This window comes from Caulobacter sp. GW821-FHT10A10, from assembly GCF_059415745.1.
This window is the reverse complement of record NZ_JBWKNV010000005.1, coordinates 389741-490559: the sequence shown is the minus strand read 5'-3', so window position 1 is coordinate 490559 and position 100819 is coordinate 389741. Positions and strand designations below refer to the sequence as shown.

80 protein-coding genes and 3 pseudogenes (1 of these 83 only partly in view) are annotated in these 100819 nt (G+C 69.5%); 53 read left to right on the top strand and 30 right to left on the bottom strand.

All coding sequences use genetic code 11. The annotated features are described in order from the left end of the window. Positions 1 to 172 precede the first annotated feature (172 nt). A complete protein-coding gene (locus AC07NS_RS16535) occupies positions 173 to 2446 on the bottom strand; it encodes a tetratricopeptide repeat protein (RefSeq protein ID WP_494604931.1) in 2274 nt (757 codons plus the stop codon). A gap of 238 nt (positions 2447 to 2684) precedes the next feature. On the opposite strand from AC07NS_RS16535, the gene AC07NS_RS16530 reads away from it, so the two are divergent. Continuing rightward, positions 2685 to 3854 carry an FAD-dependent oxidoreductase gene (locus tag AC07NS_RS16530; protein WP_494604929.1) on the top strand — a complete coding sequence of 390 codons (1170 nt, stop codon included), beginning with the start codon at positions 2685 to 2687 and terminating at the stop codon, positions 3852 to 3854. A gap of 194 nt (positions 3855 to 4048) precedes the next feature. On the opposite strand, the gene AC07NS_RS16525 is transcribed toward AC07NS_RS16530, so the two are convergent. The 6 genes from AC07NS_RS16525 to AC07NS_RS16500 all read right to left on the bottom strand — a co-directional run bounded on the left by AC07NS_RS16525 (position 4049) and on the right by AC07NS_RS16500 (position 16991). Then, a complete protein-coding gene (locus tag AC07NS_RS16525; RefSeq protein WP_494604927.1) occupies positions 4049 to 5005 on the bottom strand; it encodes a UDP-glucuronic acid decarboxylase family protein in 957 nt (318 codons plus the stop codon). After that, positions 5002 to 7005 (bottom strand): O-linked N-acetylglucosamine transferase, SPINDLY family protein, encoded by a 2004-nt coding sequence (locus AC07NS_RS16520; protein WP_494604925.1) that lies wholly within the window; start codon positions 7003 to 7005, stop codon positions 5002 to 5004. The genes AC07NS_RS16525 and AC07NS_RS16520 overlap by 4 nt, the downstream gene beginning before the upstream one ends. Before the next feature lie 13 nt (positions 7006 to 7018). Then, complete coding sequence (locus AC07NS_RS16515; protein WP_494604923.1) at positions 7019 to 13687, bottom strand: beta strand repeat-containing protein; 6669 nt, start codon at positions 13685 to 13687, stop codon at positions 7019 to 7021. 342 nt (positions 13688 to 14029) lie between these two features. Continuing rightward, positions 14030 to 15163: an N-acetylglucosamine-6-phosphate deacetylase gene (nagA, locus tag AC07NS_RS16510; protein WP_494604921.1), complete on the bottom strand. Its 1134-nt coding sequence runs from the start codon at positions 15161 to 15163 to the stop codon at positions 14030 to 14032. After that, positions 15163 to 16224, bottom strand: a complete 1062-nt coding sequence (locus tag AC07NS_RS16505) for an SIS domain-containing protein (protein WP_494604919.1) — start codon at positions 16222 to 16224, stop codon at positions 15163 to 15165. The genes nagA and AC07NS_RS16505 overlap by 1 nt, the downstream gene beginning before the upstream one ends. Before the next feature lie 20 nt (positions 16225 to 16244). After that, positions 16245 to 16991, bottom strand: coding sequence for a GntR family transcriptional regulator (locus AC07NS_RS16500; RefSeq protein ID WP_110118608.1), 747 nt, complete (start codon positions 16989 to 16991; stop codon positions 16245 to 16247). A 272-nt stretch (positions 16992 to 17263) separates the two neighbouring features. On the opposite strand from AC07NS_RS16500, the gene AC07NS_RS16495 reads away from it, so the two are divergent. The 7 genes from AC07NS_RS16495 (at position 17264) to AC07NS_RS16465 (ending at position 33717) form a co-directional block, all read left to right on the top strand. Continuing rightward, a complete protein-coding gene (locus AC07NS_RS16495) occupies positions 17264 to 20014 on the top strand; it encodes a TonB-dependent receptor (RefSeq protein ID WP_494604917.1) in 2751 nt (916 codons plus the stop codon). A 209-nt stretch (positions 20015 to 20223) separates the two neighbouring features. Then, on the top strand, positions 20224 to 22515 hold the full coding sequence (locus AC07NS_RS16490) for a family 20 glycosylhydrolase (RefSeq protein ID WP_494604915.1): 2292 nt from the start codon (positions 20224 to 20226) through the stop codon (positions 22513 to 22515). A gap of 35 nt (positions 22516 to 22550) precedes the next feature. Beyond that, the gene (gene ptsP, locus AC07NS_RS16485; RefSeq protein WP_494604913.1) at positions 22551 to 25067 is read left to right on the top strand and encodes a phosphoenolpyruvate--protein phosphotransferase; all 2517 of its coding nucleotides are present in this window, start codon (positions 22551 to 22553) and stop codon (positions 25065 to 25067) included. Positions 25068 to 25072: 5 nt separating this feature from the next. Beyond that, positions 25073 to 26812 (top strand): N-acetylglucosamine-specific PTS transporter subunit IIBC, encoded by a 1740-nt coding sequence (gene nagE / locus AC07NS_RS16480; RefSeq protein ID WP_494604911.1) that lies wholly within the window; start codon positions 25073 to 25075, stop codon positions 26810 to 26812. Between the two features lie 588 nt (positions 26813 to 27400). Next, positions 27401 to 30154 (top strand): TonB-dependent receptor, encoded by a 2754-nt coding sequence (locus AC07NS_RS16475; RefSeq protein WP_494604910.1) that lies wholly within the window; start codon positions 27401 to 27403, stop codon positions 30152 to 30154. Between the two features lie 105 nt (positions 30155 to 30259). Then, entirely contained in the window at positions 30260 to 32581 is a 2322-nt protein-coding gene (locus AC07NS_RS16470; protein ID WP_494604908.1) for an alpha-N-acetylglucosaminidase, read from the top strand. Positions 32582 to 32598: 17 nt separating this feature from the next. Beyond that, the gene (locus tag AC07NS_RS16465) at positions 32599 to 33717 is read left to right on the top strand and encodes an acyltransferase family protein (protein ID WP_494604906.1); all 1119 of its coding nucleotides are present in this window, start codon (positions 32599 to 32601) and stop codon (positions 33715 to 33717) included. A gap of 186 nt (positions 33718 to 33903) precedes the next feature. On the opposite strand, the gene AC07NS_RS16460 is transcribed toward AC07NS_RS16465, so the two are convergent. Next, positions 33904 to 34812, bottom strand: coding sequence for a LysR substrate-binding domain-containing protein (locus AC07NS_RS16460; protein ID WP_494604904.1), 909 nt, complete (start codon positions 34810 to 34812; stop codon positions 33904 to 33906). Positions 34813 to 34995: 183 nt separating this feature from the next. Here AC07NS_RS16460 and AC07NS_RS16455 point away from each other — a divergent pair, with 183 nt between their 5' ends. Further along, complete coding sequence (locus AC07NS_RS16455; RefSeq protein WP_494604902.1) at positions 34996 to 35436, top strand: transcriptional repressor; 441 nt, start codon at positions 34996 to 34998, stop codon at positions 35434 to 35436. Here the strand turns inward: AC07NS_RS16455 and AC07NS_RS16450 are convergent. The 5 genes and pseudogenes from AC07NS_RS16450 to AC07NS_RS16430 all read right to left on the bottom strand — a co-directional run bounded on the left by AC07NS_RS16450 (position 35433) and on the right by AC07NS_RS16430 (position 41037). Continuing rightward, the gene (locus tag AC07NS_RS16450) at positions 35433 to 35957 is read right to left on the bottom strand and encodes a glycine cleavage system transcriptional repressor (protein ID WP_494604900.1); all 525 of its coding nucleotides are present in this window, start codon (positions 35955 to 35957) and stop codon (positions 35433 to 35435) included. The genes AC07NS_RS16455 and AC07NS_RS16450 overlap by 4 nt on opposite strands. Positions 35958 to 36030: 73 nt before the next feature. Then, entirely contained in the window at positions 36031 to 36444 is a 414-nt protein-coding gene (locus AC07NS_RS16445; protein ID WP_494604898.1) for a hypothetical protein, read from the bottom strand. A 397-nt stretch (positions 36445 to 36841) separates the two neighbouring features. After that, positions 36842 to 38362, bottom strand: a complete 1521-nt coding sequence (locus AC07NS_RS16440; protein WP_494604954.1) for a PAS domain-containing sensor histidine kinase — start codon at positions 38360 to 38362, stop codon at positions 36842 to 36844. A gap of 99 nt (positions 38363 to 38461) precedes the next feature. Continuing rightward, positions 38462 to 39316: pseudogene (locus AC07NS_RS16435) on the bottom strand (GAF domain-containing protein); the annotation flags it as partial. Positions 39317 to 39435: 119 nt separating this feature from the next. Then, the gene (locus AC07NS_RS16430) at positions 39436 to 41037 is read right to left on the bottom strand and encodes an EAL domain-containing protein (RefSeq protein WP_494604896.1); all 1602 of its coding nucleotides are present in this window, start codon (positions 41035 to 41037) and stop codon (positions 39436 to 39438) included. A gap of 251 nt (positions 41038 to 41288) precedes the next feature. Here AC07NS_RS16430 and recA point away from each other — a divergent pair, with 251 nt between their 5' ends. After that, positions 41289 to 42359: a recombinase RecA gene (recA, locus tag AC07NS_RS16425; RefSeq protein ID WP_494604894.1), complete on the top strand. Its 1071-nt coding sequence runs from the start codon at positions 41289 to 41291 to the stop codon at positions 42357 to 42359. Positions 42360 to 42790: 431 nt separating this feature from the next. Here the strand turns inward: recA and AC07NS_RS16420 are convergent, their stop codons facing one another. Then, the gene (locus tag AC07NS_RS16420) at positions 42791 to 43276 is read right to left on the bottom strand and encodes a hypothetical protein (protein WP_494604892.1); all 486 of its coding nucleotides are present in this window, start codon (positions 43274 to 43276) and stop codon (positions 42791 to 42793) included. 71 nt (positions 43277 to 43347) lie between these two features. Beyond that, positions 43348 to 43863 carry a hypothetical protein gene (locus AC07NS_RS16415; protein ID WP_494604890.1) on the bottom strand — a complete coding sequence of 172 codons (516 nt, stop codon included), beginning with the start codon at positions 43861 to 43863 and terminating at the stop codon, positions 43348 to 43350. Positions 43864 to 44038: 175 nt separating this feature from the next. On the opposite strand from AC07NS_RS16415, the gene alaS reads away from it, so the two are divergent. Both alaS and AC07NS_RS16405 read left to right on the top strand, forming a co-directional pair. Next, positions 44039 to 46681, top strand: a complete 2643-nt coding sequence (gene alaS / locus AC07NS_RS16410; protein WP_494604888.1) for an alanine--tRNA ligase — start codon at positions 44039 to 44041, stop codon at positions 46679 to 46681. Positions 46682 to 46776: 95 nt separating this feature from the next. Then, positions 46777 to 48063: a serine hydrolase domain-containing protein gene (locus AC07NS_RS16405; RefSeq protein ID WP_494604886.1), complete on the top strand. Its 1287-nt coding sequence runs from the start codon at positions 46777 to 46779 to the stop codon at positions 48061 to 48063. 333 nt (positions 48064 to 48396) lie between these two features. On the opposite strand, the gene AC07NS_RS16400 is transcribed toward AC07NS_RS16405, so the two are convergent. Next, positions 48397 to 51207, bottom strand: a complete 2811-nt coding sequence (locus AC07NS_RS16400; protein ID WP_494604884.1) for a TonB-dependent receptor — start codon at positions 51205 to 51207, stop codon at positions 48397 to 48399. Positions 51208 to 51617: 410 nt separating this feature from the next. On the opposite strand from AC07NS_RS16400, the gene AC07NS_RS16395 reads away from it, so the two are divergent. The 10 genes from AC07NS_RS16395 (at position 51618) to AC07NS_RS16350 (ending at position 62368) form a co-directional block, all read left to right on the top strand. Further along, the gene (locus tag AC07NS_RS16395) at positions 51618 to 52271 is read left to right on the top strand and encodes a hydrolase (protein WP_494604882.1); all 654 of its coding nucleotides are present in this window, start codon (positions 51618 to 51620) and stop codon (positions 52269 to 52271) included. Positions 52272 to 52337: 66 nt separating this feature from the next. Beyond that, positions 52338 to 52622 carry a XapX domain-containing protein gene (locus AC07NS_RS16390; protein WP_494604880.1) on the top strand — a complete coding sequence of 95 codons (285 nt, stop codon included), beginning with the start codon at positions 52338 to 52340 and terminating at the stop codon, positions 52620 to 52622. 43 nt (positions 52623 to 52665) lie between these two features. After that, the gene (locus AC07NS_RS16385) at positions 52666 to 54540 is read left to right on the top strand and encodes an amidohydrolase (protein WP_494604878.1); all 1875 of its coding nucleotides are present in this window, start codon (positions 52666 to 52668) and stop codon (positions 54538 to 54540) included. Further along, entirely contained in the window at positions 54540 to 54938 is a 399-nt protein-coding gene (locus tag AC07NS_RS16380; RefSeq protein WP_494604876.1) for a DoxX family protein, read from the top strand. Before AC07NS_RS16385 ends, AC07NS_RS16380 begins: the two co-directional genes overlap by 1 nt. Further along, positions 54935 to 56284 carry an alginate export family protein gene (locus AC07NS_RS16375; RefSeq protein ID WP_494604874.1) on the top strand — a complete coding sequence of 450 codons (1350 nt, stop codon included), beginning with the start codon at positions 54935 to 54937 and terminating at the stop codon, positions 56282 to 56284. Before AC07NS_RS16380 ends, AC07NS_RS16375 begins: the two co-directional genes overlap by 4 nt. Positions 56285 to 56286: 2 nt before the next feature. After that, positions 56287 to 56970 carry a YoaK family protein gene (locus AC07NS_RS16370; protein WP_494604872.1) on the top strand — a complete coding sequence of 228 codons (684 nt, stop codon included), beginning with the start codon at positions 56287 to 56289 and terminating at the stop codon, positions 56968 to 56970. Positions 56971 to 57132: 162 nt separating this feature from the next. Further along, on the top strand, positions 57133 to 57747 hold the full coding sequence (locus AC07NS_RS16365) for a helix-turn-helix domain-containing protein (protein WP_494604870.1): 615 nt from the start codon (positions 57133 to 57135) through the stop codon (positions 57745 to 57747). Positions 57748 to 57766: 19 nt separating this feature from the next. Continuing rightward, positions 57767 to 58561 carry an alpha/beta hydrolase gene (locus AC07NS_RS16360; protein WP_494604868.1) on the top strand — a complete coding sequence of 265 codons (795 nt, stop codon included), beginning with the start codon at positions 57767 to 57769 and terminating at the stop codon, positions 58559 to 58561. A 127-nt stretch (positions 58562 to 58688) separates the two neighbouring features. After that, the gene (locus AC07NS_RS16355; protein ID WP_110121527.1) at positions 58689 to 59345 is read left to right on the top strand and encodes a response regulator transcription factor; all 657 of its coding nucleotides are present in this window, start codon (positions 58689 to 58691) and stop codon (positions 59343 to 59345) included. Then, positions 59342 to 62368 carry a sensor histidine kinase gene (locus AC07NS_RS16350; RefSeq protein ID WP_494604866.1) on the top strand — a complete coding sequence of 1009 codons (3027 nt, stop codon included), beginning with the start codon at positions 59342 to 59344 and terminating at the stop codon, positions 62366 to 62368. The genes AC07NS_RS16355 and AC07NS_RS16350 overlap by 4 nt, the downstream gene beginning before the upstream one ends. 164 nt (positions 62369 to 62532) lie before the next feature. On the opposite strand, the gene AC07NS_RS16345 is transcribed toward AC07NS_RS16350, so the two are convergent. Continuing rightward, on the bottom strand, positions 62533 to 63468 hold the full coding sequence (locus AC07NS_RS16345) for an AEC family transporter (RefSeq protein ID WP_494604865.1): 936 nt from the start codon (positions 63466 to 63468) through the stop codon (positions 62533 to 62535). 230 nt (positions 63469 to 63698) lie between these two features. Here AC07NS_RS16345 and AC07NS_RS16340 point away from each other — a divergent pair, with 230 nt between their 5' ends. Then, the gene (locus AC07NS_RS16340) at positions 63699 to 64811 is read left to right on the top strand and encodes a serine hydrolase domain-containing protein (RefSeq protein WP_494604863.1); all 1113 of its coding nucleotides are present in this window, start codon (positions 63699 to 63701) and stop codon (positions 64809 to 64811) included. A gap of 190 nt (positions 64812 to 65001) precedes the next feature. Here the strand turns inward: AC07NS_RS16340 and AC07NS_RS16335 are convergent, their stop codons facing one another. Next, complete coding sequence (locus AC07NS_RS16335; RefSeq protein WP_494604861.1) at positions 65002 to 65574, bottom strand: DUF2939 domain-containing protein; 573 nt, start codon at positions 65572 to 65574, stop codon at positions 65002 to 65004. Between the two features lie 182 nt (positions 65575 to 65756). Between AC07NS_RS16335 and AC07NS_RS16330 the strand changes: the two genes are divergently transcribed. The 7 genes from AC07NS_RS16330 (at position 65757) to arsC (ending at position 71727) form a co-directional block, all read left to right on the top strand. Further along, entirely contained in the window at positions 65757 to 67175 is a 1419-nt protein-coding gene (locus AC07NS_RS16330) for an amino acid permease (protein ID WP_494604860.1), read from the top strand. A gap of 243 nt (positions 67176 to 67418) precedes the next feature. Continuing rightward, positions 67419 to 68612, top strand: coding sequence for an FAD-dependent oxidoreductase (locus tag AC07NS_RS16325; protein ID WP_494604858.1), 1194 nt, complete (start codon positions 67419 to 67421; stop codon positions 68610 to 68612). A 10-nt stretch (positions 68613 to 68622) separates the two neighbouring features. Then, positions 68623 to 68979: a PilZ domain-containing protein gene (locus AC07NS_RS16320; RefSeq protein WP_494604856.1), complete on the top strand. Its 357-nt coding sequence runs from the start codon at positions 68623 to 68625 to the stop codon at positions 68977 to 68979. A gap of 98 nt (positions 68980 to 69077) precedes the next feature. Further along, positions 69078 to 70268, top strand: coding sequence for a patatin-like phospholipase family protein (locus AC07NS_RS16315; protein ID WP_494604854.1), 1191 nt, complete (start codon positions 69078 to 69080; stop codon positions 70266 to 70268). A gap of 37 nt (positions 70269 to 70305) precedes the next feature. Then, complete coding sequence (locus AC07NS_RS16310; protein ID WP_494604852.1) at positions 70306 to 70647, top strand: ArsR/SmtB family transcription factor; 342 nt, start codon at positions 70306 to 70308, stop codon at positions 70645 to 70647. Between the two features lies 1 nt (position 70648). After that, entirely contained in the window at positions 70649 to 71323 is a 675-nt protein-coding gene (locus AC07NS_RS16305; protein WP_494604850.1) for an MIP/aquaporin family protein, read from the top strand. Beyond that, a complete protein-coding gene (gene arsC / locus AC07NS_RS16300) occupies positions 71320 to 71727 on the top strand; it encodes an arsenate reductase (glutaredoxin) (RefSeq protein ID WP_494604848.1) in 408 nt (135 codons plus the stop codon). Before AC07NS_RS16305 ends, arsC begins: the two co-directional genes overlap by 4 nt. Here arsC and AC07NS_RS16295 read toward each other — a convergent pair. Both AC07NS_RS16295 and AC07NS_RS16290 read right to left on the bottom strand, forming a co-directional pair. Next, positions 71717 to 72526, bottom strand: coding sequence for a hypothetical protein (locus tag AC07NS_RS16295; protein ID WP_494604846.1), 810 nt, complete (start codon positions 72524 to 72526; stop codon positions 71717 to 71719). The two genes, arsC and AC07NS_RS16295, sit on opposite strands and share 11 nt — an antisense overlap. Before the next feature lie 361 nt (positions 72527 to 72887). After that, the gene (locus AC07NS_RS16290; RefSeq protein ID WP_110121515.1) at positions 72888 to 74102 is read right to left on the bottom strand and encodes an NADP-dependent isocitrate dehydrogenase; all 1215 of its coding nucleotides are present in this window, start codon (positions 74100 to 74102) and stop codon (positions 72888 to 72890) included. Between the two features lie 230 nt (positions 74103 to 74332). Here AC07NS_RS16290 and AC07NS_RS16285 point away from each other — a divergent pair, with 230 nt between their 5' ends. Continuing rightward, positions 74333 to 76843, top strand: coding sequence for an ATP-binding protein (locus tag AC07NS_RS16285; RefSeq protein WP_494604844.1), 2511 nt, complete (start codon positions 74333 to 74335; stop codon positions 76841 to 76843). 221 nt (positions 76844 to 77064) lie between these two features. Here the strand turns inward: AC07NS_RS16285 and AC07NS_RS16280 are convergent, their stop codons facing one another. Continuing rightward, positions 77065 to 78072 carry a serine hydrolase gene (locus AC07NS_RS16280; protein WP_494604842.1) on the bottom strand — a complete coding sequence of 336 codons (1008 nt, stop codon included), beginning with the start codon at positions 78070 to 78072 and terminating at the stop codon, positions 77065 to 77067. A gap of 97 nt (positions 78073 to 78169) precedes the next feature. On the opposite strand from AC07NS_RS16280, the gene AC07NS_RS16275 reads away from it, so the two are divergent. From AC07NS_RS16275 to AC07NS_RS16265, 3 genes are all read left to right on the top strand, one after another. After that, the gene (locus AC07NS_RS16275) at positions 78170 to 78973 is read left to right on the top strand and encodes an RNA methyltransferase (RefSeq protein ID WP_494604840.1); all 804 of its coding nucleotides are present in this window, start codon (positions 78170 to 78172) and stop codon (positions 78971 to 78973) included. Positions 78974 to 79133: 160 nt separating this feature from the next. Further along, positions 79134 to 82016 (top strand): TonB-dependent receptor, encoded by a 2883-nt coding sequence (locus AC07NS_RS16270; RefSeq protein WP_494604838.1) that lies wholly within the window; start codon positions 79134 to 79136, stop codon positions 82014 to 82016. 161 nt (positions 82017 to 82177) lie between these two features. Beyond that, on the top strand, positions 82178 to 83650 hold the full coding sequence (locus AC07NS_RS16265) for an OmpP1/FadL family transporter (protein WP_494604836.1): 1473 nt from the start codon (positions 82178 to 82180) through the stop codon (positions 83648 to 83650). A gap of 142 nt (positions 83651 to 83792) precedes the next feature. On the opposite strand, the gene AC07NS_RS16260 is transcribed toward AC07NS_RS16265, so the two are convergent. Then, on the bottom strand, positions 83793 to 84674 hold the full coding sequence (locus tag AC07NS_RS16260) for a LysR family transcriptional regulator (protein ID WP_494604834.1): 882 nt from the start codon (positions 84672 to 84674) through the stop codon (positions 83793 to 83795). A 116-nt stretch (positions 84675 to 84790) separates the two neighbouring features. Here AC07NS_RS16260 and AC07NS_RS16255 point away from each other — a divergent pair, with 116 nt between their 5' ends. The 14 genes and pseudogenes from AC07NS_RS16255 to AC07NS_RS16190 form a co-directional block, all read left to right on the top strand. Next, positions 84791 to 85900 carry an S-(hydroxymethyl)glutathione dehydrogenase/class III alcohol dehydrogenase gene (locus AC07NS_RS16255; RefSeq protein WP_494604832.1) on the top strand — a complete coding sequence of 370 codons (1110 nt, stop codon included), beginning with the start codon at positions 84791 to 84793 and terminating at the stop codon, positions 85898 to 85900. A 160-nt stretch (positions 85901 to 86060) separates the two neighbouring features. Beyond that, complete coding sequence (gene fghA, locus AC07NS_RS16250; RefSeq protein ID WP_494604831.1) at positions 86061 to 86894, top strand: S-formylglutathione hydrolase; 834 nt, start codon at positions 86061 to 86063, stop codon at positions 86892 to 86894. 41 nt (positions 86895 to 86935) lie between these two features. After that, positions 86936 to 87112: an antitoxin gene (locus AC07NS_RS16245; protein ID WP_487287886.1), complete on the top strand. Its 177-nt coding sequence runs from the start codon at positions 86936 to 86938 to the stop codon at positions 87110 to 87112. Between the two features lie 17 nt (positions 87113 to 87129). Continuing rightward, positions 87130 to 87366, top strand: a pseudogene (locus AC07NS_RS16240) (type II toxin-antitoxin system RelE/ParE family toxin); the annotation flags it as partial. Between the two features lie 82 nt (positions 87367 to 87448). Beyond that, a complete protein-coding gene (locus AC07NS_RS16235; RefSeq protein WP_487287884.1) occupies positions 87449 to 87838 on the top strand; it encodes a hypothetical protein in 390 nt (129 codons plus the stop codon). Positions 87839 to 87895: 57 nt separating this feature from the next. Continuing rightward, complete coding sequence (locus AC07NS_RS16230) at positions 87896 to 88312, top strand: ExbD/TolR family protein (protein ID WP_494604829.1); 417 nt, start codon at positions 87896 to 87898, stop codon at positions 88310 to 88312. An 11-nt stretch (positions 88313 to 88323) separates the two neighbouring features. Then, positions 88324 to 88710: a biopolymer transporter ExbD gene (locus tag AC07NS_RS16225; protein ID WP_494604827.1), complete on the top strand. Its 387-nt coding sequence runs from the start codon at positions 88324 to 88326 to the stop codon at positions 88708 to 88710. Beyond that, entirely contained in the window at positions 88710 to 89126 is a 417-nt protein-coding gene (locus AC07NS_RS16220; protein ID WP_494604825.1) for an ExbD/TolR family protein, read from the top strand. The genes AC07NS_RS16225 and AC07NS_RS16220 overlap by 1 nt, the downstream gene beginning before the upstream one ends. Continuing rightward, positions 89126 to 89500, top strand: a complete 375-nt coding sequence (locus AC07NS_RS16215; protein ID WP_494604823.1) for an ExbD/TolR family protein — start codon at positions 89126 to 89128, stop codon at positions 89498 to 89500. The genes AC07NS_RS16220 and AC07NS_RS16215 overlap by 1 nt, the downstream gene beginning before the upstream one ends. Positions 89501 to 89546: 46 nt before the next feature. Beyond that, positions 89547 to 90053, top strand: coding sequence for a biopolymer transporter ExbD (locus tag AC07NS_RS16210; RefSeq protein ID WP_494604821.1), 507 nt, complete (start codon positions 89547 to 89549; stop codon positions 90051 to 90053). A gap of 86 nt (positions 90054 to 90139) precedes the next feature. Next, a complete protein-coding gene (gene rpsD / locus AC07NS_RS16205) occupies positions 90140 to 90757 on the top strand; it encodes a 30S ribosomal protein S4 (protein WP_110121502.1) in 618 nt (205 codons plus the stop codon). 404 nt (positions 90758 to 91161) lie between these two features. Further along, entirely contained in the window at positions 91162 to 91521 is a 360-nt protein-coding gene (locus AC07NS_RS16200) for a TFIIB-type zinc ribbon-containing protein (protein WP_494604819.1), read from the top strand. Between the two features lie 18 nt (positions 91522 to 91539). Beyond that, the gene (gene htpX, locus AC07NS_RS16195) at positions 91540 to 92472 is read left to right on the top strand and encodes a zinc metalloprotease HtpX (RefSeq protein WP_494604817.1); all 933 of its coding nucleotides are present in this window, start codon (positions 91540 to 91542) and stop codon (positions 92470 to 92472) included. Between the two features lie 52 nt (positions 92473 to 92524). Continuing rightward, a pseudogene (locus AC07NS_RS16190) lies at positions 92525 to 92645 on the top strand (hypothetical protein); the annotation flags it as partial. Positions 92646 to 92767: 122 nt separating this feature from the next. Here the strand turns inward: AC07NS_RS16190 and AC07NS_RS16185 are convergent. Both AC07NS_RS16185 and AC07NS_RS16180 read right to left on the bottom strand, forming a co-directional pair. Beyond that, on the bottom strand, positions 92768 to 93208 hold the full coding sequence (locus AC07NS_RS16185; protein ID WP_494604815.1) for a hypothetical protein: 441 nt from the start codon (positions 93206 to 93208) through the stop codon (positions 92768 to 92770). 115 nt (positions 93209 to 93323) lie between these two features. After that, positions 93324 to 93806 carry an Lrp/AsnC family transcriptional regulator gene (locus AC07NS_RS16180; RefSeq protein WP_110121498.1) on the bottom strand — a complete coding sequence of 161 codons (483 nt, stop codon included), beginning with the start codon at positions 93804 to 93806 and terminating at the stop codon, positions 93324 to 93326. Positions 93807 to 93890: 84 nt separating this feature from the next. On the opposite strand from AC07NS_RS16180, the gene AC07NS_RS16175 reads away from it, so the two are divergent. Beyond that, positions 93891 to 94805 carry an EamA family transporter gene (locus tag AC07NS_RS16175; protein ID WP_494604813.1) on the top strand — a complete coding sequence of 305 codons (915 nt, stop codon included), beginning with the start codon at positions 93891 to 93893 and terminating at the stop codon, positions 94803 to 94805. A gap of 4 nt (positions 94806 to 94809) precedes the next feature. Here the strand turns inward: AC07NS_RS16175 and AC07NS_RS16170 are convergent, their stop codons facing one another. Next, positions 94810 to 95109, bottom strand: coding sequence for a hypothetical protein (locus tag AC07NS_RS16170; RefSeq protein ID WP_494604811.1), 300 nt, complete (start codon positions 95107 to 95109; stop codon positions 94810 to 94812). Then, complete coding sequence (locus tag AC07NS_RS16165) at positions 95110 to 96258, bottom strand: serine hydrolase domain-containing protein (protein ID WP_494604809.1); 1149 nt, start codon at positions 96256 to 96258, stop codon at positions 95110 to 95112. Between the two features lie 17 nt (positions 96259 to 96275). On the opposite strand from AC07NS_RS16165, the gene AC07NS_RS16160 reads away from it, so the two are divergent. Next, positions 96276 to 96680 carry a hypothetical protein gene (locus AC07NS_RS16160; RefSeq protein WP_494604807.1) on the top strand — a complete coding sequence of 135 codons (405 nt, stop codon included), beginning with the start codon at positions 96276 to 96278 and terminating at the stop codon, positions 96678 to 96680. Between the two features lie 168 nt (positions 96681 to 96848). Here the strand turns inward: AC07NS_RS16160 and AC07NS_RS16155 are convergent, their stop codons facing one another. From AC07NS_RS16155 to AC07NS_RS16140, 4 genes are read right to left on the bottom strand one after another with little or no spacing between them, the layout of a single operon-like run. Beyond that, a complete protein-coding gene (locus tag AC07NS_RS16155) occupies positions 96849 to 97268 on the bottom strand; it encodes an acyl-CoA thioesterase (protein ID WP_494604806.1) in 420 nt (139 codons plus the stop codon). Continuing rightward, the gene (grxD, locus tag AC07NS_RS16150) at positions 97265 to 97606 is read right to left on the bottom strand and encodes a Grx4 family monothiol glutaredoxin (RefSeq protein ID WP_494604804.1); all 342 of its coding nucleotides are present in this window, start codon (positions 97604 to 97606) and stop codon (positions 97265 to 97267) included. The genes AC07NS_RS16155 and grxD overlap by 4 nt, the downstream gene beginning before the upstream one ends. 53 nt (positions 97607 to 97659) lie before the next feature. Continuing rightward, a complete protein-coding gene (locus tag AC07NS_RS16145) occupies positions 97660 to 98550 on the bottom strand; it encodes an aldo/keto reductase (RefSeq protein ID WP_494604802.1) in 891 nt (296 codons plus the stop codon). Between the two features lie 5 nt (positions 98551 to 98555). Further along, on the bottom strand, positions 98556 to 98792 hold the full coding sequence (locus AC07NS_RS16140; protein WP_494604800.1) for a BolA/IbaG family iron-sulfur metabolism protein: 237 nt from the start codon (positions 98790 to 98792) through the stop codon (positions 98556 to 98558). Positions 98793 to 99041: 249 nt separating this feature from the next. On the opposite strand from AC07NS_RS16140, the gene AC07NS_RS16135 reads away from it, so the two are divergent. From AC07NS_RS16135 to AC07NS_RS16125, 3 genes are all read left to right on the top strand, one after another. After that, a complete protein-coding gene (locus tag AC07NS_RS16135; RefSeq protein ID WP_494604798.1) occupies positions 99042 to 99638 on the top strand; it encodes a hypothetical protein in 597 nt (198 codons plus the stop codon). After that, on the top strand, positions 99635 to 100177 hold the full coding sequence (locus tag AC07NS_RS16130; protein WP_494604797.1) for a hypothetical protein: 543 nt from the start codon (positions 99635 to 99637) through the stop codon (positions 100175 to 100177). Before AC07NS_RS16135 ends, AC07NS_RS16130 begins: the two co-directional genes overlap by 4 nt. A 68-nt stretch (positions 100178 to 100245) precedes the next feature. After that, a protein-coding gene (locus tag AC07NS_RS16125; protein WP_494604795.1) for a hypothetical protein crosses the window boundary here: on the top strand, positions 100246 to 100819 show its 5' portion. Its footprint extends 122 nt past the window's final position; the window shows 574 of its 696 coding nt (coding positions 1–574); its start codon is at positions 100246 to 100248; its stop codon lies off the right edge, out of view.

Genomic DNA, 100819 nt, shown 5'->3' with positions numbered 1-100819 from the left:
CGGGGTGGAGCAGCCCGGTAGCTCGTCAGGCTCATAACCTGAAGGTCACAGGTTCAAATCCTGTCCCCGCACCCAAACTCTTCGAATGGCCTCCGTTTTCGGGGGCCATTTGTCGTTTCAGCCTATCCCAGAAGAAAAGCCCCCGGTTCGTCGCCGGGGGCTTTTTCGCGTTTCAGGGCTCCGACAACGCGCCCAGAGCGGCCGCCATCGCCTGGGCCACGCCGTCCCAGTCGCCGCGCTCGGCCTGGCGGAAGACGCGGACGCTGTCGTACCAGGGGCTGTCGGTCCGGTCGGTCAGCCAGCGCCAGTCGCTGACGGCGTTGACGGCGATCCAGGTCGGCCGGCCAAGCGCGCCGGAGAGGTGGCCCACCGAGGTGTCGCAGGTCACCAGCAGGTCGAGATTGGCCAGGATCGCGGCGGTGTCGGCGAACGAGCCAACCTCGTAGTCGAAGCCCAGGCCATGGACGGTCATGCCGGCCGGCAGGGCGTCGAGCTGGTCGAGGCCATGGTCCTTCTGCAGGCTGATCAAGGAGACGCCAGGCACGGCGGCCAGCGGGGCCAGGGCGCGCAAGGGGAAGGAGCGGCCGCGCTCGACGTCGGCGCGCGGATTGCCCTGCCAGACGACGCCGAGCTTGAGGCCGGGTATCGCCGCAAGCCGTTCGGCCCAGGTCGTCGCCAGCGCCGGATCGGCCGCCAGATAGCCGCCGGCGGCGGGCAGGGTCTCCAGCGTGGTCGCAAGGCCGACCGGCAGGCTGAACATCGGGCAGTGATAGTCGAAGGCCGGCGGCGCGTCGTGCGGACCGAAGGCCTCGAACGGGCCTTCGAGCCCGGGCAGCAGCGGCAACAGCGCCTCCTGCACCTGCAGCAGCACCCGTGCGCCGAGGGCGGCGACCTGCGGCACGAAGCGCAGGCATTGCAGGCTGTCGCCCAGGCCCTGTTCGGAATGGACCAGCAGGGTCTTGCCGGCCAGGGGCTGGCCGCTCCAGCGCGGCTGGGAAAAGTCGCGGGCGATCTTCTTCTTGGCGCGGATCAGCAGGCGGCTCTCGTGCTCGCGGAAGCCGCGCAGGTAGTCGCCGCGCTTGAGCAGGGCCAGGCCCAGCATCCAGCGGGCCTCGGGCAGCTCCTTCAGGGCCAGGGCCGCCTCGTAGCCGGCGATGGCGGCGTCGAGATCGCCCATGTGCATGCTGGCGACGGCGACGCCGAACACGGCCTCGGGCGAGTCCGGCTTGATGGCCAGGGCGGCCCGGAACGAGGCCATGGCGTCGGTGAAGCGGCTCTGCGACAGCCGCACCCCGCCCAGATTGACGTGCAGCTCGGAAAGGTTCGGGTCGACCTTCAGACCGTCGAGCAGGGGCCGTGTCGCCTCGTCCGAGCGGCCCTCCTCGTGCAGCAGCCCGCCGAGATTGGCGTAGGCCACCGACAGGTCGGGCTTGAGGCGCAGGGCCTGGACATAGGCGGCGATGGCGCCGTCATGGTCGCCGGCGGCGCGGCGGGCCGCGCCCAGCTCCAGCTGCATCTCGCCGCCCGAGGCGCCCAGGGCCAGGGCGGCCTCGATGGCCGCAAGCGCGCCGGCGCCGTCGTCCTGCATGCGGCGGGCGCGGGCCAGGATCCGGTTGAGGTCGGACGACTTGGGGAAGCGCTGCATGGCCGCGCGAACGCCGGCCTCGGCTTCTTCCAGGCGGTTCAGCTCGAGGCGAAGCTCGCCCAGCATGCCGTGCAGCTTCTCGTCCTGCGGCCGGGCGGCGACGGCGGCGGCGTAGGCGGCTTCGGCCTCGAGGCCGCGTCCCAGGCGGCGCAGCACCGCGCCGCGCGCGGCGTGGCCGTCGGCATGGGCGGGCGCGGCGGCGAGCAGGCGGTCATAGGCGGCCAGGGCGGTGTCGAGGTCGCTGAAGGCGGCCTCGAGATTGGCCAGGTTGAAGAGCGCGGCGGCGAAGCCAGGGCGGGCGGCCAGCGCCTGGTCGAAGACGGCGCGGGCCTCGTCCGGCCGGTCCAGCGCGCCCAGCACGACGCCGAGATTGGACAGCAGGTCCGGGTTGCCGGGGGACAGCGCGAGGGCGCGGGCGTAGGTGGCCTCGGCCTCGTCGTAGCGCTTGGCCGCCTTCTGCACGTTGCCGAGGTTTTGCAGGGCCGGGCCGCAGGTCGGATCCAGCGCCAGGGCCTGGCGGCAGGCGTGCTCGGCCTCGGCGAGTTGGCCTTGCAGCCACAGGGCGTTGGCGAGGTTCGACCAGGCCGTGGCGGTCGGCTTCCTGGCCAGGGCGGCGCGGATCAGGCGAACGGAGCCGGCGAGATCGCCCTTCTGTTGCGCGACCACGCCCAGATAGTGCGCCGCGTCGTCGAGCTGCGGATCGGCGGCCAGGGCGGCGCGGTAGAGATGCTCGGCCTTGGCCAGGTCGCCGCCACGATGGGCGGCCAGGCCGTCCTGGAGCAGGGCGTGGGGGCGAGGCATGGGCGCGGTCCGGCTGACGATCTTCCGCCGCTTGTGGCCGGTGAAGTTTGCGCAGGAATTGCGGGAGGGTGGCGGTTTGGGGGCATGGGCGGGACCTTGATTGTGTCGCGCCGTCGATGGCGGTAGCATTGGCCCGTCGCGAAAATGACGGCCTGTCCCCAGGCCGTCGCATGCATCCTGGCCCAGCGTTTCGCGCGGCCGGGCCAGCGTCTCCCAACAACCGCCTGACCATCAGGCCTTGGCCGCGTCGGCGCCCGTGCGCGCCGCCGGCAGGAGCGCAACCATGCTCAACCCCATAACGATCATCGGGGCCGGTCTCGGCGGCCTCACCCTCGCCCGTGTCCTGCATCTCCACGGCGTCCCGGCGACGATCTACGAAGCCGAGGTTTCCGCGAGCGCCAGGACGCAGGGCGGGCTGCTCGACATCCACGAGCACAACGGCCAGATCGCGCTCAAGGCCGCGGGGCTTTTCGAGACCTTCCTCGGCCTCGTCCGTCCCGGCGAAGACGCCAAGCGCATCGTCGGCAAGGACGGGACCATCCTGTTCGACAAGCCCGGGAGCCACAGGGGAGATCGTCCGGAAATCGACCGCGGCGATCTTCGCCGGATGCTGATCGACTCCCTTCCGCCCCAGGCGATCCAATGGGGACGAAAGGTCGTCGCCATCGAGCCGCGCGGAAACGGGCGCCACGAGATCTGTTTCGCCGACGGCTCCACCGCCGTGTCCGACCTGCTGGTGGGCGCGGACGGCGCCTGGTCGAAGGTTCGCCCGCTGCTGTCGGACGCGACGCCCGGCTATACGGGGACCTCGTTCATCGAGACCACGGTGCTGGAGGGCGACACGCGGTTGAAGGCCAGCGCCGAGGCGATCGGCGAGGGCACCCTGATGGCCGTGGCGCCGGGCAAGGGCGTTCTCGCGCACCGCTATGCGGATGGGACGCTTCGCACCTACGCCGCCCTGAACAGGCCGCAGGCTTGGTTCGACGCCCTGGATCTCAGCGGCGGGGGAACTGGTCTCGCCAGGGTCGCCGAGACGTTCGCGGGCTGGGCGCCGCAACTCACCGCCCTGGTCGCCACCAGCGACACGAGCCCCATCCTGCGGCCCATCTTCGCGCTGCCGGTCGGCCATGACTGGAAGCGCGCGCCCGGCCTGACCCTGGTCGGCGACGCGGCGCATCTGATGTCCCCGTTCGCGGGCGAGGGGGCGAATCTCGCCCTGCTCGACGGCGCCGAACTCGCCCAGGCGATCATCGCCTCACCGGGCGATATAGAGGCCGCACTCGCCGCCTATGAGAGCAGGTTGTTTCCCCGAAGCGCGGCCGTCGCGGCCGAGACCGCCCACAACCACGAGCGGTTCTTCGGCCCTGACGCCCCTCACAGCGTGGTCGCGCTCTTCGATCGTGAGTGAGCGACGGGGCTGGGTCGCATCGACATTCAGCTGTTCGCGACTTTCAAATCCGTCTCTCCCAGCGAAGGCGGGGATCCAAGCTGGATTCCAGGATGAGGCGCGGCCGTGGATCGACTGCAACCTCGGCCTGGATCCCCGCCTTCGTGGGGATGCTCGGTGAAGAATGAGCCCAGGCCGGTGAATGTCGATTGGACCTAGGCCGTCCGCCGCTCGCCTGCCAACAGGTCCCTGAAATAGCCGATCGTCCGCGACAGCCCTTCGTCCAGCGCCGTCGTCGGCTCCCAGTTCAGGACGGCCTTGGCCTGGCTGATGTCAGGCTGGCGCTGGCGGGGGTCGTCGCTGGGCATGGGGCGGTGGACGAGGCGGCTGGGCGAGCCGGTCAGGGCGATGACGCGCTCGGCCAGGTCGCGGATCGTGATCTCGTGCGGATTGCCGACATTGATCGGGCCGGTGACGGCGTCGTCCGTGGCCATCATGGCGATCATGGCGGCGATCAGGTCGTCGACATAGCAGAAGCTGCGGGTCTGGGCGCCTTCGCCATAGAGGGTGATGTCCTCGCCGCGCAGGGCCTGGAGCACGAAGTTGCTGACCACCCGGCCGTCGTCGACGTCCATGCGCGGACCGTAGGTGTTGAAGATCCGCATGACCTTGATCGCAAGGCCGTGCTGGCGGCGGTAGTCGAAGAACAGGGTCTCGGCGCAGCGCTTGCCCTCGTCGTAGCAGCTGCGCGGGCCGATCGGATTGACCCGGCCCCAGTAGCCTTCGACCTGGGGATGGACCTCGGGGTCGCCATAGACCTCGCTGGTCGAGGCCTGGAGGATCCTGGCCTTGGTGCGCTTGGCCAGGCCCAGCATGTTGATCGCGCCGATGACGCTGGTCTTGGTCGTCTGGACGGGGTCGTGCTGGTAGTGCCGGGGGCTGGCCGGGCAGGCGAGATTGTAGATCTCGTCGACCTCGACATAGAGCGGGAAGGTCACGTCGTGGCGCAGCAGCTCGAAGCGCGGATGGCCCAGCAGGTGGGCGATGTTGGCGCGCCGGCCGGTGAAGAAGTTGTCGACGCACAGCACCTCTTCGCCCCGCGCCAGCAGGGCCTCGCAGAGGTGTGAACCGAGGAAGCCGGCCCCGCCGGTGACCAGGACGCGCTTGCTCATGACCGCTGGTCCCACAGGCGGTTGTCGGCCGGGATCGGGCGGTGGGCGTGGCGACGGGCCAGGCGTTCGCGCCACCAGCCGCGATGATCCTCGACGCTGAGCATGTCGAAGGCGTCGTGGGTCTGGGCCGCGCCGATCTCCAGATAGGCGTCGAGGTTGGCGAGATCAGGAACGGGCAGGCGGTCCTCGCGCAGGTCGCGCCACATGCCGGCGTAGAGGTCTTCCAGCCTGGCGACGAGGCCGGGGGTGTCGAAGAGGACGCTGTCGTCGCGCAGCTCCAGGATTCGGGCCTTCAGCCGCGCCAGGCGCTCGGCGTCGAGGCCCAGCTCGACGGCCGTATCGACGAAGGCGTCGGGCGTGTCGCAGACCAGTTCGGGCAGGCCCGCCGCGCGCAGGATGCTGCCGCAGACGCGGGCGGCGAAGCTGCGGCCGGCCAGGGTGACGATCGGCACGCCCATCCAAAGGGCGTCCGACGCCGTGGTGTGGGCGCCGTAGGGCAGGGCGTCGAGGAAGACGTCGGCCAGGACGTAGCGGGCCAGGTGCTCGGGATTGGCCATCTTGTCGGCGAAGACCAGGCGTTCGGGCGAGATGCCACGCTCGGCCGCCTTGGCCCGCAGGCGTTCGTGCGAGTCCTCCGAGCCGGCCAGCAGCCAGAGCACCGAGTTCTCCACGCGCTCCAGCACCGTGAACCAGCGGTCCAGGGTGAAGGGGGTGATCTTCTGCATGCCGTTGAAGCTGCAATAGACCACGGCGTCCTCGGGCAGGCCGGCCTCCCGCCGCGTGGGCGGGAAGGGCGAGACGCGGCGCTTGCGGTCGTTGGGCTGGTAGCAGGGCAGCCGCAGGACCTTTTCCGAATAGAACACCTCGTCGCCGGGCGGGATGATGAAGTCGTCGGCGACGATGTAGTGGTGGTAGGGGCTGCCGGTCGTACCGGGGAAGCCCAGCCAGTTGACGATCACCGGGGCGGGCCGCATGGCCAGCAGCCGGGTGCGGCCGTCGCGGGTGTAGCCGTTGACGTCGATCAGGATCTGGATGCCGTCCTGGGCGATCCGGCGGGCGGCCGCGGCGTCGTCCATGCGGTTGATCGCCACCCAGTGATCGACGTCGCCCATGATCCGCTTCTGCAGCGGATCGGTCAGCTCTGGGCCGCAGTAATAGGCGAAGACCTCGACCTTCTCGCGATCGTGCAGGCCGTAGATCTCGGCGGTCAGGTGGCCGATGGCGTGGTGGCGCAGGTCCGACGACAGATAGCCGATGCGCAGGGGCTGGTCGTCGCCGCGCGAGAGGGCGACCGACAGGTCCATCAGTTCGGAGGGCGCGCCGACGTCGAGGCGGTTGTAGTTCCAGGCCGCCGCCAGCTGCATCATCGGGTCGTCGGCATAGGCGGCCAGCGACAGCGGCGACATGCCGGTCATCAGGGTCTCGGCGTCCATCCGCTCCCAGGGATCGATGATCGGCCACTCGACCTGGCGCTGGCGCAGGGCCAGCAGGTGCTGGATCGCCTCGCGCTGGCGTGGGTCGAGATCCAGGCTCTGGCGCAGCATGGCCTGGGCGGGCTGGTCCTGGTTGGCGCCTTCCAGCACCCGGGCGGTCTGGTTGAGGGCCGTGGTCTTGTGGGCGATCGACTGGCCGCTGACGGGCGCCAACCTGTCGGTGGCGGCGGTCCATTGCAGCACGGCGAGATTGGCCGCGCCCATCCGTTCATAGACCCGGCCGAGGTTGATGTAGGTCGGGATGAAGTCGGGATTGACCACCACGGCCCGCTCCAACTGCGAGCGGGCGCCGGCCAGGTCGCCGCTGTCGGTCAGCACGACGGCGAAGTTGAACAGCACCGCATAGAGCAGGGGATTGTCGCCGTTGGCGGCGATCCAGGCCTGGTAGATCGCGACAGCGGCGGCGGGGCCGCGCTCGCGGCGCGTGGTCTCGGCGACGTTGATCAGCTCGACGACGCCCAGAGAGGCGATAGGGGGCGAAGCGATGGGGGCGGCGGAATCCGGCATCGGGATGGGGGCTCTAGTATTGGGCGGCGGTCACGGCCGCGAGCTGAGCGACGCTGAGGGCGGCCAGCTGGGTGGCGGTCATGTAGGAGATCTGCTCGGCGTTGAGGGCCGCGATCTGGTTGGTCGTCAGGCTGGCCAGGAAGGTCGTTCCGAGCGCGGCGATCTGGGTCGTCGTGAGCCCCGAGATCTGGGTGTAGGTCAGGGCCGACATGTCGGTGGCCGACAGGTTGTCGAGCTGCACCGTGGTCAGGGCGGCGACCTGGGTCGAGGTCAGGGCGGCGAACTGGGTGGCGCTCAGCGCCTGGAGCTCGGTCACCGCCAGGTTCGAGATCTGGGTCGTGCTCAGCGAGGCCAGCTGCGTCGTGGTCAGGGCCGCGACCTGGGTCGTGGTCAGGGCGCGCAGCTGCATGCGCACCAGGGCGCCCAGCTGGGTGGTGCTGAGGGCGGCGATGGCCGTGGTGGTCAGCTCGCCGATGTCGGTCACCGTCAGGGCGCCGATCTGGGTCGTGGTCAGGCCCGCCAGCTGGGTGATGGTCAGGGCCGCGATCTGGGTCTCTGTGAAGCCGGTCACCGCCGTCGCCGACAGGGCGCCGATCTGCGTCGAGCTGAGGGCCGAGACCTGGGTGGTGGTCAGGCGCGCCACCTCGTCGGCGGTCAGGCCCGAGATCCCGGCCAGCGACAGGGCGGAGATCTGGCTGGTGGTCAGGGATTCCAGGTGGGCGGCGGTCAGGGCCTGCACGCCGGTGGCCGACAGGCCGCTGAACTGGGTGGTGGTCAGCTCGGCGATCTGCTCGGCCGACATGGCGTCGATCTGACCGGCGCTCAGCGCGCCCATCTGGGTCGCCGTCAGCCCGTCGATCTGTGTGGTGCTGAGGCTGGCGACCTGGGTCGCGGTCAGGGCCGCGGTGGCGCTGGTCGACAGGGCCGAGACCTGAGTCGAGGACAGGTCGTCGATCTGGGTGACGCTCAGCGACGACGCCCCCGAGGCGCTCAGACCCGCCAGCTGGGTGGTGGTCAGGCTGGCCAGCTGGGCGGCGGTCAGCGAGGCGACGTCCTCGCCCTCCATGGCCGAGACCTGGGTGGCGGTAAGGCCCGACAGCTGGGTGGTGGTCAGCGCCGCGACCTGGGCCGTGGTCAGGGCCGCGACCTCGCTGGTCGACAGGGCGTGAACGAGCGTGCTGGTCAGTCCCGACAGCTGGGTGGTCGTCAGGGCGGCGACCTGGTCGCCCGTCAGGCCAGAAATGGCCGTGGTGCTCAGCGCCGCCAACTGGGTCGAGGTCAGGGCCCCGATCTGGGTTGTGGTGAGGGCGGCGACCTCGGTGCTGGTCAGGCCCGCCATCTGGGTGGTGGTCAGCGAGGCGACCTCGGTCGTCGTCAGCCCGACCAGCGAGTCGGGATTGAGCGCGGCGATCTGGGTCGCCGTCAGCCGCCGCAGCTGGGTGGTGGTCAGCGCGCCGAGCTGGCTGGAGGTCAGGCCCGACAGCGCCGTGGTGGTGAGAGACGAGACCTGGGTGGTGGTCAGCGCCCCGAGCTGAGCCGCCGAGAAGGCCGCCATCTCGGTCTTGGTCAAGCCCGACAGCTGGGTGGTGGTGAGGGCGGCGACGCCGGTGGTGGTCAGCCCGGCGATCTGGTCGGTGGTCAGGGCCCCGATCTGGGTCGAGGTGAGGCCGCGCATCTGGGTGGTGGTGAGCGCGGCGATCTCGGTGGTGGTCAGGGCGCTGATCAGGGTGGTCGACAGGCCCGAGATCTGGGTCGAGCTCAGCGCCGTCAGCTGGGTGGAGGTCAGGGCCGCCAGCTGGGTCGAGGAAAGACCGCTGAGCCCCGTCGCCGTCAGGGCCGAGACCTGGGCGGCGGTCAGGGCGCCGATCTGGTCGACCGACAGGCTGGCGATCTCGATCGAGGTCAGGGCCGCGACCTGGGTGGTCGACAGGGCGGCGATGTCAGCCGTGCTGAAGGCCGACAGCTGGGTGGTGGTCAGGGACGCGATCTGGGTCGTCGACAGGCCCGCGATCTGGGTGGTGGTCAGGGCGGCGATCTGCTCGGTCGTCAGGGCGCCGATCTCGGTGGTGGTCAGGGACGCGATCTGGGTCGAGGTCAGGGCCGCCAGCTGACTGCTCGACAGCGCGCCCAGCTGGTCGTCGCTGAGGCCGGTCAGGGCGCCGGCCGTCAGGGCCGAGATCTGGGTGGTGGTGAAGGCCGAGATCTGGGTGGTCGTGAGCGACGCGATCTCGGTCGCGGTCAGCCCCTTCACCTGGGTGGTGGTCAGCGTCGAGATATCGGTGGTGGTGAGGCCGGCCAGGGCTTCGGGATCCAGCGCCGCGATCTGGGTCGAGGTCAGGCGGTGCAGCTGGGTGGTCGACAGCGCCTCCACCTGGCCGGACGTCAGGCCCGAGATCGCCGTCGTCGTCAGGGCGGCCACCTGGGTCGAGGTCAGGGCCTCGATCTGGCTGGTGGTCAGGGCCTCGGCCTCGGTGCTGGTCAGGCCCAGCAGCTGGGTGGTGCTCATGGCCGCCAGGCCGGTCGTGGTGATGGCGGCGATCTCGCTGGTGGTCAGGGCCCCGACCTGGGTCGAGGTGAGGCCGCGCAGCTGGGTCGTGGTCAGCGAGGCGATCTCGGTGATCGTCAGGCCGGCGATGGCCGTGGTCGACAGGGCGCCGATCTGGGTCGAGTTGAAGGCCGCCAGCTGGGTGGCGGTCAGGTTGGCCGCCTGGTTCGAGGTCAGGGCGCCCAGCTGCGTGGTGGTCAGCGACCCCATCTGGCCGGTGCTCAGCGCCTGTAGCTGGGTTGTGGTCAGGGCCGCCAGCTGGGTGGCCGTCAGAGCCTGCAGCTGGGTGGTGGTCAGGGCCGCCATCTCGGTGACCGTCAGGCCGCCGATCTGCGTCGTCGTCAGGGCCGCGACCTGGGTCGCCGTCAGGGTCGTCAGCTGGGTGGTGGTCAGCGAGGCGATCTGGGTGGCGCTAAGGCCGGCGATGCCGGTGGTGGAGAGAGCGCTGAGCTGGGTCGAGTTCAGCGCCGACAGCTGCTCGCCCGACAGCGACTCGATCTCGGTGACCGTCAGGGCGGCCAGCTGCGTGGTGTTGAGCGCCGCGAACTGGGTGGTGCTGAGGGCGGCCAGCTGGGTGGTGGCCAGGTTGGCGATCTCGGTCGCGGTCAGGCCCGAAAGCTGGGTGGTGGTCAGCGCGCCGATCTGGCTGGTGGTCAGGCCCGCCAGGGCGTCGGTGCTCAGCGCCCCGATCTGGGTGGAGGTGAGGCCCGATAGCTGGGTGGTGGTCAGGGCCGCGACCTGATCCTCGGTCAGGCCGGCCAGGGCCGTCGCGGTCAGCACCGACAGCTGGGTCGAGGTCAGGGCCGAGATCTGGGTCCCGGTGTCCAGCGACCCGATCTGGGTGGCGGTCAGGCCCTTGATCTGGGTGGTGGTCAGCGACTGCAGGTCGGTGGCGTCCAGGCCGCCGATCTCGTCGGTGGTCAGGGCCGAGATCTGGGTGGTCGTGAGGCCCGCCAGCTGGGTGGTGGTCAGCGAGGCCATCTGGTCTTCACTGAGGCCGGCGACGGCGGTGGCGGTCAGGGCGCCGATCTGGGTCGAGCTGAGGCTGGCCAGCTGGCCGGTGGTCAGGGCCTCCAGCTGCGTGGCCTTCAGGCCCTTGAGCTGGGTGGTGGTGAGGGCGGCCAGTTCGGTGGTCGTCAGGCCGGCCACGGCGTCGGCGCTGATCGCCCCGATCTGGGTCGAGGTCAGGGTCGCGACCTCGGTCGTCGTCAGCCCGGCCACCTGATCGGCCGTGAGCGCGCCCATCTGGGTGGTGGTGAGGCCCTTGACCTGGGTCGTGGTCAGCGAGGCCAGCTGGGTGACGTCGAACTCGGCGATCTCGGTGGCCGTCAGGGCGCCGATCTGGGTCGAGGTCAGGCCCGCGATCTGGGTCGTGGTCAGGGCGTCGATCTGGGTCTCGGTGAAGCCCGTGATCGCCGTGGTGGTCAGCGCCTTCAGCTGGGTGGAGGTCATGGCCGCCAGCTGGGTGGTCGTCAGGGCGGCGATCTCGGTCTTGCTCAGGCCCGCCACCTGCGTCGTCGCCAGGGCGCCGATCTCGGTCGTGGTCAGGGCCCGGACCTGGTCGGTGGTCAGCGCCCCGATCTGGGTGGTCGTCAGCCCCGCCAGCTGGGTGGTCGAAAGCGCCGCGATCTCGGTGGCGGTCAGTCCCTGGACGGCCGTCGTGGTCAGGGCCGCCAGCTGGGTCGAGGTCAGGGCCTTGACCTGGGTGGTGGTCAGCGCCGCGACCTCGGTCGAGGTCAGGCCCGCGATCGCCGTCGTTGTCAGGGCGACCAGCTGGCTGGTGGTCAGCGACGCCACCTGCTCGGTCGACAGGTTGGCGATCTGGGTCGCGGTCAGGCCGGCCAGCTGGGTCGCGGTCAGGCTGGAGATCGCCGTGGTCGACAGGCTGTCCAGCTGGGTGGTGGTGAGCCCGCGCAGCTGGGTCGAGGTCATGGCCGACAGCTGCGTGCTGGTCAGGGCCGCGACCTGCTCTTCGGTCAGGCCCGAGATGCCGGTCGAGGACAGGGCCGCGAACTGGGTGGTGCTGAGCGCCGCCAGCTGGGTTCCGCTGAGCGCGGCGATCTCGGTGGTGGTCAGCCCGGCCAGCTGGGTGGTCGTCAGGCTGGCCATCTGGGTGGCGCTAAGCGCCTCGACCTGGGTGGTCGACAGCTTGCTGATGTCGGTCGAGGTCAGGCCGCGCAGCTGGGTGGTGCTGAGGCTGGTGATCTGGGTGGCGGTCAGGCCGGCCAGGGCCGCCGTCGACAGCGCCCCGATCTGGGTCGAGTTCAGCGCGGCCAGCTGGGTCGTGGTCATGGCCGCGACCTGGTCGCTGGTCAGCCCGCCCAGCGCCGTGGCGGTCAGGGCGGCGGTCTGGGTCGAGGTCAGGGCGGCAAGCTGGGTGTCGGCGTCCAGCGCCGCGGCGGCCGTGGCGGTCAGGCCCTTGACCTGATTGGCGCTCAGCGAGGCCAGCACGGTCGCCGTCAGGGCCCCGACCTCGGTGGTGGTCAGGGCCGCGATCTGGGTCGAGGTGAGGCCGGCCGCCTGGGTGGTGGTGAGGGCGGCGACCTGCTCCTCGGTCAGGCCCGTCGTCGCGGTGGTGCTCAGCGCGGCCAGTTGCTTGGACGACAGGCTCGACACCTGCTCGACCGTCAGGGCCGCGGCCTCGCCCTTGGTCAGGCCCTTGAGCTGGGTGGTGGTGAAGGCGGCGACGACGGTGGTGGTCAGGTCGTCGATCTCGTCGACGCTGATGGCCGAGATCTGGGTGTAGGTGAGGGCGGCCCGCTGCGAGGTGGTCAGGCTATTGATCTCGGTCGCCGACAGGGCGCCGATCTGGGTGGTGGTCAGCACCGCCACCTGCACCGCCGTCAGGCCCGAGAGCTGGGTCTCGGTCAGGGACGAGATCTCGGTGGTGCTGAGGCCCTTGATCTGGGTGACCGTCAGGGCCCCGATCTGGGTCTCGCTGAGGGCGGCGAACTGGGTCGCGTTCAGCGCCTGCAGCGAGGTGGTCGTCAGGCCGCGGATCTGGGTGGTGGTCAGCGATTGCAGCTGCTCGACGCTCAGGGCCTCGATCTGGGTGGTCTTCAGCGCCGCCAGCTCGGTCGAGGTGAAGCCGCGCAGCTGGGTGGTGGTCAGGGCCGAGATAAAGTCCTCGGACAGGCCCTTGATCTGGGTGGTGGTCAGGTTGCCGAGCTGGGTGGCCGTCAAGGCCGAGGCCTGCTCGGAGGTCAGCCCCGACAGCGCGGTGGCGGTCAGGCCCTTGATCTGGGTCTTCGACAGCTCGTCGATCTGGGTGACGCTGAGGGCGGCGATCTGCTCCGCGTCGAGGGCGGCGATCTCGGTGACCGTCATCCCGTCCATCTGGGTGATGGTCAGGGCCGCGACCTCGGTGGTGGTCAGGGCGTCGATCTGGGTGGTGGTCAGGGCTCCGACCTGGGTCGAGCTCAGGGCGTTCAGCTGCTCGATGCTGAGGGCGACGATCTCGGTCACCGTCAGGCCGCGGATCTGCTTGGTGCTGAGCACGGCGATCTGGGTGGTGCTCAGCACCGCCAGCTGCTCGGTCGACAGGGCGCCCAGTTCGGTTGCGGTCAGGCCCTTGACCTGGGTGGTCGTCAGGGCCGCGATCGCGGTGGTGGTCAGGGCGGCGACCTGGGTGGTGGTCATCGCCCCGATCTGGGTCGAGGTCAGGCCCGCCAGCTGGGTGGTGGTCAGCGCCGCGATCTGGTCTTCGGTCAGGCCCTTGATCTGGGTGACGGTCAGGGCCGACAGCTGGGTCGGCGACAGCACCGCGAACTGGGCGCTGGTCAGCTCGCCGATCTCGGTGGCGGTGAAGCCCTTGATCTGCTGGGTGGTGAGGGCGGCGATCTCGTCGACGCCGAAGGCCTCGATCTGGTCGTCGATCAGCACCGACAGCTGGGCGGCGCTGAACGACATCTGCCCGACCGTCAGGGCCGAGATCTGGGTCGTGGTGAGCGCCGCGACCTGCTTGGTCGACAGATAGGTGATCTGGGTCGATGAGAGGGCCTGGATCTCTTCGACCGTGAAGGCCTGGATCTGGTCCGTCGACAGCGCCGCGATGTCGGTCTTGGTGAGCGCCGAGACCGCGGTGGTGGTCAGCGCCGAAATCTGGGCGGCGCTCAGGGAGGAGACGTAGGAGCTCACGGCCGGCGGCCTCGCCAGGCGTCGAACCTCGACCGTGTCGCGGTGGTGGTCTCCAGACCCAAAAGCCCCAGCTTCCAAGAACGACCGCGCGAGGGCGGCCAGCCTTAAGTGCTTGCGCACATGCTGGTGATTTCATGGGCGGGGTTTTGCTGGGCGACGTCGGCGGCGACACAAACCGCAACCTCTCGCGATACAAAGGCGCGCGGTGGTGGATAAGCGCCCGGTCCGGACCCCAACCCGTAAAATCCCCGCGAAAGCGGGGACCCAGGCTTTTTCTGCAACCCACGGCGCTCGACGATAAAACACCTGGGTCCCCGGGGATTTTACAGGGGGAGAGGGCTCTTACCGCCCGTCGATCCAGGTGCGCACGACGTTGCGATCGCTGTCGAGCAACACGAGGTCGGCCGCCTGGCCGGGGGCGATGGCGCCGCGCGCAGCCGACAGGCCCAGGAACGCGGCCGGAGCGGCCGAGGCGATCATCACCGCGTCCTCCAGCGACAGGCCCAGCATGTCCACCGCGTTGCGAACCGCGCCGATCATGTCGAGGTCGGAGCCGGCCAGGGTGCCGCCGGGACCGACGCAGACGCCGTCCTCGACGGTGATCGGCTGGCCCTGGAGGACGAAGCGCTTGTCGCTCATGCCCACCGTCGGCATGGCGTCGGTGACCAGCATGAAGCGGTCAAGCGGCCGGGTGCGAAGCGCGATGCGCAGCGTGGCCGGATCGACGTGGCGGCCGTCGACGATGATCCCGCACCAGGCGTCCTGGCTCTCCAGCGCCGCGCCGACCGCGCCGGGGGCGCGGCTGGTCAGGGGCGACATGGCGTTGAAGAGGTGGGTGAAGCCGGTGAGGCCCGCGTCCAGGGCGGCGCGGACGGTCTCGTAGCGGGCGTTGGTGTGGCCGGCGGCGACCACCACGCCGGCGTTGGCCAGGCGGGCGACCATGTCCGGCGTGGTCATCTCGGGGGCCAGGGTCACCAGGGTCTTGCCGCGCTTCAGCGACGACAGCAGCTGGATAGCGTTCTCGTCGAGGACGCGGAACTTGTCGGCGTCGTGGATGCCCTTGCGCTGTTCGTTGAGGAACGGGCCTTCGATGTGCACGCCCAGCACGCCGGGCACGCCCGCCTCAATGGCGTCTTCCGTCGCCCGCATGGCCGCGTCGACCACGTGCAGGTCGTCGCTGATCAGGGTCGGCAGGAAGCCGGTCGTGCCATAGGGGCGGTGGGCCGCGCCGATGGCGGCGATGGTCTCCACGGTAGGCGCGTCGTTGAAGAGGACGCCTCCGCCGCCATTGACCTGGGTGTCGATGAAGCCGGGAACCAGCAGGCCGCCGGCCAGGTCTTCCACGACGGCCCCGGCCGGGACATCAGCACGGGCCACTAGGCCGACGATCCGGCCGTCCCGCACCAGCAGGGCCTGGCCGCAGACGATGCCGGCCGGCGTCAGGATCTCAGCATTTACGAGCGCGGTGACGGGCATCAGACGGTCTGGGTCACCTTGTTGAGGTGGGGCGGGCTGTCGGGATCGTAGCCGCGCGCCACCGACAGGCCGGCGGCCATGCGGTAGAAGCTCTGGACCAGCAGGATCGGCTCCAGCAGCGGATGTCCGGACGCGGAGGGCAGCGCCGTCGCGCCTGAAACCTCGCCGCCGGCCAGCAGCACGGTCGCCCCGCGCTCGGCCAGGCCTTGCGCCATCTTCAGGGTGCTGTCGTAGGTCTCGTCCTGCTGGGCCAGGACCAGGGCCGGGAAGCCGTCCTTCACCAGGGCCATGGGGCCGTGCAGCACCTCGGCGGCGCTGAAGGCCTCGGCGTGCAGGCCGCAGGTCTCCTTGAACTTCAGGGCCGCCTCCTGGGCGATCCCGAAGCCGACGCCGCGTCCGAGGACGTAGAGGTTGGCCGCGCCCGACAGCGCCGCGATCCCGGCGCTCCAGTCCTGTTCCCAGGCGGCCGCCAGGCCCGCCGGCAGGGCGGTCAGGGCGGTGGTCAGCTCGTCATCGCCCGTCCAGGCCGCGACCAGCTGGGCGATGGCCGTCAGGGCGGCGATGTAGGACTTCGTCGCCGCCACGCTCAGTTCCGGCCCGGCGTGCAGCGGCAGCACCGCGTCGGCCAGCGCCGCCAGCGGCGAGCTCTGGTCATTGACCAGGGCGACCGTGAACGCGCCGCCAGCCTTGGCCGCCTCGACCGCCGCCAGCAGGTCGGGGCTCTTCCCCGACTGCGAGATGGCCAGATAGAGCACCCCTTCCAGGTCCTGCGGCGCGGCGTAGACCGACGACACCGACAGCGCCGCCGACGAGGTCAGCACGCCCGCGCGGGTCTCGATCAGGTACTTGGCGAAGGTCGCCGCATGGTCGCTCGATCCGCGCGCGCAGGTGACCACGGCCCGGGGCGGGCTGGCCTTCAGCCGCTCGGCGACCTTGGCGACGATCTCCGCATTGGCCGCCAGCTGCCGGGCGACCACCACGGAGGCCTCGCCGGCCTCTTGGAACATGCGCGTGGTTTCAGGCGTCAGGGCTTCGGAGCGGGTCAAGACGGCTTCCTTCACGAGGGCGGGCGCGAGATCAATCAGGACAGGGCGTTCAGTTCGGCCACGAAGTCGTAGGCGTCGCCGCGGTAATAGGACTGGGTCACTTCCACCGCCCGGCCGTCCTTGAGGAAGCCGCGCCGCTCGATCAGCAGGCCCGCGTCCTTGACCGGCACGTCCAGCAACTCGGCCTGCTCGGCGGCGAACAGGATGGCGCGCAGCCGCTGAAGGGCGCGCACCGGCCGGTGGCCGGTCTTCTCCAGCGCCTCGTAGAGCGAGGTGCCGACGATGTCGGTGGAGGGCAGGGCGAAGGCGGCGATGGTGGTGTATTCCACGGCCATCGGCGAGCCGTCGGCGTAGCGGATCCGGGCGAAGCGATAGACCGGCGTGCCGGGCGACAGGCCCAGCGTCAGCGATTCTTCGGGCGTCACCTGGCCCTCGCTGCGGCTGATCCATTCGCTGTGCGGCACCCGCCCGCGCGAGATCATGTCCTCGGTGAAGGACGACAGCGCCGAGAAGCTCTTTTCCACCCGCGAGGCCACGAAGGTGCCCGCGCCCTGGCGTCGGGTGAGCAGGCCCTCGCTGACCAGGCCGTCGAGCGCCTTGCGAACGGTGATCCGCGAGATGCTGAATTCTTCGGCAAGGTCGCGCTCGGCCGGCAGGGCGTCGTCGGGCGCCAGGACCTTCTTCTGGATCGCCTCGCGCAGGGCCCGCTGCAGCTGCTTGTAGAGCGGCGCGTGGTCCTGCCCGTTGCCGTCCAGGCCCCCGATCTTTTCGGAAAACAGCATCAGGTCCCCACCACCGTCAGGCTTGCATCTACCGCGATTTGCGCACCCCGGCGGCGCACGCAACAGTTCATGACCATTTTCATACCAATTATCTCATGGTCTGCAATTGGTTCTTTTTAGGTATTGTCATCAGCAAAAATTTCGTCACAGTCACACTCCGAGGTCTGAGAAGTACCGCTCTTTGCGGCTTTGCCGCGAGAAATTGGTATCGGATTGGGCTTGGGGTTCGGCTCCGGGTCCAAAGGCCCGGCACAATGGGGAGAAGCCGAGTTATGAAGAGCATTCACAAGGCGGTCCTGACCGCTTCCGCCAGCCTGCTGGCCGTATTGGTCGCTGCGCCCGTCATGGCGCAGGAGACCCCGACCTCCGTCGATGAGGTGGTCGTCACCGGTATTCGTGCGTCGCTTCAGCAATCGATCCAATCCAAGCGTAACGCCGACGCCATCGTCGACGTGGTCACCGCCGAGGACGTCGGCAAGTTCCCGAGTTCGAACGTCGCCGAAGCGCTGACGATCGTCCCGGGCATCACGGTCGATCGTCAGTTCGGCCAGGGCGAAAAGGTCTCGATCCTGGGCACCGATCCGGCCCTGAACCGCACTCTGCTCAACGGCCAGACGGTGGCTTCGGCCGACTGGTTCATCCTTGATCAGCCGGGCCGGACGTTCAACTACGCCCTGTTGGCCCCGCAGATCGTCGGCAAGGTGGAAGTCTACAAGTCGCCCGAGCCCCGCCTCGACGAAGGCAGCATCGGCGGCACGGTGATCGTCAACACCCGCAAGCCGCTGGACCTGAAGTCGCTGACCCTCCAGGGCTCGCTCAGCTACCTCTACAACGATCGCTCCAAGAAGTCCGACCCGCAGGTGGCGGTGCTGGGCAGCTGGAAGAACGCCGACCAGACCTTCGGGATCGCGGTCTCGGCCCAGCACGCCAAGGACCAGCTGCGCCGCGACGGCATCGAGTCCTACGGCACCATTCCGGCCAGCTACTATAACGGCGGCAATCCGGAGAACCCGGTCAGCTCGATCACCAACGGCAACTGCACCGGAACCTGCGCCACCACCCTGGCGGCCAATCCGAACGCCCGCGGCGTCAACTCGCTGTCGGTCTCCTACTTCGAGCAGGAACGCGTCCGCGACAGCTACACCGCCGCCGTCCAGTGGCGTCCGACCGACGCCCTCGAGCTGAACTTCGACTGGCTGAAGATCAAGGCCACCTACGACAACACCAACCAGTCGCTGTTCGCCTTCCAGGGCAACACCTGGAACAGCCTGGGCGCGCTGACCGCGATCACCATCGAGGACAACGTCATCCGCAAGGCCTCGTTCAAGCATGCCCTGAGCGTGCTGGACGTGCAGTACCGCGAAGCCGAACTGAACTCCGACACCTATCACCTGACCGGAAAGTGGACGGGCGACGGTATCGACGTGTCGGGCGAGGCCGGCTACTCGAAGGCCGACGGCGGCACCAAGCGCCAGCTGTACGGGGAGTTCCTGAACTGGGCCGACTACACGGTCGACTTCACCGGAACCCCGGGCTCGCCCGGCGTGCTGACCTACACCAACCCGACCGCCGACGGTAATCCGCTGGCCGACGCCAGCAAGTTCTCGTTCGACGGCGGCTGGGGCGGCGGCGATCCGTCGGTCGGCCCGACCGGCTACAACGCCGGCTGGGGCGGCAACATCGTCTCCAAGCCGACCACCGACAAGGAGACCTACGCCCAGATCGATGCGGGCAAGGACTTCGAGGGCGTGATCAAGCGCGTCCAGTTCGGCTACAAGTACCGCAAGCACGAGACCACCCAGGCGATGTCGGGCGTGACCGTCTCGGTCTACGGCAACCCGGCCAGCGCCTCGCAGTTCAATCCGTCGATCGTGCCGAGCAACTATCTGAAGGGCTTCGACGGCGTCACCGACGCCATGGGCAGCCGCTTCAAGATCGATGGCGAGGCCCTGGCCAACTACATCTCCAGCGGCGGCTATCTGCGTCCCTGGCAGGCCAAGCCGGTGCCGACGATCTTCGGCAACGCCGAGTTCACGGCCCAGAACTGGGGCATCGAGGAGACCATCAACGCCCTCTACGGCCAGGCTGACTTCCAGGCCGACAACGTGCGCGGCAACTTCGGCCTGCGCTACGTGAAGACCGAGTCCGACAGCGGCGGCTATGTCTGCGTCAACCAGACCGCCACCGGCTGCGGCACCACGGCCGCCGACTGGGCCTGGTCGGTGAAGTCCAAGAAGTACGAGGACTTCCTGCCCAGCCTGAACGTCATCGTCGACGTGAAGGAGGATCTGGTGTTCCGCTTCGCCGCGGCTCAGGTGATCTCGCGCCCGAACTATGCCGACATGTCGAACTACTTCTGGCTCTCTGACCAGATCCTGACTGGCGGCGGCGGCAACCCGGACCTGAACCCCTACAAGTCGAGCAACGTCAACGCCTCGATCGAGTGGTACTTCGCGCCGGAAGCCATCCTGTCGGCCGAGGTGTTCCACAAGGACATCAGCAACTACATCCTGCAGCAGACGGTCGCCGAGCAGCACTTCAACCAGGCGCGCAACGCGGTCACCACCTACCAGATCAGCCGTCCGACCAACGCCGGCTCGGCCACGGTCAAGGGCGCGGCGTTCGCCTACCAGCAGACCTTCGGTCTCGGCTTCGGCCTGCTGGCCAACTACACCTACGCCGACGGGGAAGCCGACAGCGGCGCGCCGCTGCCCTACAACTCCAAGCACCAGATCAACATCAGCCCGTTCTACGAGCACGGTCCGTTCTCGGCCCGGGTGACCTACAACTGGCGCTCGAAGTACTTCACGGGCCTGGACCGCGGCGACCAGATGTTCGTCCGCGCCTACAAGGGCCTGGACGCCACGGCCGGCTACGCCTTCACCGAGAACGTCAACCTCTCGGTCTCGGCGCAGAACCTGCTCGACAGCGAGTACTACGCCTACGCCAACACCACCATGCTGCCCCGCGGCGTCTACCGCACGGGCCGCAAGCTGCAGGCGACGATCAACGTCTCCTTCTAAGCAGCCGCAGATCCGGGGGCGCGCTTCAAAGACCGGCGCGTCCCCGAACCCGCTGATTTGCATTCAACGCGGCTTGGTTCAGGATCCCTTCATGAGCCTAGCCGCGTCTTTCCCCCTCCTGACTGCAAGCAGCGAGCTGGGGCGGGTTGGCCTTGCGGCCGGCCCGCCTCCCTTTTTGCCGCTCGCTTGCCGGTGAGAGCTTTCCTCGCATGATCAAAGTCCTGCTGCTGGCCTCCGCGGCCATGGCCCTTGCAGCGCCGGCCCTGGCCGCCGAGCCGCTGACCTTGACGCCCGCGCCGGCCAAGGCCGAACGCGCCGAGGGCGCCTTCCGCCTGACCGCCGCCACCCGCATCCATGTCGCCAAGGGCGACGTCGAGGCTCGCGGCGTGGCGGTGCAACTGGCCGACCTGCTGCATCGCGCCCGGGGACTGCGCCCGGCCGTGGTCGAGGGCGCGCCGGCGGCCGGCGAGGCGGCGATCTCTCTCGTGCGCGGCGGCCCGGACGGCGAGGGCTACGCGCTCGATGTCGCGCCCGGCGGGGTGAAGATTACGGCGGGCAAGCGCGCCGGCCTGTTCTACGGCGCGGTCAGCCTGTGGCAGCTGGCGGTGCAGGACGAGACCAAAGGCGCGGTCGACGTGCCCGCCGCCCATGTGGAGGACGCGCCGCGCTTCGCCTGGCGCGGCTTCATGCTCGACAGCGCCCGCCACTTCCAGTCGGTCGATACGATCAAGACGATCATCGACGGCATGGCGGCCCACAAGCTCAATACGCTGCACTGGCACCTGGTCGACGACCAGGGCTGGCGGCTGGAGATCAAGAAGTATCCGAAGCTGACGCAGGTCTCGGCCTGGCGCCAGCCGGCCGGGGCGGCGGGGTTCGATCCCAAGACCGGCAAGCCGGTGCGCTACGGCGGCTTCTACACCCAGGATCAGGTGCGCGAGCTGGTGGCCTATGCGGCGGCCCGCAACATCACCATCGTTCCCGAGATCGAGATGCCGGGTCACGCCCTGGCGCCGATCGTGGCCTATCCGCAGCTGGGCCTGACGCCCAACCCGCCGGCCCTGGCCCGCCACGACTGGGGGATCTTCCCCTATCTCTACAATGTCGAGGACGGCACGTTCGAGTTCCTCAACGACGTGCTCGACGAGGTGATGGACCTCTTCCCGTCCGAATACATCCACGTCGGCGGCGACGAGGCGGTCAAGGACCAGTGGAAGGCGAGCCCCGTCATCCAGGCCAAGATCAAGGAACTGGGCGTCAAGGACGAGCACGGCCTGCAGAGCTGGTTCATCCAGCGGGTCGAAAAGCACATCAACGGTCGCGGCCGCCGGCTGATCGGCTGGGACGAGATCCTTGAAGGGGGCCTGGCCCCCAACGCCACGGTGATGTCGTGGCGCGGGATCGACGGGGCCATCGCCGCCGCCAGCCAGGGCCACGACACGGTGCTGTCGCCCGAGCCGACCCTCTATTTCGATCGCCGGCAGAGCACGTCCTTGGACGAGCCGCCCGGCCGGATCACGGTCAGCAGCCTCAAGGACGTCTACCAGTTCGACGCCGCGCCGGACGCGCTGACGCCTGACCAGCGCAAGCACATACTGGGCGTCCAGGCCAACCTCTGGACCGAGCACGTGCGCACCGACGAGCGAGCGCAAGCGATGGCCTTCCCGCGCCTGGTGGCCCTGGCCGAAACGGCCTGGACCCAGGAGGAGCGCCGCGACTGGGACGGCTTCACCCAGCGCCTGCCGGCCGAGATGGCGCGGCTGAAGGCCTTGGGCGTCGTCGCTGACACCGCGCCGTTCGAGCCGCAGGCGACCTTGCGTCCGGGGCAGGGCGGGGCGGTTTCGGTCAGCCTGGCCAGCGGCCTTGCGCTGGGCCAGGTGCGCTACACCACCGACGGCTCGGAGCCCACGTCCGCCTCGCCGGCCTATGGCGAGACCCTGCCGCTGAAGGCGGGAACGACGCTGAAGGCGCGCAGCTTCCTGGACGACGCGCCGCTGGGCCGCACGCGTGGCTGGACCGCGACCGAGCTGGCGGCCAATACCCGCGAGAGCCGGCAGCTGGAGCTGTGCGGCGCGGCGATCCCGCTGGCCTTCGAGGACGACGCGCCGATCAACGGCAAGGACGGCCCGCGCGCCATCTTCGCCATCGACCTGATGAACCCGTGCTGGATCTGGAAGGGCGCCGATCTTTCCAAGGGCCTGAAGCTGACCGCCCGGGTCGGCCAGGCGAGCTGGAACTTCCAGATCGGCGCGGCCAAGGACCAGATCGTGGTCCGCAAGCCCGCCACGCCCGACGGCGAGCTGGAGGTGCGGCTGGGCTGCAAGGGCGAGCGCATCGCGGCCATCCCGCTGGGCAAGGCCGGGCGCGGCCCGGGCCTGGGCACGGTCACCGGCGTGCTGCCGGCCCGCGAGGGCGTGCACGATCTTTGCCTGACCTTCACGGCCAAGAGCCTGGATCCGATGCCGGCCCTTGACCGCATCACCCTGACGGCTGGTCAGTAGTTCCTTCTTCCCCGTTCCCGACGAGAATGCCGCCCATGTCCACCCTGGTGCTTCAATCGCCGTTGGCGGGGTGGACGGGTCCGTTGGAGGAGGTTCCGGACGCGGTGTTCGCGGAGCGGATGCTGGGCGATGGTGTGGCGATCGATCCGGTGGGGTCGGTGCTGGTTTCGCCTTGCGACGGCGTGGTTCTCAGCGTGCACCGGTCGGGGCATGCGGTGACGATCCGGGCGGCGAACGGGGCCGAGGTGCTGATGCACGTGGGCCTGGAGACGGTGGCGCTGGGCGGGGAGGGCTTCGACGTCCGGGTCGCCGAGGGCCAGGCGGTGAGCACCGGGCAGGCGCTGATCGGCTTTGATCTCGATCTGCTGGCCCGCAAGGCCAAGAGCCTGATCACGCCGGTGGTCATTACCAATCCCGAGGCGTTCGAGATCGTCCGGCGGGCGCAGGACGCCGAGACGCAGGCGGGCGGCTTCCTGATGGAGCTGGTGCCGGTCGGCGGCGCGGCGGTGGTCAAAACCACGGCCGAGGCCGAGATCTCCCGCGAGATCGTCGTGCCGCTGGCGCATGGCATTCACGCCCGGCCGGCGGCGCGGATCGCCGAGACGGCGCGGGGCTTCGCGGCCGACGTCGCCATCGTGGCCGGCGGACGCCGTGCGAGCGCCCGCAGCCCGGTCGGGGTGATGGCCCTGGCCGTCAAGCTGGGTGATCACGTCTCCATCGTCGCCTCCGGGACGGATGCTGCGGCCGCCGTGGACGCCGTCGCCGCCCTGATCGAAAGCGGCATGGGCGAGAAGGCCGGCGAGGTCGCGGCCAAGATCGAAGAGGCCCCGATCGTCATCGCCGCCCCGTCCGAGCCCGCCGAGCCCGGCGTGCTGCGCGGGGTGATGGCCGCGCCGGGACTGGCGATCGGCCAGGCCGTGCGGCTGGCGGTCGAGGAAATCACCGTCGCCGAAACCGGGCAGGGCGTGGCCGCCGAGCTGGCCGCCCTGGATACGGCGCTGGAGACGGTCCGCGCCCGCATCGCCTTGGCCGCCGAGACCGGCGAGGCGGCGCGCAAGGCGATCCTGGCCGCGCACCTGGCCTTCCTCGAAGATCCCGAACTGACCGCCGCCGCCCGCAAGCTGATCGGCGAAGGCAAGAGCGCCGGCTTTGGCTGGCGGCGCGCCGTCGGCGGCTATGTCGAGGCCCTCAAAGGCCTGGGCGACCGCCGCCTGGCCGAGCGGGTCGACGATTTGATCGATCTGGAGCGCCAGGTGCTGCGGGTGCTGCTGGGGCTGGAGGAAGAAAGCGCCCGCGTCCTGCCGGCTGGCGCGATCCTGCTGGCCGACGAGCTTCTGCCCTCGCAGCTGATGGGCGTGGACCCGGCCCGGGTGGCCGGCTTCGCCACCGCCCGCGGCGGCCCCACCTCGCACGTGGCCATCCTGGCCGCGGCCATGGGCCTGCCGGCCCTGGTGGCGGTCGGGCCCGGCGCGCTGGAGATCGCCGACGGCACGGCCCTGATCCTCGACGCCGAGGGCGGGAAGCTGCGCGTGGCTCCCGACGCCGAGGCCCTGGCGGCGGCGCAAAGCGCCATCGCCGCCCGCCACGAGCGCCGCGCCGCCGCCAAGGCCGCCGCCCATGAGGCGAGCACCACGTCTTGCGGGACCCGCATCGAAGTCTTCGCCAATGTCGGCTCGGAGAAGGACGCTAAGGCCGCGGCGGCCAACGGCGCCGAAGGCTGCGGCCTGCTGCGCACCGAGTTCCTGTTCCTCGACCGCGAGACCCCGCCCAGCGAGGACGAGCAGGCGCAGCAGTACCAGGCCGTCGCCACGGCCCTCGAAGGCAAGCCGCTGATCGTGCGCACGCTGGACGTCGGCGGCGACAAGGCCGCCCCCTACCTGCCGATCCCCGCCGAGGAGAACCCGGCCCTGGGGCTGCGCGGCGTCCGCGTCAGCCTGTGGCGACCGCACCTGCTGAAGACCCAGCTGCGCGCCATCCTGCGGGTGGCGCCGCTCGGCCAATGCAAGATCATGGTCCCGATGGTGGGCAGCCTGTCGGAACTGCGCGCCGTCCGCGCCGTGCTGGAGGAGGCCAAGAAGGAGCTGGGGATCACCGACCGCGTCGAGCTCGGCGTGATGATCGAGACCCCGGCCGCCGCGGTGACCGCCGACCTGATCGCCGCCGAGGCCGACTTCCTGTCGATCGGCACCAACGACCTGACGCAGTACGTCCTGGCCATGGACCGGGGAAATCCCGAGCTGGCCGCCCGCATCGACGCCCTGCACCCGGCCGTGCTGCGGATGATCGACCAGACCTGCCGGGGAGCCGAGAAGCACGGCCGCTGGGTGGGAGTCTGCGGCGGTCTCGCCTCGGATCTTGCCGCCGTGCCGGTGCTGCTGGGCCTTGGGGTCACGGAACTCTCGGCCACCGCCGCCATCGTGCCGGAGGTGAAGGCCCTGGTGCGCACCCTCGACCTTGCCGCCTGCCAGACCCTGGCCGTCCAGGCCCTGGACCAGACCTCGCCCGAGGCGGTCCGCGACCTGACCAAATCCTTCCAGCAAGCTGGAGCCTGACGCCGATGAAATCGCCGCTCGAAATCCTCCAGCCGCTCGGCCGGGCCCTGATGCTGCCGATCGCGGTGCTGCCGGTGGCGGGCCTTTTGCTACGCCTTGGCCAGCCGGACCTGCTGAACATCCCCTTCATCGCCGCCGCCGGCGACGCGATCTTCGCCAATCTGGGTTTGCTGTTCGCCATCGGCGTCGCCGTCGGCTTGGCCCGCGAGAACAACGGCGCGGCCGGCCTTGCCGGCGTGGTCTGCTTCCTGATCGCCACCGAGGGCGGCAAGGCCCTGCTGCACGTGCCGGCCGATGCGACGGCGGGTCTGGCCGAAGCCCACGCGGCCCTGGCGGGCGCGGCCTACAAGGCAAAAGCCCTGTCCAAGCTCTCCGTGCCGATCGGCATTCTCTCCGGCGTGATCGGGGGCTTGTTCTACAACCGCTTCTCCGGCTTCAAGCTGCCCGAGTACCTGGCCTTCTTCAGCGGCCGGCGCTTCGTGCCGATCGTGGCGGGGCTTGCGGGCCTCTTGATGGCCGGGCTGGTGGGCCTGGGCTACGACGCCATCAACGGCGGGGTGGACGCCGCCAGCCGGGCCATCGTCGGCTCGGGGCAGTGGGGTTTGCTGGTCTACGGCTTCCTCAACCGCATCCTGATCGTCACCGGCCTGCACCACATCCTCAACAACATCGCCTGGTTCGTGATCGGCGACTTCCATGGGGCGACGGGCGACCTGCGACGGTTCTTCGCCGACGATCCGACCGCCGGCGGCTTCATGAGCGGCTTCTTCCCGGTGATGATGTTTGGCCTGCCCGCCGCGTGCCTGGCCATGCTGCACACCGCCCGTCCCGAGCGCCGCAAGGCGGTGGGCGGCATGCTCGCTTCCCTGGCCTTGACCTCGTTCCTGACCGGGGTGACCGAGCCGATCGAATTCAGCTTCATGTTCCTGGCCCCGGCGCTCTACGCCGTGCACGCGGTGCTGACCGGCGTCTCGATGGCGCTGATGAACCTGCTGGACGTGAAGCTGGGCTTCACCTTCTCGGCGGGCCTGTTCGACTACGTCCTCAACTTCGGCAAGGCCACGCACCCGCTCTTCCTGCTGCCGATCGGAGCGGTCTATTTCGCCGTCTATTACGGCCTCTTCCGGTTCTTCATCGTCCGCTTTGACCTGAAGACGCCGGGGCGCGAGCCGGAGGAGGAGGCGGCCCTCCTGAACGCCGCTCCCGCCGTCAGCGCCGGCGGCCGTGGCGCGGACTTCGTCGTCGCCCTGGGCGGCAGCGCCAACCTCGTCAGCGTCGACGCCTGCACCACCCGCCTGCGGCTGATCGTGGCCGACCAGAAGGCCGTCGACGAGCCGAGGCTCAAGGCCCTGGGCGCGCGCGGGATCGTGCGTCCCTCCGACAAGGCCCTGCAGGTGGTGCTCGGCCCCATCGCCGACACCGTCGCCGGCGAGATCCGCGACGCCGTCGGGGCGGGGGTGGTTGCGGCTCCCGTCGTGGCTCCTGCCTCTGTCGCCGCGTCCGACCCCAAGACCGCCCAGGCCCTGCTGCCGGGTCTCGGCGGCGTGGCCAACCTCGCCGCCGTCAGCGCCTGCTCCAGCCGCCTGCGCCTGGAACTGGCCGATCCTTCGAAGCTGGATGAGGCGGCGCTCAAGGCCGCCGGCGTGCGGGCGCTGGTGCGCCTCGACGGACCGGTGGTGCACCTGGTGCTGGGGCCCAACGCGGAGGCCGTGGCGACCGCGCTGCAAGAGGCGGTGGTCGTCTAGCGCCACCGCTGCCCGCTGCCTTCCTGGGCCTTGTGCCCAGGACCCATCGTTCAGCCTGCTCAGACCTTTCGCGTGCGGCCGCTGTCTGAGCGGCCGCCGGCATGGACCCTCGCCACAGGGGCGAGGGAGGCGGGGAAGAGAGACGGGGCGAGGGAAGGGGCGGCCGAAGGGAAGGGGATCTCCCCAGCTCCCCGCCTAGCCAACATTCGACGACTCGCGTCATGCGGGGCCGCGCTCGCGAGGCGCGGGCGCCTTTTCGTGGGCGCCGGGCGCAAGTTGCGCGCGCGGAGGTCGGGCGATTGCGCGCGGAGCTTGCGTGCGCAGGAGGCGTTGGGCGCGAATGGTCGCAAAAAAGGCATTAAATTGGTATTATGCCTAGCCTTGTCCAATAAGGACAAAATTTCACTAATTGACTGACTTCATTCGTATTTGTTGCCGATCGCCGATATGCGGCGCGGCTTAGCCCGACAAATTGGGCGCCTAACCGGCAATCTCTGCCGAAATACAAGCAATAGAACGGGTTGCCGGCTTTGACGGGTTTCAAAACCGCCCCTAGTTTGCCGGTGAGCAGCGAAAAAAGGTCTTTAAATGGTCTGCTCAAAAACGGCGCCGCGGGGGAGCGGCGTTCACAGGGCGCGCGCGCCGCGCCAGCTTGAGGGGATAAACAGGATGATCGGTCACAAGCTTACGAGTTTCAGGCCCGCCGCCCAGCGTAAGGCCTTCGCCCTGGCCCTGCTGGCGGGCGTCAGCTTCGCCGGCGTCGCCGCCGCGCAAGACGCCGCGCCCAGCGAGGCCGTCGACGAGGTGGTGGTCACCGCCTTCCGCAAGAGCCTGGCCACCGCGCTCGACACCAAGCGCAACGACGTGCGCGTCTCGGACGGCATCTCGTCCGAGGACATCGGCAAGTTCCCGTCGGAAAACATCGCTGAAGCCATCCAGCGCATCCCGGGCGTGCAGATCTCCAACATCAACGGCCGCGGCTCGACGATCAGCATCCGGGGCCTGGGCCCGCAGTACGCCCTGACCACGGTCAACGGCCAGGCCTTCAAGAGCTCGAACTTCACCGACGGCTTCCGCTACGACGTCATCCAGACCGAGCTGGCCTCGGGCATCCAGGTCTACAAGTCGCCGACCGCCGACATGGACGCCGGCGGCCTGGCCGGCACCGTCAACATCGACACCGTGCACCCCTTCAACGTGAAGGGCCGCCAGCTGATCTTCGCAGGCAAGCTGCAGCAGCAGGAGCTGATCGGCGGCGACCCGACCGCCAAGTTCGGCGCGACCTATGTCGACCACTTCCTGGACGGCAAGCTGGGCGTCTTCCTCGGCGCCGGCTACCAGGAGCTGAAGGACCGCGGCGACTATCTGTGGATGGACCGCTGGACCGTGAGCAACGGCGTCTACACGCCGGCCCGCCTGCGCTACCGCCGCATCGACCGCGAGACCAAGCGCAGCATGGTCAACGGGGCCATCCAGTTCAAGCCGACCGACGACCTGCAGATCGACGCCATCGCCACCTACGCCAAGGACGAGACGACGCAGGAGCTGCACCAGCAGGTCTTCCTGTTCACCACGCCCTCGGCCTCGAACGTGGTGACCCTGGCGACGGCGAACAACACCGCCACCAAGGTGCAGATCAACAACTTCCGCCTCGAGAACAACCACCAGCACGAGGACCGTCCGCAGTCGACCGGCGCCTTCACCACCAAGGTGCGCTGGACCGGCATCGAGAACTGGGACTTCAGCGGCGTCGGCCACTATTCGCGCGGCCACGCCCTGTTCAACGAAGAGGCGGCGATCCTCGGGGTCAACATCTCGAGCGCCACGCTCGACATCAGCAACCCGAAGAACATCGTGTTCTCGACGGCGACGGCGCTGGACGACACGGCCCAGTACAACACCTCGACCCTGATCCGGAACACCTACCCGAACGGCGCCTACCGGACGATCGACTCCTACGAGAACGCCGGCCAGTTCGACGCCAAGCGCTACGTGAACTTCAGCATCCTCGACTCCGTGCAGTTCGGCGCGAAGATCCGTCAGGAAGTGCTGAAGCGCTACGTCGTGCGCCGCGACGGCCAGAACACCATCCCGGCCTCGTACTCGCCGACCATGGCCGGCTCGGGCATCCTGGTGACCAACTTCCTGGACGGCGACATGACGCTGCCGGGGACCTGGGTGTCGCCGAACCTCGACGCCTATCGCGCGGCCCTCAAGGCCCAGGGCGTGACCGTCTACGAAGCCTTCGATCCGGCCGGTTCGTTCCGCGTCGAGCGTGACCTGGGCTCGCTCTACGCCATGGCCAACCTGAAGGGCGAGGTGCTGTCGCGCACTTTCCGCGGCAACATCGGCGTGCGTCGCGAAAGCACCGACCAGACCGTCAACGGCTATGTCGGCGGCGCGGCCAACCCGCTGAACACCGAAGTCAAGCTGGTGGCCGGCACCTACACGACCAAGAAGTCGTACGACAACGTCCTGCCGTCGGCGAACTTCAGCTTCGACATCACCGACAACCTGCTGCTGCGCGTCGCCGCGGCCAAGGTGCTGGTGCGTCCGATCATCGACTCCAACAACCAGCTGGCCACCACCATGACCAGCACCACCGACACCACCGGCCACAAGGTCTACACGATCTCGATCGGCCAGGGTTCGCTGGATCCGATGACCGCCAACCAGCTGGATGTCAGCCTGGAGTGGTACTACGGCTCGGGCAACGGCCTGTCGGCGGGCTTCTTCTCGAAGAAGGTCAAGAACGGCGTCTACACCTCGACCATGTGCCCGACTTCGTACGAAGGCACCTCGCTGTCGACCGACAGCAGCGGCGTCTGCGTCTCGGCCGCCGGCGACACCTACACCATCACCCAGAGCTTCAACGACGCGCGCACCGTCGACATCCACGGCTACGAGCTGAACTGGCAACAGTCGCTGGACGCCTGGCTGCCGATCGCGGGCTTCGGTCTGATCGCCAACTACACCCACGTCAATCCGGCGACCTCGGTGACCGGCTTCAAGCTGGCCAACCTGTCGGAGCACACCGCCAACGGCACGATCTACTGGGAAAACCAGACGTTCAGCGCGCGCCTGTCGGCCAACTACCGCAGCGCCTACGACCAGACCTCGGTCGAGAGCTTCTTCTCCGGTCCCCTGGGTCACACCGTCGATGCGCGCACCCAGTTCGACCTGAACCTGGGCTACAACATCAACGAGAAGCTCAGCCTGTCGTTCGCGGCGATGAACATCAACAACGCCCAGGAGAAGGCCTATCTCGGCAACGAGAGCCGCTGGCAGATGACCTCGGTCACCGGCCCCAGCTACTACCTGTCGTTCCAGTACAAGATGTAACCCCGTATCTCCTCCCCGGAGACGCCGTTCCGTGCGGCGCAACTGCTGGTCGCCGCCTGACTCCTGGGCGGCGACCAGATTTTCGTTTTGGAGCAAGAGCCAACGATGCCGTTCAAGCCCTCGCGTCGCCAGACCTTGAAGCAGGCCCTGGCCCTGATGGCCGTCTCCAGCGCGCCGTCGCTGGCGGTCGCGGCGGGCAAGGGAGCATCCGGCGAACCGGGCGGCGCGGCGGCGGCGCGGGCGGTGCTGGCGCGACGGTTCGGACCCAAGGCAGCCGGGATCCAGCTGGCCTTGACGGTGTCCAAGGGCGGCAAGCCCGGCTACGCGGTGAAGGCGGCCGGCGGCAAGGTGGTGATCAGCGGCGACACGCCGGTGGCCCTGGCCCGCGGCGCCTACGCCTATCTCAAAGACAACGGCGCGGCTTCGGTGAGCTGGGAAGGCGACCGCGTCGCCCTGCCGGCGCGTCTGCCCGACGCCGACACCGGCCGGGTGGAAACGCCCTTCGCCCACCGCGCCTATCTGAACACCTGCACCTATGGCTACACCACGCCCTGGTGGGGCTGGGACCGCTGGTCGCGCGAGATCGACTGGATGGCGGTGCACGGCGTCGACATGCCGCTGGCCATGGAGGGCCAGGAATATGTCTGGCGAGCGCTGTGGCGCGAGTTCGGGCTGAGCGAGGCCGAGCTGGCCGACTACTTCTCCGGCGCGGCGTTCACGCCCTGGCACCGGATGGGCAACATCGAGGGCTACGCCGCCCCGCTGCCGACCGCCTGGATCGACAAGAAGAAGGACCTGCAGGTTCGGATCCTGTCGCGGATGCGCGGGCTTGGCATGACGCCGATCCTGCCCGCCTTCGGCGGCTACGTGCCCAAGGCCTTCGCCAAGAAGAACCCCAAGGCCCGGATCTATCGCATGCGGCCGTGGGAAGGCTTCCACGAGACCTACTGGCTGGACCCGGCCGATCCGCTGTTCGCCAAGATCGCCGGCCGGTTCCTGGCGCTCTATACCCAGACCTATGGGGCGGGGACCTACTACCTCGCCGACTCCTTCAACGAGATGCTGCCGCCGATCAACGCCGACGGCGCCGACGCGCGCGACGCGGCCTATGGCGACGGCACGGCCAATACGGCGGCGACCAAGACCAAGGTCGAGGTCGATCCGGCCCTGAAGGCCGAGCGCCTGGCCGCCTACGGCAAGGCCATCTACGACTCCATCCGCCAGGCCCGACCGGACGCGGTGTGGGTGATGCAGGGCTGGCTGTTCGGCGCCGACAGCCACTTCTGGGATCCGGCCGCGATCAGCGCCTATCTCAGCCGCGTGCCGGACGAGAAGCTGATGATCCTCGACATCGGCAACGACCGCTATCCCGACGTCTGGAAGAACGCCAAGGCCTTCGGCGGCAAGCCGTGGATCTATGGCTATGTCCATAACTACGGCGGCAGCAACCCGGTCTACGGCGACCTCGACTACTACCGCCGCGACATCGCCGCCGTGGCGGCCAGCGGCGAGACCGGCAAGCTGTCGGGCTTTGGCATGTTCCCCGAGGGGCTGCACAACAACTCGATCGTCTACGAGGCGGTCTACGACCTGGCCTGGAACGGCGGCGGGGCCTCGACGGCCGCCTGGCTTTCGAGCCGCTCGAAGGCGCGCTACGGCAAGACCTCGCCGCAACTGGACGCGGCCATGGGCCTGCTGGTCCAGGGCGCCTATTCGACCCGCTACTGGTCCTCGCGCTGGTGGAAGAGCAAGGCCGGCGCCTATCTCTTCTTCAAGCGGCCGACGGCGACCATCGGCGAGTTCCCGGGCCATCCGGGCGACCGCGCCAAGCTTGATGCGGCCGTGCGGGCGCTGAGCGCAATCGCGCCGGGCTACGCGAAGGAAAAGCTGTTCGTGCTCGACCTGGTCGACGCCGCGCGGCAGCTGGCCAGCCTGGAGATCGACGCGCAGCTGCAGGCCGCCGTCGCCGCCTATCGCACGGGCGACGCGGCCGCCGGCGACGCCGCCCGCCGCAAGGTCGAGGATCTGGCCCTGGCCGTCGACGCCCTGCTGGGCGTGCAGCCCGAGACCCTGGCCACCTGGATCGACGACGCCCGCGCCTATGGCGACACGCCGGCCGACAAGGCCGCCTATGTGAGCAACGCCAAGGCCCAGGTGACGGTGTGGGGCGGGGAGGGCAACCTCAACGACTACGCCTCCAAGGCCTGGCAGGGGCTCTATGCCGACTTCTACCTGCCGCGCTGGAGCCGCTTCCTCGACGCCCTGAAGGCGGCCGGGACCGGTCCGTTCGACGAGGCGGCCGTGGTCAAGGACGGGATCGCCTGGGAAAAGGCCTGGGTGGCCGCCGACGTCGCCTATCGCCGAGCGCCGCCGGCCGACCCCGTCGCCGGGGTCGCGGCGCTGATCGCGCGCATCGACCGGGCCTGAGGGGGAAAGACACAGCCATGACGACCAAGCCCGCCCCTCGCTTCCTGTCGCTGGACGTGTTCCGCGGCCTGACGGTCTGCCTGATGATCGTGGTCAACACCGCCGGTCCCGGCGCCAAGGCCTTCACCCAGCTGGTGCACGCCAAGTGGTTCGGCTTCACGGCCGCCGACGCGGTGTTTCCCTCGTTCCTGTTCGCCGTCGGTTGCTCGATGGCGTTCGCGTTCTCGCGGCCTATCCCGCTGCCGGCCTTCACGGGCAAGGTGCTCAAGCGCACGGCGCTGATCTTCCTGCTCGGCTTCCTGATGTACTGGTTCCCGTTCGTGCACCATGTGGACGGGCACTGGGCGCTGGCGCCGTTTTCGCAGACCCGGGTGATGGGCGTGATGCAGCGGATCGCCCTGTGCTACCTGATCGCCGCCTTCGCCGCGCGGTTCCTGTCGCCGCGCTGGATCCTGGCGCTGTGCGCGGGCCTGCTGCTGGGCTACTGGGCGATCCTGCTGGGCTTCGGCGGGGCCGATCCCTATTCCAAGCTGGGCAACGCCGGCACGCAGCTGGACTTGCTGGTCGTGGGCCGCGACCATCTCTATCGCAAGGACGGCGGCTTCGACCCCGAAGGCCTGCTGGGCACCCTGCCGTCGGCGGTCAATGTGCTGGCCGGTTATCTCGCCGCGCTCGCCCTGCGCCAGGCGACCGACACCCGCAAGACCCTGGTGCGCATGGCGGGGATCGGCGGCGTGCTGATCCTGGCGGCCCTGGCCTGGAACCCCTGGTTCCCGATCGCCAAGAAGCTGTGGACCGGCCCCTTCGTGCTGCTGACCGTGGGTATCGACCTGCTGCTGCTGGCCGCCCTGACGGCGGTGCTGGAAGGCCGCGAGCCCAACGCCGCCACCCGCTTCTTCCAGGTGTTCGGCCTCAATCCGCTGGTGATCTACCTGTTCTCGGAGCTGTTCGTGGTCACCCTGAACCAGTTCGCGGTCGCGCCGGGCGTCGGGCCGTACGAGTGGGTGGGCGTGCATGTGTTCCAGGCGGTCGCGCCGGGACCGGTGGGCTCGCTGCTGTGCGCGGTGGCCTACATGCTGGTGTGCTGGCTGCTGGGCTGGGTGATGTACCGGAAGAACTGGGTGGTGAAGCTTTAGCGACGGCGAGTTTCACGCCTTCCTTATCAGCCCGTCATTCCCGCCCTTGTGGCGGGAACCCCTCTGTCAGCCGCAAGGGCTGATGGGGCGGACTGCCAAGCAGTCCGCTGGCGCTTCACGTGCGAGCGGAACCAGGGTTTCCCGCCACAAGGGCGGGAATGACGGGAGGAGGGGAGTGAGGTTGCCTTAAACCGACCCCGCCGCCGCGCCCTCGGCGTAGCCCTTGAGCCGCGCCGCGATGATCTCGCCCACGGCCTCGGCGGCGGGGCGCTGGGGGAAGTGGGTGCGCCAGATGATGCGGACGGTGCGGCTGGTCAGCGCCGACAGCGGCCGCAGCACGATGCCGGCGTCCTGGGCCGCGCCCGAGGCCAGGCCCGGGATCAGGGTGGTGCCGTAGCCGGCGGCGACCATGTTCAGCAGGGTCGACAGGCTGGAGGCGCGCAGGGCCGTGCTCAGCGCCGTGCTGGACTTGCCGCAGGCTTCCAGCGCCTGGTCGCGCAGGCAGTGGCCGTCGGCCAGGACGAGGATGTCGCGCGCCAGGTCCGTCTCGGCGATGACCTCTTGGCCGGCCAGCGGATGGTCCGGCGGCAGGGCGGCCAGGAACGGCTCGGCGAACAGGGCGCGGCCGTCGAGATCGGGCGCGGCCTCGTCGGTGGCCAGCAGGATGGCGTCCAGTTCGTGGGCGCGCAGGCGCTCCAGCAGGGCGGCGGTCTGGTCCTCCCAGGGTTCGATCTCGAGATGGGGCAAAGCCTCGCGCAACGGCGCGAAGATCAGCGGCAGCAGGTAGGGCGCCAGGGTCGGGATGATCCCCAGGCGGAAGCGGCCGGCCAGCGGATCGCGCAGGTTGCGGGCGGTAGCCAGCACCGCCTCGCCGGCGGTCACGGCGGCCCGGGCGTGGTCGAGCAGTTCGCGGCAGGCGGCGGTCGGGGCGGCCGTCTTGCTGGTGCGCTCGAACAGCGTGACGCCCAGCAGCTCCTCCAGCTTGCGGATCTGCACCGACAGGGTGGGCTGGCTGACGCCGCAGGCCCGGGCGGCGCGGCCGAAGTGCTCGTGCTCGGCCACGGCCAGCAGGTAGCGCAGGTCTCGCAGGTTCATGGTTCCTCCCGATAGGGGAAGCCTATCGCAACCATTGGATCTTGGCGCTTCTATTCGATCCTGGATTGCGTGAAGGTTCGCCCGGCGGCGACCTTCGGGACGTCGCCGGAATTCGGGCGCGGGACAGGTCGCGACGCCGTCAAAGAGCGCGACCGTTCCTCCGCCCCCGGGAGGACGCCTTCGATGCCTCACGCCGTGGACGCCGTCCTGCAGGACGCGCTGCGCCGGGCGGGCCTGCCGAGCCGCGGCCCGGCGCCCCGTCTGCTGGCGCTGCTGCGCGCCTCCGAGGAGACCCACCTGACCCTGCCGGAGGTCGCCGACCTAGCCGCCGAGGCCGGGTTGTCGATCCCGCTCGGCGAGCTGGCCCGCCAGATGGAGGCCTTCGCCGACCACGGCCTGGTCTCGCGCCTGCCGACCACCGGTCCCGAGCCGGTGTTCGACACCCAGCCCGAGCCGCACTTCCACATGGTCTATGAAGAGACGGCGCGGATCGTCGACCTGCACGTCTCCGAGGAGACCCTGCTGGCCATGCTGCGCGACGCCCTGGCCCGGCGGCCGGGCGGGGTGGAGGTGATGGTGGTGGTGCGCAAGCCGCCGGATGGGAAAGGCGAAGGCGGGAGCTAGTTCCCCTCGGCGGGCGCCAGGGCGATATCGACCATGATCTCGCCCGAGATGTCCTCCAGCGCCGCCTGCACGGTCGCCACCGACAGGCCGGCGGGCAGCCGCAGCCGGGCCTCCATGTGGAACAGCGGCGCGCCCGAATGCGGCTCGACGCTGAGCCGCGTGCCGAAGGTCTCGATATTGGCCGAAAGGCCGCTCAGCACGCCCGTCACCTGGTGGACGATGCCCGGCCGGTCCTGGCCGACCAGGGCAAGATGGATCGCCTCGCCTGCGCTTTCCGCCGCTTCGACGGCAGGCGCGATCCGCACCTCCAGGCCCTGGGCGTCCACGGCGGCGACGGCCGCGCGCAGAGCCTCGACCTTGCCTTCGTCCAGCTCGACCAGCACTGAGCCGACATAGAGCCCGCCCAGCCGGCTGAGATGGCTCTCCAGCCAGTTGCCGCCGGCCGACAGCACCGCCTGGGCCAAGGCCTGAGTCAGGCCCGGCCGGTCGCTGCCGACGACGCTCAAGATCAGCCTGGCCATGGGTGTCCTTCACGGAAGCGGACGGGCGGCGCCCGAACGGAGGCGGCGAGCCAGCCACGACCCGCCGCCGCCGTCAATGCAGGCGGGTTCGTCGCGGACCGCCCTCGTCGTTGGCCGGACGGTGCCCCGAGGCCCAGTCGCGTTCGATGGGATGGCTCCTGGTTTCCCGTGGGGGAGGAGGCTCTGGGGGAAGCGGCGCGGGCTTGGACTGGTCGGGCAGCTCCAGCACGTGTTGCACGATCTGCATGAAATCCTTCCTGGAGGCCTGCGCCAGGATCTTTTTCCTCAGGGCGTGCTTGCGTTTGTCCTTTAGCAGGTCGGCCTTGATCCGCTTCTTCACGACCCCGTTGTCCGATCGCCGGCAGAGATAGGTGAAGAGCGGCATGGAAATCGCAGCCAGACCGCTGGTCACCGCGCCGGTGAGGGCCGAGAACATTCCGAACTTGGCCATGCCGAGAAAGTCGACTGGGGTGAGCTTCAGGCCCATCGCGGCGGCCCTCCGGGCGTGGGAACCCGTTCGCGGAAACCTCCGCGCAGGCCGACGGCGCATTGTCGAGCGGAGGCGCGTGATGCGTCCCGAATGTTCGGACCCAGATCGACCAAAACCGCCATGCCGCCTCCTTCTGGGGGGCGTCTGGACGGCCGGCGACAATGGCGACGCCTTCGACCGACGCAGCGCGCCGCCACATCGCATAAGAGCCGTCGCCCAAGGCGTCAGGGAGATCGGACCAGGACTTCAGAACATGCACGCGCGCGTATCCGCGCCGACGTGCTTCAGACACGTAGGTACGCCTTTATGGACTTCAGATATCGCTTATCCCGCCATTGAATCATGCCTAACCGGATGGTCGAGTTCAAGCCGGATTTCGCCACATTCCTGACTCTCAACCCCTCAGCATACGGTCCACCCGCCCGGCCAGGTCGGCGACGGCGAAGGGCTTGGTCAGCACCTCCATGCCGGGCTGGATGTGGCCGTGGTTGAGGACCGCGTTCTCGGCGTAGCCGGTAATGAACATCACCTTCAGCTCGGACCGCAGGGCGCGGGCGGCGTCGGCCACCTGGCGGCCATTCAGCCCGCCGGGCAGGCCGACGTCGGTGATCAGGAGGTCGATGCGGGCGTCGGTCTGCAGCAGGCGCAGGCCGGCCGGGCCGTCGGCGGCCTCGATGCAGGCATAGCCCAGTTCCTGCAGCGCATCGACGATCAGCATCCGCACGGTCGGCTCGTCGTCGACCACCAGCACGGTCTCGCCGGCGGCGGCGGGCGCGGGCAGGGCGGCGGCGACGTCGGTCTCGTCGGTCTCTTCCTTGCCGAAGTGGCGCGGCAGGTAGATGCAGACCATCGTGCCCTGGCCCAGCTCGGAATAGATCCGCACATGGCCGTGCGACTGGCGGGCGAAGCCGTAGACCATCGACAGGCCAAGGCCGGTGCCCTCGCCGATCGGCTTGGTGGTGAAGAAGGGGTCGAACACCCGCTCCTGAACCGCCTTGTCCATGCCCACGCCCGTGTCGCTGACGCAGACGCAGACATATTGCCCCGGCTCCATGCCGCGCTCGTCGGCGGCGCGGCGGTCGAGCCACTTGTTGCCGGTCTCGATGGTGATGCGGCCGCCGTCGGGCATGGCGTCGCGGGCGTTGATGCAGAGATTGAGGAGAGCGTTCTCCAGCTGGTTGGCGTCGACCAGGGTGGGCCACAGGCCGCCGGCGGCGACCGTCTCGACCTTGATCGACGGACCCACCGTGCGCCGCACCAGCTCGACGAACTCGGCCATCAGCCGGTTGATGACGATCGGCTTGGGCGAGAGGGTCTGGCGGCGCGAGAAGGCCAGCAGGCGGTGGGTGAGGGCGGCGGCCCGCCGCGCCGCGCCCTGGCCGGCGGCCACATAGCGGTCGACCTCGACCATGCGGCCCTGCGAGAGGCGCGTGCCGATCATCTCGAACGAGCCGGAGATGCCCGACAGCAGGTTGTTGAAGTCGTGGGCCAGGCCGCCCGTCAGCTGGCCGACGGCCTCCATCTTCTGGGCCTGGCGCAGCGCCTCCTCGGCCTCGCGCAGACGGTCCTGCTCGGCCAGGCGCTCGGTGACGTCGTAGACGAACTGGTAGGCGCCGGCCTGAAGGCCCATGTCGTCGCGCAGCGCGCCGAAGCGCATCTCGTAGTAGCGGCGGTAGCGGTCGGGATCGCCATAGGCCTCGACCTGGACGAACTCCTCGCCGGCCAGGGCGCGAGACCAGACCGTGCGCACCTGCTCGCGGTTCTCCGGCTGGTCGGCCAGCAGGTCGAGCATGCTGTCGCCGACGCGCGGCGTCACGCCGAAGACCCGTTCGAACTCGCCGGCGGCGGCGCTGTTGATCGCCAGCCAGCGGAAGTCCTTGTCGGCCACCTGGATGAAGGCGTTGGCCCCCTCCATGGCGTCGGCCAGGACCCGGCGCTCGGCCAGGGCCGAGGCCACCCGCTGCTCCAGGGTCTCGTTCAGCTGGCGCAGGGCCAGCTCGGCCTGGCGGCGTTCGGTGACGTCCTGGAACAGCACCGCCACCTGCTTGCGCTCGGGCGGCTCGATGCGGAACGACGACAGCGACAGATAGCGGCCGGTGGCCACCAGTTCCTGCTCGAAGCGGATCGGCTGGCCGGTGCGCAGCACCTGCCCGTAGCGCGCAACCCAGGCGTCGGCTTCGTCGCCGACCATCTCGCGCAGCTTCTGGCCGACCACGTCGGGGATGCCGGCGTGGCGGGCGTAGGCGGCGTTGGCGTCGACGTGGACGTAGTCGCTGAGCGGCCCGTGCGGGCCGTCGAAGAACTCGATGATGCAGAAGCCCTCGTCCATCGAGTCGAAGAGGGTGCGGTAGAGCTGCTCGCTCTGCGCCCGATGCTGCAGCGATAGCCGCAGGTCGAGCTGGTTCATCACCTGACGGGCCAGCACCTGCAGGGTGCGCTGCTGCAGGGGCGAGAGGTCCTTGGGCGCGGTGTCGAGCACGCACAGCGTACCGATCGGCAGGCCTTCGGCGGTCTTCAGCAGGGCGCCGGCGTAGAACCGCAGGTGCGGCTCGCCGGTGACCAGCGGATTGCCGTCGAAGCGGTGGTCGCGCGTGGCGTCGGGCACCAGCAGGAAGTCGTCTTCCAGGATGGCCTTGGCGCAGAACGAGGTCTCCAGCGGCGTCTCGCGCACGCCCAGGCCCACCTCGGCCTTGAAGAACTGCCGGTGCTCGTCGATCAGATTGACGACGGCGATGGGCGCGCCGCAGATGTCGGCGGCCAGGGCGACGATCTCGTCGAAGGCCGCCTCGCGCGGGGTGTCCAGAATATCGTAACGGCGGAGCGCCGCGAGGCGATCGGCCTCACGCTCCGCCGGATCGGCGGCGTCCATGCGAAACTTGAGGCCCCCCTCAATCACCGGCAGCGTCGGACAGCCGACGCGCGGGCGTCGACTAGAGGCTTAAGACGCTTGGCGTGGTCAACGGTTCCACGCGATCAGGGTAAAGTTTTTCAGCCCCAGCCTTCCGACACGCCGGCGCGTCGGGCCATCGGGGTGACGGCCGAGGGCTTCTGCGAGGGTTGCGGCTGGTCGGCCGGCTTGCCGTAGAGCCAGCCCTGGGCGAAATCGACGCCGGCCTTGCGGACCACGTCCTCGACCTCGGCGGTCTCGACCATCTCGGCCACCGTGCGGACGTTGAGGTCGCGGCACAGCTCGACCAGGCGGCGGACCATGGCCCCGTCGCGGCTGTTGCCGGCCAGCTCGCGCACGTAGCGGCCGTCGATCTTGACGATGTCGAGGGTCAGTTCCTGGAGGTAGGCGAACGAGGCCGCGCCGGCCCCGAAGTCGTCGAGGCAGACCAGCGAGCCCAGGCCGCGAAGGGCCTGGATGTGACGGTTGGCGCGCGGCAGGTCGTCGATGGCGCTGGTCTCGGTGACCTCGAAGATCAGTCGGCCGCTGGCGGCCGGCGTCTGCTTCAGCAGGCGGCCGATGTGCTCGACGAAGGTCTCGCTGACGATGGTGCGGCCCGAGACGTTGACGGCCAGCTTCACCGCGCCGCTGCGGTCCGAGGCGATCCGGCGCACCGCCTGCTCGGCGATGGCGTGGTCCAGCTCCTCGATGATGTCGAATTCCTCGGCCATGCGGATCAGGGCGAAGGGGCTGGCGCCGTCCTCGAAGCGCACCAGCGCCTCGTGGTGGTGGGCCTGGCCGTTCGAGAGGTCGACCACGGGCTGGTAGGCGAGGGTGAAGCGGCGCTGGCTGACGGCCGCGCCCAGGGCGCCGGCGCGGGCCAAGGTGCGCTTGACCGAGCGGTTCATCGCCTCGGACAGGGTCAGCGGCGGGGTGTCCTTGAGGCCCTCGCGCAGGAAGTCGTCGAGGGCGTAGCGCAGGGCCCGCAGGCCGCGCGACGAGGTCCCGCCGTCCAGCGGTACGACGTGGGCGCTGGCGTCGAGGGCGGCGATCTTGGTCAGGCGGGCGGCCAGGGCCTCGGGGCGGTCGTCCTTGGCGCGCAGCAGGGCGTAGCGCTCGGGCGAGACCTGAGTGGCCATGGCGCCGGCGTGGGACTCGGCCCGCACGGCGCCGGCGATCTTCATGTCCAGCGCCAGGGCGTCGGGCGCGTTCAGGCCTTCGCGCAGGGCCGACAGGCCCGCGAACTCGACCATGGCCAGTTCCAGCTCCAGCCCGGTGACCCGCGCGGCTTCGAACAGGCCCTTGGCGATCTCCTCGAAGTTCTCGCGCGGACGCAGGCCGGCGGCGTCCAGGCCCCCGGCGGGCGCGCGGGCGGCGGTGACCGCCACAGAGGTACGACCGAAATTGTCGGGGAGGGCCCGCAGAGTGACTCCAACGAAGCGCTCCGGCTCCCCGGCGACGCGGACGGTGACCGGACCCCGGCGCTGGCCCTCGTCGAGAGCATAGAGCGCGGCGTCCATCAGCGGGCGGTCCGCGGCGGTGAACAGGTCGCGCCAGACGCGGCCGATCAAGGAGGTTTCAGGCTTGCCCATGATCTTTTGCGCCGCGCCCAGGGCGAGGCTGACGCGGTCGCCCTCGAGTTCCAGCAATAGGTCGGCGCTGGCGAAGGCCAGGCCCAGAAGACGGCGCGGATCGATCGACACGGACAGAACTCTCCCCAGAGGTGGGCCAGCTTGCGCGCCTTAGCTTAAAGACCCGTGCATGGGGGCGGGTCGCCGATGGGGCTGCGACCGCCCGTCGCAGGCAGGTCCGGCGGGCGCGCCGGAACGAAAAAGAACATCTTGCGAACATAGAACAAAATGTGTACGCATTAATCATTCCACAGGCGGTGGGCGCCGAGGCGCTCGAACTTCCGGCCGGACGGTCGGAATCATGGAATAAGGCGGATCATCCAATGACCAGTCAGGCGGCTTTGAAACTCGTGGGCAAGGAAGAAGGCGACAAGGCGCGGGCGCTAGAAGCGGCCCTGGCGCAGATCGATCGGGCCTTCGGCAAGGGCTCGGTGATGAAGCTGGGCGAAAAGGGCAAGGTCGAGATGGAGTCGGTCTCCACCGGCTCGCTGGGCCTGGACATCGCGCTCGGCATCGGCGGCCTGCCCAAGGGGCGCGTGGTCGAGGTCTACGGTCCGGAAAGCTCGGGCAAGACCACCCTGGCCCTGCACGTCGTCGCCGAGGTCCAGAAGGCCGGCGGCACCGCCGCCTTCGTCGACGCCGAGCACGCGCTCGATCCGTCCTACGCCCACAAGCTGGGCGTCAATCTCGACAACCTGCTGGTCTCGCAGCCGGACAATGGCGAGCAGGCGCTGGAGATCACCGACACCCTGGTGCGCTCGGGCGCGGTCGACATCGTCGTGGTCGACTCCGTGGCCGCCCTGACCCCGAAGGCCGAAATCGAAGGCGAGATGGGCGACAGCCTGCCGGGCCTTCAGGCCCGTCTGATGAGCCAGGCGCTGCGCAAGCTGACCGGCTCGATCAACAAGGCCAACACCATCGTCATCTTCATCAACCAGATCCGTCACAAGATCGGGGTGATGTACGGCAGCCCGGAAACGACCACGGGCGGCAACGCGCTGAAGTTCTACGCCTCGGTGCGCCTGGACATCCGCCGCACCGGCTCGGTCAAGAACCGCGACGAGATCATCGGCAACAACGTCCGCGTCAAGGTGGTGAAGAACAAGGTGGCCCCGCCGTTCCGCGAGGTCGAGTTCGACATCATGTACGGCGAGGGCATCTCGAAGCTCGGCGAGATCATCGACCTGGGCGTCAAGGGCGGGATCATCGACAAGGCCGGCTCCTGGTTCTCCTACAACAGCCAGCGCATCGGCCAGGGCCGCGACAACGTCCGCGAGTTCCTCAAGAACAACAAGGACCTGGCCAACGAGATCGAGTTGGCCGTGCGCAAGGCCTCGCAGAAGATCGAAGAAGAGCTGCTGGTCGGCGGTCCCGAGGACGGCGAGGAAGAATAAGAGACAGCTCGGGGCGCGCCTGCTCCGAGTTTCGCGGCCGCCGCCCGCCGAGGGCGACCCCGCCATACGCCCGCGGCGGACCTACACCGCCACGACGGCCGCGATCCCCGGACGCCTGGACCCCATGCCAGGCGTCCGATTTCGTTTATCCTCCCCTGCACAGCGGGGGAGGTGGCGCGGCGCGAATGCGCCGTGACGGAGGGGGCGACCGCCGCAGGGCGACAAGGCTCGCCTCCTCGGTCGTGGAGTTCATCCTCGGGCCGGTTTTCCCCCTCAGTCGCTCCGCGACAGCTCCCCCAGAGGGGGAGCATCTAAATGGCGCGGCGCTAAACGAGATCCTCCCCCTCTGGGGGAGGTGGCCCGGAGGGCCGGAGGGGGGCCGTTTTCAGCTACTGAAACACCGGCCGGTTTTCTCGGGCCGGCCTTCCCCCTCAGTTCCCGATCTTCGTCCACGGCCGCTGCACGCAAATCGACGCGCCGTCGATAACCGCCACCCGGGCCGAGCCCGGCGGCGCATAGAACGCTTGCCGCCCGCCGACGCTCACCGCCAGGGCGATCGGACCGCTGAAGTCGCAGACCGGCGCCTCGCGCTTGCCGCCGGCCTGGGCGTAGGTCCGGTGGGTGCATTCCATATGGCCGGCGCCCCGCGCCACGCTGACGCCATCGAAGGCGAAGGTCATCGGCTTGCGCTGCCGGGCCTGGAAGGCGGCCTCCGTCAAGACCGGGCAGGGCGTTCCGGCCAGGCTCCAGTAGGCCTCGGCGGCGCCGGCGGCTTCGCGTTGCTTCCAGGCGACGAAGGCGACCAGCGGCGCGGCGATGACGATGGCGATCGCCGCCCAGAAGATCCAGCCGCCACGTCTGGCGCGGCCCTCGACCCGCACGGCCCCCGGCCGTTCCCCGATCCCCGCAGCATCCATCCTGGTCCTCCCGCTCGGCGACAGTAGGGGGCGCGGGACGCCTACGCCAATAGAGGAAAGAGATGCCGGTCTCAGAGCCCCATCCGGAAGCGCGCGGTCTGGACGCAGCGCGGCCGGCCGTCGATCACCGCCACCCGGGCCGAGCCCGGCGCGGTGTAATAGACCACGGCCTTGGGGGTCTCGACGGCCAGGGCGCCGGGGCTGGTGAAGTCGCAGACCTGGGCCTCCTGCCTGCCGCCGCCGAGGCGATAGGCGTGGCGGGCGCACTGCACGTGTCCGGCCCGGCGCGACAGCCGCACCTCGTCGAAGGCTGTGGTCATCGGCGCGCGCCGCGAGGCCGCCGCGAAGTCCGCGGCGGTGCTGGCCGGGCAGGGCGCGCCGTCGAGACTCCACTCGGGGGCCTGCTCGATCTTGGTCCGGGCCTTTTGCTCGGCCTCCCACCACAGACTGAACAGCGGCGAGACGATGGCGACCGCCAGCATCAGCCTCAGCGGCCAGGGCGGTGGCCTGCGGCCTTCGACCCGCACCTCGCCGGCCGTGCGGGCGGGGCGCGGCGGCCGCGTCACGCCAAGATTTCGATCGACCATCCCGCGTCCCCCGCGTCGCCCCGGAGCCCCATAGCGTGACCACGGCGAGCCCGACCAGCGGCGGGGCGTCCGAAACCGGTCACATCCCAGGTTCGATTTCCACAAATCTTGAAACCGCGCTATGCAGCGCCGACTTCCGGCCGACACCGGACCTTTCGAGATTCCCGAGACGACGATGCCTAGCCTCAACGAGATCCGCAGCACCTTCCTCGACTACTTCGGCAAGGCCGACCACGCCGTCACGCCGTCGGCGCCGCTGGTGCCGCAGAACGATCCGACCCTGCTGTTCGTCAATGCGGGCATGGTGCCGTTCAAGAACGTCTTCACCGGCGCCGAGACGCCTGCGCACCCGCGCGCGGCCAGCTCGCAGAAGTGCGTCCGCGCCGGCGGCAAGCACAACGACCTCGACAATGTCGGCTACACCGCCCGCCACCACACCTTCTTCGAGATGCTGGGCAACTTCTCGTTCGGCGACTACTTCAAGGAACAGGCGATCACCCACGCCTGGACCCTGCTGACCGGCGAGTTCGCCCTGCCCAAGGACAAGCTGCTGGTCACGGTCTACCACACCGACGACGAGGCGGCCGACCTGTGGAAGAAGATCGCCGGCCTGTCGGACGACAAGATCATCCGCATCCCGACCAGCGACAACTTCTGGTCCATGGGCGACACCGGCCCCTGCGGCCCGTGCTCGGAAATCTTCTACGACCACGGCGAAGGCATCTTCGGCGGCCCTCCGGGCAGCCCCGATGAAGACGGCGACCGCTTCATCGAGATCTGGAACCTGGTGTTCATGCAGTTCGAGCAGCTGGCCGGCGGCGAGCGCCTGTCGCTGCCCAAGCCCTCGATCGACACCGGCATGGGCCTGGAGCGCATCGCCGCCGTCCTGCAGGGCCAGCACGACAACTACGACATCGACCTGTTCAAGGCCCTGATCGCCGCTTCGGTCGAACTGACCGGGGTGAAGGCCGAGGGCGACCAGGCCCCGTCGCATCGCGTGATCGCCGACCACCTGCGCTCGTCGTCGTTCCTGCTGGCCGACGGCGTCACCCCGTCGAACGAAGGCCGCGGCTACGTGCTGCGCCGGATCATGCGCCGGGCCATGCGCCACGCCTATCTGCTGGGCGCGCAGGAGCCCCTGATGCATCGCCTGGCGCCGACCCTGGTGGCCGAGATGGGCCAGGCCTATCCGGAACTGCGCCGCGCCGAGGCCTCGATCGTCGAGACCCTGCGCCAGGAAGAAGAGCGCTTCCGCGTCACCCTGGGCCGCGGCATGGGCCTGCTCGACGAGGCCACCGCCAACCTGTCGGCCGGCGGCGTGCTGGACGGCGAGACCGCCTTCAAGCTCTACGACACCTACGGTTTCCCGCTCGACCTGACCCAGGACGCCGTGCGCGCCAAGGGCATCACGGTCGACACCGACGGCTTCGACGTGGCCATGGACCGCCAGCGCCAGATGGCGCGCGCCAACTGGGCCGGCTCGGGCCAGCAGGGCGCGGCGGCGGCCTGGTTCTCGATCAAGGAAAAGGCCGGCGCCACCGACTTCGTCGGCTACGAGACCACCGAGACCACCGGCGTGGTGAAGGCCATCGTCGCCGACGGCGCCGAGGTCGAGTCCGCCTCGGCCGGCCAGACCGTCGACGTGCTGCTCGACCGCACCAGCTTCTACGCCGAGAGCGGCGGCCAGGCCGGCGACACCGGCGTGATCGAGGCCAATGGCGCCGAGAGCCGCGTGCTCGACACCCAGAAGCAGGCCGGCGAACTGCACGTGCACCGCGTCGAGCTGGCCGGGCCCCTGAAGGTCGGCGACCAGGTCGTGGCCTCGGTAGACGCCGAGCGCCGCCACACCACCCGCTCCAACCACTCCGCCGCCCACCTGGTGCACGCGGCCCTGCACCATGTGCTCGGCCCGCACGTCGCCCAGAAGGGCCAGATGGTCGATGGCGAGCGCATGCGCTTCGACTTTAGCCACGGCGGCCCGCTGTCGCCCGACGAGATCGAGCGCATCGAGGCCGAGGTCAACGCGGTGATCCGTCAGAACGTGGCGGCCCAGACCAAGGAAATGGCCCCGCAGGAGGCCATCGAGGCCGGCGCCGTGGCGCTGTTCGGCGAAAAGTACGGCGACAGCGTGCGCGTGCTGACCCTTGGTGACTCGCTCACCGAAGCCGGCAAGGCCTATTCGGTCGAGCTGTGCGGCGGCACCCACGTGGCCCGCACCGGCGACATCGCCCTGTTCAAGATCGTCTCGGAACAAGGCGTGGCCGCCGGCGTGCGCCGCATCGAGGCCCTGACCGGCGAGGCGGCGCGCCGCTTCCTGCTCGACCAGGCCGGCGTCGCCAAGGCCCTGGCCGACCAGTTCAAGACCCCGGTCGCCGAGGTCCTGGCCCGCGTCGACGCCCTGGTGGCCGAGCGCAAGAAGCTCGAGAAGGAACTGGCCGAGGCCAAGAAGCAGCTGGCCCTGGGCGGCGGCGGCGCGGCCTCCGGTCCGGAAGACGTCAATGGCACCGCCCTGATCGCCCGCGTCCTCGACGGCGTCGGCGGCAAGGAGCTGCGCGGCGTCGCCGAGGAGTTCAAGAAGCAGCTGGCCTCGGGCGTCGTGGCCCTGGTCGGGACCACCGACGGCAAGGCCGCCGTCACCGTGGCCGTGACCGCCGACCTGACCGCCAAGTTCAGCGCCGCCGAACTGGCCAAGGCCGCCGTGATCGCCATGGGCGGCCAGGGAGCGGGCGGCAAGCCCGACTTCGCCCAGGGCGGCGCCCCGGACGCGACCAAGGCCGACGACGGCCTGGCCGCCATCAAGGCCGTTCTGGCCGGCTGATCGCCTTAGATCGGCCCGCTTCCTCGCCGAAGCGGGCCGACTTCGTTCTCAAGTCAGTATCGGCGGACCAGCGCCTGCGTAAGATCCACAACATCGTGCCCGATCCCGCCGAGCGTCGCGCCTGGCGGGTCTGGCTGGGCCTTGCCGCCGTGGTGGCGGTGATCGGCGGCGGCGTCGGCCTGACCGTCTCGCGCTGCACGCGCCCGTCCGAGCCCGGCACAAAGGCTGAGCGCCAGGTCGCCGCGGCCGCGACCCCGGTCGTGCTGCCGCTGGAGGCCAAGGACTGGCGCGGCAAGATCGACTACCGCGCCCTCGACTCTCGCATCCGCACGATGATGGCCGACCGCAGCATGACCGGTCTGGCCGTCGCCGTGGTCGAGGACGGCCGGCTGTCGTTCGTTAAGGGCTATGGCCAGACCACGCCGAACGACGGCGAGGCGGTGAACGCCGACACCGTGTTCCGCTGGGCCTCGCTGTCGAAGACCGTGGCCTCGACCCTCAGCGCGCGCCTGGCCGGGGAAGGGGCGTTCTCGCTGCAGGACCCGCTGGCCAGGTTCGGCGTCAGCCTGCGCCTGCCGGGCGGGGCCGAGCAGACCCTGACGGTCGAGCAGCTCTTGTCCCAGCGCACCGGCCTGCCGCGCAACGCCTATGACGGCTGGCTGGAAGGCGGCCGCGATCCGAAGACGATCCGGCAGGCGCTGGGAACGGTGCCGCCGCAGTGCCCGCCGGCCACCTGTCACACCTACCAGAACCTCGCCTACGACACGATCCGCGAGGTGATCGAGGCCTCCACCCACCGGCCCTACGCCGAAGAGGCGCGCCAGAAGCTGTTCCTGCCGCTGGGCATGGGCAGCACGACCATCGGCATGGAGGAAATCCGCGGCGAGCGGCATTGGGCGCGGCCCACCCGCTATGGCCGCGAGTCGATCCTGGCCGAGGCCTATTACCGGGTGCCGGCGGCGGCGGGGGTGAACTCCAACATCGTCGACCTGGCGCGCTGGATGCAGGCCCAGATGGGCCTGGCGCCCGCCGTGCTGCCGGCCAGGGTGCTGGAGGAGATCCAGCGTCCGCGCGTGCTGACCAACCGGCCCTATGGCAACTCGCCTCTCGGCCGCTCGCTCGACAAGCCGGCTTACGGCCTGGGCATGCGCAGCTTCGGCTACCAGGGCCATCGCCTGGCCGGCCACAGCGGCGCCGTCGACGGCTACCGCTCGACCATGATGTTCGACCCGGCCACCAAGACCGGCGTCGTCATGCTGTGGAACAGCGAGAGCAGCCTGCCCTTCAAGCTGCAGGCCGAGGTGTTCGATCTCTATTACCACCTGCCGTTCACTGACTGGCTGCAGCTGAAGGGCGGCGAGGCGGTCGAGGTCGCGCCCTAGGGGGCGGGGCTTTCCTGACCCTGCGCTTTTCTCAACGCTTCGGCCCATGCCAACGATCGCCTTCCTGGGCCTTGTGCCCAGGACCCATGGTTCAACCTGCTCAGACCTTCACAGAACGGCCTAGGTCTGAGCGGTCGCCGGCATGGGCCCTCGCCACAAGGGCGAGGGAAGCGACTGTGAACAGGCGATCTTCCTGTCCGATGCGGAAGGCCAGGTCGCCCCGACCTCGCTTTTGAGTGTTCCCCCCGCCCGGGATGACGGGCGAGGGGGCAAACGAAAAGGGGCGCTCCTCCCTTTCGGGAAGAGCGCCCCTGTCATCTGAAGCCCGAGCTCCTAGAACTTCGCGCGCACGCCGAAGAAGTAGCGTGAGCCGAAGGTCTCGTTGCCGATCCGGCGGGCGGCGCTGTTGTATTCGATGCGCACCTCGTCGGTCAGGTTCACGCCCTCGACGAAGACGGTGATCTTGTCGTTGACGTTGTAGCTGGCCGAGGCGTCGAGCGAGCCGAAGGCCTTGTTGAACTCCGGCAGGTTGCCGCGGCCGACGGCCGTGATCAGCCAGTCGTCGCGCCAGTTGTACGAGGCGCGGGCGCTGAACTTGTCGTTCTCGTAGTAGAGCGAGACGTTGTAGCTCTTACGCGACAGGCCCGGGAACGGCAGGATCTCGTTGGTCAGCAGGTTGACCCCCTTGAAGCCCTTGTCCTTCTGGTAGGTGAAGTTGGCCAGCACCCCGAAGCCGTCGAACGGCGCGGGCAGGAAGTCGAAGGCGTACTGGCCGCCGATCTCCAGGCCGTTGATCGTCACCTCGTCGGTGCCGTTGACCGGGCTCGAGATGGCGTAGGTCTGGCCGTCGATGACCTCCGAGGTGGTCTGGTTGATGATGAAGGACGAGATGTCCTTCCGGAAGTAGGTCGCCGAGACGAAGCTGTCCTTGGCGAAGTACCACTCCAGGCCCGCGTCGTAGGCCGTGGCCTCGAAGGGCTGCAGGTCCGGATTGCCGCGCGAGCCGGTGAAGCCGATCTGGTCGATGCTGCGGCGCAGGGCCAGCTGGCTGGGGGCGGCGCGGGCCATCACCTTGCTGGCGGCGGCGCGGCCGATCAGCTTGCCGGGGATGAACTCGAACCGCAGGTTCAGCGACGGCAGGGTCTTGGTGTAGCCGCCGTCCTGCTCGCCCTTGACGAAGTTGACGATCGGGGCGGCCGTGGTGCCGGTCTGCACGCGGTTGTAGCCGGTGGAGACGGTCTCGGTGTCGACCACGCGCACGCCCAGGGTGCCGCTGATGCCCACCGGCAGTTCACGGAAGTCGAAGGCGGCCTGGACGTAGGCGCTGCGGGTCTTCTCCTCCACCGACCAGGTGTCGAGGAAGGCCTGGAAGGTGCCGCGGCCGCCATAGGTCTCGGCGGTGTTGGCGTTGGGGTTGACGCCGTAGACGTCGTTGACTAGGCCCGCCGTCGCCAGGGTGGCGGCGTAGGTGCCCATGGTGTTGTCGTTCCATTGGCGGATGCCGCCGGAATAGCCCAGGTCGCCGGTCTCGAAGAACGGGATGCTGTTCACGATCGAGTTGATGTTGACGATGTTCTCGAGCGTCGCGCACGAGGTCGCCACCGCGACCACGGCGCCGCTGCTGGCGTCGTTGCGGCAGTTCAGGCGCGTGGTGCGCTGGTAGAGGATCTGGTCGGTCTCGAACTGCCGCGCCTGGACGCCGGCCTTGATCGAGGTCAGCCACGAGCTTTCCGGCTTGTAGGTGACGTTGAACTGCTGGGCGGTCTCTTCGGAGGTGTTGTTGCGCGGGTTGAACAGGGCGTCGATCCGCTTGACGCCCTGGCCGGTGGTGACGTCCAGGCCCGGGAACGAGAAGTTGGGCGAACCCTGGCCGCCGGTGTAGTCGACGATCGCGCGCGGCACGCCGAACACCGTGGCGGTGGAGTTGATCTCGTTGTTCTGGACCTCGGCGTTCGAATAGTCGAAGCGGGCGTCGAAGACCCAGTGGTCGAGCTTCCACTCGCCGCCGACGGCGGTCGTGTACTGGGTGCGCTTCAGCCCGCCCAGGATGTTGCGGTAGGCCAGGTCCATCGGGAAGTTGGCGTCGCTGGTCAGTTCGATGTGGTTGACCGTGTTGTCGGCGCCCAGAGTGGTCTTGCTGTAGTCGATCAGGCCGCCCGAGGCGCCCAGCTGCAGGAACGAGCTGTTCACCTTCTCGCTGGCGGTGGCGTAGGTGGCGTCGAAATAGGCCTTGAAGTTGTCGGTCGGCCGCCATTCGACGACGCTGCTCAGCGCTTTGCGCTCGGTTTCGCGGCGGTCGATGATCAGGCGCGGGATTTCGGGGATCCAGTCCAGCGTGCCGTCATTGTTGACGTCGGTGCTGCGCCCGGGCGTCGCGCCCGTGCCGGTGGCCGTGGCCGCCCGGCGAATCCAGCCGGTGGTGCGGGCGTTGTTGCTGTTGAGGTGGCGGTTTTCCCAGGTGCCCGACAGCAGGACGCCCAGCTTGTCGTCGAAGAAGGTGCGGCTGCCGATCAGGGCGACCTTGGGGTCGTATTCCTTGGCCAGGTTCGAATAGACGCCCTGGATCGAGCCGGCGACATAGGGATCCTTGCTGTCGAACGGCCGGCGGGTGATCACCCGCACGGTGCCGCCGATGCCGCCCTCGGCCATGTCGGCGGTCGGCGACTTGACCACGTCCAGGCGCGAAACGAACTCGACGGGGATGTCGCGGAAGTCCACGGCGCGGTCGCTGCCGCCGACGGTGAGCGACAGGGCCGAGGAGCCGTTGATCTCGACGCGGTTGAGGCTGGGATCGGCGCCGCGGATGCTGACGCCGCGGCCTTCGCCGTCCTGGCGGCTGATCTGCACGCCGGTCACCCGTTGCAGGGCCTCGGAGAGGTTCTTGTCGGGGAACTGGCCGATGTCCTCGGCCGAGATCGAGTCGACCACCTGCAGCGAGTTGCGCTTGGTGTCCATGGCGCTGCGCAGCGAGGCGCGGATGCCGGTGACGACGACTTCCTCGACCGCGTCGGGCTCGACGGTCTGGCCGGCCGGAGCGGCGGGCGCGGTCTGGGCGAGGGCCATGGCCGGGGCGGCGAACACGGCGGCGGCCACCGCGACGCTCGAAACACCCGCCCACAGTTGCGCGCTGGTCGACGACTTCATCGTTTCCTCCTGTGTCTGACGTGGCTCGGAGGCAACCCGGGGGGAGGGCGACGCCGAGATCATCAGTTTTCATATTGTGGGAACTTATCCCGATAATCGGGATGATAACCGCCTCGCTCCAGAAATGTCGAGTGGGATACGATATGTCTCATTAGAAATGGGCTGAAAGCGTCGATCTGGCTAATCGCGGCAACGTGAGGATTTGCTTGGCTTTTTCAGCGCCGCAGGTTGAGGGAAAACATATCGCCGGTATCGGAAGGGCCCGGTTCGGCTCTGCCCGCCATCACCCCGAAGGCGACGTCCGCACAGCCCGCGCGGCCAAATCGAGGCCGACCTAAACAAGACCCAGCGGACCTCGGCCGACACTATCGGCGGCGTTCAATCCCCTCCGCTATCCAAGGACACCGTCGATGCCGATCACGGCCACCCCGACCCCCGGCGATCAACTGATCACCCCGACCGACCACACCCTGATCATGATCGACTTCCAGTCGCAGATGGCGTTCGCGACCAAGTCGATCGACCCGGTCAGCCTGCGCAACAACGCCGCCCTGGTGGCCAGCGGCGCGGCCGGCTTCGGCGTCTCGACCATCCTGACGACGGTCGCCGAAAAGAGCTTCTCGGGCCCGATGTTCACCGAGGTCACCGAGCCGTTCCCGGGCAAGGCCCTGGTCGACCGCACCTCGATGAATAGCTGGGAAGACGCCGGCGTGATCGAAGAGGTCAACAAGATCGGCAAGGGCCGCATCGTGCTGGCTGGCCTGTGGACCAGCGTCTGCATCGTCGGCCCGGCGCTGTCGGCCCTGCAGCAGGGCTTCGAGGTCTACGTCATCACCGACGCCTGCGGCGACATCTCCGACGAGGCCCACGAGCGGGCCGTGCAGCGCATGATCGAGGCCGGCGCGCGGCCGATGACGGCCCTGCAGTACCTGCTGGAGCTGCAGCGCGACTGGGCGCGGGGCGAGACCTACGACCTGACCACCGGCATCGCCAAGAAGTTCGGCGGCGGCTACGGCCTGGGCATCATCTACGCCAAGACCATGTTCAACGCCCACGAGGGCTGACGAACCGGCCCGCGCCGGCCGACCTTCCAGGTCGGCGCGGACCGCCTTTCAACAAGGCGTCCCAAGATGAAGATCTATCTCCTGTCGCTCGCCGCGGGCCTGGCCGTGGGCGTGTTCTACGCCCTGGTGCAGGTGCGTTCCCCCGCGCCGCCGGTCGTGGCCCTGATCGGCCTGTTCGGCATACTGGTCGGCGAGCAGATCCCGCCGCTGGTCAAGAGTCTGGCCGCCCGCCAGCCGGCCGCCGTCTCGTGGCTGCGCCATCAGGTGGCGCCGCACATGTTCGGCAGCCTGCCGGGGGCCGTGAAGCCCCCCGAGCAGGCGCGCGCCGAGTCGCCCCATCCCCAAGCCTGACGTCTCCCAGTTCCCTCGGCCCCAGTTCCCCCGGAGTATCCGCATGACCTCGCCCGACCTGATCCTGCGCAACGGCCGCTTCACGACGCTGGACCGTGGCAATCCCAACGCGCAGGCCGTCGCCGTGACCGGCGGACGCTTTTCCGCCGTGGGGACCGAGACCGAGGTCATGGCCCTGGCCGGGCCGGCGACCAAGGTGGTCGACCTGAAGGGCCGCCGGGTGCTGCCGGGCCTGATCGACAACCACCTGCACATCATCCGCGGCGGGCTGAACTTCAACATGGAGCTGCGCTGGGACGGCGTGCGCTCGCTGGCCGACGCCATGGGCATGCTCAAGCGCCAGGTGGCCATCACCCCGCCGCCGCAGTGGGTGCGGGTGGTGGGCGGCTTCACCGAGCACCAGTTCGTCGAAAAGCGCCTGCCGACCATCGAGGAGCTGAACGCCGTGGCGCCCGACACGCCGGTGTTCATCCTGCACCTCTATGACCGCGCCCTGCTGAACGCGGCGGCCCTGCGGGTGATCGGCTACGACCGCGACACGCCCGAACCGCCCGGGGGCCAGATCATCCGCGACAGCCAGGGCAATCCGACCGGCCTGCTGCTGGCCAAGCCCAACGCCCAGATCCTCTACGCCACCCTGGCCAAGGGGCCGAAGCTGCCGTTCGACTACCAGGTCAACTCGACCCGCCACTTCATGCGCGAGCTGAACCGGCTGGGCGTGACCGGGGCGATCGACGCCGGCGGCGGCTTCCAGAACTATCCGGACGACTACGAGGTCATCCAGAAGCTGGCCGACGACAACCAGCTGACCATCCGTCTGGCCTACAACCTCTTCACCCAGAAGCCCAAGGGCGAGAAGGACGACTTCCTGAACTGGACGAAGACCTCGACCTACAAGCAGGGCGACGACTATTTCCGCCACAACGGCGCGGGCGAGATGCTGGTGTTCTCGGCCGCCGACTTCGAGGACTTCCGCCAGCCGCGCCCCGACATGCCGCCGCAGATGGAGGGCGAGCTGGAGGAGGTGGTCACCATCCTGGCCCAGAACCGCTGGCCTTGGCGGATGCACGCCACCTATGACGAGACCATCGACCGGGCGCTGGACGTGTTCGAGAAGGTCAACAAGGACGTTCCCCTCGAAGGCCTGAACTGGTTCTTCGACCACGCCGAGACGATCTCGGAAAAGTCGATCGACCGCATCGCCGCCCTGGGCGGGGGCGTGGCCGTGCAGCACCGCATGGCCTACCAGGGCGAATACTTCCTCGAGCGCTATGGCGCGGCCGCGGCCGAGGCGACGCCGCCGATCGCCAGGATGCTGGAGAAGGGGCTGAAGGTCTCGGCCGGCACCGACGCGACGCGCGTGGCCTCGTACAATCCCTGGGTCTCGCTGGCCTGGATGATCACCGGCAAGACCGTCGGCGGCGCCCGGATCTATCCGCAGCGCAACTGCCTGGACCGCGAGGCGGCGCTGCGCATGTGGACCGAGAACGTCACCTGGTTCTCCAACGAGGAGGGCAAGAAGGGCCGGATCGTCGAAGGCCAGCTGGCCGACCTGATCGTGCCCGACCGCGACTTCTTCGGCGTGCCGGAGGACGAGATCGCCGACCTGACCTCCGACCTGACCATGGTCGGCGGCAAGATCGTCTATGGCGCGGGCGACTTCGCCAAGCTGGACGAGAACGAGGTGCCGCCGGCCATGCCCGACTGGTCGCCGGTGCGGGTGTTCGGCGGCTATGCCGCCTGGGCCGAGCCCGAGAAGGACGTCGCCCTGCGTCGCCAGGCGGCCGCGTCGTGCGCCTGCGCCAGCGGCTGCGGGGTGCACGGCCACGACCACGCCACGGCCTGGACCAAGAGCCTGCCGATCAGCGACCTGAAGTCGTTCTGGGGCGCGCTGGGCTGCGCCTGCTGGGCGGTCTGATGCGGGCGGTCCTCACCTCGCCGGCGGTGCGCTGGATCGCGCTGCTGGGCCTGTGCGCCGCCTATATCCAGGGCGGATTGACCAAGGCCTTCGACTTCGGCGGGGCCGTCGGCGAGATGGCCCACTTCGGCCTGACGCCGGCCGCGCCCTTCGCGGTGGCGGTGATCGTTCTGGAGCTGGCCGCCTCGGCGATGATCCTCAGCGGGCGGCTGCGCTGGCTGGGGGCGCTGGCCCTGGCGGCCTTCACCTTCGCGGCGACCTTCATGGCCAATCGCTTCTGGGAGATGGCGCCGCCCGAGCGGTTCGGCGCGACCAACAGCTTCTTCGAGCACCTGGGACTGGTGGGCGGCTTCCTGCTGGTCGCCTGGCACGATCTCGACGCCAGGGCGCGGTCATGAGGATGCTGGCGGCCGCGGCGTTCGTCCTCGCGGCTACTCCGGCCCTGGCGGCCGAGCGTCCCGCGATCAAGGTCAACCGCTGGCAAGAGGATTGGTCGGTCCTGGCCGATCCGGCGAAGAGAGCCGAACCCCTGGACGGGCTGAAGTACATCCCGTTGGGCGATGACGCCTTCCTGTCGCTGGGCCTGACCTTGCGCGAGCGGCTGGAGCTGGGCGACGCGGCGACCTTCGGCCAGGAGGCGCCCGACACCAGCCTGTCGCAGCGGCTTCAGGTGCACGCCGACGCGCGGGCCGGCGGCTGGCGGGCCTTCGTCATGCTGGAGGACGTGCGCGCCTTCGGCCGCCGTCACGTCGGCGGGGCCGACGCCGACCGCCTGGACCTGCGACTGGCCTTCGTCGACCGCGTGGGCCAATTGGCCGGCGGCAAGGCGACGGTGCGGGTCGGCCGGCAGGACTTCCCGATCGACCAGCAGCGCTTCCTGTCGGCCCGCGACGGTCCGGGCGTGCGCCAGTCGTTCGACGCGGTCTGGGTCGACTGGAGCCGCGGTGCCTGGACCCTGGCCGGCGTCGTCAGCCAGCCGGTGCAATATGCCGACGACGAGGCCTTCGACGACACGTCCAGCGGTCACGTGCGGCTCGACTTCGCGCGGGTGGAACGCAAGGCCTTCGGCGGCGCGGTGTCGGCCTATGCCGGCCGCCTGGCCCGCTCGGCCGCCCGCTACGGCGACGCGGTGGGGCAGGAGGATCGGCAGGTCTACGACCTGCGCTACGCCGGCAAGGCGGGCGGTCTCGACTGGGACCTGGAGGCCATGAGCCAACGGGGCGAGGTCGGTGCGGCCGACGTCCGCGCCTGGGCGGCCGGGGCGCGGGGCGGCTGGACGTTCGATGGCGTCCCCTGGGCGCCGCGCCTGGGGCTGCAGGGCGACCTGGCCAGCGGCGACACCCGAAAGGGTGATGGGCGGCTCGGCACCTTCAATCCGCTCTATCCCAACGCCGCCTATTTCACCCGCGCCGGCTACACCGGCTACGCCAACATCGTTCACCTGAAGCCTTCGGTGACGGTGGCGCCGACGGGCAAGCTGACGGTGATGGCGGCCCTGGCCGGCCAGTGGCGGCGCACGAGCGCCGACGCGATCTACGGCCAGCCCTTCACGGCCTATGCCGGCACGGCCGGGCAGGGCGGACGCTGGACCGGCGCCTACGCCCACCTGCGGGCCGACTACGCTTTCAATCGCAGCCTGACGGGCACGGTCGAGGCCGTCCATTTCGAGGCCGGAAGCGCCCTGCGCGCCGCCGGCCGGGACGACAGCGACTATCTCGGCGTCGAGCTCAAGTACGGATGGTGACCATGCGTTTTCCCAGCCTCTCCAAGGTGATGAGCTTCAACGGCGGCTATCTCGACACGGTCGGGTTCCTGGCCTTGCAGGGCCTGTTCGTCGCCCACGTCACCGGCAACTTCGTCACCTTCGGCGCGGCGATGATCCACGGGGCCGACGGAGCGATCGCCAAGTTGCTGGTGCTGCCGATCTTCTGCGCGGCGGTGGTGATCAGCCGGCTGGTGACGTTCCGGCTGGAGGCCGAGGGCCTGCCGGTGCTGCGGATCATGCTGGGGGTGAAGACGCTGCTGCTGGTCGCCGGCTCGGCCCTGGCCGTGGCGCTGGCGCCGTTCGCCAAGGGCGACAGCTGGCAGCTGATCCTGGTGGCGGCCATCTTCGTCTGCGCCATGGCCATCCAGAACGCCGCCCACCGGGTGCACATCCCGACCGCGCCGCCCACCACCCTGATGACCGGCTCGACCACCCAGATCATGCTCGACGTCGCCGAACTGATCCGCCGGGGACCCGATCGGGGGGCCTCGATCGCCCGGATCAGGAAGCTGTCGGTCGCCGTCGGCCTGTTCGCGGCCGGCTGCGGCCTGGGCGCCCTGGCCTTCGCCCTGCTGGGGCCCGCGGCCTTCTGGCCGTCGGCGGCGCTGGGCCTGCTGTCGCTGTTCTCGGACGAAGCGCGGGGCGTGGCGGTGAAGGCGGGGTGACGCGTTAGCGGTCTCATCCGGGGGCGGGATTCTTCACCCGCCTGGGTGAGTGCGCTTCACCCGTGCGGGAATGGCGCGCAAGCGCGCCTTGGTTGAGTTTGCTCCTGCGCCGGCAAGTTGTCGGCGGCGTCCTGGACTGACCACCTTCCCGAGAGAGCGACGATGCAAGCCCAGACCGTCATGACCCGCGCGCCCGAAGCAGGCGATCAAACCGACGCCGAACCGGCTCACGACCAGATCCGCCAACTGCTGCAGCAGGCCCGCCACGTCCTGGCGACCGACCCCGCCGACGCCGAACGCTGCATCGCCGTGGCGGTGAGGCTGCTCCCCCAGATCGATGCGGCCGCCTCGCGCAGCTTCGCTCCCCAGACGGCGGGCGGGCCTGCCGCCTCGCCGGCCCTGCAACGCGGGGGCCTGGCCCCCTGGCAGGTGCTGCGGGTCAAGGCGCTGGTCGAGGCGCGGCTGGCTGACCGGGTGACCAGCGCCGAGCTGGCCGCCGCCGCCCGCCTCAGCCCCAGCCACTTCTCGCGGGCCTTCCGCGCCAGCTTCGGCGACGCGCCCAAGACCTATGTCAACCGCCGCCGGATCGCCCGGTCGAAGGACATGATGCTGTCGACCGGCGACAGCCTGGCCGCCATCGCCCTGGCCTGCGGCCTGTCGGACCAGGCCCATTTCTGCCGGATGTTCCGCCGCTTCGAGGGCCAGTCGCCCAGCGTCTGGCGTCGCCTGCGCGGCGGCGAGCGCGAGGCCGCCTGGCCGCTGATCGCGGCGGAATGATCAAGGATCGGACCCCATCGTGACCGCCACCGTCCTGCTGATCCACGGCGCCTGGCTGACGCCCAGGCACTGGGATCGCTTCCAGGACCGCTACGCCGCGCGTGGCCTGAGCGTGCTGGCGCCGGCCTGGCCGCTGCTGGACGCGCCGGTCGAGACCCTGCGCCGGGCGCCGCCCCGCGCCTTCGGCCGGCTGAGCCTGGAGGAGGTGGTCGAAAGCTACGCCGTCCGCGCCGCCGCGCTTTCGGAGCCGCCGATCCTGATCGGCCACGGCTTCGGCGGCCTCGTCGTGCAGCTTCTGCTGGATCGCGGCTGCGGCGCCTGCGGAGTGGCCATCGCCTCGACCCCGCCGTTCGGCTTGCTGGAGCGGCCGCGCGCGGCCTGGGCCCTGCGCCGGATCCTGGCCCGCTGGCGCGACTGGGACGGCGCCGCGCCGCTGAGTCTGGAGCGCTTTTCCGCCCTGTTCGCCCAGACCCTGCCCGAGACCGAGCGCCGCGCCGCCTATGCCGAGCAGATCGTGTCGGCGCCGGCTCGGGTGGTGCGCCAGGCCCTGCTCGGCCCCTGGAGGCGTCGCAAGAGAACGGGCTGTCGCCGGCCGCCGCTGCTGCTGATCGCCGGCGACGAGGACCGGGTCGCGCCGGTGGCCATGGTCGCCGCCAGCGCCCGCCAGCAGCGTCGCGCGGCCTCGCGCACCGACCTGCAATGCTTCTCGGGCCGCTCGCACTGGCTGTGCAACGAGCCGGGCTGGGAGGACGTCGCCGACTTCGCCCTCGACTGGGCGCTAGCTAATGGGCGTCCTATTCCCGTGGAAGCTTGATCCGAGCGGTTCCGCGTCAACCCCCGAAAGGGTAATGCTGCGCCGCTTTCGTGTATGGTCGCGGTTCGCCAAACACGTCACCTGTACGAGTCCCATGCGCAAGGACCGGTCCCCGGACGCCGCCGAAATGAACGAGTACCCCGCCAGCGGCGCGTCCCCTGCCAGCGACGAGCGTATCCGCGTGTTGATCGCCGACGACCACCCGATGCTGCGCGAGGGGGTGATCTCGGTGCTGGAGACGCAGGCCGACATGGTCGTGGTCGGCGAGGCCGCCACCGGCGACGAGGCGGTCGCCAGCTGGGAGGCGCTGCGCCCCGACATCACCCTGATGGATCTGCAGATGCCCGGCCACGGCGTGGTGGCCATCGAGACCATCCGCCGGGCCCATCCCGAGGCGCGGATCATCGTGCTGACCACCTTCACCGGCGACGCCCAGGCCCTGCACGCCCTGCGCGCCGGGGCGGCGGGATATCTCTTGAAAAGCAGCCTGCGCCGCGACCTGCTGGACGCCATTCGCGGCGTCCACGCCGGCCGCCGCCATCTTCAGGCCGAGGTGGCCGAGCGCATCGCCATCCACGCCATCGACGAGACGCTGAACGCCCGCGAGATCACCGTCCTGCAGCTGATCGCCAACGGCAACTCCAACAAGCACATCGCCCGCGAGCTGAACCTCTCGGAAGACACCATCAAGTCGAACATCAAGAGCATCTTCGCCAAGCTCTATGTGAACGACCGGACCCACGCGGTGACCGTGGCCGCCAAGCGCGGCATCATCGACCTTTGAGCCGGGCGGGGGGCTTTCGCACCGGACTGGCGGGCGTCGCGCTCGCTCTCGGCCTCGCGGTTTCCGCGCAGGCCGCGCCGGGGCTCGAGCCCCTGGCCGAGTACAAGCGGGTCAGCTGGTCGCTGGAGGGCGGCGCGCCCAGCCGGGTCAACAGCATCGGCCAGTCGAAGGACGGCTATCTGTGGATCGGCAGCGTCGATGGCCTGTTCCGCTTCGACGGCGTGGCCTTCGAGCAGATCCAGCGCGGCGGACCCAAGCCCGGGCGACTGAACGTCTCGCAGGTGTTGGGGGCGAAGTCGGGCGCGCTGTGGGTGGGCCTTGGTCGCAGCGGCGGGGTGGCGGTCTATCGCGACGGCCAGCTGATCGACGCTCGCATGCCCAATCCCTCGCGCGAGGTCACGAGCCTGGCCGAAGACCGCGAGGGCGGGATCTGGGTCGCACGCGGCGGTCGCAAGCGAAACACCCTGGCCCGCTGGCATGACGGCCGCTGGCAGGAGTTCGGGGCCGAGGTCGGGGTGCCCGAGCAGGAGGTCTGGCAGGTCTTCTTCAGCCGCGACGGGGTCCAGTGGCTGGTGCTGGGCGACACGGTGCTGCGCCGCGCGCCGGGCCAGGCTCGATTTTCGGCCACCGGCGTCAAGGTCGCCCGCCGGGCCAGCCTGGCGCAGGACGCTCTGGGCCGGCTCTGGGTGTCGGACACCAAGGGCGTGCGGCTGCTGGCCGGCGAGGCCCCGGCCGCTTCGTCCCTGACCCGGGCCTATCCGCGCCAGGACGAGGTGGGCGGCTCGAAGATCCTGTTCGATCACAAGGGCGACCTGTGGGGCGCGACCTGGACCGACGGCGTCGTGCACATTCCCGCGCCCGGCGTCGCGGCCCGCAGCGCCGACGCGGCGGGCCTGCGCATCCAGGCCTACAAGGCCGTGCACGGCCTGACCTCCGACCAGACCCATGCCGTGTTCGAGGACCGCGAGGGCAATGTCTGGTTCGGCACCGAGCTGGGGCTCGACATGATGCGGCCGGCCAGCGTGGTCGTGGAGCAGGCGATCCCGCCCAACTCCGCGCGCGGCTATCGCATGACCGCCACCCGCGACGGTACGGTCTGGGTCGCCGACGCCCACACCGTCTACGCCATCGCGCCGGGCAAGGCGCCCAGGCCCGTGGCCAAGACCAGCTGGTCGGCGGGCGCGCTTTGCGCCGACGAGAACGACGGCGTCTGGGTCACCCTGCGCGACACCGTGCTGAAGGTGCGGGCCGGCAAGGTCGAGACCTATCCTAAGCCGGCCGAGGCTAGCGCCTATGGCTGCGCCGAGGACAGCGAGGGTCGACTTTGGATGGCCGCGCTCGACAAGGGCCTCTACTGGCGCGAGGGCGGGGCCTGGAACCGCTGGCCGGACCTGTCGCCGACCCTGGGCGTGGCCTCCAACGCCGCCGTCCAGCCCGACGGCCGGGCGGCGATCCTGTTCCGCACCCCGCCGCCGCTGCAAGGGCGCCCGCCGTTCGAGCCGCTGTACAAGGAGCGCTTTTCGATCGGCGAGATCGAGGGCGTTCTGCCCGGCGCGGCGGCGCTCTATCTCAGCGGCGGACAGGGCCTGGCCCGCCTGCGCGACGGCAAGACCGCGACCCTCGACGCCGAGCGCTATCCGTGGCTGGCCTCGGTCAACGGGCTGGTCCAGACCCCGGCCGGCGACACCTGGACGATCGGCGACGCCGGCGTGGTGCGGATGCGCTCGGCCGATCTCGACCGCGCCCTCGACCATCCCGGCGCGCCGCTGGCCCGACAGGTGTTCGACTTCCGCGACGGCCTCAACAGCTTCGTGCAGAAGTCGCCCGGCGCGCAGATCGCCGCCGGCGGCGACGGCCGCATCTGGATCCTGACCCGGCGCAATGTGCTGGTCGTCGATCCGGCCCGCCTGGCGTTCAACGCCGTGCCGCCGCCGGTGGCGATCCGCGCGGTGGTGGCGGGCGAGCGACGCTTCGCCGACCCCTCGGCCGTGCGCCTGGCGGCCGGCACGACCAGCCTGCGCATCCAGTACACGGCCCTCAGCTTCGCCGTGCCCGGTCGGGTGCGCTTCCAGTACCGGCTGGAGGGCGTCGACCGCGACTGGGTGGACGCCGGCGGCCGACGCGAGGTGCTCTACAACAACCTTCGCCCCGGGACCTTCCGCTTCCGGGTCAAGGCGGCCAACAACGACGGCGTCTGGAACGAGCAGGGCGCGCAGGTGGTCGTCACCATCCCGCCGACCCTGGCCGAGACCTGGTGGTTCCGCCTGCTGTGCATGGCGGCCGTGGGCCTGGCGCTGTGGGGCGTCTACGCCCTGCGGCTGCGGCGGGTGTCGGCCCAGATCAAGGACCGGCTGGAGGAGCGCGCCGCCGAGCGCGAGCGCATCGCCCGCGAGCTGCACGACACCCTGCTGCAGAGCGTCCAGGGCCTGATCATGCGCTTTCAGTCGGTGGCCTATCAGATCCCCGACGACCTGCCGGCCAAGGACGTCATCAACCAGGCGCTGGACCGCGCCGACCAGATGCTGGTCGAGGGCCGCGACCGGGTCCGCGACCTGCGCGGCCGCGAGACCCGCCGTCTCGACATCCAGCTGCGCGAGCTGATGGCCGAGCAGCCGTTCGAGCCGGGCGTGAAGGTCGAGCTGGTGGTCGAGGGCGTGGCCCGCGCCATCCAGCCGCTGGTGCAGGAGGAGATCGTCCGCATCGGCGGCGAGGCCCTGTTCAACGCCGCCCGCCACGCCCGCGCCGGCCAGGTGCAGGTGCGCGTCTCCTACGGCGTGCGCCAGCTGCAGGTCACCATCCGCGACGACGGGGTGGGCATCGGCGCCAACCGCATGGCCTGGGCCAGCCGCGAGGGCCACTACGGCCTGATCGGCATGCACGAACGGGCCAGCAAGATGGGCGCCCAGCTGGCCATCGAAAGCGCCGCCGGCAAGGGCACCACCATCACCCTCAGCGTCGCCGGCGCCATCGCCTACCCGACCCAGCCCTGGCTGGCGCGGCTGGGGCGGAAGAGGGCGGGGTAGGCTTCCCCACCTCCCGTCATTCCCGCCCTTGTGGCGGGAACCCCTCTATCAGCCGTAATTGAGAGTGTGGCGGCGTGCTGAGCACGCCGCTTGCGCCGCCCGTGCGAGCGGAGCCAGGGTTTCCCGCCACAAGGGCGGGAATGACGGGATGAAGGAGGAGCCCGTCAGCTCTTCAGCCACACCGCCACGGCTGACAGGGTGACGCAGGCGGCCACCGTGGTCAGGGCCACGACCCTGGCGCCGCCGCGGGCGAAGACGTTGTAGGCGCGGGTCTGGATGAAGACGTTGACCGCCGTCGGGGTCGCCGCCAGCAGGGTGGCGGCTAGGCGGAAGGCGTCGGGGGCCGGGGTCAGGCCGACCACGGTCCAGACCAGCAGCGGCAGGACCAGCAGCTTGGCCAGGGCGGCGGCGATCACCGGGCTCCAGCGCGGGGCGGGGACGTCGGCCTCGACCGGCAGGCCCAGCACCACGCCCAGCGCCACCAGGGCGACCGGGCTGCCCGAGGCGGCGGCCGCGCCGACCGCGCGGTCGAGCACGCCGGGCAGTTGCAAGCCGATCAGGGCCAGGGCCGCGCCGAACAGGGCGGCGGCGACGATCGGGTTGCGGAAGGCCTGCATGGTCGAGCGCCAGACCGAACGGCCGCCGGCCCAGCCGAGCAGGGCCACGCCGAGCGCGGTGGCCAGCACGAAGTCGACGGCCACGAGACCCGCGCCCAGGCGGGCGATCTCGGGTCCGAACACGGCGGCGGCCACCGGCAGGCCCAGGAAGGCGCTGTTGCCGACGCCGGCGGCCATGGCCGTTCCGGCCCGCTCCTCGCGGGTCCAGCGCAAGGCGAGACCCGCCAGCACCAGCAGCCCCATGATCGCCGCCAGGCAGCCGGCGTAGGCGGCCAGGCCCAGGGTCAGGTCGTGACCCGGCCGGCCCATTCGCGAAAGGGAATGCACCAGCAGGGCCGGAAAGCCGATCCAGTAGACGTAAGCCGAAAGGCCCTGGGCCATGCGCCCGTCGAACAGCCTCAGCCGCGCCAGCACCACGCCGGCTCCGACCAGCATGAAGAACGGCAGGGCCCGCGCCAGGACCTCCAGCGTCAGGGCGATCACGCCGGATACGCCTTGGCGGGCGGGAACAGGGTCATGCGCGAGGGCCTCGGCGGAAAACGCAGGGTCGCTGATACCACCCGTCCCGCGCCGGGGTCAAAAGCGTCGCTACGACTGTACGGCTTCCGCGACGAGAGAGTCGGGGGGCGGGAGGGGCGGCTTACCGATCCTTCATTTGCCACCGCCCAGCGGTTGAGTTTCAACGGGGCTCCTCCTCGCAAGGAAGCGAACCGATGCTCGACCGCCGCCGACTGCTCGCCCTGGCCGCCGTGGCGGGGGCGTCGCCGTCCCTGGCGGCCGCGCGCCAGGTTTCGGACCTGCCGGCCGGCCCCGTCGATCCGACGGCGGTGCTGGCGGAGACTGGGGCTCCGGCCGTGGCGGGCCTGGTCTCCAGCGCCGAGCGGACGATCCTGACCGCCGTCGGCGGGGTGCGCCGGGCGGGGGCGCCCGACCGGGTCGAGGCGGGCGACCCTTGGCACATCGGCTCCAACACCAAGGCGATGACCGCGGCGCTCTACGCCCGGCTGGTCGAGGCCGGCCAGGCCAAGTGGGGCGCGACGCTTGGCGCGCTGTTTCCGAACGTGAAGCTCGACCCGGCCTGGCGCGAAACGACGATCGAGCAACTGATGAGCCACAGCGCGGGCCTTCGCGACGGGCCGGTGATGGCCGGCGCATGGCTGGTCCGCGCCAATCTCGACAAGCGGCCGCTTCCCGTCCAGCGGGCCGAGGTCGCGGCGCAGGTGCTGGCCGCGCCGCCCACGGGCAAGCCGGGCGCCTTCGAATACGCCAACTTCAACTACGTCCTGGCGGGGGCGGCGATCGAGGCGATCACCGGCGTCGCCTGGGAGGAGGCGATCCGCACGCGCCTGTTCCAGCCGCTGGGGATCGAAAGCGCCGGCTTCGGCGCGCCGAAGGGCGACGTCCCCTGGGGGCACGTGTCCGCGCCGGGCGGCGGTCTGACGCCGGTCGATCCGGCGGGACCGGCCGACAATCCGCCAGCGCTCGGTCCGGCCGGCACGGTGCACATGACGCTCCAGGACCACGCCCGCTTCGCCCGGTTGTTCCTGAAGGACAACGCGATCCTCTCGCCCGACAGCATCCGTCGCCTGACGACGCCCGCGCCGGGCGCGACCTATGCGCTGGGCTGGGTGGTCGTGCCCGAAAAGCCCTGGAGTCGGGGACCGATCCTGGCCCACGAGGGCTCCAACACCCTGTGGCACGAGGTGGTGCTGATCGCGCCCGGCCGCGGCGCGGCGATCATCGCCGCGACAAACGCCGGCCCGCAGGCCTCGAAGGGCGCCGCCCTCAAGCTCGCCCAACAGTTCCAGAAGGCCTACGTGGCCTGAGAACGCCTAGGTCGGATCGAGATTCAGGAACGACAGCCGATTTTTCACCGAGCATCCCCGCGAAGGCGGGGACCCAAGCCGAGTCCGCAGGTGATCCACGGCCGCGCCGCCTCTTGAACATCAGCTTGGATCCCCGCCTTCGCGGGGAAGGACGGATTGGGGGTCGCAAGCAGATGAAGGCCGGTTCCGCCTACCGCTCGTCGCCCGGCAGGCGGATGTGGACCAGTTTCCACTCGAACAGCGCCCGGCGCTGGAAGGTGAAGATCGTCGCCTTGTCCTTGGCGTCCGGCCGGCGCACGGCGATGCGGACGCGGTTGGGGTCCCAGTAGGCGATGGTCGGATAGGGGCCGCGCACGACGGCCTGCATGCGGGCCAGCACCGTCGGCGGGCGCGGCGGCGACAGCGGGGCCGCGCCTGGGGCGTAGCCGCGGGTCAGGGCCTGCAGGCCCGGAACGGTGAGATAGCGGTCGACCTTGGGCTCGGGCGGAGCGATCGGCTCGATGGCGCGCTTGAAGACGCCCAGCGGGTTGCTCCAGATCGACGGGGCCTCGGGCTTGGCGGCCGGGGCGGTTTCGTCCAGCTGGCCGGTCAGGCTGCGGCGCACCGAGGGAAAGTCGACCAGTTCGCCGATCGCCTGCACGTCCTCGTACTGGGCGGCCGCCTTCAGGGCGCGGAACGCGAACCAGGGCGCCGTGGCGTAGGCGGCGGCGAACACGAAGATCGCCAGGACGATGAGGTCCCAGATCCGCTTCTGCAAAGTCATTGCGCCCCCGCACGGTTAACGCTGTCTAGAAAGGGCATTCATGCCCTTCCTGCAAGGGCGTTCGCGCGCCGGGAGTTCCATTGATGGAATCCGCTTTCCTGACGGGCCTGGGCGCTCTATGGGGTCGCCGCTCGCGGTCTGGCTTAAGCGCCCGCCGCCCCTGAGGAATTTCCGGAGCGCCCATGGCCGGCCTGCGTCTCGCCGATCTCTTCCGCTGCAAGCCCGTGGGCGCGATCGCGGCCGAGGGGGACGATGATCCCAACGACCTGTCGGGCGAACTGCACCGCTCGATCGGCCTGTTCCAGCTGACCATGCTGGGCGTCGGGGCCACGATCGGCACCGGCATCTTCGTGGCCCTGACCACGGCCGTGCCGCTGGCCGGGCCGGCGGTCATCGTCTCGTTCGTCATCGCCGGGATCACCGCGGCCCTGACGGCCCTGTGCTACGCCGAGCTCGGCTCGACCATCCCGGTGTCGGGCTCGTCCTATTCCTACGCCTACGCCACGCTGGGCGAGTTCGTCGCCTTCCTGGTCGGGGCGTGCCTGCTGCTGGAATACGCCGTCTCGGCCTCGGCCATCGCCGTGGGCTGGGGCCAGTACCTGAACGAGCTGTTCTTCGACCTCTTCCAGTGGCGCCTGCCCGAGGCCCTGGCCGCGCCGCCGGGAGAGGGCGGGGTGTTCAACCTGCCGGCGGTGGTGCTGGTCGGCTCGTGCATGGTGCTGCTGCTGCGCGGGGCCAAGGAATCGACCACGGTCAACGCCGTGCTGGTGGTGGCCAAGCTCTTGGTGCTGCTGTTCTTCGTGGTGATCGCCTTCACCGGCTTCCACTCGGAGAACCTCAAGCCGTTCGCGCCGATGGGCGTGGCCGGGATCGGGGCGGCCGCCTCGTCGATCTTCTTCTCCTACATCGGCATCGACGCGGTCTCGACCGCCGGCGACGAGGTCAAGAACTCGCGCCGCAACCTGCCGCTGGGCGTGGTGCTGAGCCTGCTGATCGTCACCGCCGTCTACGTGCTGGTGGCCGTGGCCGCCGTCGGCGCCCAGCCCTGGACCGCCTTCGCCGGCCAGGAGGCGGGCCTGGCGGTGATCCTGCGCAACCTGACCGGCGCGGGCTGGACCTCGCTGATCCTGTGCCTGGGCGCGATCATCTCGATCTTCAGCGTCACGCTCGTGGTCATGTACGGCCAGACGCGGATCCTGTTCGCCATGAGCCGCGACGGCCTCCTGCCGCGCCTCTTCCAGAAGACCGACCCGCGCACCCGCACGCCGGTCTGGAACACCGTGATCGTCGCGGCCTTCATCGCCTTCCTGGCCGCCTTCGTACCGTTGAACGTGCTGGTCAACCTGACCAGCATGGGCACGCTGATCGCCTTCGCCATCGTCTCGGCCGGGGTGATCATCCTGCGGCGCACCCGGCCCGACCTGCCGCGCGGCTACAAGGTTCCGCTCTATCCGGTGCTGCCGGTGCTGAGCGTGGCCTTCTGCCTCTACCTGATCATCGGCCTGCCGTGGGACACCTACGTGCTGTTCGGCCTGTGGGCGGCGGCGGCCTGCGTCATGTACTTCGGCTATTCGCGCAAGCATTCGAAGCTGGCGGGGTAGGCTGGAACCTCCCCCTCTGGGGGAGGCGGCCGAGGGCCGGAGGGGCGACGTTCTCAGCTTCCGCTGAATGAGTTGATCCTGCAGTCGCTCCCCCCACCGATCGCTGCGCGATCGCCTCCCCCAGAGGGGGAGGTTCGTCGTTTTGGGTCAGTTCTCATCTTCCTGGGGACCATCCGTCCTCGCGCCTTGCCCTGGCTTTCCCCGGGCCTCTAGGCTCGCCCCTGGATTTCCAGGAGGCGGGGCATGGCGCGTACGAGCAGCCGGCGGGCGGTGCTGGCGGGATTGGGCGGCCTCGGCGCCGCCAGCCTGTCGGCCTGCGCCACGACGGGGCGCGTGCTTCCGGCCCCGGGGCCGACCGGCTTCCTCGCTCCGCCGCTGGCGCCGCTGCGGATGGAGGTCGACCGGATCACCAAGATCACCGTCTGCCTGCGTCCGTTCCGGGCGGCAGGTCCGCGCCTCGACGTCGAGACCGTCGCGGGAAAACGCGTGGTGCACAACTACGGCCACGGCGGCAGCGGCTGGTCGCTGTCGTGGGGCTCGGCCGAGATCGCGGCGGGCAAGGCGCTGGAGGGCGGAACCCGCGAGGTCGCCGTCATCGGTTGCGGCGCCATCGGCCTGACCACGGCCCTGACCCTACAGCGGGCCGGCGCCAAGGTGACGATCTACGCCAAGGAGCGCACGCCCTACACCCGCTCGGCCCGGGCCACCGGCACCTGGTCGCCCGACAGCCGGATCGCCGACGCCGACAAGGTGGCCGCCGACTTTCCGGCGCTGTGGGAGCGGATGGCCCGCACCTCCTACGCCGCCTATCAGACCCTGCTGGGCCTGCCGGGCGAACCGGTGGCGTGGAGCGACCGCTACACCCTGTTCGACGCCCTGCCGGCGCCGCGCGGGCCCGGTCCGGTCAACGCCGCTCCGCCGGTGCATTTCGCCGCCTACAACGAGCGGCTGGCGGGCCTGGTGCCCAGCATGCGCGACCTGCCGCCGGGCGCGCATCCGTTCCCGGTCGCCCGCGCGCGCCGGGGCGTGCAGATGCAGTTCAACGTCGCCGACCTGGCCCACCAGCTGACCACCGATTTCCTGCTCGAGGGCGGGAAGATCGAGACCATGGCCTTCGACACGCCCGCCGATCTGGCCCGCCTGAGGGAGCCGGTGGTCGTCAACTGCACGGGCTATGGCGCGCGGGCGCTGTGGAAGGACGAGAGCGTCACGCCGGTGCGCGGCCAGATCGCCTGGCTGGCCCCGCAGCCCGAGGTCCGCTACGGCCTCTACTATCGCCACGTCTCGGTGCTGCCGCGCCCGGACGGGATCGTCGTGCAGCAGGTGGGCGACGGCGAGATGTTCGGCTACGGCGTCGCCGACGAGACGCCGGACCGCGCCGAGGCCGAAGACGCGGTTCGTACAATCGCAAAGCTGTATTCACCAAGTCGGGTGTAGAATCGCCGCGATGAGCCAGATTGAAGTCCAGGGAATGGAAAAGCGCGCCTACCGACGCTACCCCGCCTCGCGCAAGGCCTACCTCGTGGTGGGCGGCGAGCCGCTGCGTTGCCGGCTGATCGACATCGCCAAGGGCGGCGCCCGCATCGCCGGACCGGAGCTGTCACCGCAGGCCGGGCCGCTGCACCTGGTCGACCCGGCCCGGCGTCTCGTCCACCTGACCCGCATGGTCTGGCAGGGCGACGGCCAGATGGGCCTGCAGTTCATCGAGAGCCGCGCCTTCACCGAGGCCCTCGGCGGGGCCGAAGGGGCGGGGCGCGTGGTCGACATGATCGGTCCCTGGCCCAGCGACACCGGCCCGAACTAGAACTTTTCCGCATTCCCCAACGGCAAGCTGGGCCAACCGCCCGGCTGTTTGTGCGTTGCAGCGTCTGACCGATCTGGACAGACGCCAAGGGTGATCGCGTGACCTCTCTTCTTCGTGCCGCGGGGCTGGCCGCCTGCCTGCTGCTGGGCGCTTGCGGAACGCTCGCCCGGCCGCCGGAAGGCGTGGTCCGGGTCGCGCCCGGCGCGGTGATCCCGACCGCCGATCCGCGCATCGTCGCCAGCGACGCAGCGCCGGTGCGCCAGCTCGAACGCCAGATCATGGGCGGCCCGGAAAGCGGTCCAACGGCGATCCTTGCCCTTTCCGGCGGGGGAGCCAACGGCGCCTATGGCGCCGGCGTACTGACCGGCTGGACCGAGAGCGGCCAGCGGCCGGACTTCCGCATCGTCACCGGAGTCAGCACGGGCGCCCTGGCCGCGCCCTTCGCCTTTCTGGGCAAGAGCTGGGATCCCCAACTGGCGGAGGCCTATTCCGGCGGTGCGGCCAAGGACATCCTGGCCTGGCGGCAGCTGGCGACCTTCGCCTCGCCCAGCCTCTACAGCAGCTCGGCCCTCAGCAAGCTGGTCGACAAGGCCGTGACCCCGCAGCTTCTCGCGGCCGTGGCCGGCGAGCACGACAAGGGGCGCCGGTTGTTGGTGGCGACCACCAATCTCGACAGCGAGGAGACGGTGATCTGGGACATGGGCCTGATCGCCAAGCAGGGCGGTCCACAGGGGCTGAAGCTGTTCAAGGACGTGCTGGTGGCCTCGGCCAGCATTCCCGGCGTCTTTCCTCCGGTGCTGATCGCGGGCAGGGCCAAGGACGGCCGGATCATCCAGGAGATGCATGCCGACGGCGGGGTCAACACGCCGTTCCTGGCCGTGCCCGAGAGCCTCCTTCTCTGGACCCGGGCGACCGACAAGGTGCAGGCCGGCTCCATCTATGTGCTGGTCAACGGCCAGTTGGGACGGCGTGACGCGGTCACGGCCGGCAAGCTGACCGCCATTCTCAAGCGCAGCTACTACAGCGCCAGCAAGGCCTCCACGCGGGCCCATCTGGCGGCGACCGGCGCCTTCGCCCAGCGCAACGGACTGGCGTTCCGCGTCGCCGCCGTGCCCGACGAGGCCGACGCCAACAGCCTGGATTTCAGCGACGCTTCCATGCGCCGCTTGTTCGAGATCGGCCGTCGGCAGGGGCGCTCTGGCAAGGCCTGGGGCGACTGGAAGCCGGTCGAGCCGGAGAAGGTCGCCACGACGGGCCTCATCGTCATCGACGCGCCGCCTGCGCGATAGTCGTTGATCTTCGCCATATTTCCAGAATATTGGAAATATGGAATCAAATCGCGCCGCCGCCATGCTCTCCGCCCTTGGCCACGAGGGACGCCTAGCGATCTTCCGGCTGCTGGTGAAGGCCGGGCCGGTCGGCATCGCGGCGGGCGACATCGCCCGGACGCTGGATGTCCTGCCCAACAGCCTGTCGGCCAATCTCAACGTCCTGTCGCATGCGGCCCTGGTCACCTCGCGGCGCGAGGGCCGGTCGATCATCTATTCGGCCGACTACGGCGCGATGAGCGGCTTGCTGGGCTTCCTGATGGAGGACTGCTGCAACGGCTCGCCCCAGATCTGCGCCCCACTGGGCGCGATCGTCGCCAAGGCTGGGGCCTGCTGCTGACATGGCGCGCTTCGACCTGTCGCGGCGCCTCGTCGCGGAAGCTCTCGGTTCGGCCCTGCTGCTGGCGGTGGTGGTCGGCTCGGGGATCATGGGCGAGCGCCTGGCGGGCGGGAACGTCGCCGTCGCCCTGCTGGGCAACACCCTGGCCACGGGGGCTGCGCTGGTCGTCTTGATCGGGGTGTTCGGACCGATCTCCGGCGCGCACTTCAATCCGGCCGTGACCCTGGTCGCGGCGCTGCGGCGTGAGCTGCCCTGGCGGCTGGCGCTGGCCTATCTGGTCGTGCAGGTCGCCGGCGCGGTGCTGGGCGTCTGGATCGCCCACGCCATGTTCGGCGAGCCGATCGTCCAGGTTTCCACCAAGCTGCGGGCCGGCGGCGCCCAGGCCCTGGCCGAGGTGGTGGCGACCTTCGGCCTGGTGGCGACGATCCTGGGGACCGTGCGGTTCAAGCCGGAGAGCACGCCGATGGCGGTTGGGCTCTACATCACCGCCGCCTACTGGTTCACGGCCTCGACCTCGTTCGCCAACCCGGCGGTGACGATCGCGCGGAGCCTGTCGGACACCTTCGCCGGGATCGCGCCGTCCTGCGTCCCGGCCTTCATCCTCGCCCAGTTCGCCGGCGCCCTGCTGGCGGCGGGCGTCTTCGGCTGGCTGCTGAAAGCGGAGACCGCGTCGTGACCGACTTCCCGATCACCATCTTCCACAACCCCGCCTGCGGCACCTCGCGCAACGTCGTGGCCATGGTCGAAGCCGCCGGCTACGCGCCGGTCGTCGTCGAGTATCTGCAAGCCGGCTGGACCGCCGAGCAGTTGCGGGATCTCGCCGCCCGCGCCGGCCTGCCGCTTCGCGACCTGATCCGCGAGAAGGGAACGCCGGCGCAGGAGCTGGACCTGCTGGCCGAGGGGGTTTCCGACGAGCGCATTCTCGACGCCATGGTCGAGCAGCCGATCCTGGTGAACCGTCCGATCGTGGTGACGCCCAAGGGCGTGGCCCTGTGCCGGCCGTCCGAGCGGGTGCTCGACCTGCTGGACCGCCGTCCGGCCAGCTTCACCAAGGAGGACGGCGAAGTCGTCATCCTCTAGACGGCCGTCGCGTCCCTGGGGCGAACAGCAGGTCCGACCAGCGCCAGGAGGCGTCGCCCAGCGCCAGGCGCGGCGCGCCGGGGCCGTCGGCCAGGCTGACGACGACGAGGCCGCGCATCAGGTCGGCGCGGCAGGCGGCCGGAGCGAAGCCGACCTCCATGATGATCGCCTCGCGCACGCCCGCCAGGCCCTTGCCGACCTGGCCGGGGCTCTGCAGCCACTTGCCGCGCCAGACCAGCACCGCCTTGCCCGAAGCGGCGGCCTCGCCATGCGCCGACGCCAGGGCCGAGCGGACGCGGGGATTGCGCCGCAGGGCCGCTTGCAGCCGCCGGACCATGTCGCAGCTGGCGCCGTCGCCCGCGCCGTTGCCGGATCCCGTCCCGACGGTGGTCGCGCCGGCGAGATCGGCTTCGCCCAGTTCGGCGGCCATCATGGTGGTGTCGGCGGGCGTGGCGACCAGAGGCTGGACGTCGGGCGGGCGCACGGCCGGGCGGGCGGTGCGGGTCGGCGGCTTCGGGTCCGGCTTGGGCGGGGCGGGCGAGGGCGGCCGGGCGGGGGTGGGTTCGGGCTTCGGCTCTAGGGCCGGCGGCTTGGGCTCCGGCTCGGGCGGCGGCGGGGGAGGGGGCTGGACGAGATCGACCGCGATCGGCTCGGGCTCGGGCGGACGCGGCTCCGGCTGGGCCATCAGCACCGCCAGCAGGGCCAGGCCGTGGGCGCCGACGCTGACCAGGCCGGCCGCCAGCTGCGTCGCGCGCGAGGGGCGGCGGCGGGCGGGTTGGTCGATCAGCGGTCTTGGCATCACGCGTCCGTGGCGAGCGCCGGAACGCCGACGCCCGTGCAGGTGAACACTCCCCCGCGTCAGGATCGTGGCGAGCGGCGCCGCTAAGCGGACGCAGGCGCTAATGCCGGTGCTATTTTGCCCCTTCTCCCGTCATTCCCGCCCTTGTGGCGGGAACCCCTGGTTCCGTTCGCACGTGAGGCGCAAGCGGATCGCTGGCGATCCGCCTCACTCGCCCTTGCGGCTGATAGAGGGCTTCCCGCCACAAGGGCGGGAATGACGGGATGCTTGAGGGGGCTTCGGCAAGCCTGGGCCACGATACCCCCAAAGAAAAAGGCCCTCCCGCGAGGGAGGGCCTTCTCTTTCCGAAAGCTCGGACCGCTTAGGCGGCCATGGCCTTCTGGAGGTTCTCGTCGATCTTGTCGAGGAAGCCCTCGGTGGTCAGCCAGCCTTGCTTGTCGCCGACCAGCAGGGCCAGGTCCTTGGTCATGAAGCCGCTCTCGACGGTGTCGATGCAGACCTTTTCCAGGGTGGCGGCGAACTTGGCCAGTTCCTGGTTGTCGTCGAGCTTGGCGCGGTGCGCCAGGCCGCGGGTCCAGGCGAAGATCGAGGCGATCGAGTTGGTCGAGGTCGACTCGCCCTTCTGGTGCTGGCGGTAGTGGCGGGTGACGGTGCCGTGGGCGGCTTCGGCTTCCACCGTCTTGCCGTCCGGCGTCATCAGCACCGAGGTCATCAGGCCCAGCGAGCCGAAGCCTTGAGCCACGATGTCCGACTGCACGTCGCCGTCGTAGTTCTTGCAGGCCCAGACGTAGCCGCCCGACCACTTCAGCGCCGAGGCGACCATGTCGTCGATCAGGCGGTGCTCGTAGTGGATGCCTTTGGCCTTGAACTGGTCGGCGTATTCGGCGTCGAAGATCTCCTGGAAGATGTCCTTGAAGCGGCCGTCATAGGCCTTGAGGATCGTGTTCTTCGTGGAGAGATAGACCGGGTAGCCGCGGTTCAGGCCGTAGGCGAACGAGGCGCGGGCGAAGTCGCGGATCGAGTCGTCGAGGTTGTACATCGCCATGGCGACGCCGGCGTCCGGAGCCTTGAAGACTTCGTGCTCGATGGTCTCGCCGTCTTCGCCGACGAACTTGATCGACAGGGTGCCCTTGCCCGGGAACTTGAAGTCGGTCGCGCGGTACTGGTCGCCGAAGGCGTGACGGCCGACGATGATCGGCTGGGTCCAGCCCGGCACCAGGCGCGGCACGTTCTGGCAGATGATCGGCTCGCGGAAGATCACGCCGCCCAGGATGTTGCGGATCGTGCCGTTCGGCGACTTCCACATCTTCTTGAGGCTGAATTCCTCGACGCGTTGCTCGTCGGGGGTGATGGTGGCGCACTTCACGGCCACGCCGTGCTTCTTCGTCGCGTTGGCCGCGTCGATGGTCACCTGGTCGTCGGTGGCGTCGCGGTTCTCGACCGACAGGTCGTAGTAGTCCAGTTCCAGGTCCAGATACGGGAAGATCAGCTTATCCTTGATGAGCTTCCAGATGATCCGGGTCATTTCGTCGCCGTCCATGTCGACGACGGGATTGGCGACTTTAATCTTGGCCATTGCGGGGTCTTCCTCTCGCGGTGGCGCGCTCTGACGCTCGGCGCACAGGGCCGGAACGTGGCGCGGACGGCGAGCCCTATAGACTGTTGCGGCCGTTGGGGAAAGGCTGCGCGAAGGACGTCCGGCGCCGGAGCGCGGCATTCCACCGCAGGCGACATCAAGGCCGCAGCGCCCTAATGGGTTGTGGCTGTGCTGGAGGGCCCGTCCGCGGGCCGCTGTGGGGGAGAGGCGTGAGCAGCCTGTGGCGGCATACCGACGTGAAATCGCCCCTGGCGCGACGGCTCCTGGCCTTCGCCGCCCTGGTGTCGATCGCGGTCACGGGACTGGTCACGGCGGTCACCTTCTACTTCGTCCAGCAGAGCGCGGCCGAAACCCAGATGCGTCACCTGGCCGAATATGTCGGCGAGCGGGTGAAGACCGAGGACCGGCTGTTTTCCGACCTCGTGAAGGTGCACGACGCCTCCAGCCTGGCCCTGCTGCGCCGGCTGCGCGACATCGAGCCCGACATCGACCGCCAGTTCGACCTGCTGTTCCCCGACCACGGCGACGGCACCCGCCGCACCGCCCCGCGCCTCTATGACGGCGGCCGCACGGGCAATCACTATGTCTATGGCATCGGCGGTTTCGTGCCCCACGCCGCCGACCTGACCCGCGCGGACAAGGCCCTGCTGGTCGGGGCCATGGAGGTGGTGGCCAACGCCGGCGAGACCGAGATCGGCCACTACGACAACTTCTACTTCTTCACGCCCGACACGCGGCTGGTGATGTTCGGCCCCATGCGCAAGGATCGCCTGCTCTACTACCGGCAGGACGCGCCGCCGACGCTCGACATCTCCAAGGAGGAGATGACCCAGCTGACCCGGCCGGAGGCCAATCCGCAGCGGGTGATGAAGTGCACCAAGTTGCGCAAGCTGATCTCCAATCCCAGCGGGCGTGGGCTGAACGCGGCCTGCATGACGCCCTTCGACATGGGTGGGCGGCACGTCGGCGCCTGGGGCACCAGCCTGTCGCTCGACTCTTTCCTGCTGCGGGCGGTGGGCGACGCCCTGCCGGGCGGCCAGAACCTGATCGTCTCGTCCGACGGCGAACTGATCGCCGCGCCTGGCCTGGCCAAGGACGGGGTGGTCGACGCCGCCCAGCTGGCGCGGGTGCAGTCCAGCGAGCGGGTGGCCGACCTGGTGGCCCAGATCCGCAAGCATGGCGGCGACGTCGGCGCCCTGCGCGACCAGGGCGGCGACCGGGTGGTGGCCTACGGTCGGATGAAGGAGCCCGACTGGTACTTCCTGATGACCTTCCGCTCGGACCAGATCGTCTGGAACGCGGTGAAGACGGCCTCGTGGGTGTTGCTGTTCGGCGTGGTCGGGGTGATCGCCCAGCTGCTGCTGCTCTATCGCCTGATGGCGCGCGAGGTGGTCTCGCCGCTGCGGGGCCTGGCCGAGGCCCATCGCGAGGACGACGGCGTCGCGGCCGCCCGCATCGAGGCCCGTGGCGACGAGATCGGCGCTCTGGCCAGGGCGCTGCGCAAGCAGCGGGAAGTGCACGACGATCTGCTGCGTTCGCTGGAAGATCGCGTCGCCGACCGCACCCGCGAGCTGGAAAAGGCCAACCAGGCCAAGTCGGTGTTCCTGGCTAACATGTCTCACGAGCTGCGCACGCCGCTGAACGGCGTCATCGCCGTCGGCGACCGCCTGGCCGAGGAGAGCGATCCTGCTCGCCGCCGCGAGCTGGCCGCCCTGGTCGCCTCGTCGGGGCGCCTGCTGGAGCAGGTGCTGGGCGACATCCTCGACGTCTCCAAGATCGAGGCGGGTCAGTTCCAGATGACCTTCGCGCCCTTCGACCTGGAGACCCTGGTCGCGGGCATGGCCGAGCTGCACCGCGCCTCGGCCGAGGCCAAGAACCTGACCTTCTCGTGGTCGGTCTCGCCCGAGGCGATCGGCCGCTACGAGGGCGACGCCGGACGGATCAGCCAGATCCTGTCGAACCTGCTGGGCAATGCGGTGAAGTTCACCAGCGTCGGGGGGGTGGACCTGTCGGTCGAGCGGATCGGCGACGTCGTCCGCTTCAGCGTCAGCGACACTGGGGTGGGCTTCGACGACGCTGTGCGCGAGCGCCTGTTCAAGCGCTTCGTCCAGGCCGACCAGTCGATCACCCGCCAGTTCGGCGGCACGGGCCTGGGCCTGTCGATCTGCGCGGCCCTGGCCGAGATGATGGGCGGCTCGATCGACGCGCGGGCCGTGACCGGACGGGGCGCGACCTTCATCGTCGACCTGCCGCTGCAGCCCTCGACCGAGACCCTCGGCCACGAGGACGACGAGGACGACGGGCCGATCTCGCTGGAAGGCCTGCGGGTGCTGGTGGCCGAGGACCATCCGGGCAACCGCAAGGTGGTCGAGATCGTGCTGGAGCCGTTCGGCGTCGACCTGACCATGGTCGAGGACGGCGAGGCGGCGTTGCGGGCGCTGGACGAGCAGCCCTTCGACGCGGTGCTGATGGACATGCAGATGCCGGTGATGGACGGCCTGACCGCCACCCGCGCCATCCGCGCGCGCGAGGCCGCCTCTGGCGCGCGGCGGATGCTGGTGATCATGCTGACCGCCAACGCCATGGACGAGCACATCGCCGCCGCCCACGCCGCCGGCGCCGACCTGCACGTGGCCAAGCCGCTCAATCCCGGCCTGCTGGTTCAAGCCCTGGCCGGCGCCCGCACGCGCCTGACGACGAAGATCAGCGCGGCGGAGTAGGAGGGGCTCAAGACCCCTCTCTCTTTGAGAGAGGGAGGGGCCCGCGCCGTAAGGCGTGGGAGGGTGAGAGGTAACAAACTTGCCGAATGAAGCGCGGCGCTTGGGCTTCGGTCTCTGGTGAGCTGGCCGCTATGGTGGGTTTGCTTGTTGGCGGTGAAACCCCTCACCCTCCCACCGCTTCGCGGCGGGCCCCTCCCTCTCCCTATGGAAGAGGGGACGATTTACACCCCCGCCAGCACCGTCCGCGCCACCTCCACGATCAGCGCGCTGCGATCCTCGTCCTCCAGCGGCGAGGCCTTGAGGAAGATCGCCAGGGCGAAGCGGCGGCCGTCGGTGAGGCGGACCAGGGCCAGGGTGGCGTCGGCGGCGCAGAGGCCAAGGTCGTAGGGCGTCCAGGTCGTCAGGGCCGCCAGGCGGGCGCCGGCGGGCAAAGCGGGGCGCAGGCGATCGCCGGCGGCGGCCTCCATCAGGCGCAGCAGGCGGCCCCGGCCGTCCTGGCTGGTCAGTTCGAATTGGTTCAGGGCTTCGAGGAAGCGCACCGCGCCCAGGGGCGTGGCCGTGTCGCGCGGATCGGCGAGATAGCGCTGCTGGGCGGCGCGGCGCTGCGCCTCCGGCGTCGCCAGCACCGCTTTGCGCCAGGCCTGACCCTTCCAGTCGGCGCGAAACGAGGCCGTGCCCGCTTGTTCGGGCAAGAGCTGGCGGGCGTAGCGGTCCAGCCGCACGCCCTCGACCTTGCGCAGTTCGAGCCAGGCGGTGACCGCGCCAGGGCCGCCGATCCGCTTGAGCAGGACGTCGGCGGCGGTGTTGTCGGACAGGGCCACGGCGCGCTTCAGCAACTCCTCGACCGTGTAGCGGCCGTGGGCGGGCCAGGCGTCGGCCACGGCGCCGGGCGGCGGCGACAGGTCGACGTCCTCGATGGCCAGGGTCTCGGATGGCGACAGGGCCTTGGCCTCGATCTCCGACAGCACCGCCGCGCCCAGGGCCGCCTTCCAGGCCCCGTCCAGCGGGAAGGGGCGGTCGCCAGCGACGGCGATGCGCTGGGCGGTGGTCAGGTCCTGGGCCGCGACGCCGAGGATGCCGGGACGGGCCCGCTCGGCCAGGGCCGCCAGCTTGGGGTTCAGGGTTTCGGGATCGAAGGCCGGATCGGCCTGCGAGCGGCCGCGGCAGGCCGCCAGCGTCCCAGCCAGGGCCGGCGCGGCGAGGGCGGCGAGCAGGGCGCGGCGGTGCATGGGGCCTCCGGTCGGAACAAGCGTGAGCGGGGGCTAAACGCGCCAGAACGCGCTTCGGACTTGCGCGAAGGCGCGCCGCGGCGGCAAAGGGACGCCCATGACCACCGAAATCGCCTCGCAAGACGTCGTCCGCACCCCGCCGTGCGTGATCCTCAGCGCTCCGCAGCTGGCCGAGAACATCGGCGCGGTGGCGCGGGTGATGGCCAATTTCGGCCTCTACGAGCTGCGGCTGGTCAATCCGCGCGACGGCTGGCCGCAGGAGCGGGCCTGGGCCAGCGCCTCGGGCGCCAGCTGGCCGCTGGACGACGCCAAGGTGTTCGGCAGCTTGGCCGAGGCCATCGCCGACCTGCATCTGGTCTACGCCACCACGGCCCGTCCGCGCGAGACCCGCCTGCCGGTCTACACCCCGCGGGAATCCGCCGGCCACCTGGCGACCGAGGTCGAGCAGGGCCGCAAGGTCGGCCTGCTGTTCGGCGGCGAGCGCGCCGGGCTGGAGACCGACGACATCGCCCTGTGCCAGGCCATCGTCTCGATCCCGATCGACGAGCGCTTCCGATCGCTGAACCTGGCCCAGGCCGTGTCGATCAACGCCTACGAATGGAAGATGACGGTCGACGACCGTCCCTGGAAGAAGTTCGAGCTGAACGTCGAGGGACCGGCCGACCAGGCCGCGATGCAGGGCCTCTACGAGCATCTGGAAGGCGAGCTGGACAAGGCCGGTTTCTACCATCCGCCCGAGAAGAGGCCGTCGATGGTGCGCAACCTGCGCGTCCCGCTGGCCCGCGCCCGCCTGACCGACCAGGAGGTCCGCACGTTCCGGGGGGTGATCACCGCCCTGTCGAAGGGGCGCGGTCGGGTGCTGGCCAAGCTGGCCGCCCAGAAAGCGGCGAAGGAGGAGTAGAAACTCCCACGTTCCGGGACCAGAGAAACCGGTTTCCCACCTTACAGGGCTTTAATTTTCGCAGCCGCGAAAACGCCGCTATCCAGCCCAAATCCACGGCCAAGGTTTGGTTGTGGGCGGCATCTGGCGGTTGAGCCGGAGCGTGTGGGGGAGTGGGGCGATGGCGCTGGGCGGAACGCTGCTGCAAGGTCTGGCGGCCGCCTTGGCCGTGGGAAGCGGTCAGCCGGGCGAGACCAAGCCCGCCGAGCCGGCGAGCGCCGAGACCGCGGCCTCGGAGGCCAAGTCCTCTGACACCAAATCCTCGACGACGTCTTCTGCCGCCGCGCCTGTTGAAACCGCGCCCGCCGAGACCGCGCCCGCCAGCGCGACGACCGAAGACATCGACAGCGTCGACGGCGTGACGGTCGACGCCGCGCCGCGCGGCAAGACCGAAGGCCCCATCGAACCCGAACAGGTGCTCGACGAGGCCGACATCCAGGCCTACGGCGCGGGCAGTCTGTCGGAGCTGGTCACGGCCCTGGCGCCTCTGACCGCCTCGTCGCGCGGCCGGGGCGGCGACGAGCCGCCGATCATCGTCATCAACGGCCAGCGCATCTCGGGCCCGCAGGAGATGAACGGCATCCCGCCCGAGGCGGTGCAGCAGGCCGAGATCTATCCCGAGGAAAAAGCTCTCGCCTATGGGTACCGCGCCGACCAGAAGGTGCTGAACTTCATCCTCAAGAAGAACTTCCGCCAGCGCACCCTCGAGGACGAGCGGCGCTTCGCCACCGAGGGCGGCCGCACCTTCTCCGAGCAGCGGGGCGGCCAGTTCAAGGTGGACGCCGACGCCCGCTGGACCGTCAATGTCCGCTATCGCCGCGAGACCCCGCTCTACGAGCAGGAACGCGACATCGTCCGCGCCAGCAGTTCGCCCTACGACCTGCAGGGCAACATCCTGGGCCGGGGAACGGACGCCGAGATCGATCCGGCCCTGTCGGCCCTTGTCGGCTCGACCGTGAGCAAGGCGGCCGTTCCGGGCGTCTTCGCAGGGGGGAGCCCGGCCTTGGCCGACTTCGTCGCCGGCGCCGGCGGCTACGCCACCGACGACCTGACCGCCTCGCGCACCCTGCAGCCGCGCGGCGAGGAGGGCTCGATCCAGGGCGCCTACAGCCGCAACTTCGGCAAGACCACGGTGTCGTTCAGCGGCAATCTCGAAAGCACCAGCCGGATCAGCTATCTGGGCCTGACCGGCGTCAAGCTGGACCTCTACGACGACAACCCGTTCTCGCCGTTCGCGGGCGACGTCTATCTCTATCGCTACCTCGACGAACGCGACGCCCTGCGCCGCAAGATCGACACCGACAAGATCGAGCTGGCGACGACGGCGCTCGGCATGTTCGGTGGCTGGCGCTGGAGCCTGTCGGGCAATTTCGACCTGACCGACAGCGCCACCCGCACCGGCCGGGGCGTGGACACCTCGCTGTTCACCGCCGCGGTCAAGGCCAACGATCCGACGGTGAACCCGTTCGGACCGATCCCGGCCAACCTGCTGCGCTACAACGCCCAGGACACCGCCGACTCCGTCACCACCAACGCCAAGGCCGAGTTCACGGCGTCCGGCCCCCTGGCCGAGCTGCCGACGGGCCGCCTGCGCGCCACCTTCAAGACCGGGCTCGACAGCCGACGGGTCGACGCCGACAGCGTCCGGTCGGGCGTCGCCACTCAGCGCGACCTGACCCGAGACCGCGCCACCGCCTATGCCAGCCTCGATCTGCCGGTGCTTTCCCGTGGCGACGGGCCCTTGGGCTTCATCGGTTCGGTGTCGTTGAACGGCAACGGGCTCTACGAGCAGTTCTCCGACATCGGGGGCCTGGTCACCGCCGGCGGCGGGGTGCAGTGGCAGCCGATCAAGGGCGTCAGCCTGGGGCTGAACTACAGCACCGAGGAGGGCGAGCCGACGCCGCAGCAGGTCAACGACCCGGTCGTGCAGACGCCCAACATCGCGATGTACGACTTCGCCACCGGCGACACCGTCAACGTCACCCGCATCGAGGGCGGCAACCCGAACCTGAAGCCCGACAGCCGCCAGGTCGTGAAGCTGAACTTCTTCTACAAGCCGTTCGAGAAGACCGACTTCTTCTTCTGGGGCAACTACACGGCCAGCCGCATCGACGACCAGATCGCCTCGTTCCCGTCGATCTCGCCCGAGCTGGAGGCGGCCTTCCCCTCGCGCTTCGTGCGCGAGGCCTCGACGGATCCGACGCAGGTGGGGCGGCTGATCTCGGTCGACAGCCGGCCGGTGAACTTCGCCCACGCCGACAACCAGATCCTGCGCTGGGGCGTGAACTACAATCTGCGCTGGGGCGGGCCGCCGCCGGCGGCTTCCGGTCCCGCGCCAAGGCCAGCACCGGGCGGTGGAGCGAGCGGCGGCGCGAACCCAGGATCAGGCGCAGGCAGTGCGGGCGCGACGGTGCGGACGACGACGTCGGGCGGTCCTTCGGGCGGTTCGCGTCCTCCCGGTGGGGTGCAGGTGTCGGGCGGCGGCATGATGTCCCGGATGGGCGGCGGCAATGTCCCGCCCGGCCAGACCCGACTGCAGATCTCGCTGAACCACACCTGGCGCCTGAAGGACGAGGTGGTGATCCGCGACGGCATGGCGCCGCTGAACCTGCTGGACGGCGCCTCGCTGGGCCGCCGGGGCGGTACGCCGCGCCATGAGGCCTATCTCCAGGCGATCCTGTCGCGCAACGGCATGGGCGCCACCCTGCGGGGAAACTGGCGCTCGTCCACCTGGGTGGACGGCGGCCTGAACGGCGACGACCTCTATTTCTCCGACCTGCCGACGCTGGGCCTGCAGGGCTTCGTCGATCTCGACACCAACAAGGATTGGACCAAGCGCTTCGGCTGGCTGAAGGGCTCGCGCGTCTCGCTGGGCGTCGACAACCTGTTCGACACCAAGCAGCGGGTGGTCAACGACCAGGGCGTGACGCCTCAGGCCTATCAGGAAGACTACATGGACCCCCTCGGCCGCACCGTACGCTTCAGCTTGCGCAAGGTGCTGTGACCCCTTCAGAAAGGGTGAGGCTGCACGGTTCATGATGATGGCGCAATTGTGTCCAGTCTTCGCGAGTAATGACGTAACGTAACGCGTCGGAACTCTTTGGCGGTGACCTGCGTTGCCCGGCTGAGCTCCTGAAAATGCGGGAGTCGCAGGGAGGAATCAGCGTGAGCAAGCACCTGAAGACACGGCTCGCCGTGAGCGCGGCCGTGTGCGCGGTCGTCTGCGCCGGACACGCCTTCGCGGGCGCCTTCTATATCCAGGAGCAGTCGGTGAAGGGCATGGGTCGCGCCTATTCGGGCGAGTCCACCGACGTCGGCGCCTCGGCGATGTTCTGGAACCCCGCCGCCATCGGCCGGATCGAGGACAAGGAGCTCTACACCGGCGCGGCGGGCATCTTCGTCACCGGCGAGGTGACCGACGAGGGCTCGACCCTGCAACGGCCGACCCTGAACATTCCCGCCGTGCTGGGCACGTCGATCCCGGGCCTGCCGAACGGGGTCACCGGCCTGCTCAGCGGCGTGCTGCCGGGCCTGACCAACGGCGTGCTGATCCCCACTCTGGAGAGCCTGCCCAACATCCCCTTGCAGCCGGCCTTGGCGGTGGGGGGCAATTCGGTGGCCAAGAACCCGATCCCCAAGTCGATCGTGCCCAACTTCGCCTTCGCCATGCCGCTGACCAGCCGCCTGTCGCTCGGCGTGGGGATCAACGCCCCGTTCAACGCCGTGACCACCTACGACGGCGACAGCTGGGTGCGCTACAACGCCATCAAGTCGCGGTTCCTGAACATCAACATGCAGACGGCCCTGGCCTATCGGGTCACCGACTGGCTCAGCGTCGGCGGCGGCGGCAACATCGACTATTTCGACGCCACCTTCAGCCAGATGGGGCCCGACCTGACCGCGCCGTTCCCGGACGGCAAGATCGAGGTCAAGGGCGAGGACATCCGCTATGGCTGGAACGCCGGCTTCCAGGTCCATCCGGGCGACCGCCTGGTCGTCGCCGGCTCCTACCGCTCCGGCTACAAGCACGAGCTGGACGGCACGGTGGCGATCTACGGCTTCCAGGGGCCGTTCTCGCTGGTCACCAGCCAGCAGGAGGCGACGACCAGCTTCTCGACGCCCTGGATCGCCACGGCCGGGGTGACGGCCAAGCCGACGCGCAAGCTGGCCGTCCACGCCCAGGTGCAGCGCTTCGGCTGGAGCGACTTCGACACCGTTACCGTCGACCTGAAAGGCGCGGGCCAGCTGCTGCCGGGCGCGCTGCTGCCCAAGCAGATCGTCGTCAACGAGTTCTACAAGGACACCACCAACGTCGCCGTCGGCGTCGACTACCAGGCGACGAAGTGGCTGGCCCTGCGGGCCGGCGTCCAGAAGGACCCGACCCCCACCAACGACCAGTACCGCGACGCCCGCGTGCCCGACGGCGACCGGATGATCTACAGCCTCGGCGCGACGGTCACCCCCAAGCGCAACATCAACCTCGACCTGGGGGCCTCGTACATCAAGCTGAAGGACAGCGTGATCCACGCCGACCAGACCCTGTACGACGGCACCGCCTTCCCGATGGAGCTCTCGCTGCGTGGGCGCTCGGAAGGGAAGGGCATCGTGATCGGCGGCGGAGCGCGGATCGCGTTCTGAGGAAGCACAACTCCACCCCTCCCCCTTGATGGGGGAGGGGCAGGGGTGGGGGTGACCGGGGGCGGCTGGACTTGGTGCGAAGGCCGGCTCAGCAGATCACCCCCATCCCCGACCCTTCCCCCATCCAGGGGGAAGGGAGATATCACCCCAACCCCCGCTCCAGGTGCTCCACCAGCAGCCGCACCTTGGCCGGCAGCAGGCGCAGGTGCGGATAGACCGCCCACACGCCCTCGTCGGCCGGCAGGCAATCCTCCAGCAGCGGGACCAGCCGCCCCTCGGCGACGGCGGCGTCGACGTAGAAGTTGGGCAGCTGGCAGATCCCCAGGCCCTGCAGGGTGGCGTCCAGCACCGCCTGGCCGCTGTTGCAGCGCCAGCGGCCCTGGGGCTTGAAGACGATCTCGCGGTCGCCGTCCGGCCCCGGATCGCGGAACGGCCAGGCGTCGACCGCGCCCAGCACGCAGGCGTGGCCGTCCAGTTCGGCGATCGTGCGCGGCGTGCCGGCTTGCGCCAGATAGGCCGGGGCGGCGCAAAGCCGGCGGGTGCGCGAGGTCAGGCGCTTGGCGATCAGGCGGCTGTCGGTCAGGCGGCCGAAGCGGATGGCCAGGTCGAAGCCCTCGCTGACGATGTCGCGCACCGCGTCGTCCAACTCGATGTGCACAGACAGTCGCGGGTGGGCCAGGACGAAGGCGTTGACCGCCGGGACGACGTAGCGCTCGCCATAGGCCGTCGAGCAGGTCATGCGCAGCAGGCCCTTGACCTCGCCGTCCTCCTCGCCGACGGCGGCGAGGGCTTCGTCGCGGTCGTGGATCAGCTGGCGGCAGCGGGCCAGGAAGGCGCGGCCGGCGTCGGTCAGGCTGACGCGGCGGGTGGTGCGATAGAGCAGGCGGGTCTGAAGGCGCTCCTCCAGCCGCGCCACCTCGCGGCTGACGCCGGAGGTCGACAGGCCCAGTCGCCGCGCGGCCTGGGAGAAGCTCTCGGCCTCGGCCGTGGCCACGAATTCGTCGATGCCGTCCCAGGCGCCCATGGCGGCGGTGGTGCGCTCATTGTCCCTTCATGGCAACAATGTTTTGCATCAATTGGGATTATCGCGGCGCGCGCATCGGCGTACCACAGGCGCTCAAGTTCGATCGGAGCCCCACGATGAAGACCCGCGCCGCCGTCGCTTTCGAAGCCAAGAAGCCGCTGGAGATCGTCGAGGTCGACCTCGAAGGGCCCAAGGCCGGCGAAGTCCTGATCGAGATCAAGGCCACCGGCGTCTGCCACACCGACGCCTACACCCTCGACGGCCTGGACAGCGAAGGCCTGTTCCCGTCGATCCTGGGCCACGAGGGCGCGGGCGTGGTGGTCGAGGTCGGCGCGGGCGTCACCAGCCTGGCGGTCGGCGACCACGTGATCCCGCTCTACACGCCCGAATGCCGCCAGTGCAAAAGCTGCCTCTCGGGCAAGACCAACCTCTGCACGGCCATCCGCGCCACGCAAGGAAAGGGCCTGATGCCGGACGGCACCAGCCGCTTCTCCTACAAGGGCCAGACCATCCACCACTACATGGGCTGCTCGACCTTCTCGAACTACACCGTGCTGCCCGAGATCGCCGTGGCCCGCATCCGCAAGGACGCCCCGTTCAAGACCGCCTGCTACTGCGGCTGCGGCGTGACCACCGGCGTCGGCGCGGTGACCAACACCGCCAAGGTCGAGCCGGGCGCCAACGCCATCGTCTTCGGCCTGGGCGGCATCGGCCTCAACGTCATCCAGGGCCTGAAGCTGGTGGGCGCCAACATGATCGTCGGCGTCGACATCAACCCCGACCGCGAGGAATGGGGCCGCAAGTTTGGCATGACCCACTTCGTCAATCCGAAGGACGTGTCGGGCGACCTGGTCGCCCACCTGGTGGCCCTGACCGACGGCGGCGCCGACTACACCTTCGACGCCACCGGCAACACCGGCGTCATGCGCACCGCGCTGGAAGCCTGCCACCGCGGCTGGGGCGAGAGCATCATCATCGGCGTGGCCGAGGCGGGCAAGGAGATCGCCACCCGTCCGTTCCAGCTGGTCACCGGCCGGGTCTGGAAGGGCACGGCCTTCGGCGGCGCCCGCGGCCGCACCGACACGCCGAAGATCGTCGACTGGTACATGGACGGAAAGATCCAGATCGACCCGATGATCACCCACGTCCTGCCGCTGGAGCGCATCAACGAGGCCTTCGACCTGATGCACGCGGGCGAGAGCATCCGGACGGTTGTGACGTTCTAAGGTCTTCAAGCTCCACCCCTCCCCCTCGATGGGGGAGGGGCAGGGGTGGGGGTGACGCCCCCGTTTCAGGATTTGGCGCGGTCGTGGTGACGTCCGCCGCCGCAGTTCACCCCCATCCCCGACCCTTCCCCCATCAAGGGGGAAGGGGGAGACGCGCGCCATGACCGTCGAAACCCTCGCCACCCACCGCACCCAGGGCGGGACCCTGCGCTACTGCCGGCACGACAGCGCCAGCACCGGCACGCCGATGAAGTTCACGGTGTGGACGCCGGACGGGCAGGGGCCGTTCCCCTATCTCGTCTGGCTGTCGGGCCTGACCTGCACCGAAGACAACTTCACCACCAAGGCCGGGGCCTATGCCTGGGCGGCAAGGCACGGGATCGCCATCGTCGCGCCCGACACCAGCCCGCGCGGGGAAGGCGTCGCCGACGATCCGGCCTACGACCTGGGGCAGGGCGCTGGCTTCTATGTCGACGCGACCGAAGCGCCGTGGGCGCCGCACTTCCAGATGTATTCCTATGTCACCAGGGACCTGCTGGAGGCCGTCGATGGCGCCTTCCCGCTGGATCCGGCCCGGCGGGGGATCTTCGGCCACTCTATGGGCGGCCACGGCGCCCTGACCATCGCCCTGCGCAATCCGGAACTCTTCAAGTCGGTCAGCGCCTTCTCGCCGATCGTCTCGCCCCTGAACTGCCCGTGGGGCGACAAGGCGCTGACCGCCTATCTCGGCTCCGACCGCGCCGCCTGGCGGGCCCACGACGCCTGCGCCCTGATCGAGGACGGTTTCGGCCAGGGCTTCGACGAGATCCTGGTCGACCAGGGCCTGGCCGACAATTTCCTGGAAAACCAGCTGAAGCCGCAGCTGTTGGAAGAGGCCGGCGCCGAGGCCCGGCTGAAGGTCACCGTCCGCCGCCAGGAAGGCTACGACCACAGCTACTTCTTCATCGCCACGTTCATCGGCGACCACATCGACTGGCACGCGGGGCGGCTTTGAGCCCTCGTTGAAGGCTGGCTATCCTGTGGTAGACTTCGGGCATGGATATCGAAGCGTCCATTTTCGAGCTGGATGACGAAGCCGAGGCTGCGGCTGACGCCGAAGGGCTGGCTGACATGGCGGCCGGCCGAGTGGTGCCTCATGAAGAGGTGGCGGCTTGGCTCGACACTTGGGGCAAGCCGGGCGAGCAGCCGGCTCCGGCGGCTTGGCGCAAGTAGTCTGAACTTCGCGAGCGCTCGCCGACCTGTCGGCGATCCGATCCTATATCGGTCAGTTCAGCCCGCTCGCGGCTCAGCGCATGGCCATTCGCCTGAAGAAGGCGGGCGATAGCCTCGCCGACCATGCCCTTCGTGGACGGCTAGCCACGGCGACCTTGCGTGAGTTGACGATCGTGCCGCCGTATCTGATCCGCTATCACGTCGGCGGCGGTGTCGTGACCATCATCCGCATTCGCCACGCGGCGCGGTTGTGAACTTTCGGTAATTCATCCCGGGTTCAGCCGCCGAACGTTCCTCTCCGCCAAGGCCAAGTTCGGCCGCTGAGGGGTGCTAAACATGCAGAAGAAACTGGCCGTCCTGGCCCTGGTGATGGCCGCGGGCCTGTCGACCTCGGCCTGCGTCATCATCGACGCCGACCACGGCGGCAAGCGCGACGTCACCGTCAAGATCAACGACAGCGACGACCTGGAGTCGATCTACGCCGTCGGCCTGGAGAAGGGCGAGCTGGTGGCCCGGGTGTCGTCGAACGGCTGCACCAAGGCCGAGGACTTCAAGGTCGAGGCCAACCGCCGCGACTCCGTCGTCGCCATCACCCTGGTCCGCGAGCGTCCGGACCTGTGCCGCGCCCTCGTGCCCGAGGGCAAGGACGTGCGCTTCGACCTCGACGGCCTGGGCGTGCAGCGCAACGACCGCATCCGCGTGCGCAACCCGTTGCAGCGGCCGTAAATTACGCTTGTCAGTCTTTCGTCGCCGCGCCACTCTCGTTTCGAGAGAGAGGCGCGGATGGCCCAGAGGCTGACGGGACGGTTCGAAGGCAAGCCGATGGCGGCGGTCAATCTGGCGCCGCTGGTTCCCGTCCTGATGGTCGTGCTCGCGGTGTTGGCCGCGACCGGTGGCGCGACCGAGACGCTCCTGCCGGTGCAACTGCCCAGCTGCACCATGCCGCCTCCCCATTACGTCGAGCCGCCGCGCACCGTGGTGTCGGTCCTGGGCGACGGTCGCTACGCCGTCGACGGCCAGGTCGTGGCCCGCGACGCCGTGCCGGCCAGGGTCAAGGCCCTGGTCGCCGCGCGGGGCGCGAGCATGGTCTATGTCCGGGCTTCCGAGGACATGCCCTACGCCCAAGTTCGGGCCGCCATCGCTCTGCTGAAGGAGACCCGTATCCGGATCACTTTCCTGCCCGACTGGATGGCTGCATGAGGCTGGCCGGCGTGACCCGTTCCGCGCGTCTCGTGGCCGCGCCGAACTTGACGCCGCTGGTCGGCGTGCTGCTGGCGCTGTTCGCCGGCGCTGCTGGCCTGGCCGGCGCGACCGAGCCGACGACGAGCCTGGAGCTGCCGCCGGCCGCCTACATGAATTGCCACCCCCTTCGGCAGTCGGTTCAGTTGGTCGTCGAAGCGGACGGCGCCTATCGCCTTGACGGGCGCGTGGTCGGGCGGAACGGATTGGACGCGGCGCTGGCCAGGCTCGCCGCCGCCGACCAGCGACTGGCCGTGCGGGCCGGACCCGATGTCGCCTATGGTTCCATCCGGCCGTTGGTCGAGGCGGCGGGACGCGCCGGGGTCGGCGTCGATCTTGTCCGTGAAAGGTCAAGCTGATGGCGCGGCTGGCGGGACGGTTCGCGGGCGAGCCGCTGAAGGCGATGAACCTGGCGCCGATGATCGGCGTGCTGCTGGCCGTGTTCGCGATGGTGGCGGCCTCGGCCGTCAATCTCGAGAAGGGCGTCAATATCGACGCTCCGGTGTGCAACATGGGACCGCCGCCGGGCGTCGACTGGCCGCAGGGCGTCTACATCTCCATCCAGCGTGACGGTCAGACCTATGTGGGGGCGACCCGTATGGCCGGTCCGGACGCCGCCGTGGCCGACGCGGCCCGGGAGGCGCGCGAGCATGGTCTCAGGTTCGTGATGATCCGCGCCGACGCCGACGTGCGCTATGAGGCCGTGGCCGCCGTGGTGCGGGGCCTGGCCGACGTCGGGCTGAAGGCCGGCTTCATCAACGAGGACCTTCACTGATGGCGCGGCTGGCGGGGAGGTTCGCGGGCGAGCCGATGGCCGCGCCCAACGTCGCGCCGCTGGTTGGCGTTCTGCTGGGCCTGTTCGCCGCGACGCTGATCGTCGCCCGGCCGCCGGCCGCGCCGCAGGTCGAACTGACGCTTCCGCCGGCGTTCTCCCACATGAACTGCTTTCCGGGCCGCCAGGCGACGTTCCTGTCTCTGCACGAAGGCCGCTACTTCCTCGTTCATGGCGGGGATGAGATCGAGACCGCTCCCGCCGACATCACCGCGCGCCTACGGACGCTGGCGTCCGTCCACCCCGATGCGATCGTCGATGTTCGCGCCGACGGCGAGGTTCCCTTCGCCCGCTTCATGGCCATGTCGAGGCGGTGAAATCCGCAGGCCTGCGACCGCGCATGATCAATGAGGATCTTCACTGATGGCGCGGCTGGCCGGACGTTTCGCCGGCGAGCCGATAAAGGCGATGAATCTGGCGCCGATGATTGGCGTGCTTCTGGCGGTGACGGCGGGAGCCGTTGCCTCATCCTCGGGCGAGAGCGCCGAACTGTTGTCGCTCGAGCCGCCGCCGTTGCAGGCTTGCAAGTGCAAAGAGCCATTCATCATACATGTCGCGGCGGGCGGAGAGGCTGTCAGGTTCGCCAGCGACGGACGAATCCTGCGGTCAAGCGCGCCCGACGATCTGGGCGCCATCGTCGCCGATCTGAAGCGCAGCCGGATCACGGTGGGGGCGGTGATGATCGAGGCCGATCCCGATGCGAGCCATGCCGACGTCATGCGGGTCTACCGGGCGGTACGGGCAGCCGGCGGGGATCGTCTGCAGTTCACTCAGACGCCCGACTGGGCTGCCGCGGTCGGATTGACTCCCCCGGCCCCCTACGTCATAACCCGCGCCTTCACGCCGCCGGCTCGCCGCGCGGCGCGATGACCTTATGACGGATTTGACCCGAAGCCGCCGTTGAGATCGCACCTCCTTAAGGGGGAGCCGGCCCGGATCGATTGAAAGACCGACCTATGTCGAAGCGCCATAGCGCCAAGTACAAGATCGACCGCCGCATGGGTGAAAACCTGTGGGGCCGTCCGAAGTCCCCCGTCAACCAGCGTTCCTACGGCCCGGGCCAGCACGGCCAGCGTCGCAAGAGCAAGGTGTCGGACTTCGGTCTGCAGCTGCGCGCCAAGCAAAAGCTGAAGGGCTACTACGGTAACCTGACCGAGAAGCAATTCTCGCGCACCTACGAGGAAGCCGCCCGCCGCAAGGGCAACACCTCGGAAAACCTGATCGCGCTGCTCGAGTCGCGCCTGGACGCCATCGTCTACCGCGCCAAGTTCGTGCCGACCGTGTTCGCCGCCCGCCAGTTCGTGAACCACGGCCACGTGACCGTGAACGGCAAGCGCGTGAACATCGCTTCGTACCGCTGCAAGCCGGGCGACGTGATCGCGGTCCGCGAAAAGTCGCGCAACATGGCTCTCGTGCTCGAAGCCGTCGCCTCGAACGAGCGTGACTTCGCCGAGTACGTCTCGGTCGACGCCAAGGGCCTGTCGGCCACCTTCGTCCGCGCTCCGGAACTGTCGGAAGTTCCGTACCCGGTGAAGATGGAACCGAACCTCGTCGTCGAATTCTACGCTTCGTAAGACGCGTCGAACTCGCAAGAGATCGGAAAAGGCCCCGGAGCGATCCGGGGCCTTTTTTGTTTCCAGAATCCCTCTCCCCTTGCGGGAGAGGGTGGCCTCGCGGAGCGAGGTCGGGTGAGGGGTCTCTCAGAACCTTCAGCGCGACCCCTCATCCGTCGGCCTTCGGCCGCCACCTTCTCCCGCAAGGGGAGAAGGATCGAAGGCGGCCCTTGAAACGCCAAAACCCCTCCCTATCTCCAATGAGCGGGCCGGGCCCCTCTGGCGCAGCGTTGTGGGACACAACGCGCGTGATGTCGGACCGCATCGGGTGTTCTCGATGTCTGGGTCCGGGTTTCCCTCCCCCCTCGTGCCGGACCTGACGTCGGGAACACCCGTCCACTCTTGGACAAGGGACCCGACCGACCATGCCTCTCCTGATGTGCCCCAACTGCGACGGCTCCATGCAGGCCGTGCAACGCGCCGGCGTCGAGTTCGACATGTGCCCCAAGTGCCGGGGCGTTTGGCTCGATCGCGGCGAACTGGAAAAGCTGATGGCCCTGGAGCGCGAGGACGCGCAAGGCGCGCCCGCGCCGGCCGGCGCCTCGCCCTTCGGCCGTCCGCAGCCCGCCTACGAACAGCGTCCCGAACCCCGCCGCTACGACGACAACTGGCGCGGCGACCACAAGCGCCCCGACGACCGCAAGCGCTACGACCATGACGACGACTACCGTCGCCACGGCCATCACAAGAAGAAGCGCTTCGACCTCTTCGACATCTTCGACTGATCCATACCCTCAAAGGCCATGAACCACTTCAAGACCTTCGCCCTGCTCGCCGGCCTGACGGCCCTGTTCGTCGGGGCCGGCTACATGATCGGCGGCGCGACCGGCATGCTGATCGCCTTCGTGCTGGCCGCCGGCATGAACGTGTTTTCCTACTGGAACGCCGACAAGATCGTGCTGCGGGCCTATGGCGCGGTCGAGGTCGACGAAGCCCACCCCGAGCCGCTGGTGCGAAACTACGCCCGCGACGTTCGCGATCTGGCCCAGCGGGCAGGCCTGCCCATGCCGCGCGTCTGCATCATCGACAGCGACCAGCCCAACGCCTTCGCCACTGGCCGCAACCCCGAAAACGCCGCCGTGGCCGCCACCACCGGCTTGCTGGCCATGCTCGACCGTGACGAGATCCGCGGCGTCATGGCCCACGAGCTGGCCCACGTGAAGAACCGCGACACCCTGACCATGACCGTGACGGCGACCATCGCCGGCGCGATCTCGGCCCTGGCCAACTTCGCCTTCTTCTTTGGCGGTTCGCGCGAGCACGACGAGCGTCCGGGCGGGATCATCGGGGCCATCGCCCTGGCCATCCTGGCCCCGATCGCGGCCATGCTGGTGCAGATGGCCATCAGCCGCTCGCGCGAGTACGAGGCCGACCGGGTGGGGGCGCAGATCGCCGGCGACAACCGGGGCCTGGCCCGCGCGCTGGAGAAGATCGACGCCTATGCCAGGGGCGGGGTGATCAACCACGAGGCCGAGCGTAATCCGGCCACGGCCCACATGTTCATCATCAACCCGCTGGCCGGCCGCGGCGCCGACAACCTGTTCTCGACCCACCCGGCCACCCACAACCGGATCGAGGCGCTGCTGAAGCTGGCGATCGGGCAGGGCACGCGGCAGCGGCTGGAGACGGCCGTGCCGACCAGCGCGCCCAACCGCAAGCCGGGGCCGTGGAGCTAGGAAAGGTGTCAGGGGAGCCCCGCCGCCTTTCTTGCCGTAAACATTAGGTCGTCATCCCGGCCCCAGCGAAGCGGAGAGCCGGGATCCAGGTGCGACCACGCTGCGCCGGCCCCTAGGTCCCGGATAATCCCTTGCGGGCTTTCCGGGATGACGAATTGAGAGGGCGTCGCTGACGAAGGCCAGGCCCAGCACGCCCTCGTAGAAGGCGCGTGCTTTTCCGACGTCGCCGACCGCCAGGAAGCCCATCGGGGCGGCGTCACCGAGCCTGCTCGATCCCGCGGTCAGGCGTTGGGGCTCACTGCGAGGGGAACGGCGGCGGCGGGACGTACACGCCGGGTGCATACGGGTAGGACACGTAGGTGCTGGGATAGACCGACTGGGGCCGGGCCGAGAACCACTGTTCCGGGAAGGGGCCCACCGGACCCATGGGCCGCAGGCGTATCGGCATCGTCACCCAGTCGTCCCACGCCAGGCAGGTGCTCATGATGTCGGCGCTGTCGGCGCGGCAGCTGAAGCCGTCGGCGGTCTGGCGGCACTTGTCCAGGGTCGCGGCGGGTTTGTAGCAGGTGCCCTTGCGCCTGGCCTTGGCCTCGGCTTCGGCGCTCGCCGCGCGCATGGCGTCTTCCTTGGTCGAGGCCTGGGCCCAGTGCCAGGTGCTGGCGGCCGCGCCGCCGGCCGTGGCGAGCGCCGAAGCCGAAGCCAGGGCCAGGCCGATCGCGATGACATGCGCCTTCATGAGTTCGCCTCCCGACATTTGTTACGTCGATTTCGACATCCATCCGACGCTGTCGTCAACAACCTTTGCGGATGTTGTGGGATTGCGTTCCACTTTTGGGATGTCCCCGGCGGGCTCACTCCACCAGCGGCGCGCGCGACGGATCCAGCCGCACGATCTCGCGGATGCCGACCAGGGTGATGAACGAGCGCACCCGGCGGTCGTCGTTGAGCACCTCGTGGGTGAAGGCCTCGTAGGCCTCCATGGTCGGCACGGTGACGGTCAGCAGGAAGTCGGTGCTGCCGGTCACGTGCCAGGCGCTGAGCACCTCCTTGCGGGCGGCTACCCCGGCGGCGAAGGCGTTGAAGAGGGCGCTGCCTTCGCGCTCCATCTCCACCAGCACATGCATGGTCAGGCCGGCGTTCAGCCGGGCGGGATCGACGATGGCCACGTCGGCGACGATCACGCCTTCCTTGCGCAGCCGCCGCAGGCGACGCAGCACGGCGCTTTCCGACAGGCCGACCTTCTGCGCCAGGCTGCGGGCCGGTTCGAGGTTGTCGCGGCGGACCAGTTCCAGAAGCTTGCGGTCGAAATTGTCGAGTGTGACGGATTTCGTCATTTGGGCCTACGATATCGCCTGTTTCAGGCGGTATACGACGAATTTCGGCGAGAAGCGTCGAGGATCGACGCCTATTTTCCGGGCATGTCCTCCGTCGCCCTCCGCCGTCCCGCGCTCGACGCGCTGCTGCCCTATGCCGCCCTGTTCGGGGGCATGGTGACGCTGGCTGGCGGCACGTCGTTCGCCAAGAGCCTGTTCCCGCTGGTCGGGGCGCAGGGCACGAGCGCCTATCGCGTCGGCTTCGCGGCCCTGCTGCTGCTGGTGCTGTGGCGGCCCTGGCGCTTTCCGCTGAGCCGGCGCGACGTGATGGGCGTCGTCTTCTACGGCGCGGCCACCGGGGTGATGAACCTCAGCTTCTACATGGCCCTGCGCACCATCCCGCTGGGCGTGGCCCTGGCCATCGAGTTCATGGGGCCGCTGACCCTGTCGCTGCTGCACGCGCGCAAGCCCAGCCACTTCCTGTGCATCGGCCTGGCCGCCTTTGGCCTGATGCTGCTTCTGCCACTGAAGCTGGGCGGGCCGGCGCTGGATCCGGTCGGCGTCGCCTTCGCCCTGGCCGCCGCGGTCTGCTGGGCGCTCTACATCGTCGCCGGCAAGCGGCTGGGCCATCTGCACGGCGGCCGCTCGGTGGCGCTGGGCATGAGTGTGGCGGCCCTGATCGTCGTGCCGTTCGGCGTCGCCGGGGCCGGTGCGGCCCTGCTCGATCCGCGCCTGATGCTGCTGGGCCTGGTGGTCGCCGTCTGCTCCAGCGCCGTGCCCTATTCGCTGGAGATGATCGCCCTCAAGCGCATCCCCAAGCGCACCTTCGGCGTCATGCTCAGCGTCGAGCCGGCGATCGGCGCCCTGGCCGGCCTCTTCGTGCTGGCCGAGCACCTGTCGCTGCAGCAGTGGGCCGCCATCGCCTGCATCGTCGCCGCCTCGGCCGGCGCCATCCTGACCACCACGCCCGAGAGCGCCGTGGTCGACGACGCCGAGGCGCTGGAGCGGCCGGGCGGCTGAGCCTTCAGTGGCAGGGACCGATGGTCTCGCCGCCCAGATTGGTCACGAAGACTTCCGGGTCGATCCGCATCCGCGTGGCGCCGCCCTTGTAGTCGTCGCCTGCTCCAAGGCCGTGCCGGAAGCGCAGCTCGGCTGTCCGGCCACCGTGCTCGAGGATGACCTGGCGTCCACGATCGCTGGGTCTCAGGGTCACGACGCCGCCGTCAGGGCAGGCGATGCGCCGCGTCTCGCCGTCGACGAGATAGGTCGGGCCGCAAGCGGCGAGCAGCATCGACGCGGCCACGGCGATCACGGCCGGCCGCATCTACTTGGCCTCCACCGGCAGCAGGCGGGTGTATTCCCAGCCCCACGGCAGGCCCGTCTCGCCCAGGGCCGCCTTGACGATCGACGGGATGATCCGCTGGCCGTCGCCGGCGTTGGTCAGCACCACCACGCAGGCCCGGCGCTTCTCGACACAGACCAGCATGTTGTCGGTGATGTCGTTGTGGCCGCCCTTGAAGAAGGCGTGGCCCTGCGGCCCGTCGAAGGTGACGACGCCCACGCCGGCCGAGAGCTTGATCCTGGCGTTGTCGGGGTTCTTGTCCTCGGTGAAGGGCGGGAACTGGTAGGCGGCCGGGATCGCCAGGCTTCCGCGCGAGAACTCGGCGCGGGCCTTTTTCGACAGGCCCCAGCCGCTGGCCATGGCCGCCGCCAGCTTGCCCATGTCGTCGATCGTGGTGTCGAGCGAGCCGGCCGCCTTGACGCTGGAGCGGTCGTCGTGGCCCTCCCACTTGCCGTCGGCCTGACGCCCGTCGGCCAGGTCGGTCGCGAAGTCGTCGCGCCAGACCATGCCCGAGCGGCTCATGCCCAGGGGCTTGAACAGGCGCCGGTCCATCTCCTCGCCGACCTTCAGGCCCAGGCCCTGCTCGATGACGAACTGCATCAGGTTGAGGCCCTCGCCCGAATAGGCGTAGCGGCTGCCCGGCTCGAACTTGATGTCGAGCTTCTCGTCGGGGTTCAGCCAGCGGAAGTTCGGAAAGCCCGCCGAGTGGGTCAGCAGCATGCGCGGCGTGATCTTGCGCCAGCGCGGATCGGCGGCGAGGTCGGCATAGGCCTTGTAGTCGGGCAGGGGCTTGGGGAGAATTTCGGCGATCGGCTTGTCGAGATCCAGCTTCCCCTCGTCGACCAGCATCATCACGTAGTAGGCGAAGGTCGTCTTGGTCAGCGAGGCGGCGTACATCACCGTCTGCGGCGTCAGGGGATCGCCCTTCTGGTTGCGCACGCCCATCGCCGTGACGTGGGCGACCTTGCCGTTCTCGATCACGGCCACGGCCACGCCGGGGATCTTGCCCAGGGTCGTCAGCCGGGCGATCTCGCCATCAAGTTTTGAGCCCAGTTTCGGATTTTCGGCGCGCGCCGATCCCGCGGCCAGACACAAGCTCGCCGCCGCCCACGCCAGAGACTTTCCACGCATTTCCAGAGGCCCCACTGTTGCGCGCACCCTCGCGCCGGGCGACCTTGGCGGCCATGGGCGTCTTTTTCAACCGCCGCGTGCTGCTGGCTGGGCTCTTGCTCTCAGGCTGCGCCACCGTTCCCGCGGCGCCAAGGCTGCTGCCGGCTGGGTCCGACGCGCCGGGCGAGTTGGAGCCGCTGCTGGGCGTGCGGCTCGACGCCGATGGCCTGGTCGTCCGCCTGAAATCGGCCGGCTGCCTGCGCAAGGAGGACCTGCGCTTCTTCGTCGACCGGAAAGGCGGCGTCCCGTCGGTGGCCTTCGCCCGACGTAGGTTGGAGACCTGCAAGGGCGGCGGGCCGGAGGCGGTCGAGGTGCGGTTCGGGTGGGGTGAGCTCGGCTTGAGCGGAGCGCGGGCGGTGCGGGTGCTCAATCCACATCCCTGACCCCTCTCCCCTTGCGGGAGAGGGTGGCCTCCCGAAGGGAGGTCGGGTGAGGGGTCTCTCAGAACTCAAAACCGCGTGCAGGGGCCGGGTGGGAGCGTCTCACATTTGAGAGACCCCTCATCCGTCGGCTATCGCCGACACCTTCTCCCGCAAGGGGAGAAGGGCGTTTCAACCCTTCGGCGTGAAGCGTTCGACCATCCAGGGCAGCACCCGCGCCGGGCGCTTGGCGGCGATGTCGATCAGCACCCAGTCGGTGCGGCTCTGGGCGCACATCTCGCCGTCGGGGCCGTCGATGCGGACATAGCGCTCGAAGCGCGGTCCCTTAAGCTCGCCCACCCAGGTGTAGCCGGTGGCGACCTCGTGGGGCAGCAGTTCGCGGCGGTAGTCGATCTCGTGGCGGCGGGCGACCCAGCTCCAGGGAGCCCGTTCTTCTTCCGAAGCCCAGGCCTCCCAGTGAGCGATCGCCAGGTCCTGGGCCCAGCCCAGATAGACCACGTTGTTGACGTGGCCGTTGGCGTCGATGTCCGACGCCTTCGGCTCGAAGGTCAGGGGATAGGCGTCGGCAGGCGGGACGAACAGTCGGCTCAAGCCGAGATCACGCCCTGCTCGATCAGCAGGGTCTTCAGCTCGCCCGACTGGAACATCTCGCGGACGATGTCGCTGCCGCCGACGAACTCGCCCTTGATGTAGAGCTGCGGGATGGTCGGCCAGTCGGTGAAGGTCTTGATGCCCTGGCGAAGCTCGTCGTCCTGCAGCACGTCGACGCCGACGAACTCGACGCCGAGGTGGTCGAGGATCTGCACGGCCACCGACGAGAAGCCGCAGCGCGGCTGGTCGGGCACGCCCTTCATGAACAGCACCACCGGGTGCTCGGCCACGGTCTTGGCGATGAATTCGATGGCGGGAGAGGCGGCGACTTCAGTCATGGCGGGGAATTCCTTGGGCGTAGCCTCTCAGCTAGGCGCCGCAAGCCCCCGGGTCAAGCGCGGCGCTTGGCCCCATCGGCCTGTTCGGCCGAAAACCGCGCCATCTCGATCTGGGCGGCGCTGCTGGTCGGCAGATCGCGCTCGACCACCTGGGCCAGGGCTTCCAGCTTGTCGCGCTTGCGGGTGATCACCTGAACGGTGGCCAGCGAGGGTTCGGTCAGGGCGTAGCCGAGGCAGAGCGCCTGGGCGTCCCAGCCGGGGGTGCTGTCGAGGAAGTCGTATCCGCCCAGATTGGCCAGCGGATCGGTGCGGCGTCGCCAGAGCGACGGCTTCTTGAAGATCGGCCTGGCTTCGCGCTCGCGGATCGACTGCGGCCAGAAATCCTCGCCGATCACCGCCACGTCGCGGCCGAAGGCGTTGCGGACGCGGTGGCGGTCGGCCCAGCCGGACGACAGGTTGAACGGCGCGGCCAGGGCGTCGAACACGCCGGTGGCCAGATGGCGCTCCTGGCTGTCGCCGCGGCTGGCCAGGCCCAGGGACTGGATCAGGCCCGACTGGCGCAGCCCCTTCAGGGCGGCCAGGGCCGAGGGCGGAAAGGCAGAGCCTGGGTCATCGACCGTGACGAGGTTCAGATAGGAGAGGCCGCAGCGCTCGACGGCGAGATCGACCACGTCGTGGGCGGCCTGGGCGCTCAGCAGCTCGCCGCCGCTGCGCAGGCGCCAGCCCACGAACAGCAGCCGCCGCTCGATGGTGGTCAGGGACTCGCCCACGCCCTCCAGCAGGGCGTTGGACGCGCCGTGCACCTCGAAGCTGTTGATGCCGGCTTCGAGGGCCGTGAAGATCAGGTTGCGCCAGTCCTTGCCGCTCATGCGCGGATGGTCGGCCAGCCTCAGCGTGATCGCCGAGATCGCCATGCCTTCCTTGCCGAACGGACGGTAGCGCAAGGGCCTTACTCCGTGGGGGCGGCGGTTTCGAGCGCCAGGGCGTGCAGTTCGCCGCCCAGCACGTCGGCCAGGGCGCGGTTGACCATCTGGTGCTGCTTGACGCGGTTCAGGCCGCGGAAGGCGTGCGAGACGATGCGCGCCTTGTAGTGATCGCCGTCGCCGGCCAGGTCGGTCAGCACGATCTCGGAGTCCGGGAAGGCCGCGTTCAGGCGGGCTTCGAGCACGTCGGGCGCCATGGGCATGGGGCGGAGTCTCCGATCCTTGGAAGGGCTAGATGCCCGATAAACCTTAAGATCGCGCATATGGCGGGTGCCGCGCTCAGGTGCAATCGACGCAGGGGCGAGCGCCTTGCTGCGATCGCGCTTGACGATAACGCGATCTCACGCAACGATCACGCATCCGTGAATTTTGCGTGAGGTGGACGTGATGCGGTGGTTGGGGGTGTGGTCGCGGCGCTGGCCGCGACGGGGCTGGGCGGCTGTTCGTTGGTCATGTCCGAAAAGCCCTGGTTCGGTCCGGGGGACGCGCGCGGCGCGCCGGAGTTGCGGCAAGGGTTTTGGGTCAATGCCGGGCACGACGGTTGCCGCGTGCGCGCCGACCGGCCGGTCAGGCGGTGGTCGAAATGCAGCATCCTGCTGGTGCGCGAGGGCGAGTACCTGGCGCTCGGCTATGACAAGAGGCGCTGGGCTTGGCAGCCGTGGCCCATACTGCTCGCCGGACATGATCCGACGATCGTGCAATGGCATGGGGACGAGGAAAGCCCCGGCTATGGCTATGCCGCCGCAGAGCCGGCCAGTTTCGACGCCGAGGGGCGCGTCACGGCCCTGAACCTGTGGCCGCTCACCTGTCGGGGCCAGGCCTGGGTGACGACCATCGACGAGTACGGGAGGGAGCTCGTGACGGAAGGGCCTCTTCGCCCAGGCGTCGTGGCCAGTGACGAGGGGTCATCGATCAGCTGCGTGGTCGAAAGTCGAGACGCGCTGATCGCCGTGGCCAAGGCGAGCAAGCCGTTCGATGGTGACGCCGTGGAAAGCTGGCGCTGGGTCCGCGAGCCTCGCCCCGACGACTTCGCCAAGGCGCACCGATGATCGCCGCCCTGCTGGCCGCCGCCGTGGCCGCGACTCAGCCGCCGCTGGTGGTGCGCGAAGGGATATGGAGCCTGGACTGCTCGAAGAACGAAGCCGGCTGTTCTACGGTGCTCGTGCGCGGTGGCGAGGTGCTCACCCGGGTCGACGGCAAGATCCTGCGCATGCCGCTTCATTTCGTACCTGGTGATCCACCGATGCTGCGGCTCGACCAGGACTACGACGACAAGTTCGGCGGCTTCATAGATCTGGACGAGGCCTATTCGACCCACTGGCGCAGCTATGTCGGCGTCGGGATTACGGGCCGTGACGCGCGGGGGCGGGTTACGCGTCTCCACTTCTGGCCGATCTGGTGCGAGGTCCCCGAGGACGGCAAGGCGTCGAAGCAGCCTGGCGTGCGCTGGGACCCCGTCCGTCACGCCTGTCTGGTCGACGGCAAAGACGCCATCCGCGCGGCCTCGGCCGAGGATCGCGATCTCTATGGGGACCTCTTTTCCTATCAATGGATCCGCGATGCTGGCCCGGAGGAGGTGCCGCGCTAGGTGGACCTCGACCGGGAAGTGTTTCCGAGCGAAGGGAGGCGTGTGACGCGATTTCGGAGCATGGCGCGATGAGACTTCCGAGGATCTGGCCGGCGCTGGCCCTGGCGGCGGCCCTGCTGGGCGGCTGCGAGAACCTCGTCGCGTCCAAGACCTCGCTGTTCGAGGCCGGCGACGCGGTTCCGGAAGGAACGCTGAAGGCCGGCTGGTGGGGGGCGCGGACGCCCGGATGCGATGTCGATCCGGCCCTGCCGAGCGGGCAGTGGCCGACATGCGCCAAGGCCGTGCTTGTACCTCAACGGCTTTCGGACCAGCGGTTCGTGAAGATGGACGACGAGCCCGACACCGAAACGGCCAGGGTCGGCTACCTGCTGGCGGCCGGCGAGCCGATGATCCTGCAATTGTCGCTGCTGTCACCGGAGGATCAGAAAGGCGAGGTCCGAGCCATCCACCTTTACAAGGCGGTCAGGCCGACCGTGAAGGACGCCCAGGGACAGGTGGTCGAGATCCGCCACTGGGCGGTGGTCTGCGGACCGCTGGAGCCGCCGGTCGAGGAGTCTCATCACTATCGCCGCAAGACTAGCGCGCCGTGGCCCGGCGTCGAGAGCCGAAGCGACGGGTGCTGGGCGCGCGACGTCGCTGGGC

What these genes read in the sequence shown, in the direction of transcription:
- AC07NS_RS16255 (WP_494604832.1), top strand. Translation starts at nt 84,791, where the DNA reads ATGAAGACCCGCGCCGCCGTCGCTTTCGAAGCCAAGAAGCCGCTGGAG.
- AC07NS_RS16270 (WP_494604838.1), top strand. Translation starts at nt 79,134, where the DNA reads ATGGCGCTGGGCGGAACGCTGCTGCAAGGTCTGGCGGCCGCCTTGGCC.
- AC07NS_RS16180 (WP_110121498.1), bottom strand. Translation starts at nt 93,806, where the DNA reads ATGACGAAATCCGTCACACTCGACAATTTCGACCGCAAGCTTCTGGAA.
- AC07NS_RS16490 (WP_494604915.1), top strand. Translation starts at nt 20,224, where the DNA reads ATGATCAAAGTCCTGCTGCTGGCCTCCGCGGCCATGGCCCTTGCAGCG.
- AC07NS_RS16395 (WP_494604882.1), top strand. Translation starts at nt 51,618, where the DNA reads ATGCCGATCACGGCCACCCCGACCCCCGGCGATCAACTGATCACCCCG.
- AC07NS_RS16135 (WP_494604798.1), top strand. Translation starts at nt 99,042, where the DNA reads ATGTCCGAAAAGCCCTGGTTCGGTCCGGGGGACGCGCGCGGCGCGCCG.
- alaS (WP_494604888.1), top strand. Translation starts at nt 44,039, where the DNA reads ATGCCTAGCCTCAACGAGATCCGCAGCACCTTCCTCGACTACTTCGGC.
- AC07NS_RS16450 (WP_494604900.1), bottom strand. Translation starts at nt 35,957, where the DNA reads ATGGCCAGGCTGATCTTGAGCGTCGTCGGCAGCGACCGGCCGGGCCTG.
- AC07NS_RS16340 (WP_494604863.1), top strand. Translation starts at nt 63,699, where the DNA reads ATGCTCGACCGCCGCCGACTGCTCGCCCTGGCCGCCGTGGCGGGGGCG.
- AC07NS_RS16520 (WP_494604925.1), bottom strand. Translation starts at nt 7,005, where the DNA reads ATGCCGGATTCCGCCGCCCCCATCGCTTCGCCCCCTATCGCCTCTCTG.
- htpX (WP_494604817.1), top strand. Translation starts at nt 91,540, where the DNA reads ATGAACCACTTCAAGACCTTCGCCCTGCTCGCCGGCCTGACGGCCCTG.
- AC07NS_RS16275 (WP_494604840.1), top strand. Translation starts at nt 78,170, where the DNA reads ATGACCACCGAAATCGCCTCGCAAGACGTCGTCCGCACCCCGCCGTGC.
- AC07NS_RS16440 (WP_494604954.1), bottom strand. Translation starts at nt 38,362, where the DNA reads ATGGAGGGGGCCAACGCCTTCATCCAGGTGGCCGACAAGGACTTCCGC.
- AC07NS_RS16200 (WP_494604819.1), top strand. Translation starts at nt 91,162, where the DNA reads ATGCCTCTCCTGATGTGCCCCAACTGCGACGGCTCCATGCAGGCCGTG.
- AC07NS_RS16165 (WP_494604809.1), bottom strand. Translation starts at nt 96,258, where the DNA reads ATGCGTGGAAAGTCTCTGGCGTGGGCGGCGGCGAGCTTGTGTCTGGCC.
- AC07NS_RS16535 (WP_494604931.1), bottom strand. Translation starts at nt 2,446, where the DNA reads ATGCCTCGCCCCCACGCCCTGCTCCAGGACGGCCTGGCCGCCCATCGT.
- AC07NS_RS16310 (WP_494604852.1), top strand. Translation starts at nt 70,306, where the DNA reads ATGGAATCAAATCGCGCCGCCGCCATGCTCTCCGCCCTTGGCCACGAG.
- AC07NS_RS16185 (WP_494604815.1), bottom strand. Translation starts at nt 93,208, where the DNA reads ATGAAGGCGCATGTCATCGCGATCGGCCTGGCCCTGGCTTCGGCTTCG.
- AC07NS_RS16460 (WP_494604904.1), bottom strand. Translation starts at nt 34,812, where the DNA reads ATGAACCTGCGAGACCTGCGCTACCTGCTGGCCGTGGCCGAGCACGAG.
- AC07NS_RS16220 (WP_494604825.1), top strand. Translation starts at nt 88,710, where the DNA reads ATGGCGCGGCTGGCGGGACGGTTCGCGGGCGAGCCGCTGAAGGCGATG.
- AC07NS_RS16420 (WP_494604892.1), bottom strand. Translation starts at nt 43,276, where the DNA reads ATGGATGCTGCGGGGATCGGGGAACGGCCGGGGGCCGTGCGGGTCGAG.
- AC07NS_RS16445 (WP_494604898.1), bottom strand. Translation starts at nt 36,444, where the DNA reads ATGGGCCTGAAGCTCACCCCAGTCGACTTTCTCGGCATGGCCAAGTTC.
- nagE (WP_494604911.1), top strand. Translation starts at nt 25,073, where the DNA reads ATGAAATCGCCGCTCGAAATCCTCCAGCCGCTCGGCCGGGCCCTGATG.
- AC07NS_RS16290 (WP_110121515.1), bottom strand. Translation starts at nt 74,102, where the DNA reads ATGGCCAAGATTAAAGTCGCCAATCCCGTCGTCGACATGGACGGCGAC.
- AC07NS_RS16370 (WP_494604872.1), top strand. Translation starts at nt 56,287, where the DNA reads ATGCGTTTTCCCAGCCTCTCCAAGGTGATGAGCTTCAACGGCGGCTAT.
- AC07NS_RS16475 (WP_494604910.1), top strand. Translation starts at nt 27,401, where the DNA reads ATGGTCTGCTCAAAAACGGCGCCGCGGGGGAGCGGCGTTCACAGGGCG.
- AC07NS_RS16495 (WP_494604917.1), top strand. Translation starts at nt 17,264, where the DNA reads ATGAAGAGCATTCACAAGGCGGTCCTGACCGCTTCCGCCAGCCTGCTG.
- AC07NS_RS16400 (WP_494604884.1), bottom strand. Translation starts at nt 51,207, where the DNA reads ATGAAGTCGTCGACCAGCGCGCAACTGTGGGCGGGTGTTTCGAGCGTC.
- AC07NS_RS16215 (WP_494604823.1), top strand. Translation starts at nt 89,126, where the DNA reads ATGGCGCGGCTGGCGGGGAGGTTCGCGGGCGAGCCGATGGCCGCGCCC.
- AC07NS_RS16260 (WP_494604834.1), bottom strand. Translation starts at nt 84,674, where the DNA reads ATGGGCGCCTGGGACGGCATCGACGAATTCGTGGCCACGGCCGAGGCC.
- AC07NS_RS16375 (WP_494604874.1), top strand. Translation starts at nt 54,935, where the DNA reads ATGAGGATGCTGGCGGCCGCGGCGTTCGTCCTCGCGGCTACTCCGGCC.
- AC07NS_RS16235 (WP_487287884.1), top strand. Translation starts at nt 87,449, where the DNA reads ATGCAGAAGAAACTGGCCGTCCTGGCCCTGGTGATGGCCGCGGGCCTG.
- AC07NS_RS16170 (WP_494604811.1), bottom strand. Translation starts at nt 95,109, where the DNA reads ATGCGGCCGGCCGTGATCGCCGTGGCCGCGTCGATGCTGCTCGCCGCT.
- AC07NS_RS16355 (WP_110121527.1), top strand. Translation starts at nt 58,689, where the DNA reads ATGAACGAGTACCCCGCCAGCGGCGCGTCCCCTGCCAGCGACGAGCGT.
- AC07NS_RS16415 (WP_494604890.1), bottom strand. Translation starts at nt 43,863, where the DNA reads ATGGTCGATCGAAATCTTGGCGTGACGCGGCCGCCGCGCCCCGCCCGC.
- ptsP (WP_494604913.1), top strand. Translation starts at nt 22,551, where the DNA reads ATGTCCACCCTGGTGCTTCAATCGCCGTTGGCGGGGTGGACGGGTCCG.
- AC07NS_RS16130 (WP_494604797.1), top strand. Translation starts at nt 99,635, where the DNA reads ATGATCGCCGCCCTGCTGGCCGCCGCCGTGGCCGCGACTCAGCCGCCG.
- AC07NS_RS16455 (WP_494604902.1), top strand. Translation starts at nt 34,996, where the DNA reads ATGCCTCACGCCGTGGACGCCGTCCTGCAGGACGCGCTGCGCCGGGCG.
- AC07NS_RS16280 (WP_494604842.1), bottom strand. Translation starts at nt 78,072, where the DNA reads ATGCACCGCCGCGCCCTGCTCGCCGCCCTCGCCGCGCCGGCCCTGGCT.
- recA (WP_494604894.1), top strand. Translation starts at nt 41,289, where the DNA reads ATGACCAGTCAGGCGGCTTTGAAACTCGTGGGCAAGGAAGAAGGCGAC.
- AC07NS_RS16500 (WP_110118608.1), bottom strand. Translation starts at nt 16,991, where the DNA reads ATGCTGTTTTCCGAAAAGATCGGGGGCCTGGACGGCAACGGGCAGGAC.
- AC07NS_RS16295 (WP_494604846.1), bottom strand. Translation starts at nt 72,526, where the DNA reads ATGCCAAGACCGCTGATCGACCAACCCGCCCGCCGCCGCCCCTCGCGC.
- AC07NS_RS16390 (WP_494604880.1), top strand. Translation starts at nt 52,338, where the DNA reads ATGAAGATCTATCTCCTGTCGCTCGCCGCGGGCCTGGCCGTGGGCGTG.
- AC07NS_RS16245 (WP_487287886.1), top strand. Translation starts at nt 86,936, where the DNA reads ATGGATATCGAAGCGTCCATTTTCGAGCTGGATGACGAAGCCGAGGCT.
- AC07NS_RS16365 (WP_494604870.1), top strand. Translation starts at nt 57,133, where the DNA reads ATGCAAGCCCAGACCGTCATGACCCGCGCGCCCGAAGCAGGCGATCAA.
- AC07NS_RS16175 (WP_494604813.1), top strand. Translation starts at nt 93,891, where the DNA reads ATGTCCTCCGTCGCCCTCCGCCGTCCCGCGCTCGACGCGCTGCTGCCC.
- AC07NS_RS16320 (WP_494604856.1), top strand. Translation starts at nt 68,623, where the DNA reads ATGAGCCAGATTGAAGTCCAGGGAATGGAAAAGCGCGCCTACCGACGC.
- AC07NS_RS16210 (WP_494604821.1), top strand. Translation starts at nt 89,547, where the DNA reads ATGGCGCGGCTGGCCGGACGTTTCGCCGGCGAGCCGATAAAGGCGATG.
- AC07NS_RS16325 (WP_494604858.1), top strand. Translation starts at nt 67,419, where the DNA reads ATGGCGCGTACGAGCAGCCGGCGGGCGGTGCTGGCGGGATTGGGCGGC.
- AC07NS_RS16525 (WP_494604927.1), bottom strand. Translation starts at nt 5,005, where the DNA reads ATGAGCAAGCGCGTCCTGGTCACCGGCGGGGCCGGCTTCCTCGGTTCA.
- AC07NS_RS16385 (WP_494604878.1), top strand. Translation starts at nt 52,666, where the DNA reads ATGACCTCGCCCGACCTGATCCTGCGCAACGGCCGCTTCACGACGCTG.
- fghA (WP_494604831.1), top strand. Translation starts at nt 86,061, where the DNA reads ATGACCGTCGAAACCCTCGCCACCCACCGCACCCAGGGCGGGACCCTG.
- AC07NS_RS16140 (WP_494604800.1), bottom strand. Translation starts at nt 98,792, where the DNA reads ATGCCCATGGCGCCCGACGTGCTCGAAGCCCGCCTGAACGCGGCCTTC.
- grxD (WP_494604804.1), bottom strand. Translation starts at nt 97,606, where the DNA reads ATGACTGAAGTCGCCGCCTCTCCCGCCATCGAATTCATCGCCAAGACC.
- rpsD (WP_110121502.1), top strand. Translation starts at nt 90,140, where the DNA reads ATGTCGAAGCGCCATAGCGCCAAGTACAAGATCGACCGCCGCATGGGT.
- AC07NS_RS16465 (WP_494604906.1), top strand. Translation starts at nt 32,599, where the DNA reads ATGACGACCAAGCCCGCCCCTCGCTTCCTGTCGCTGGACGTGTTCCGC.
- AC07NS_RS16335 (WP_494604861.1), bottom strand. Translation starts at nt 65,574, where the DNA reads ATGACTTTGCAGAAGCGGATCTGGGACCTCATCGTCCTGGCGATCTTC.
- AC07NS_RS16380 (WP_494604876.1), top strand. Translation starts at nt 54,540, where the DNA reads ATGCGGGCGGTCCTCACCTCGCCGGCGGTGCGCTGGATCGCGCTGCTG.
- AC07NS_RS16230 (WP_494604829.1), top strand. Translation starts at nt 87,896, where the DNA reads ATGGCCCAGAGGCTGACGGGACGGTTCGAAGGCAAGCCGATGGCGGCG.
- AC07NS_RS16330 (WP_494604860.1), top strand. Translation starts at nt 65,757, where the DNA reads ATGGCCGGCCTGCGTCTCGCCGATCTCTTCCGCTGCAAGCCCGTGGGC.
- AC07NS_RS16305 (WP_494604850.1), top strand. Translation starts at nt 70,649, where the DNA reads ATGGCGCGCTTCGACCTGTCGCGGCGCCTCGTCGCGGAAGCTCTCGGT.
- nagA (WP_494604921.1), bottom strand. Translation starts at nt 15,163, where the DNA reads ATGCCCGTCACCGCGCTCGTAAATGCTGAGATCCTGACGCCGGCCGGC.
- AC07NS_RS16470 (WP_494604908.1), top strand. Translation starts at nt 30,260, where the DNA reads ATGCCGTTCAAGCCCTCGCGTCGCCAGACCTTGAAGCAGGCCCTGGCC.